This window comes from Microbacterium sp. NPDC058269 (assembly GCF_042881445.1).
Classification (GTDB): domain Bacteria; phylum Actinomycetota; class Actinomycetes; order Actinomycetales; family Microbacteriaceae; genus Microbacterium.
In genome coordinates this window covers 510,623-620,195 of record NZ_JBHVXT010000002.1, presented here as the reverse complement: position 1 = coordinate 620,195, position 109,573 = coordinate 510,623, and the positions used below count along the sequence as shown (strand labels likewise).

Below are 109,573 nucleotides of genomic sequence, written 5' to 3'. Positions count from 1 at the left end.
CCGTACGCTATCTCGCGCCTCGCGCGCAGACGGAACGCACGCAGGTCCCACCTCGATGAGTGTTGGGGACGACCGTGACGGCCATCACTTCTCGAGGCGAGGAAGGCGCCCGAATCCGGGATGCTCTCGCACACCGTCGATGCCCCAAGGTTGCGGAACTACCTCGGCACGACCTGCGTTCGTCGCATGCTCAGGTGAATAGATGATCCAGGGGATGTCATCGACCGGGCGAATGGCGATCTGTGTCCCAGCAGCGGCTCCGGCATCGATTGCGCGACGAACAGCCGCAGCATCGTCGACCATCGCGTGGTGAGCGTAGTAGCGCACGTGGTCGAGCACGAGCCGCTCTCCGAAGAACCCGATCTCGAAACCACTTCTGTCGACACAGATGGCGTTGCCTTCGGTCAGCAGCACATCGAGCGTGGGATCGTTTTCGCCGTCAAGAGTCCCTCCGAAAGTGCCGTTATGAGGATGTGCGGTCGCCTTGCCTTCGATAAGCAGGCGCAAGATTCGTGCCCAAATCAGGTCCGAGCTATCGATGTGATGAGGCAGCAGAAGGTCGAGGTCGAAATGTGCTTCCAGCGCACAGACGTCCTCAATGAATGCGACGAACTGCGGGTCGGGTGATCCCCATTCATCCCCGGCGACCGTGAGCAGTGTCGGACCGGAGTCGTTCAGGTAGACACCGAGGACGCTCGACTCGGTCATTGCCGCGTTGAAGCGAAGCACCCGTCGGATTTCGCGAGCACTCGCCCCCTCAAACTCGGCCCCGAACACCACCTTGCCCGCCTCTCCCGAGTCGGAAGGCATCGTCCAGCGCTGGTTCACTCCGCCCTCGAGGGCTGCGTCGAACGTGTATCCCCCGAATCCGTGCGCGAAGGAAGTCGTCTTGCCGCGTAGCGTTGCCTTCACCCGCCCCGCGTCATCACGAGCGTCGATCCGAACCGAAATCGGCTGGTGGGCGTCGCCGACAGGCCCGAACTCGAGTTCAACATGTTCGAGGACCTCACTGAACCAGGCGGGTCCTGTCTTCTCGAACGACTGCACCGTGTGCGTAGGCAGCACTAGACGCTCGATAGTGCCGAACTTCATTGCCGACTCCCACTGCGTTTTCAGCGGCCCATCCTCCTCGGAGAAGCTCAAGGTGAACGTCGCTCCGAGCGGCTCCCGTTCGAACGCATCGGGCCTCTTCGGAAAGTAAGTTTCCTGATACGAACCATCCGGCTCGACCGCGAAAGCGGTTCCCCAGTACTCGCTCCGACCCTCAACGCGATTCGAGATGCGGTCGATCTCCGAGCGCAGGTCTCCTGGGCGGATCATTGCAGCTTCTTCACGGTTGACTGCTTTGAGGAGTTCGACTGCTCGGTCGACTGTGAACCGCTCCTCGATGTCACGATGCTTCGCCAGCAACGCGTTCATCTCGGTGGGTGTCATGAAAGAGACGCGGACATCATGGCCTTTCCGCATCGCCCTCACCGCTTGTCTCTCTTTGACAGTGACATTCCGTGGGACGACGAGCGTCCATGCCGGCGGGTTGTGCTTCAACGCCTCCTGCAGCGACCGCTTGATCTGAGTCCGGCGGTTCACGAACCCTCCCGAGAAACCTTCAGGGAAGTACTTCAGTTGGAAGATCCGAATCAGTTGGTCGGAACGCTTGGCGCGGACGTCGATGTCGATGCCTTCGTCTCCGCCGCGGCCGTCGACCGCCATCGCGATCTGGCCATCGGTCGAAAACTCTCGGACGAGCAGCGTCTCGACCAGTTCGTTGAAGGTCGCCTCATCGAGGTGCGACCATCGAATTCGACCTTGCTCCATCCTGGCCCCTCCACTAGTTGTCCTCAGACTACGGTGGCCACAGCTCTCACCGACGCCGCCACCTCGACACGTTCTCCGCCCACACCCAACTCGGGCCGGGACCACCGAGGTTAAAGAGAACGCGCTCGCCCTCGTCCGTCGACACTCGGCACTGGGGCCGATTGTGACGGCATGAAGCCTGGGGTCAGAAACGAGCCATCACGTCTGCCACACCTGCGCGGAAGTTGGGACAGGTCGCGATGTCGTGCGACCGACAGTTCATCGCATGCTCAGTCATCGCCCGAGAGCGGAGCATGTCCTCCATGCGTCGGTCGATGTCGTCGAGGTGCTTCTGCAACACCTGATGACGCTCGCGGGCACCATCGTCGAGCATCACACCGATCTGCTCCAAGGTCATCCCCGCACCCTTGCTGCGCTGGATGACAGCGATACGCACGACCTGGTCCTCGTCGTACTTCCGTCGGCCACCGCTGTCGCGCTCCGGCGACAACAGCCCCACGGTCTCCCAATGCCGGAGAACGTTGGTGGGTAACCCCATCACCTGAGCGACATCGCCGATACTCATGACCTTCACTGTCGGCCGCCCTCACCCGAGCGTCCAGGCCAGAGCGCGACGCCGAGCGCCTCCTCCAGCCGGACAATGGTGCGCAGGTCCGGCCACCGAGAGCCCGACACAATGTTGCGGATCGTCCCCTCATCGACACCCGCAATGTCGGCGACCTTCCGTACGCTTCGATACGGGATCGCTGCCTCCAACCGGAGCGCCAAGAGCCGTGCGACCTCACCCTCCGGCTCGGTCGACGGAGAGTTAGGCCAGGAGGGGGACAGATCCGCGGGAGTAGCGCGCTGCGACCTAGGCATGGCACTTTCCGCGAGAGAGAGTCGAAACCGCAGAAACACGCGGTTCAATTGGGTGACGCTGGATCATGTCGCTCCGACCGGTGCAGGTTGAAGGTGCAAAAGGGTCGGGTCGACTGACGATTGACAGCTCGAAACGGGCCGCGACATCACCGACGGACCAGGGATGCTCAGCGCTTGACTTCATGTTGACATGAAGTCACAGACTGGCGTCGAACGCAACATCCAGAGGGAAGGACCGCCCATGTACGACGCCATCGTGATCGGTGCAGGACCGGCAGGACTGCAGGCCGCCCTGACTCTCGGACGGATGCATCGATCGACGCTGCTCCTGGATTCCGGCGAATACCGAAACGGCACCGTCCTGCACATGCACAACATGGTCGGTGCCGACGGCGCTCCCCCGGCCGAGTTCCGCGCGACCGCCCGAGCGGAGCTTTCCGCCTACGACGATGTGGAGATCCGTGACTCAGCAGCGACGAGCGTCTCGGGTGTCGAGGATGCGTTCGTGGTGGGCATCGCCGACGGGTCGGTGGTCGAAGCGCGCCGGGTCATCATCGCCACGGGCGTCTCCGACGACCTCCCCGACGTGCCCGGACTGCAGGATCTGTGGGGAACCCTCGCGTTCAGCTGCCCGTTCTGCGACGGACACGAGCATGCCGGCAAGCCGATCGCCATCATCGGCGCAGCTCCTCGGGCCGAGCACCTCATCGGCCTGTTGGGCCGGATCGTCGGAGAGATCACCGTCCTCCCCGTCGCGGAGTTGTTCGCCGACGACGACATCCGGATGCTCGAGGCGAAGGGCGTGCGGGTGAGTCCTGCCCCGGTCTCCTCCGTCGAGAAGGTCGACCACGGGGTCCGCATCCGCACGGATGACGGTGAGCGCGTGGTCGCCGGCGTCTTCGTGGCGGCGGGATCGATGCGTCAGCGATCGCCGTTCGCCGCGCAGCTCGGGCTGGGAATGCTCGAGTCCGGCTGCATCGAGATCGACGAGTTCGGGCGCACCTCCGTGCAGGGCATCTTCGCCGCGGGCGACCTCGCCCACCGCGCGACCCTTCCCGGGCCGATGGCGTCCGTGCTGCTGGCCGCCGCCGCCGGTCAGCTCGCCGCGGTCGGCATCATCCAGTCGCTCCTGGCCGCCGAGCACTGACCTCAGCCGTTCGAATCGCGCGACTGGTCGCATCCATCGTGGAGATGGGACCAGTTGCGCGATTCGAAGGCGAGGAGCGGGTCAGACTGCGCCGACGTCGACGGCACCGCCGGTCGCGGCGGGCTCGGCGTACGCGACCTCGCGCCAGACGTCGCCGACGCGCTCGAACGAGGTGACGCTCGAGAGGGCGCAGCGACGGGTGCGCGGATCGTGCCGCAACGGCAGGCCCGCCACTCGAAGGTGGGTGATCCAGATCGGTGCCTGGTGCGACACCATCACGACGTCGCCATCCGGCGCACCATCCCACGCCTCGTCCATGACACCGAGCATCCGCTCCGCGATCGACGAGTAGGGCTCGCCCCAGCTGGGCAACGACGGCTGCCGCAGGTGCCACCACTTCAGGGGGTTCATCAGGGAGCGGCGCATCTGCGTGCCCTCGAACACGTTCGTGGGCTCGATCAGGCGGATGTCGATCTCCGGCACGAGGTCGAAGCGCTCGGCGAACGGCTCGGCCGACTCCTGCGCGCGTTCGAGAGGAGACGCGTAGAGCGCGGAGACGGGACGGTCGAGCGCAGCCACGTGGTCGGCCGCTGCTGCGGCCATCCCCCGGCCCGCGTCGCTCAGGTGGTAGTCGGGAAGACGACCGTAGAGCACGCGGGCCGGATTGTGCACCTCGCCGTGTCGGACGAGGTGCAGCCGGGACGCCGTCATATCACGCCTTGCTGTAGCGCGAATCCCCGAAGCCGAGGATCAGGTACCCGATGTACGGGAAGAGGAACAGCAGGAAGAACGAGAAGACACCGCCCTTGTTGAAGCGCTCACCGAGCTTGAACGCGACGATGATCGCCAGGATCAGGTTCGCGATCGGGATGAGGTACAGCAGCGCGAACCAACCGGACAGACCGGCGATCTTCACCAGGAAGACGAGGTTCACGATAGGGATGATCGCGAGGATGCCGGGGTATCCGGCCTTCGTGAACACCTTCCACAGCCCGATGGCGACGAGGATGTAGAAGACGAGCGCGATCAGGCCCGTAGTACCGGAGAAGATCGATGCGTAGAGATCGGCGATGCCGTTGTTGTCCACGATGCATCCTTTCTGTGTAAGAGCTGTGTCGTGGCGATCCTACTGATATGCCGGCCCGGGCGCCGCTGACGGGGCCGATGACCTCCCGACCGCCCCCGTAGAATGGGCGGGCTCCCCATTTCCCAGATCAGAAGGAATACTCCGTGCTTCGCACCCACTCGGCAGGCTCTCTGCGAGCCGAGCACATCGGTCAGACCGTCACCCTCTCGGGTTGGGTCGATCGCCGTCGTGACCACGGAGGAGTCGCTTTCATCGATCTGCGGGACGCCTCCGGCATCGCCCAGGTCGTCATCCGCGACGAGGAGATCGCGCACCCGCTGCGCAACGAATTCGTGCTGAAGGTGACCGGCGAGGTGTCGCTGCGCCCCGAGGGCAACGCGAACCCGAACCTCCCCACCGGCGAGATCGAGCTCATCGCGACCGACGTCGAGGTGCTGAACGAGTCCGCTCCCCTCCCCTTCCAGGTCTCCACGGCGCTCGCCGACACCGAGACCGTGGGCGAGGAAGCTCGCCTCAAGTACCGCTACCTCGACCTGCGTCGTCCGGCCCCCGCATCCGCTCTGCGCCTGCGCTCGAACGTCTACAAGGCGATCCGCGACGTGCTGCACGCCGACGACTTCACCGAGGTCGAGACGCCGACGCTCACCCGCTCGACCCCGGAGGGCGCCCGCGACTTCCTGGTGCCCGCTCGCCTGAGCCCCGGCAGCTGGTACGCGCTGCCGCAGTCGCCGCAGCTGTTCAAGCAGCTGCTGATGGTCGGGGGCGTGGAGAAGTACTTCCAGATCGCGCGCTGCTACCGCGACGAAGACTTCCGTGCCGACCGCCAGCCGGAGTTCACACAGCTCGACATCGAGATGAGCTTCGTCGACCAGGAAGACGTGATCACCCTCATGGAGTCGCTCATCGTGGCGATGTGGGCGACGATCGGCGTCGAGGTGGCCACGCCGCTGCCGCGCATGACGTACGCCGAGGCGATGGCCAAGTACGGCTCCGACAAGCCCGACCTGCGCTTCGGCCTCGAGCTCGTCGAGATGACCGAGTACTTCCAGGAGACCCCGTTCCGGGTGTTCCAGGCCGAGTACGTCGGCGCGGTGCGCATGCCCGGTGGCGCCTCGCAGCCGCGCAAGCAGCTCGATGCGTGGCAGGACTGGGCGAAGCAGCGCGGCGCCCGTGGGCTCGCCTACGTCCTGTTCAACGAAGACGGCACGCTCGGCGGCCCCGCCGCGAAGAACCTCTCCGAAGCGGAGCAGGCCGGACTCGCAGCGTTCGTCGGTGCTGAGCCGGGCGACTGCGTGTTCTTCGCTGCCGGTTCCACCAAGGAGAGCCGCGCGCTGCTCGGTGCCGCCCGCGTCGAGATCGGTCGCCGTCTCGGCTACCTGAACCCCGACGAGTTCGCCTTCACCTGGGTCGTCGACGCTCCCATGTTCGAGCCGGCAGCCGACGCCGTGGCCTCCGGTGACGTCGCCGTCGGCGCAGGCGCCTGGACGGCCGTGCACCACGCGTTCACCGGCCCGAAGCCGGAGTTCCAGGACACGTTCGACACCGACCCCGGCTCGGCCCTCGCCTACGCGTACGACATCGTCTGCAACGGCTCCGAGCTCGGAGGCGGCTCCATCCGCATCCACCGCGAAGACGTGCAGAAGCGCGTGTTCGAGGTCATGGGCATCAGCGACGAGCAGGCCGACGAGCAGTTCGGCTTCCTGCTCGACGCGTTCAAGTTCGGCGCACCGCCCCACGGCGGGATCGCGCTCGGCATGGACCGTGTGCTGCAGCACCTGACCAAGACCGAGTCGATCCGCGAAGTCATCGCGTTCCCGAAGTCGGGCAACGGCTTCGACCCGCTGACCTCCGCTCCGGCACCGATCACCGACGCGCAGCGCGCCGAGGCCGGAGTCGACTACGAGCCCGAGGACGACGAGGCCTGACGCCCGCCGCCACGCTGACTCACGCCCGGGTCGCGCGCAGTCCTCGGACTCGTGCGGCCCGGGCGCTTCTCGTCGCTCAGCCGAGTGCGGCGAAAGCCGGGACGATGTTCTCGTTCCACACATCGACGCCGAGCTTCGCGATCAGCGCGATCACGACCACGAGGAACACGACACGGATGAAGGTGGTTCCGCGCGATATCGCCATGCGCGATCCGAGGTAGCTGCCCGCGACGTTCGCGACCGCGAGGATGCCGCCGAGCACCCACAGCACGGCTCCATGCGGAATGAACAGCATGAGGGCGCCCGCGTTGGTGGCGAGGTTGACGATCTTGGCCTTGGCGCTCGCCTGCAGGAAGTCGTAGCCGAGCAGCGCGACGAGGGTGATCACGAGGAAGGTCCCCGTGCCCGGACCGATCATCCCGTCGTAGAAGCCGATGCCGAGCCCCGCCGCGCCCGCCAAGATGTGGTGCTTGTGCCCGTGGAACCGCAGCTGAGTCGCCGCGCCCATCTGCGGTCGGAACGCGGTGAACAGCGCTACGGCGAGCAGGGCGATCACGATGATCGGTTTGAAGGCGGCCGGCGGCAGCACCGTCGCGACGGCCGCACCCCCGAACGAGCCGATCAGCGCGATGATCGCCATCGGCAGGGCGGTGCGCAGGTCGGGTTTCGCGCGGCGGTAGTAGGTGACGCTGCTGGTCGCGGTGCCGAAGACCGAGGCGAGCTTGTTCGTCGCGAGCGCCTGCACCGGCGAGATGCCGGGGATCAGCAGGAGTGCGGGGAGCTGCAGCAGTCCTCCCCCACCGACGACCGCGTCGATCCAGCCGGCGCAGAACGCGGCGACGACGATCAGCAGCAGCATCCCCCAGGTGAGCTGCTCGAGTCCGAGCACGGCGCCGATATCCACCTCGCCATGATTCCAGAGAGTCGGCGCGGTCCTCGCATCGGCGCCGGGCTCCACAGTGCGCGCTGGCAGACTGGAGCCATGCTCGACGCCCTCCCGCTGCCCCACTCCCTCGAATCGCGCATCGGAACCGCGCTCCTCCGCCGCGCGACGGTCGACGACACGGACGCGGTGATCGCCCTGCTCGCCGACGACCCGATCAGCGTGGCCCGCGGCGATGTGGCGTCCGAGGACGACCGTCCGGCCTACCGCCGAGGACTCGTCGAGATCCTGGCCGAGCCGTCGAACGACCTGCTCGTGGTCGAGCTCGACGGCGTGATCGTCGGCACGCTGCAGCTCACCTCCATCCCGGGGATGGCGCGTCGCGGCGCGCGGCGGCTGCTGGTCGAGGCCGTGCGCGTGCAGAGCAGTCTGCGCTCGTCGGGCATCGGCTCCGCCGTGATGCGCTGGGTCGGAGAAGCCGCAGCCCCCGCGGTCGGCGCGACCATGGTGCAGCTCACGTCGGATTCCGCCCGCACCGACGCGCACCGCTTCTACGAGCGACTGGGCTACGTCGGGTCGCACCGAGGCTTCAAGTACAGCGTCCCGCAGAGCTGAGCGGCCCGTGGCGCTGTTCGGCCACCGCCTCGCCACCATCCGTTCACCAGACCCGCGACGGGCGGCAACCTCCGCCTCATAGTGTCCTCTCGCAACCCGAAACCGGCTCACAGCGCCGGACACCGAGAGGACACTCATGGCTCGCTTCACCCGCCGCGCGCGCATCGGCGCCGGCATCGCCCTGGCCACCACGGCCGCGCTCGCACTCACGGCCTGCTCCGGCGCAGCTGACGCCACCGGCGGAGGCAGCTCCGACGTGGACGCCTCCGCCGCGAGCTCCGTCGCCGACTTCGGCACGTTCGCCGATCTCGAGGCCGCAGCCAAGGCCGAGGGGTCGCTCAACGTCATCGCGCTCCCCCGCGACTGGGCCAACTACGGCGAGATCCTCGATCTGTTCGCCGAGAAGTACCCCGAGATCACCATCAACGAAGCCTCCCCCGACGTCTCGAGCGCCGAGGAGATCCAGGCCGCCAAGACGAACGAGGGCCTCGACACCGCGCCCGACGTGTTCGACATCGGCCTCACCGTCGCCCTGCAGAACACCGATGTCTTCGCTCCCTACAAGGTGCAGACGTGGGACGACATCCCCGATGAGCTGAAGGAGCCGACCGGTCTCTTCGTCGGCGACTACGGCGGGTACATGTCGATCGGCTACGACTCGTCGAAGTTCGACGCTCCCGCCGAGCTCTCCGACCTGCTCTCGGCCGACTACAAGGGCGCCGTCGCGATCAACGGCGACCCGACCCAGGCCGGTGCCGCGTTCGCCGCAGTCGGGCTCGCGACCGTGCAGTCCGACGGCACGCTCGACGATTTCCAGCCCGGAATCGACTTCTTCTCGGAGCTGCAGAAGGCCGGCAACCTGCTCAAGGTCGACGTGACCACCGCGACCATCGCGAGCGGCGAGACCCCCGTCGTGTTCGACTGGGACTACCTGAACGCCTCGCACACGGCGGACAACAAGGACTGGAAGGTCGTCGTGTTCGACGGCACCGGTTACGCCGGGTACTACAACCAGGCCATCAACGCCGACGCCCCGCACCCGGCCGCTGCTCGTCTGTGGCAGGAGTTCCTCTACAGCGACGAGGTGCAGAACCTCTGGCTGAAGGGCGGCGCTCGTCCGGTGCGCATGGAGGCCATGACCGACGCCGGCACGATCGACGCCGACCTGGCCGCCGCGCTCCCCGAGGCTCCGGAAGAGACCGTGGTCCCGACCGAGGAGCAGTCGACGAACGCCGGCACGCTGCTCGGCGAGAAGTGGGCCGCGGCGGTCCAGTGACCACCCTCACCGCAACGGGGGCGGATGCTGCGGCATCCGCCCCCGCCACCCCCGCCGGGTCCTCGCAGCATGCGAGGGCCCGGCGGTCCGCTCCGTCCCTCGCCTGGCTCGGGCTCGTCCCGTTCGCGGCGTATGTCGTGCTCTTCCTGGCGGTGCCGACGATCCTGTCGATCGGCTCCGGTTTCTTCACCAAGGACGGCTCGTTCACCTGGACGAACATGTCGGCTCTCGTCGACCCCGTCGTGCTGAACACGTTCGCGAACTCGGCGGGACTCTCGCTGCTCACCGCAGTGGTGGGTGCGCTCGTGGGCGCCCTCGTCTGCTACGCCCTGCTCGGCATGGACCCCGAGGGCAGAACACGCTCGGCAGTGGACGCCGCGGCCGGGGTGCTCGCGCAGTTCGGCGGCGTCATGCTCGCGTTCGCCTTCATCGCGACCATCGGCATCCAGGGTGTCGTCACGGTCTTCCTGAAGGACTCGTTCGGCGTCAACATCTTCGAGAACGGCACCTGGCTCTACGAGCTTCCCGGCCTCGTCCTCCCCTACTTCTACTTCCAGATCCCGCTCATGGTCATCACCTTCATGCCCGCCCTCGCCGCGCTCAAGCCGCAGTGGGCCGAGGCCAACCTCACTCTCGGCGGCACCCGTGCGAGCTTCTGGCTCCGCATCGGCATCCCTGTGCTCGCCCCGTCGTTCCTCGCCAGCCTGCTGCTGCTGTTCGCGAACGCCTTCTCCTCGTATGCCACGGCCGCCGCCCTCGCCAGCCAGGGTGCGCAGATCGTGCCGCTCCAGATCCGCACCGCTCTCACGAGCGAGACAGTGCTCGGCCGCGAGAACCTCGCCGGCGCCCTCGCGCTCGGCATGATCGTGATCGTCGGGATCGTGATGGCGCTGTACTCCCTCGTGCAGCGACGCGCAGCGAGGTGGCAGTCGTGAACCGGCTCGGCCCCTCTCTCGTAACCCGCTGGATCATCGGCATCCTGGTCGGCGCGTTCTTCGCCGTGCCACTGGTATCGACGTTCCTGTTCACACTCCGCGATCCCGACGGCGGACTGTCGTTCGCCCACTGGATCGCGCTGTTCGACCCCGCGGCCGCGGCCACCCTCAAGCCGATCTGGACGGGCCTGGGCAACTCGCTGGTCCTCGCGGTCGTCACGGTGGCCATCGTGCTGCTGCTGCTCGCACCGACGATGATCCTGGTGAACCTGCGCTTCCCGAAGCTCAAGCCATCCTTCGAGTTCGCGGTGCTGCTGCCCATCTCGATCCCGGCCATCGTGCTCGTGGTCGGCCTCGCGCCGATCTACCTGCAGATCGGTCGCGCCTTCGGTACCGGCACCTGGACTCTCGCCTTCGCCTACGGGATCACCGTTCTGCCGTTCGCGTTCCGGTCGATCCAGGCGTCGATCGATGCGGCCGACCTCCGCACCCTGTCCGAAGCGGCACGGTCGCTCGGCGCGAGCTGGCCCACGGTCGTGCTGAAGGTGCTCGCTCCGAATCTGCGCCAGGGTCTTCTTGCGGCATCTCTGATCTCCATCGCCGTGGTGCTCGGCGAGTTCACGATCGCCTCGCTCCTGAATCGCCAGGTGTTCCAGACCGCCATGGTCGTCGTGAACAAACAGGATCCCTACGCGCCGGCCATCTTCACCCTGCTCGCGCTGGTGTTCGTCTTCCTCCTGCTCCTCGTCATCGGCCGCGTCGCGCGCGGCACCGGAAAGGCCCGCTCATGACCCTCGACCACGCGCTGCCGCGCACCAAGGACAACCTGCTGCTCGCTCAGGCCGGTGAGGGCACGCGTGTCGAGCTGCAGGGCATCGTGAAGAGCTACTCGGGCAACCGGGTGCTGCACGGGGTCGATCTCGACATCGCGCCCGGAGAATTCGTCTCGCTCCTCGGCCCCTCCGGATGCGGCAAGACGACCCTGCTGCGAGTACTCGCGGGGCTCGAGGGCGCCGACGAGGGCGCGGTGCTCCTGGGCGGCGGCGATGTGTCGCGGGTACCCACGAACAAGCGCGACATCGGCATGGTCTTCCAGTCGTACTCGCTCTTCCCGCACCTGCGGGTGGCGGAGAACACGGCCTTCGGCCTGCGGCGGCGGGGAGTCGGCAAGGCCGAGGCAGCGCGCCGCGCCGTCGATGCCCTCGCTCTGGTCGGCCTCGCCGACTTCGCCGACCGCTTCCCGCACCAGCTCTCCGGCGGGCAGCAGCAGCGCGTCGCGCTCGCGCGCGCGCTGGTGACCGAGCCCAAGGTCCTGCTGCTCGATGAGCCACTCTCCGCACTCGACGCGAAGGTGCGGGTGCAGCTGCGCGATGAGATCCGCCGCATCCAGCTGCGCCTCGGCATCACCACGGTCTTCGTCACGCACGACCAGGAGGAGGCGCTGGCCGTCTCCGACCGGATCGCCGTGATGAACGCGGGTCGCATCGAGCAGATCGGCTCGCCCGAACAGCTCTACACGACGCCGTCCACCGCCGGTGTCGCGGCGTTCGTGGGTCTGTCCAGCGTCGTGTCGGGCGTCGCCGCGGGCGATCACGTCATGGTGTGGGGGCAGCGCCTTCCGCTGCAGTCGCCCGCGGACGGCCCCGTCGACGTGTACCTGCGTCCGGAGAACGTCTACTTCGCGTCCGAGGCCGATGCCGCAGCAGACGCCCTGGTCGAGGAGAGCACCTTCCTCGGCAGCATGCGTCGCACGCTCGTGCGCACCGAATCCGGCGAACTCGTGCGGGTGCAGCACGCCCCGGGGACCCACCCGACATTCGGCGATCGGGTACGCATCGCGATCGCGCCCGAACCCGTCGCCGTGCATCCGCGCGGCTGAGTCATCGCTCTTCCCCCGTGGCCACCCTGGGCGCTAGCGTGAGGCCCGAGGGGCGGGGTTCCCTCCATCCGAGAGAGAAAGGACGCCTCATGGCAGGCAAGTTCGAGCTGTACACCGACAAGTCCGGCGAGTACCGGTTCCGTCTGAAGGCCGGCAACGGCGAGACCATCGCCGTGAGCGAGGGTTACTCGTCGAAGTCTGCCGCGCTGAGCGGGATCGATTCCGTCCGTCGGAACGCCGCAGATGCCGAGGTCGTCGAAGCCTGACCTCACCGATTCGCTTCGCGCGTTTCGGGGCCGCAGTACTACTGCGGCGTTCGATCCCGCAGTAGCACCCCCGAACCCGCCGTCGGAAAGACGTTCTGCCAAAGGTCGCCGGTCTAGTAGCGTGTGCTCTATGTCATCACGATTGCGCCGCATCGCTGCGCTCGATCTCGAGGGCACCACACGCACAGTGGTCGAACAGGCGCATTCGATCCTCAACTTTATCGAGGACTACGAAAGCGATACCAACGTTGACGCGGGCGTGCGCCAGCAGATGAAAGAGATCGTCGAAGACTCTGACGAAGCGCTCGCAGTCATGAATGCCCGCGATGCGGCGAGCGTGTTTCAGGCTTGGGCCCACAATGTCGCTGGTAGCGCGCTCGGAGCGCTTGAAATGGTAACTCCGAGCCCCTCTACCGAACAGGGCTACTCGCGTATCGTCAACTCCGCGCGAGACCTGCTCGATCATATGAACTACTTGTTGGGCGAAGGTGACATTCGTGAACGCCAACGTCGCATGTTGGGCGAACTCTATGACTCGGTGACCAAGGCCCAAACGGCAGCAGGTGCAACAGGTGCATACGTACTCGCCGAGTACTTTGGCGAGTACGCAAAAGAAGAGAAGAAGACAGCGAATCGCTTCCGCTGGGCGACGATCGTAGGGATCTCCATCGCCATTGCCGTGGCAATCATCTTCGCCGCCATAGATGGGCTATCCACTGACATATCCGATTCACGGAGATGGATCAGCTTTGCCTCTCATGCAACCGTGGTTGTCGGCGTAGGCGCCTTGACTGCATATCTTGGACGCCAGGCCGGACAGCATCGTCGCATGTTCAACTGGGCGAAAAGCATGGAAGTCCAGCTCAAGTCCTTCCCGGCATTCATCGAGCCGCTCACGGACGACGTACAAGCAGACATGTACCGCGTCTTCTCTCATCGGGTCCTTTCCGCTCCACCCGAACGTGAGACCGGGACAGACGACGGCGTACCGACGTCGCAGATCCTTGATGTAGCGCTTGCGGCGCTCAAGCGAGCCAACTGAGACGCCACGAGGGGCACTATCGATAAGAGCGCTGCGACGCCATTGGCAGCGCTCCGCGCTCGTTCGACGACGGCACGACGCGGCGCATCCAAAGGCCAGCTCCTGGCGGCTACTTGGAGCCGCCAGAGAACTAATCGGGCAGACGATAATCTGAGTTGGAGGGTCTCCCCAACACTGCAGAGAAAGGACACCTCATGGCAGGCAAGTTCGAGCTGTACACCGACAAGTCCGGCGAGTACCGGTTCCGTCTGAAGGCCGGCAACGGCGAGACCATCGCCGTGAGCGAGGGTTACTCGTCGAAGTCTGCCGCGCTGAGCGGGATCGATTCCGTCCGTCGGAACGCCGCAGATGCCGAGGTCGTCGAAGCCTGACCTCCATCTCGCGCTTCACGACGAGACCCCCTGTCGCAGATGTCTGCGACAGGGGGTCTCGTCGATCTCGGCTCAGAGCACGCGCGAGAGGAAGTCCTTCGTGCGCGGATGCTGCGGGTTGCCGAGCACCTCGCGTGGGTCGCCCTCCTCGACGATGTGTCCACCGTCCATGAAGATGAGGCGGGATCCGACTTCGCGCGCGAAGCCCATCTCGTGCGTGACGACGAGCATCGTCATCCCCTCATCGGCCAGCGAGCGCATGACCTGCAGCACCTCGCCGACCAGTTCGGGGTCGAGCGCCGAAGTGGGCTCATCGAAGAGCATCATGTCGGGGTTCATGCACAGCGCCCGGGCGATCGCCACGCGCTGCTGCTGTCCTCCCGACAGGTGCCCCGGGTAGGCGTCGGCCTTCTCGGAGAGCCCGACGCGCTTGAGCATGGCGTGTGCGATCAGCTCGGCTTCCTTCTTCGACCGCTTCTTCACACGCTGCTGGGCGATGGTGAGGTTACCCAGCACATCGAGGTGCGGGAAGAGGTTGAAGCTCTGGAACACCATGCCGATGCGGGTACGCACGCGGTCGATATCGACGTCGGGGTCGGTGATGTCGATCCCCTCGATCAGCACCTTGCCGCCGGTCGGCTCCTCGAGCAGGTTCACCGACCGCAGCAGCGTCGACTTCCCCGAACCCGAGGGTCCGATCACGCACACGACCTCGCCCTTGGTGACGGTGAGGTCGATGCCCTTGAGCACCTCGTTGTCGCCGAACGACTTCACGAGCCCCTGCACATCGATCGCCGGGGCGTGGACATCAATCAGGTCGGTGATCATCGCTGCCTCGACATCCGTCGCTCCAGCCACGCGCTGAAACGCGTGAGCGGGATCGTCACGATCAGGTACAGGATCGCCGCCATGATCAGCGGCGTTCCGTTCGCGTTCTGCGTGCTCGCGTCGCGGGCGAAGGTCGTGAGCTCCTTCGACCAGATGAACGAACCCGCCACGAAGAGCAGCGACGTGTCCTTCAGCAGCAGCACGAACTCGTTGGTCAGGGGCGGGATGATGATCCGGAACCCCTGCGGCACGACGATCCAGAACGTCGTCTTCATGGGCGACATGCCCAGGGAGCGCGCCGCTTCGGTCTGACCCTTCGGAACGGCCTGGATGCCGGCACGGATCGTCTCGGCCATGTACGCCGAGGCGACGAGGACGAGTCCGATGAGTCCGAGCACGACCGGTCCGCCGAGCTTCGTGCCGGGCACACCCAGCGCGATCGGGAGGATGAAGGCGATGCCGAAGATCGTGAGGATCGCGGGAAGCCCGCGGAACAACTCGATCCACACCGTCGCGATCCACCGGAACGGAGCGACGGTCGACAGCTTCATCAGCGCCAGCACGACGCCGAGCACCAGACCGCCGGCGAAGGCCACGGCCGTGAACCACAGCGTGTTCACCAGGGCGGTCGTGATGATCCCGGGGAACATCTTCGCCGCGACTTCAGGATTGAAGAACAGCGGTCCGATCTTCGCCCAGTCGGTGCTGACGATCGCCCAGACGGCGATCGCGATCAGCACCACATAGACCGAGTACCGATACAGCTTGCTCTTGGTGGTACGCCTCAACGCCATCGTCGAGGTCCTCCCGCTCTACCGACGCCGCCGGTCACTTGGCCGCGAGGTACTCGTCGTAGATCTTCTGGTATCCGCCGTCGTCCTGGAGCTCCTTGAGCGCCTTGTTGATGGCGTCGCGCAGCTCGTCCTTCTCCCCCTTGGCGAAGGCGAAGCCGTACGACTCGTCGGTCGGGTACGTCTCGACGATCTTGTAGTCGGGGTCGTCCTGCTCGTGCACGTAGTTGACGGGCTGGTCCTGCAGGATCGCGTCGATCTGACCCGCCTGCATTGCCGGCCACAGCTCGCCGTCCGAGGGATACTGCACGAGCTGCGCGCCCGGAGCGTTCTCGCCCGCGTAGGTCTCGCCGGTCGTTCCCTGCTGCACACCGACGTTCTTGCCGTCGAGGTCGTCGATCGACTTGATGTCCGAGTCGGTACGCACGAGAAGCGACTGCAGCGAGTCGACGTACGGGTCGGAGAAGTCGAGGTTGGCCTTGCGCTCGTCGGTGATCGTCATCGCGGAAGCGCCGATGTCGCACGTGCCGGCGGCGAGGGTGGTGCCGGACTGCAGGGCGTCGAAGCCCACGTCCTGCACGGAGAGCTTCAGGTCGATCTTCTCGGCGATCGCGCTGAGCAGGTCGATGTCGAAGCCCGAGTAACCGGTCTCGCTGGACGGGTCCTCGACCTCGAACGGCGGGTAGGGCACGTCGGAGCAGACCGTGAGCGTTCCGGCCTCGACGAGACCGTACTTGTCGTCGGCGGCGGGAGCGTCACTGCTTCCCGCGTCGGATGATCCGGTGGCGCAGCCGGCGAGCGCGAGGGTGGCCGTCGCCACGAGGGCGAGACCGGCGATGAGGTTACGACGAGGCATGTCGGCTCCTGTGAGTCGAGGGCGCAGAGGCCCGATGACGGATAGGAGTTCATCTAAACATGCGGCTCGACGCGTGACCAATGACATCGGCGTCCGGGCGCATTACGTTTGTGTTGCAAGTAGACCCCGGTCACACGTGGAAACCGAGTTTCGGGGCCGATGCGACGCGGTCTCAGACCTCGAAATCGACGGCGACGCGGGAGGCGACCACCGAGCGGATGTACGCGGCGATCTCTGCATGCGCGGGGTGCACCTGGTACGCCTCGATCGCAGCGATCGAGGCGAAGTCCGCGACGAGCGTCACGTCCCAGTTCGTCTCGGGATACGCCGTGTTCGCGCCTGCGGAGATGGAGAGGAGCTGCGGGACGACCCCGTCGAGCGCGTTCAGGCGGCGAGCGACCTCGACGGCCTGGGCGCCGCGCTCCGCGGCGTCTTCGGCGGCGAGCTTCCAGGTCACGACATGGCGGATCGTCACAGGGCTTCCTTCACTTCGGTCTTCGTGTCATCACGGAAAGCACCCTCGAGCGCTTCTCGCAGCCGGTCGGGCGACACCCGCCAATGCGCGTGCAGCTCGCCGTCGATCAGCACGACCGGAATCTTCTCCCACCACAGCTCGTACAGCGCGGGGTCGTCCTGGATCGAAGCCTCGACGATCTCGATCTGCTCGGCTGCGGCGTCGGGTAGCTCAGCGACGACGGCATCGATGATGTCGGAGGCGACGTCGCACAGATGGCAGTCGGGCTTGCCGATCAGGGTCAGCGTGGTCACGCCGACGGCACCTCGACTGCGCGGCCCTGGGCGATCCACTCACCGGTGCCGCCCTCGACGTTCGTGGCGTCGTAGCCGCGCGATTCCAGAGCCTCGACCACACGCGCCGATCGCCCACCCGCCTGGCAGATGACGTCGAACGCCTCGGCGGGAAGCTCTTCGAGGCGGTTGCCGATCTCGGACATCGGGATGTTGACGGCACCGGGTACGTGGCCTGCGGCGAACTCGTCCACCTCCCGCACATCGATGAGCGGGATACCGGAGCGCTCGGCGAGCTCGGTGACGGTGATCGACTTCATGACATCCTCTCAGCGGGTCGGAGATGCGGCCGGAGACACAAAGCGCCCGTCCGAAGACAGGCGCTCGTGTCTGGTCGCTTACTTCTTGTTGCGACGCTGGTGGCGAGTCTTACGAAGCAGCTTGCGGTGCTTCTTCTTCGCCATGCGCTTGCGGCGCTTCTTGATGACAGAACCCACGGAAACCTCACTAAGTCAGTGGCTGGGTGTCGCCGAAATCGGACACCCGGGTACGGGCACGGAAAATGCCTCGGGTCAGTCTAGCAAACCCGAAGGCGTCGGCTGTCACACGCTTCGTTCGCCCCGCGGGCGGCTGAGCACGAGACAGCAGGCGACGTCAGCCGACGTCGGCGATCGGTCGCTGCAGCGCATCGGCCACAGCGGACTCGGGGACGCGATAGCTGCGGCCGAAGCGGACGGCCGGCAACTCCCCGGCATGAACCAGCCGATACACGGTCATCTTGGACACGCGCATCAGCTCGGCGACCTCAGCAACCGTGAGGAATCGGACGTCAGGAACCTCGGGCATCCCACGTACCCCTTTCTCGATGTGCACACTCTATGTGGTAGCTGGGACGCGTGTAAACCTCTGTGACTCGTGTGATCAGTGGGGCGCCACGGACGCATCCCCACCGGATCAGCCGGACTTCCTCGCCTTCGCCACCCTGTCCTTGGCGTCCCGGAGCGCCTGACGCTCGATCTTGTGTGCCGCGCGGAGAGCCTTCTCCGCTTCCCTCACCGCCTTCTGCGCCTCTCTGAGACGGCGATCGCCGGACAGCTCGACCGGATCGATGTCGATCCACTCCGTCGCCTCGGCGTGCGCCTCTCCCCGATCGAGCCCGGTGATGTAAGCCGCGACTCCGTCGAGGGTCCGCTCGACGGCGAATCGGAACGGGTCGGCCGAGGACGTGAACACATCGTCTTCGATCGCGCGGCGGAGCGCGGGATATTCCTCGGCCGTGATCACCCGATCGAAGAGGGCCGCTTCCTGCGCGGCCACTTCGTCGGGTGTGAGGCCGCTGCCACGGGACTGCTCGGTGTAGCCGGCCTGCACGACCCCGCACCAGCGGGCATGCCCGGTCACCGCGAGCGCGACGGCCATGCGCTCTTCCGTCGTCAGCGGGGTGCCCTCGAGAGAGGCGAGTCCCGCGTCGATCCAGGCCGAGCTGTTCGGGGTGATCGGTGACCCGGTGATGGGCAACGACAGCATCCACGGGTGACGCAGGTAGAGCATGACCTGTTCCTCGTACAGCGCGAGCAATCGCTCGCGCCAGCCGTCGGCATCGAGGGGGCTTTGCGGTGGGAGCCCTGTCGCCTCCTCCTGCATCAGCAGCAGCAGGTCATCCTTCGCCGTCACGTATCGGTAGAGCGACATCGGGGTGAAGCCGAGCCGCGCCGCGACCGCAGCCATCGACACGGCGCCGAGCCCCTCAGCGTCCGCCAGCTCGACGGCCGCATCGACGATCTTCTCGACGCTCATCTCCCGCTTGGGCCCACGCTGCGGGTTCGCCGCGACGCCCCATGCCAGCGCGATTCCGCGCGGGAGCTCCGGCGGCTCTGTCTCTGTCATGCGCCCATCCTACTTCTGTTTATAAGCTAAACAGTGTGTTACCGTCATACACAGTTGCGTTGAACATACACAGTTTCCTACATACACAGAAAGGAGCATCTGATGGAGAAAGCCATCCAGGTGCAGGGCGTGCGCAAGGCCTTCCGGGACACGACGGTCGTCGACGGGTTGGACTTCGAAGTCCAGCGCGGTGAGGTCTTCGCACTGCTCGGGCCGAACGGAGCCGGCAAGACCACCACGATCAACATCCTCACCACCCTCACCGCCGCGGACTCGGGCTCGGCCACGGTCGCCGGCTGGGACGTCGTCACGCATTCGACCGAGGTCCAGCGGAGGATCAGTCTCACCGGTCAGGCAGCAGCTGTAGACGACGCCCTCACCGCCACCGAGAACGTCGTCATGTTCGCCCGTCTCGCCGGCCTCGGGCGGACAGCCGCGAAGCGACGCGCCGCCGACTTGATCTCCCAGTTCGATCTCACGGATGCCGCTTCGCGCATGGTGCGCACGTTCTCCGGCGGCATGCGTCGCCGCCTCGATCTCGCCCTGAGCTTCGTGGTGACCCCCGAGGTGCTGTTCCTGGACGAACCCACCACCGGCCTCGACACCCGCAGCCGCCGCGCACTGTGGGACATCATCCGCATGCTGGCGAACGCCGGGACGACCGTCTTCCTCACGACTCAGTATCTGGAGGAGGCCGACCAGCTGGCCGACCGCATCGCGGTACTGCACGACGGCAAGGTCGCCGCTCTCGGGACTCCCGCCGAGTTGAAGGCGCGCGTCGGCGGCGACACCGTCGAGCTCCACGACAGCCGCGGCGAACTCCACAGGGAGATCCCCACCGACGGCACGGTCGCCGACCTCCGGCGAGCGCTCGACCTGCTCGATGAAGACGGAGAGGACGGCGTCGTGAGCCTGCGGCGCCCCACTCTCGACGATGTCTTCCTCGCCGTCACCGCACCGGCCGACAACACCCGACCCGTGAAGGAGATCGCATGAACATCGCCATCGCCGCGCGCCCCGCAGCGGCACCCGCTCTGGCTCACCCCTCTCCGCGCCCACGACTACGGGGCATCACCGCCGAGACGGTCTTCGTCGGCCGCAGTCTGCGCCATTCGCTGCGCGACGGTGAGTCCCTGCTCATGGCGATCATGCTGCCCGTGATGCTCATGCTCATGTTCACGTGGGTGTTCGGCGGAGCGATCGACCCCTCCGGCGCTTACGTCGACTATGTGGTGCCGGGCATCATCCTCACCTGCGCCGGGTTCGGAGCTTCCTCCACCGCCGTGTATGTCGCGAACGACATGCGCACCGGCATCATCGACAGGTTCCGCACGATGCCTCTGCGAGCGGGAGCGGTACTGACCGGGCACGTCGTCGCCAGCGTGCTCCGCAATCTCATCGCCACCGCGATCGTGATCGGCGTGGGAGTTCTCGTCGGGTTCCGCCCGAGTGCGAACCCGTGGGAATGGATCGGGCTCGCCGGTCTGATCGCGCTGTACATCCTCGCGATCACGTATCTGTTCGCCGCGATCGGCCTCGCCGCCGGAAGCCCGGAGGGCGCGAACGGCTACGGCTTCGTGCTGCTGTTCCTTCCCTACCTCTCCAGTGCCTTCGTCCCCGTGACGAGCATGCCGGAGTGGCTGCAGCCGGTGGCCGCGAATCAGCCGATCACGCCCATCGTCGAGACCATCCGCGGACTCCTCACCAATGCACCCGTCGAGGGCGAGGCATGGTGGGCGATCGGCTGGTGCCTCGCCATCCTCGCCATCGCGGTCGCCTGGGGCGCCTGGCTGTTCCGCCGCAAGGCCGGCCGCCGCTGAGCGCTCCCCGTGGGCGGGGTCCAGCGGGGGCACAGGCATTCTCCGGCTTTCGCCTAACTGCGGCGACGACACTGGACCACGGACTCGCGCCGGCACCGCCGAGTCCCCCCGGGTGTGGGGACCCGCACCTCGCCCCTGACGACAAGCCCCCCTGTCGTCAGGGGCGAGTCGTTGCGGGTCTCCGCCAGGTGACGGGAACGTCCCGCATCACGAGAGCACTGTCGATCTGCGCGGCTCCTCGGGGAAGGCCGTCGAAGAACGACGACCTGATCTCGTTCACCCGGCCCGCGTCCACGGCCCACCGCGTCGAGGACAGCTCCACGGCCTCCGCTCCCCTGCCGTCGCGCCGCGGTGACCAGCCGACGGCGCCGGATCGGTAGAACCGCGAGGCGTCGTCCACCGTCGGGAAGAGCGTGCTCTCCCATTCCTCGACGACCTCGACGTCTGCGGAGACACTCGCGTCGGACGCCAGCATCCGGACCTGGAACCGTGCATCGGTTTCCTCGGTCTCGAACCGCGCGCGTCGCTGCATCCCGGGGAAGAACCGGCCCCCTCCGATGACGGGCACGACGCCGGAGGAGTGCCGTTCGATGACATACACGCCCGTTCGCGTCGCCCCGCCCTCATCCCACTCGACCGCGAACCGGTGCGCGGCATTCTCCGTCGTGATCCCCCACCGCGGGCGCACCCAGCCGGGACGCAACTCCGTCAGCGCGATCAGGCACACTCCGCCGACGGCACTTCCGTCCACGAGCTGCGGCCGGAAGGGGGCAGGGATGATCTCGCGCGCCACCGCCGGATCGACTCGATAGGTCAGCAGCAGACGGCGTCGCATCCGGCCGCGGAGAGTGCGCATGAGGAGGTTCATGCCCACAATTTAACAGCTTTGCTAAATAGCTACAAGGCTTCTACGCGAGGAACGGCGAGACGCGGATCGTCACGCACCGAGCCGTTTGAGCGCGGTCGCGACGACGTGCTTCGCCGACGCCGCTGCGCGTCCGACGACCTCGGCCGCATGGGCGGCCGCGCTGTCGGGAAGCGGGAGGCCCGGGTAGGCGACATCGGGGGCACCGTCACCGAAGGCATCCACCAGGAACGGCACCAGCCAGTCGTCCACGACCTCGAGCGGCTCGACCGCGAGGCTGTAGAAGCGGCGCTGGCCGTCTTCGCGCACGGTGACGAGTTCGGCGTCGCGCAGCACCTTCAGATGCTTCGACACGGTGGGCTGGCTGATCCCCAGATCGGCGACGATCTGACTGACGCTCGTGCCGGCCTCTCCTTCGGTCGTACGCCGCAGCAGGAGCTGGAGGATGTCTCGCCTCGTACCGTCTGCGATCACGTCGAAGATGTCCGTCATGAGTTCAGGGTAGTCGTCCCCGGCACGGAGTACCATGACGAAGGCTCGGCGGCAGACGCCGTGCGGCCGCTCGACGCGGCCGAAGGAGAAACCAGAGGGGGCAGCGATGTCGGGCATCGTTTCGGCGTCGTCCCCACGGCAGAGCCTCAAGAGCGCGGCCGGCTGGGTCAAGCACCTCGTCACCTCGTCGCCGTCGCGCTTCGCGATCGTCATCTTCGCTCTCCTGATCCTCGTCTTCACTGTGCTGCTCTCCCTCCCGATCGCCTCCGCGAGCGGGACGGTGACGCCGCTGAGCGACGCCCTGTTCACCGCCGTCTCCACCATCTGCGTCACCGGGCTGGCGACCGTCGACATGGCCAACTACTGGTCCCCCTTCGGGCACGTCCTGATCTTCCTCGGCGTGAACATCGGCGCCCTGGGCGTCCTCACGCTCGCGTCGCTCATGGGCATGCTGATCTCGAAGCGCCTCGGCCTGCGCGCCAAGCTGATGGCCGCAGGCGATACCAACCCGATGCGCGCGCACGGCGGCGTGGTCAACGAGAGCCAGACGGTGCGGCTCGGCGAGGTCGGCCAGCTGCTGACGACGGTCGCCGTCTCGGCGCTGATCATCGAGGCCTCGCTCGCGATACTCCTCTACCCCGCGCTCGTGATGGCCAAGGTCGACCCGATCGCGGCGCTGTGGGAGGCGCCCTACTTCGCGGCGATGGCATTCACGAACACAGGATTCGCGCCGAACGACGGCGGTGTCGCGGTGTTCTCCGACGACTATCTGGTGCTCTCGCTCCTGATGGTCGGCGTCTTCCTCGGCAGCATCGGCTTCCCCGTCATCTACACCCTCGCCAAGCACGTCTGGCATGTGAAGCGCTGGTCGTTGCACTCCAAGCTCACGCTCGTCACCACCATCCTCCTGTTCATCCTCGGCGCCGCTGTCTTCGTCGTCCTCGAGTTCAACAACCCGAAGACGTTCGGGTCGATGGATGCGGCCGACACCACGTTCCAGGCGTTCTTCCTCTCAGCGATGACCCGTTCCGGTGGCTTCAACGTGATCGAGATGGACGATCTGAACGGCTCGTCCCTGCTCGCCGCCAGCATGCTGATGTTCGTCGGCGGCGGGTCCGCCTCGACGGCCGGCGGCATCAAAGTGACCACCCTCGCCGTGCTGGCCATCGCCGTCTGGTCCGAGGCCAAGGGCCGCCAGTCCGTCGAGGCGTTCGGCCGCCGCATCCCGAGCGACGTGCAGCGCGTCGCGCTCAGCGTCGTCGCCTGGGGTGCGACGATCGTCGCGCTGTCGACGATCGTGATCTCCCAGATCACCAAGGCGGACATCAGTCACGTGCTGTTCGACGTCATCTCGGCGTTCGGCACGGTCGGGCTGTCGACCGGCCTCACGGCGGAGCTACCCGATTCGGCGTCGTACGTCATGGCCGCGACCATCTTCATGGGCCGCGTTGGTACAGTGACACTCGCCGCGGCGGTCGCCGCGACATCGCGAACGCAGTACTACTCACTGCCCGTGGAAAGGCCGATCGTTGGTTGAAGTCCTCCGGGGCGACGCTCCCGTCCTCGTCATCGGCCTCGGCCGGTTCGGCGCCGCCTGTGCCGGAGAGCTCGACCGCCTCGACCGCGAGGTGCTCGCGATCGACGACAACCTCGAGCTCGTGCAGAAGTGGTCCGACCGGGTCACGCACACCGTGCAGGCCGATGCGAAGAACATCGACGCCCTCCGGCAGATCGGTGCGCAGGACTTCCAGGTCGCGGTCGTGGCCGTCGGTTCCTCGATCGAGGCCTCGGTGCTCATCACGGCGAACCTCGTCGACCTGAAGGTTCCGCAGATCTGGGCCAAAGCCGTCTCGCAGTCGCACGGCAAGATCCTCGCCCGCGTCGGTGCCAACCACGTGATCTACCCGGAGCGCGAAGCCGGTGAGCGCGTGGCGCACCTCGTGAGCGGGCGGATGCTCGACTTCATCCGCTTCGACGACGACTTCGTCCTCGCCAAGATGTACCCGCCGAAGTTCATCCGCGGTGTCGGCCTGAACGAGTCGGGCGTGCGCTCGAAGTACAAGGTCACCGTCGTGGGTGTGAAGAGTCCGGGTAAGCCGTTCCGCTACGCCGAGGCGAACACCATCGTCACGAACCACGACCTCATCATCGTCTCCGGCACCAACAGCGACATCGAGCGCTTCGCCGGCCTCGACCGCTGACACCACCTGCGTTCGTTTCCCGGCTCCCCCTCGCGGCGGATGCGCGGGCCGCGGCCGCCATGGTGGGATGGGGCTATGACCGACCCCGCAGCGGCTCCCCCCGTCCTCGCCCTCCGCGGGCTTCGCAAGCAGTTCGGACAGAAGGTCGCCGTCGACAGCCTCTCCCTCGACGTGCCGGCCGGATCGATGCTGGGCCTGCTCGGCCCGAACGGCGCAGGCAAGACCACGACGCTCGCCATGGCCACGGGCCTCCTGCGTCCGGATGCCGGCACCGCCTGGGTGCTCGGTGCCGACGTGTGGCAGAACCCGGCCGAGGCCAAGGCCCGCATGGGCGTGCTCCCCGACGGCATCCGCATGCTCGATCGCCTCACCGGGGCCGAGCTGCTGCGGTACACCGGGCTGCTCCGCGGCATGGCGGAGGCGGACGTCGTCTCACGCACCGGTGACCTCCTCGAGGCCCTGGGGCTCGCCGACGCACGGGACACCCTGGTCGTCGACTACTCCGCCGGCATGCGCAAGAAGATCGGGCTCGCCTGTGCGCTGATCCACGCGCCTCGACTGCTCATCCTCGACGAGCCGCTGGAGGCCGTCGATCCGGTGTCCGGCGAGACGATCCGCCAGATCCTGCGCTCGTTCGTCAACGGCGGAGGCACGGTCGTGCTGTCCAGTCACGTGATGGAACTCGTCGAATCGATGTGCGACCGGGTCGCGATCGTCGCCGAAGGACGACTGCTCGCGCATGGGCCGCTCGACGACGTGCGTTCCGGTCTCTCGCTGCAGCAGCGGTTCCTCACGCTCGTGGGGGCGCACGACCTCGGGACGGAGACGCTCGCATGGTTGCGCTCCTCGTAAGCCTGCGCTGGCGACAGCTCCGGCATCAGCTGTCCCGCAACGCCTGGATGATCGTCACCCTGATCATCACCGGGATGATCGCCCTCGGACTCCTCGCCGGACTCACCGCCGGGCTCGTCGCCCTGCGATTCGCCGCGCCCCAAGGCGCCGTCACCGCCATCGTCCTCACCGGTTCGGTGATCGTCCTCGGATGGTGGATCGGCTCCATCCTGGTCAGCGCCGACGACTCCCTCGCTCCCGAGCGCTTCGCGCTGCTGCCCGTGACCGCGCCCGCGCTGCTGCCCGGTTTCGTCGTCGCCGGGGCCACCACCATCGGGGGCATCGGCACCACGGTCGCGCTGCTGCTGATGCTCCTCGGCTGGTCGGTGAGCCTGCCCGGACTCCTCACCGCTCTGATCATGATCCCCGTCGCCATCCTCACCTGCGTGCTCGGCGCCAGGGTCGTGAGCGGCCTCCTCGCCGGGTGGCTGGCGCGCCGCAGCACCCGCGATCTGGTGCTGACGCTCGGCGTGCTGCTGGCCGCTTCCTCCGGGCTCATCCTCAACCTCGGGATCGGGGCGCTGACCAAGGTCGGCGACGTCGGCGCAGCGTTCACCACCGTCGCCGACATCGCCGCCTGGACGCCGTTCGGTGCCGTGTTCGGCGTGTCCGCGTCGGCCGCCCAAGGCGACCTCCTCACCTCCGCGCTCCGCCTGCTGATCGCTCTCGCGACGGTCGTCATCCTGTGGGTCGCATCACAGCGGCTGCTGGCCACGCGTCTCGTCTCGCCCATCCAGAGCAGTGGCGGTGGACGAGTGCGCTCCGGTCGTCTGCTCGATCGGATGCTGCCGGCGACCTCGAGCGGCGCGATCGCCGCGCGATCTCTGCGCTACTTCCGCCGTGATCCGCGCCAGCTCGTCAACATCGTGATGCTCCTGCTGCTCCCGGCGATCTTCATCGGCATCGCTCTCATGAACGGCCTGCAGGAAGAGTCGATCGGATTCGGCCCGGCCATCACCCTGATCCCGGCGATCAACGCGCTCCTCGCCGGAACGATCGTGCAGATGGCGATCGCCTACGACAACGATGCGGTCGCGATGCACATCCTCACCGGCGTCAGCGGTGCTGCCGACCGCGCAGGACGCCTGCTCGGCTTCGGGCTGATCGCGGTGCCGGTGACGATCGTGCTGTGCGTGGCGACCTGCCTCCTCGCCGGACGCCCCGACCTGCTGCCCGGCAGCCTCGGCGCGGCGCTCGGTCTGACGGCGATCGCGGCCGGTGCCGGAGCCTGGGTGGGAAGCTTCCTCCCCGGTCGCGCGCCCGCCCCGGAAGCGAATCCCTTCGGCCGCGGCTCCTCCGGCGGGGTGCAGTCGCTGCTCGCGATGATCATCATCGGGCCGATCACGCTCGCGCTCGGCGCCCCTGCGCTCGGGTTCGCCATCGCGGCGATCTGGAACCCGGTCCTCGGCGCGGTCAGCCTCGCGTGCGGAATCGCGTTCGGCGGGCTGGCCCTCTGGGGCGGAACCGTGCTCGGCGGGAAGATCCTGGATCGACGCTGGCCCGAGGTGCTCGCCGACGTGTCCAGCGAGAGCTGAGCGAGACCGGAACCCGTCAGGCGTCGATGTCGAGGACGACCTCGATCACGTCGTCCACGCCGAGGCCCTCGCGGTCCTGGAGTGCTTTCTTGATCGGCACGATGTATCCGCCGTCCTTCGGCCAGAGGGCGGTGGTCGTCGTGGTCTCGCCGACCGTGACCGATGCGGGGATCATTCCCCACCCGTATGTGACGACGGATGCGATCTCGTGGATCAACTCGCTCTCGGCCGCCGGCACCGTGACGAAATGGAAGGGCGCAGGACCCCGCCAGTACCAGATCGCGCCCTCGATCCGCAGCTGCATGATTCAGGCTCCGGCGGCGAGCTCTCTGGCGCGCGCGAGTGCAGCGGCCGCGGCATCGGCGAAGGCGGCGTCGAGGTGTGCACCCTGCAGGACGGCCACCGCCCGCTCGGTCGTTCCCTTCGGGCTCGTGACCCGGCGGCGCAGTTCCGCAGGGTCCTCGCCCGAGGCGTCGAGCAGAGCCGTCGCGCCGATGAACGTCTGCTCGACCATCAGCCGCGCGTCGGCATCGTCGAAGCCCATGCCGACGGCGGCCTTCGTGAACTCCTCGATCAGCAGATAGACGTAGGCGGGTCCGGAGCCCGAGATCGTGGACAGCGCGTCGATCTGCGACTCCGGCACCTCGACGACGACCCCGACGGTCTCGAAGAGGCGACGGACGAGAGCCAGATCCTCATCCGAGACAGCCGCACCAGCGGCGAGACCGGTGACGCCCTTGCGCACGGTCGACGGGGTGTTGGGCATCGAGCGGATGACACGCGCCTCGGGGCCGAGCACGTCGGCGAAGGTCTGCAGCGTGACTCCGGCAGCCACGCTCACCACGATCGTGTCGGCGGCGAGGTGCGGGGCGATCTCGCGGAGCAGGTCGGGCACCATCGCCGGCTTCACGCCGACCAGCACGATCCGCGCTCCTGCGGCGGCCTCGGCGTTGCCCTCCGGCCGCCCGGCGAGAGCGATGCTCGTGACACCGTCGAGGCCGGCGAACGCCTCCGCCTTCTCCGCCGTGCGGTTCGTCGTGGTGATCCCGCCGTCGATCCGGATGCCCGAGGCGATCACTCCGCGGAGGATCGCACCACCCATCGAGCCGGCACCGAGGAAAGCGAGCGAAGGAAGCGAGTCAGCCATGTCGCCATCCTACGGCGGGCACTCCGACATCCTCGGGCGGGCGGTTCTAGACTCGTCCCATGAGTGCATCCGGAGGCAACAAGGCCATCGTCGCGGCGTTCCTGGCGAACATGGGCATCGCCCTCGCGAAGTTCATCGCCTGGGCCCTCTCCGGGTCTGCCTCGATGCTCGCCGAGGCCATCCACTCCGTCGCCGACTCCGGCAACCAGCTGCTGCTGATGCTGGGCGGACGCAAGGCCCGGCGCGAGGCCGACCGCGCACACCCGTTCGGCTACGGCCGAGAGCGCTACGTGTACGCCTTCGTCGTCTCGATCATCCTCTTCTCGGTCGGCGGCCTCTTCGCGATCTACGAGGGCGTCGAGAAGCTCACGAACCCGCACGAGCTCGACAAGACGTGGTGGTGGCTGCCGCTCGTGGTGCTCGTCGTCGCGATCGGACTCGAATCGTTCTCTCTGCGCACCGCCGTGCGCGAGAGCAACCTCGTGCGCGAGAAGGGCCAGTCGTGGGTGTCGTTCGTGCGCCGCTCCAAGGCTCCGGAGCTCCCGGTCGTGCTGCTCGAAGACGTGGGAGCACTGACCGGACTCACGTTCGCGCTGCTCGGCGTCGGCCTCACCCTCATCACCGGAAACCCGATGTTCGATGCACTCGGCACCGTGATGATCGGTGTGCTCCTGGTACTGATCGCGATCGTGCTGGGCGTCGAGACGAAGAGCCTCCTGGTCGGCGAGGGAGCCACTCAGGCCGACCACGACCGCATCGTGGACGCGATCAACGCGGGCGACGAGATCGAGAAGATCATCCACATGAAGACCCTCTACCTCGGCCCAGACGAGCTGATGGTGGCGGCGAAGATCGCCCTCAACGCCGACAAGCCGCTGCGCGAGGCGGCGGACGACATCAACGCGATCGAGGCGCGCATCCGGGAGGCCGTGCCGGTGGCACGGATCGTCTACATCGAACCCGACGTGTACCGCCCGGCGATCGACCCCGAACCCTCGACGGACGTCTTCGTGCTGAAGTCATCCGACTGAGCCAGGAAGCCCCTCAGCGGCGCTGTTCGAAGAACCCGCGCAGCAGTGCCGTCGCCGCATCCGCCTCGACACCGCCGATCACCTCGGCGCGGTAGGGCAGCCGCCGGTCACGAAGCACGTCGTACATCGAGCCGGCCGCGCCCGCTTTGTCGTCCCAGGCGCCGAACACCACGCGACCGACGCGGGACTGCAGGATCGCTCCGGCGCACATGATGCAGGGTTCGAGGGTGACCACGAGTGTGTGCCCGTCGAGGTTCCAGGAGCCGACGGACGACGCCGCCCGCCGCAGCGCCTCGATCTCGGCGTGGCCGGTCGGATCATGAGTCTCTTCGCGGGTGTTGCGTCCTTCGGCGATGATCCGCCCCTCCGGGTCGAGGACCACCGCTCCGACGGGGATCTCGGACACCGCCGCCGCCTCGGCTGCGAGCACGAGGGCGCGCTGCATCGCACGGTCATCGGCAGCGGTCATGCGTCGAGCCTACGACAGCCGACGAGCGCGGCCGGAGTCCCGATGTCGTGCCCGACCGTGCGGCGCATTACCCTGTATCCATGCGCGTTCACGTGGCCGACCACCCTCTCATCACTCACAAGCTCTCGGTGCTGCGCGATGTGCGCACGCCGTCGCCGGTCTTCCGGCAGCTCACGGAGGAGCTCGTCACGCTGCTCGCGTATGAGGCGACCCGCAACGTGAAGGTCAGCCCGATCGAGATCACGACCCCGGTGACCACCACGATGGGTGTGAAGATCTCGGAGCCGCGTCCGATCGTGGTGCCGATCCTGCGCGCCGGTCTCGGCATGCTCGAAGGCCTCGTGAAGCTGCTCCCGACGGCTGAAGTCGGCTTCCTCGGTATGGTCCGCGACGAGACGACGTTCGAACCGACGACCTATGCCGAGCGTCTGCCCGACGACCTGAGCGACCGCCAATGCTTCGCGATCGACCCGATGCTCGCGACGGGTGGCTCGCTCGCCGCGGCGATCCAGTTCCTGTTCGACCGCGGTGCTAGGGACGTCACGGCGATCTGCCTGCTCGGGACTCCTGAGGGCGTCGCGGCGATCGAGGCGATGGCGGGCGACCGCGACGTCACCCTCGTGCTCGGTGCGCTCGACGAGCGCCTCGATGAGAAGGGCTACATCGTGCCCGGACTCGGCGACGCCGGCGATCGGCTCTACGGCACGGTCTGAGTCAGACCTGCCCGGCCGGCGCCAGGTCCGACTCGCCAGAGTCAGGCGCCAGAGTGAGGCGTCCGAAGTCAGGCGACGAAGTCAGGCGTCCGGAGTCAGGCGGTAGGCGCGCTCGTCCCCGTAGTGATGGAAGCCGGCGCGTGCCAGGATCGGCGCCGATGTCGCGATGCGTCCTTTCACGAGTGCCGTCTTCGCACCCCAGGCGGCGCCCAGCCGGAGTCGCTCCGCGAGGACCGCGCGATACGCCCCGCGACCGCGGTCTCCCACCAGTGTGGAAGCACCCCACAGCCGGACGAATCCGTCGTCGATCGTGCACCCTCCCGTGCTGACCGCACGGCCGCCGATGCGCGCGAGGATCCGGAAACCCTCGCGACTCTCGAGCGCCGCGGCCACTTCTGCGAACTCGGCCTGCAGCCCTTCCGCATCGAGTGGTTGCTGCTGCCACACCGGCACATTGATGGCGTCGACGTCGCGCACCTGGCTGAGCGTGCGCACCATCTCGACCGTCACACCGTCTGGCACCTCGACCACGGCGTCGTCGAGAGGGCGTGCGAACACTGCCACCGTGTCGATGTGCTCCGCGCCGCGCCGCCGCAGCTCGTCTTCGAGATCCGGCCGGTCCGCTGAGCTCGTCCAGAACGTGAACCGCGGCGCGCCCCACGCTCTCGTCCTCTCCAGAGCACGGTCGACCACTCCTGCGGGGTCGAGGCGCGAATCCACCTGAGAACCGCGCACTCCTCCGCCGAACCTCTCCGGATCTCGCACGAGCAACAGATCTTCGCGTTCGTGCTCGCTGTCGCGAGGGAACCAGACCCATGCCGCCGCCGCGCGCAGGATCTCGTCGACCGTGTGGGTGCTCATTCCGCAGCTCCGACGAGGCGGGCGAAAGCACTGAGACGGGCGACCCCCTCCGGCGTGTACGGCAGATCGTCGAGCAAGGCGGGCGAGTGGATCAGGTACGCGACGACCTGCGCACGGGAGATCGCCACATTGAGTCGATTCTGGAGCAGCAGGAACTCCGGGCCTCGTGGCGCATCCCGGCCACTCGACGCGGCGAGCGAGGTGATGGAGACAACCGCCTCCTTGCCCTGGAAGTTGTCGACGGTGCCCACCGGCACATCGGCGAAACCGGCATCGGCGAGCGCGTCGAGGACCAGCTGACGCTGCGCGTTGTAGGGCGTGACGACGATGATGTCGGACGGCGCGAGCGGTCGCGTCGAGGCTTCGGGATCGTTGTCGGTGAAGACCCGACCGACCAGATCAGTGACGAGTCGCACGACCTCTGCGGCTTCCTCGGGTGATTGGGTCGCATTGCCGCGGTGGCGCAGCGGCACGACGTGCAGCCCCGGATCGATTCCGTCGAGCGATCGGAGTTCCGTGCCGGGGGCCGAGGCGAGTTGTCCCGCGTAGGCGAGCTTCGACACCGGCGCAGCGACGAACGGGTGCATCCGCCACGATCGAGCAAGGAAGTAGCCGTACTCGGGCCGCACGACCGGATCGCCATCCATCACCCAGCCCAGGGCGGACGTGTCCACCGGCTCGGGGTGGGCGCCCTGGCTCACCTGCGGGAGCTGCTGAGGATCGCCGAGGAGCAGGAGCCGCTTCGCCCCGGCAGCGACCGCGATCGTCGAGGCGAGCGAGAACTGTCCGGCCTCGTCGATCACGAGAAGGTCGAGGCCGGCGCGATCGACGCGCTGGGTGTTGCTGAAGTCCCAGGCCGTGCCGCCGACGACGGCTCCCTCTTCGGCGTGTCCCCCGAGGAACGACGCCATGCCGCTCTTCGGGATGACCGTGTACGGCGGCTCCGCATCGGGATCCTTCGGAGCTTTCCCCACCTGCGTCGGCGAGACTCCGTCGGCGACGACCCGCGCGAGGAGCGTCTCGATGATCGCGTGCGACTGCGCGACGACGCCGATCTTGAAGCCGTGCTCGTTCACCAGACGTGCGATCACCCGCGACCCCGTATAGGTCTTTCCCGTCCCGGGAGGGCCCTGCACGGCGAGGTAGCTGCGATCGAGGTCGAGCACACCACGCACGATCGCATCGATCGTGTCGTCGCCGGCCTCCGGCAGTGCGCTGCCCGACGAGGTTCGCGGGGGAAGGCGCCGCAAGATGTCGGTCGCCGCGTCTTCCGGGAAACCCGGGGCAGCCAGGTGCACGGCATCGGCCCACTCATCGATGGCCCCTTGCAGCGAGACCACACGAGGGGGCGCTGCCGGCGTGAGCGCGAGGGGCAACTCGTCCCAGGTCTGCCCCTGCACCGCGGACTCGGTGACGAGATAGCCGTCGTCGAGCACTTCGGCCACTGTGACCGTATGCGGCACGTGAACCGCGCGAGAGGGCACCTCGGTGTCGAACGGAGCGGGGACCTCGTAGAGCGCGAACGGCTGCGCTCCCGGACCGAGCGTCGTACCGGGCGACACCTCGCCGCGGATCTCGATGTCGCGGGACATCACCCGTCGCCCCTCGCCGATGCTCCACTCCCGACGCACGGCCGACGACGGGCGGTCGACCTTCACCACGTCACGCGTGCCGTCCCACATCGTCACCGGCTCACGCAGTCGCTGGAAGTGCGACACCCAGAAGCTCTTCGCCTCGCGAGGGAAGTAGTCGATCGCTGCCGCGGCGAGACGGTGCACCAACCCGTCACCACCGGCCTCGACGGCGCGCTCGGCATCGGCGAGAAGCGCGACCGATCGCGACGACGGCTCGTAGATGACCTCGTCCGCATCATCCGGCGGCGCGGGCGTCACGCCCTTCTGCCGGGCGATGTCGATGAGCCAGTTGCGCAACCGGCGCGTCGACACGCAGTCGTAGCGATTGTAATCGGCGAGATCGGCGAGCACCGCCTCCGCCTCGGACTGCTGCCCCGCCGCCGCGAGCTCCCGTGCCGCGACGTACTGCACGATCGAGTCGTCGCCCTTCTGCACGTCGCTGGTGCGCACGTCTGCACCCATGTAGAGCGGTTCGAGCTTCTTGATCGAGTACGACCGGGATCCGACCCGGACGGTCCGCAGCACGAGCGGATAGAGGTCGACGAACACCCCCTCGCGCAACAGCCGGTCGACCTCACCCTCGCGCACGCCGTGTCGCGCGGCCATGGCCACGAGGTGCGAAGTCTCATACGGCGCGTAGTGGTAGATGTGCATGCCAGGGTGAGCGACCCTGCGCGCGTTCACGAAGTCGAGGAAGGTCTCCAGCGCCCGCTTCTCATCGGCGAAGCTGTGCGCCCAGAGCGCCGAATACTGGTCGGCGTTGTCGACCCACCCGAAGAGGTAGTCGATCCCCCAGTGCGCCTCGCCGTCAGGAGCGGGCTCGGTGTAGAGGGGATCGCCCTCGAAGTCGAAGAAGATGTCGCCATGGCTCGGGAGCGGGAGCGTATGGATCGCCTGCGCGTAGTGCACGTCGAAGGTCGGCACGCCCTCGGCGTCGGCACGGAGCTGCAGACGGGCCTGCGCGCGGAGGGTCTCGAACGTGTCGACGTTCATGCCCGACGGAGCCTCGACCGCGTCGGCCAGCGCGTCGATCGTCTCGATGCCGGCCGCCCGGAGCCGCGCGCGCTGCACCGGACGCATCCGCGCGACCATCAGGAGGTCCCGGTGCGCGAGCACCTGCTCCTCGCAGGTCGCGCAGCGACCGCACGCCACGATCTGGAGATCGCCTCGGTCATCGCCCCAGGCGAGCGGAGCGCCCGCCGCGCCGTCCGCGATCTGCCGATCGGCGATGAGGGCACGCAGCCGCGCGCGTCGCACCTGGAAAAGCGGAAGGAGGTCGTCGACGGCATGCGTGCTGAGCGTGCTGTCGCCGAGGATGAGATCGACCTCGTCGGAGCGCGGAATGCCGAGACGGTCGAGCTGGTCGACATATGCCGCGAGCTGCATGAGAGCGGTGACGCGCGCCTTGCGGGCGAGCTTCGAGTCCTGCACCCGCCAGCGGCCGTCACGGTCCTTGCGGAGGAAGTCAGCGAAGCCGACGAACTCCTCGGTCGCGAACGCGGCCTGGAAGACGACCTGCGCATCTGAGCGCAACGCCGCCACCGTCTCGTCGATAGCCGCAGCGAGCGCTTGGGCGTCGACCGACGAGACCTTCTCGACACGGTGGACGTTCGCGTCACCGAGATCGTCGACGTAGCGGGCGAGCACGTTCTGCTCGTGCACGTCGCCGAGTTCAGCCGCCCGCTTCAGCGTCGCGTCTTCCGGTTCTTCGACGGCGGGCACGCGCCCCAGCTTCGCGTCGATCGCCCGGCACCATGCGAACTCGCATTCGGCGGCCGCTTTGAGGTCGCTCGCGCTCCAGATGACGCGCTGCGCCTGAGTGTCGATCCGCACGATGCTCCCGTTCTGTCGGATGCTTCGACACTATCCGCGGCATCCGACACGGGCGAAAGCGGGCGCCTCTCGAATGCGCGAGGTCAGCGCCACCAGGTGTCGTCGGGAGTCACCGGAAGATGCCGCTTGTGCTGCGTTGCGAGGTACCGCGCCTCGATGCGCCCGGCGACCTCGGGGTCGACGTCGCGCCCCTCGAGGAAGTCGTCGATCTGCTCGTAGGTGAGACCGAGCTCGTCTTCGTCGGCCCGTCCCGGCTGCCCGTCGAGAAGATCGGCGGTCGGCACCTTGAACGCCAGGCGATCCGGAGCGTCGAAGAACTGCAGCAGCGAACGCCCCTGCCGCTTGCTGAGCCCGGACAGCGGAAGAATGTCGGCCGCGCCATCGCCGAACTTCGTGTAGAAACCGGTCACGGCTTCGGCGGCGTGGTCGGTGCCGATCACCAGCATCCCGTCATGCCCGGCCAGCGCGTACTGCGTGACCATGCGGACGCGCGCCTTGATGTTGCCGCGATTGAAGTCGCTGATGTCGCTCGTGACCGCGAACTCGATGTCTTCCTCGACCCCGTCGACGCCGTTCTGGATGTTGACCTCGACCGAGGAGTCCGGGGCGATGAACTCGAGTGCGGCCTCGGCATCCGCAGCATCGTGCTGCACCCGATAGGGCAGACGCACGGCGAGGAACTTCGCCTCGCCTCCTTCCGCCCGCACCCGCTCCACCGCGAGTTGCGCAAGGCGACCGGCCAGCGTGGAGTCCTGCCCGCCGGAGATCCCGAGCACGAAGCCCTTTGCCCCCGTCGTGCGGAGGTAGTCGACGAGGAATCCGACCCGACGCTCGGCCTCGGTCTCGGGGTCGATCTCGGGCCGGACGCCGAGGTCTTCAGAGATCTGCTTCTGCAACGACATGCCATCCTCCGTCTTTGTCCTCGAATCAGTATCGCCCTTCCGTGTTACACCCGGGTGACGCCGCGGCGTTCGCACGCTCCTGCCAGTGAAGACCTGAGAGAATGGGGCAGTGAAACTCCTCGTCGCTGCCCTCGAATCCGAACTGTCCGCTTTCCCGGAGGAGCTCGTCGGCTTCGACCGACTCGTGACCGGCCCCGGCAAGCTGCAGGCGACGTACGCCCTGACTCGCGCTCTCGACGCCGCGGTCTACGACGAGATCGTGGTCGTCGGCACGGCGGGCGCGATCGATCCCGACCTCGCAGCGACGGTCCACGAAGTCGGCACCGCGTTCCAGCATGATGTGACCGACCTCGACGGCATCTCCGGCCAGCATGTGTCGCTGCCGGCACGCGTCTCGACCGGACGAGACGGCGTGCTGATCGCGACGGGTGACCACTTCGTCGAGGACGCCGAGGTCACCGCCGTGATCCGCCCGTCGGGTGCGGCCCTGGTCGACATGGAGACCTACGCCTACATCTGGGTCGCCGGACAGTTCGATGTCCCGATCCGCGTGTTCCGTGCCGTCTCCGACCAGGCAGAGGACGGCGCGCTGACGGATTGGCGTGAAGCGGTCGCCCGATGCAGCGTGCAGCTGCGCGATTTCATCCGCAGCGAATACGGCGTCTGAGCCGGTCGGGCGCGCATCCACCACGGGATCGCGTCAGCGGGCCTCGATGATGCTGGGCCCGTTCGGCAGTGCGCGCACCGTGAGCTGTGCGGGGATCTGCTCCTGCATCGCTTCGACGTGACTGATCACCCCGACAGTGCGCCCGCCCTGTCGCAGTTCGTCGAGCGTGCGCATGGCGACATCGAGCGTGTCGCCGTCGAGGGACCCGAACCCCTCGTCGATGAAAAGCGTGTCCAGGCGTATTCCCCCCGCACGGGCGGTCACCACCTCGGCCAGTCCCAGGGCGAGGGCGAGGGATGTGAGGAACGTCTCCCCTCCCGACAGTGACTGCGGCGGTCGGGTCTGCCCCGTGAAGGCGTCGAAGACCACGATGCCGAGTCCGGATGCCGCACCACGGGCAGCGAGCGCATCGGAGTGCTGGAGCTGGTAGCGACCCGTCGACATGTCGTGCAGCCGGCGGTTGGCAGCCTCGACGATCTCTTCGAGCTCCGCGGCGAGCACGAAGGTCTCGAGCGTCATCTTGCGGGTGTTGGCGCCTCTGCCCGCGATCGTGTCGGCGAGATTCTGCAGCACCTCGAACTCCGCGGCATCGTCGGCGGTGCGAGCCTGCTCGGCTGTGGCCGAGTCGATCAGACCGCCGAGTCGTTCTGCGGTGCCGGCGGCTCTGGCCACTTCATCGACCGCCGCCGTCCAGACGCTCCGAGCGGCCGCAGATGCCTGTTCGCGCGGTGCGAGGTCGATCGGCTCCTCGGGAAGCGTGCGCAGTTCGAGGTCGAACAGCACAGCGCGCTCCTTCTCTCGCTGCACGGCATGCTGCGCGATCCGCGCGTCGAGGGCTTCCTGCGTCGTGATCGAACGCAGTGCGTCTTCGACGGCCGCCTCGTCGTCGAACACGGAGTCTGCGAGCGCCTCGTCGCGCTCGGCTTCCGCTTCGACGAGCGCCTCGGCCCTGCGTGTGCGCTCCGCGATCGCCTGGATGAGTGCGCGCGCCGCGGTGATCTTCGCCTCTGTGTCGGAGAGCCGTTCGGCGACGGAGTCGAATCCGCCCCGCGCCTCGGTGACGAGCTGATGCGCCTCCACGCTCCGCTGCCGCAGGAGCGCGTGCCGCTCCCGCGCCTCCGTGAGAGCGCTCGCGTCGACGTCTCGATCGGCGTCGAGCCGCTCGAGGCGGATGACGAGCTCGTCGAGCTGGAAGTCGAGCGTCTTCAGCGCCTCCGCGGCTGCACGACTGCTCGCTAGCGCCGCGGAGGCCTCGGCGTATTCACTCTCGGCACGTTCGACGTCTCGACCATCGGCGCGGGCAGTGGCGGCGGCGAGCTCGGCACGCAATGTCGATGCGCTCGACGCCAGCTCGCGCTCCTTCTGCGACGCGGCGTCACGGGCTTCTTCCGCGAGGGCGATGTCTTCGGGCGAGACGGGATCCGAATGCGTGGCCGGTGTCGGATGATCGAGTGAGCCGCAGACGGGGCAGGGGTGCTCGTCGCGGAGTGTCGAGGCGAGTTCTCCGGCCATACCGTCGGTGCGCCGTTGACGCAGTTGCGCCAGCGATGTCTGCGCAGCCGCATGCAGTGCGGTGGCCTGCGTGAGCTCGAGGTCGAGCGACATCTCGGCGGCCTTCAGCCGTTCCGCCTCGCGCGCCGCGGCACGACGGAGATCCGCCGTCTCCTGCGACGCCAGCCTGTCGTCCACTCGGTCGGCGAGACGCCGGGTCTCGTCGCGCAACGACGTCAGTTCGGTGATCTCCGCGGGCAGGGAGGCCCGCTTCTCCTCTGCGGCCTCGATGCGGGCAGCCACGGCCACGATGGCTTCTTCGGCGGATCGTGCCTTCGCGTCGAGCGCCGGCGCACGCTCCTCGAGCTCTCGTGCCCGCTGCCATGCTCCGCTCTCCCTGATGCGCTCGGCCGTCCAGGCGTCGAGGTCGCCGTCCACCGGGAGGTCGAGGGCCTCGGCCGCCGCGCGAGCACTCTGCTCCTCCCGGGAGGCGACGGTGAGTGCTGCGCCCGCACGTGCCGCCGCGGCGATCGTGGAGCGCAGCACCTCCGCGGCGCGAGCCGCGGAGAGTTCCGCACGAGCCTCCTCGATCAGGGGCGCCTCGGCGTCGAGACGTTCGAGCGCTGCCCTGGCGCGGTCGCGTTCGCTCTGCGCCCGTCGGTCTTCGCGCGCCACAGCGAGCTCCGCGTCTGCTGCGGCCGACCGCTTCTCCGCGTCGAGCTGCTCGGATGCGCGGCGCTCCGCGCGATAGTCGGCGCGGGCCTTGGCTCGTCGGAGGGCGTCGAGACGCACATCGATCGATGACGGCAGGTGCAGCGCCTCAGGCGGCATCTCGTCGCCGTCTCCGATCAGCCCGCCGGTGACCACCAGACGCTCGGCCTCGTCGACGCGGGCCTCGACGGCCGCGAGCCGGGCGCCGAGCGCCTGTTCCGCCGCCCGACGACGCTCGTCGAATCGTGCCTGCACGTCTTCGAATCGCTGGGTGCCGAACAGACGCCGCAGCAGCGCCTGGCGATCGCGGCTGCCCGCGAGCAGGAACTCGGAGAACCGGTTCTGCGCGAGCAGAATCACCTGCAGGAACTGCTCACGACTCAGCTGCAGGATCTCGTCGAGTTCGCCTGCGACGTCGACGGCCCGTGCGGCACGGCCGATCCAGCCGGCGTCCGTCCATTCATCGAGGGCCACGGCCGGTGCCTGCTTGGTCATGCCGCCACCACGCTTGGCCGGACGCAGATACTCGGGTGAACGGGTGACCCGGAATCGGCCGGTGGGCGTGCTGAACTCGACGACCACCTCGGAGGGATCGTCGGGCTCGCAATGGTCGCTGCGAAGCCGTTTCTCACCCCCGTCGTACCGTGGTACTCCGCCGTAGAGACCGAAGCAGACGGCGTCGAGGATGCTCGACTTGCCCGCTCCCGTCCGTCCGGCGATCAGGAAGATGCCGTCGTCGGCGAACGCGTCGAAGTCGACGGTCTGGCGTGAGCGGAAGGGCCCGAAACCCTCGACCTCCAGGCGATGAAGACGCATCTAGACGAGCGCCTCGGCACGCACCCGCTCATCGAGCACCGCACGGATCAGCTCGCCCTCCGCCTCGGTCGGTCCGTTCCCTGCCCGCACGTGCTCGAGGAAGGCCTCGATGCGATCGGCGTCGGTGATCGCGGTGCGCAGACGCTGCACGTAGGAGCGCTCGTCGACCTCCGCCTTCACTTCGGGCTGGTGCTGCACCATGGCGCAGTGGGGGTAGCTCTCACGAAGGCGCCGCATCGGCTCGCGTTGTGGCACCGCATCCGTATAGACGGCGCAGACCCAGTCCCCCGCATGCTCGGCGACCCGCTCGACGGACAGGAGCTCGTCGAGCGGACCGGTGAGCGTGACGAGGCGACGGGGCACCGGCAGTTCGAGCCATTCGACCTCGGCGAGCCCTTCGGCATCGATGTCGACGAGCCAGGACCCACGTGGCTTGTCCTGCTCGCCGAAGCTGTAGTGCAGCGGCGCACCCGCGTAGCGGACACGGTCGCTGAGCTGCTGACGCCCGTGGATGTGCCCGAGCGCCACATAGTCGGGCCCGTCGAAGACGCTCAGCGGCACCATGTCGAGGCCCCCCTGGCGCACCTCGCGTTCGAGTCCGGCCGTCGCGTCGACGCCCGCGGCGAAGCAGTGCGCGATCGCCACCGAACGCCCCTCGTACTGCTCCATGCCCGCGCGGACCAGGTCCATCGCGTGCGCCATGGTCTGCGCCTGCGTGCGCAGCTGACGTCCGGTGCTGTCGCCCTCCGGCCAGTGCTGACGCACGATCGCCGGCTCGAGATAGGGGATGCCGAAGAAGTGGACCGGGCCATGCGCATCGGCGATCGTCACGGGCACTCCGACCGCGAGCGGGTCGGTCAGCACGTGGATTCCCTCGCGGAGCAGCCGGGCCTGGAAACCGAGTCGTGCGGCCGAATCGTGGTTACCGCTCGTCACGATGACGCGGGCGCCCGTCTCGTGCAGAGCCACCAGCGCATCGCCCAGCAGGGTGTATGCGGCACCGGACGGCGTGGCGGAGTCGAAGACGTCTCCCGCGACGACGACCGCGTCGACCGCGTTCTCGCGAACCTGTGCGGTGAGCGCTCCGAGCACCTCGGCGAGGGCGTCCATGGTCGAGTTGCCATGGAACGTCCGGCCGATGTGCCAGTCGGAGGTGTGCAGGATGCGCATACTCACACGGTACGAACCCCCTCCGACATTCCGTCCGAGGCGTGCCGTGGCATCCGTTCCTGATGCGGGATCCTCGCCCCGGAACGGATGCCGCGCCACCACGTCAGTGCGCCGCGAGAACGGGCGTGTCCTGCGCCGGAAGCAGCTGCTCCTTCGTGCCGCGCACCATGGTCGCGGCGATGACGGACGCCACGACCATGAGGATCGACGCGGTGATGAAGGTCCACCCGTAGGCGTCGGTCAACTGCTGCGGTGCGAGATCGGCTTGCGAGCGACCGCCGACGGAGGCGGCGTACACCGCGGTGAACACCGACAGGCCGATCGAGCCGCCGATCTGCATCGATGAATTCGCCACCGCCGACGCCACTCCCGCGTCATGCGGGGCGACTCCCGAGAGCGCCAGGTTCTGCAGCGGGATGAAGACGAACCCCATGCCGATGCCCAGGAGCACCAGTCCCGGAGCGATCTGCACGAAGTAGGCGCCGTCCGGGGTGATCCCGGAGAGCAGGAACAGCCCGACCGCGGCGAACAGCGGTCCGACGACCAGCTGCGGACGTGGGCCGATCACCGACAGCAGCTTGGTCGCGATCGGAGCCAGAACCATGGTCGCGATCGGCAGCGGCAGGCTCGCGAGGCCGGCCTGCAGCGCGCCCATGCCCAGCACGAACTGCAAGTGGAAGGTCAGGTAGATCGTTGCCCCGATCATGATCGCCCCGGCGATTCCCTGGATCAGGAACGCCCCGCCTCGCACTCGGTCCGCGACGACGCGCAGGGGGAGCAGCGGCTGCGCCACCCGGCTCTCCACCCAGACGAACACGGCCAGGAGCACGACCCCGATGGCGAGGAATGCGATCGCCAGCGGATCGGCCCACCCGTTCTCGGCGCGGCTGAATCCGTAGACGAGCGCACCGAGACCGAGGGTCACGCAGATCGCGCCCCAGACGTCGTAGCGGTTCTCCCCCTCTGCCTTGCTCTCGGTCAGGAAGAGTGCGCCGCCGATCACGCCGATGCCGACGAAGAAGAGGTTGACCAGGAGACACCAGCGCCAGTCCGCGAATTCGGTGAGCACACCGCCGAGGAGCAACCCGACGGCTGCCCCGGTGCCGGCCACGGTCCCGAAGACGGCGAAGGCGGTGTTCCGCTCCCGCCCCGAGGGGAACGTGACGGTGAGAAGGGCGAGCGCGGCGGGCGCGAGGAGGGCCGCGAAGGCCCCCTGCAGCCCGCGAGCGAGGATCAGTTCCCACCCCTGCTGTGCGAACCCGCCGTACAGGGATGCCGCTCCGAATCCGACCATGCCGATCATGAAGACGCGCTTGCGTCCCACGTAGTCGGCGATCCGGCCCCCGAGCAGCAGTAGCGCCCCGAAGGCCAGGGCGTAGGCCGTGACGACCCACTGGCGCTGCCCGTCCGAGAGCCCGAGGGCAGCTTGGGCACGGGGAAGGGCGATGTTCACGATCGTTCCGTCGAGGACGACGACCAGTTGCGTGAGCGAGATGACGATGAGGGCCCACCACCGGGAGAGGGGATGGGCGCGCAGGGATGAAGACATGGGAAAACCTCCGGTGTCTGGTGAGGATGCCGGAGGTTTCGAGCCTCGGATCAGCGTGCCTCTCGACACCTGACCGCCTCAGCCAACGGGGCTGAGCAGAGTTCGATCTTATCGCAGGCGCTCTCATTCCAGGAGTTCGAGGAGGAAGCGGAAGGTCCCCTGACCCTCCCTCGTCACGACGACCGGCACGCGGTGATGCGAGATGCTCCGTGCACCATCACCTGTACAGCGTGCGGGGCTGCGCGATGCGATATCCGGGCTGCCCTCCGCCCCACAGGTGCCGGCTTGCCCCGCCGGCTGAGGGTTGTGCCCGCTTCGTCGTGACTACCGACTTCCGCTGTCCTCCTCGAGGTCGTTCGACCAGTTCGCCTGCTGGATCCGGTTGTCGAGCTCACGAAGCTCCTGCGCGACGGCGTCGGCACGGGAGCGCAACTGCGCGACGGGGAGAGCGGAGACCTGGCGCAGCTCCGACCGCATCTGGCGCAGGAACTGGTCGTTGGCCCCGGAGGCCGCGGCTGCTGCATCGGTGAGGACGGAGTGCCGCAGACGAAGCACGTCACGGGCGGCGAGCGCATCGGTCATGGTGCCGTCCGCCCCCAGGTCGAGCCGTGCGTTGGTCGCGTTGATGCGGCGGATGAGGTCGCGGAGCTGTGTCAGCGCGGCATCCGCCTCGACGATCAGGGCGGCCGCGTCCTCCGCCGGCTCCTCGCCCTCCTGGTACCGGGCGTTCGCGACGATGCGGGCCCGCAGCTGCTCGATGCGGCGCTGCAGATCTGCCCGTGCGGTGAGGGCTTCGGCGAGTTTCATGAGGTCATCCTCGCAAAGAGCGCGCGTAACAGTTCGTCATGTGGCCGGAGAGTCAGCGGGTGCGCAGAAGACCGGCACGCTCCGGGTGGGCGGAGAACCATTCCGCCACGTACCAGCACACGGCGTCGACCTGGCGACCACCGCGCTCGGCGATGTCGGCCACGGCGCCCTCGACGACCTTCCCCGCATAGCCGTTCCCGCGGAAAGTCGGGATCGTGAAGGCCCGGGTGAGGGCGATGGTGTGGCCGTCGTCGCGGTAGTCGAGCACGCTCACGAGCTTGCTGTCACGCATGAGTGTGTACCGCGAAGCGTCCTTCTCGTCGGTCAGGATGAAGCCGTCGACAGTGTGCGAGATCGTCATTCGAACCACGTTACGCCCGCCGGAAGCGCCCGGGCGTTTTGACATGGGGCGTCACGATCAGACATAATCCCCCCATGACCACCAACGCAAGCCCTTTGTCCGCCCAGGAGGCGAACAGGACTGCCGGGATGATGATGCCCGGTCGCGTTGGCATGTGTTGCCGAATGTGTCGCTGAACGAACAGCCACCCCGCCTGACCTGAACTCCTCGCCATCTGCGAGGTCAGTGTCTCCGAGCATCCACCCTTGCTCGTCTCCCGGCTCCGCCGGTCATTCATGCAACGCATCAGAGCCCCGCTCGATCCGGGCTCACGTCCTGAGGACTTCATCATCATGTCGAACACCGCACTTCTCGAGCGTCCCGCCACCACCGCCGCGATCCGCACGCAGACTGAGGCCGCCGCACCGCTCTCCGCCGCCGGCGCCGACCTTCCCGCCGTGCGCTCGCCCCGCGGCTTCGCCCTGTACGTCGGGCTGGACGAGATCAAGGCCGCCGAGGCAGGCGTCAGCCTCCCCCTCCTCGTCGACGCACTGCGCCGCACTCTCGCCGAACTCGCACCGGGTGCGGAGACGCACGCCACGGTCGCCCTCGCGCCACACGGCTCGGGAGGACGTGACCTCGACGTGGTCCGCCTCGCCCTCCAGGAGCCGGGAGCCATCGCGCGCACCAAGGCCGCTGCCGAGGAGGACACCGCCGACGAGGAGAGCGGCGTCACCGTCGACATCTCCCGCAAGCGCGTGCTGATCGATGGCGAATCCGCCGCGTTCACCTACAAGGAGTTCGAACTGCTGCAGTACCTCGTTCTTCGCGAGGGCCGCACGATCGAGCGCAGTGAGCTGGTCTCCGCCCTCTGGCAGGCCCAGGACGACGAGACCCCGGGAGAGCGCACCATCGACGTGCACGTGCGCCGCCTCCGCGCCAAGCTGGGTCGCTACGAAGACATCGTCCGCACCGTTCGTGGCATCGGATACCGCTTCGACCGGCACGCCGACGTCGTCATCCGATACGGTCACGGCACCCCCTCGCCCGACCGCTTCTGAGCGCACTCTCCGACCTCGGAGGTTCACAACTCAGGAACATCGCCCGCGAAACGCCTTCGTCGTTCCTCCCCGAGGTGCTCGGCGCCCGAACTTCCTGTATTGCGAACACGGATGACCGGGCATCAGCACCCCCGGGTCCGTGTCAGAACCGGCGCGTAGGGTGGGCGCATGACCCTGACAGCGCATTCCGCAGCGGCAGACGCCGCTCCCGCGGAAACTGCTCGGGAGACCGTCTACCGCCCTCCGCATGAGCTCGATCTCCGCCGGACGGTCGGCATGCTCCGCCGTGGCGGCACCGACCCCACGATGCTCATCGACGGGTCCGTCATCTGGCGCGCGATGCGCACGCCCCTCGGACCGACGACGCTGGCGCTGCGCATGGCGGGCGGAGAGGTGCGGGCGACGGCGTGGGGCCCCGGCTCGGACGTGGCCCTCGATCTCGTGCCCGCCCTCTGTGGTGCCCACGACGATCCCGGAGATTTCGATTCAACGCTGCACCCGCTCATCGCCGACACCGCACGACGCCACCCGGGGCTGCGTCTGACGCGTACCGACGAGGTGTTCGATGCGCTCGCGTGCGCGATCATCGAGCAGAAGGTGACCGGCATGCAGGCTTTCGGCGCATGGCGCTGGCTCGTCACCCGCTTCGGCGCGCGCGCACCCGGCCCGACGCCGCGGCCGATGTTCGCCGCCCCCTCCCCCGAGCAGTGGTTCCGCATCCCCTCCTGGGCCTGGCATCGTGCCGGCGTCGAGCCGCCCCAGTCGCGCACCATCGTGCGTGCGGCCGAGCGCGGAGACCGCATCGCCCGAGCCGTCCGAGCCGCCGCCTCGGGAGACGACCGAGACCGCGTGCTCACGAGCCTTCCCGGCGTGGGGGTCTGGACGTCGGCGGAGACGCGCATCCGCGCCCTCGGAGATCCGGATGCGGTCAGCGTCGGCGACTATCACCTCGCCCACGAGGTCGGCTACGCCCTGACGGGCACGCGCACCGACGACGACGGGATGGTCGAGCTGCTCGCGCCCTGGGCCGGTCAGCGACAGCGCGTCGTGCGTCTCATCTACGCCAGTGGAGTGCAGGAGCCTCGCCGGGGTCCTCGTCTCGCGCCCGAAGACCATCGCCGCCGCTGACGCCGCCACCTAAGCTGGTGCCATGTCCCGTTCCATGCTGCGCATCCTCGTCACCGTCGGCCTGCTGATCGTCGGCGTCGTGGTCGGGCTCATCTTCCAGAACGTCTGGCTCGGGGTACTGCTCGCGGCGATCGTGTGGCTGGGCTGGTTCCTCGGGTACGAATCGCGCCGTGGCAACAACGCCGGCGTCAACGACGAGGACCACGGCATCGAGCTCTGACGCGCTCACTCCGCAGGCAGGCGCGGCACGACGGCTCAGTAGTAGACCGCGAGCGGCCCTGACGGACCGTCGACGACGCGCACGGGAGTATCGAACACCCGCGTGAGCACATCGTCCGTCATGATCGTGGCCGGCGATCCGAACTCGACGACAGCGCCGTCCTTCATGGCGCAGATGTGGTCGGCATAGTGGCCGGCGAAGTTGATGTCGTGCAGCACGATGACGATCGTGCGCCCGAGCTCTTCCGCCGCTCGCCGCAGGTGCTTCATCATCTGCACGGCGTGCCGCATGTCGAGGTTGTTCAGCGGCTCGTCGAGCAGCACGAACTCGGTGTCCTGTGCCAGGACCATGGCGACGTAGGCACGCTGCCGCTGCCCTCCGGAGAGCTCGTCGAGATACCGGCTCTCCAGGGCGCCGAGGTCGAGGAAGTCGATCGCTCGGCTGATGATCTCCTCATCGGCCCTGTTTAGCCGACCCTTCGAGTGGGGGAAGCGCCCGAACCCGACCAGCTGGCGCACGGTGAGCCGGGTGACGAAGTGGTTCTCCTGGCGCAGGATCGAGACGACCTTCGCCAGGTCCTTGGACTTCGTGGAGGCGACGTCGAGCCCCGCGATCTCGATCGCACCGGCGTCCATCCCGCTCAGACGCCCGATCATCGTGAGCAGGGTCGATTTGCCCGCCCCGTTCGGACCGATGAGGGCGGTGATGCCGCCGGCGGGGATCTCGAGGTCGACGGGGCCGATCGCGACCTCGCTGCTGTAGTCACGGCGGACGCCGTCGAGTGCGATCACAGTCTGCCCTTTCTGAGGATGACGATGAGGAACACGGTGCCGCCGACGAGCTCGATCAGGATCGACACCATCCCCTGCGCGTAGAAGATGTTCTTCATCACGAAGTAGGCACCGGCCAGGATGGTGAAGGCCGTGAGCACCGCGACGGGGAAGATCAGCCGATGATCGTGGGTGTCGGCGAACTGGTATGCGAGGGTCGCCACCAGGAAGCCGAGGAACGTCATCGGCCCCACCAGCGCCGTCGAGGTCGCCATCAGCACAGCGACCAGGAACAGCACGACGAACAGCTCGCGCCGGTGATCGACGCCGAGGGAGCGGGCGGCATCCGGCCCGAGAGCCATCAGGTTGAGTCGGCGCGAGCGGAGCCAGAGCAGCGCAGACGCCGCGACCACCAGCGGGATCGCGAGCGGAAGGTAGGAGGCGTCGGCGTTCGACACGTTGCCGAACAGACGCGCAGCGAGCACGTCGAACTCGCTGGGCGTGAGGAGCCGCTGCATGAACGTGGAGATCGCTCCGAGGCCTCCCCCGATCACGATGCCCACCAGGAGCATGATCTGCAGGTTGCCGTAGCGCCCGGACAGCAGCCAACCGTAGAGGGCGACGGCGAGGCCGACCATGATCGCGACCTGGATGGCGAACTGCCCGACGCCCTGGATCGCCACGATCCCGGCCACACCGAACAGGTACACGGTCGAGGTCTGCACCACCCGGTACAGCGACTCGAAGCCCATGATGGACGGCGTGATGATGCGGTTGTTGGTCACGGTCTGGAAGCTCACCGTCGCCACGGCCTGCGCGACCGCGACGAGTGCCATGACCGTGACATCGGTCGCACGGTGCTGGGCGATGCGCCAGAACCCCGTCGATCCGACCGGCATCGGGTTCGCCCACGCCAGCAGGCCGAAGCCGGAGCCCGCGGCGAGGACGATGAGGATGCCGAGCACGACCCCGTAGCGCCGACGCGCCCGCGGGGTCGTGAACGCCCCCGCGGATCGTGTGGAAACGCCCACGGCCACGTCTCTCGCCCCGCTAGCCACGTCGACGCTGCCTGAGCAGGAGGAGCACGAACACCACGGCGCCGACGACCCCGAGGATCAGCGACACCGGAACCTCAAACGGCATGATGATGGTGCGCCCGATGATGTCGCACACCGTGACGATCGCGATGCCGAGCAGACACACCCACGGAAGGTTGCTGCGCAGGTCGTCGCCGCGCACCATCGAGACGATGTTCGGCACGATCAGCCCGAGGAAGGGGAGGTTGCCGACGACCACCGTGACCACGCCGGTGGTGACCGCGATCAGAACCGTGCCGAGCAGGATGATCCGGTTGTAGTTCACCCCGACGTTGGTGGCGACTTCTTCACCGAGTCCCGCGATGGTGAGCCGATCGGCGACGATGAAGACGATCACGCCGATGATGGCGACGATCCAGAGCATCTCGTACTGGCCGCGCATCACCGAGGTGAAGCTGCCTGCGAACCAGACGCCGATGATCTGCAGCGAGTTCGTCGCCAGGGCGAGGTAGGTCGAGAGCGCGCCGACCACGGCCCCGAGCATGATGCCGACGATCGGAACGATGAGGGAGGACCTGAGGGCCACTCGTCGGAGGAACGCGAAGAACACCATCGTGCCGATGAAGGCCGCGAACACCGCACCGGCCATCCGGAGAGGGAGCGAGGGCTGCGGCACGAGGATCATGACCATCAGGAGCCCGAGCCCCGCCCACTCGGTGGTACCGGTGGTCGTCGGCTCGACGAAGCGGTTCTGGGTGAGCAGCTGCATCACGAGACCCGCCATCGCCATCGAGGCGCCGGCCAGGACGAGGGCGATCGTGCGGGGGACGCGAGTGATCTGGAACATCTGGGCGCCGTCTTCGGCGCCGGCGACGTCGTACACACCCGTGAAGAGCGAGATCACGAGCAGCACGACGACGACCAGCACGCCGATGAGCAGCTTCACGTCGAAGAGCCGCCCGGCGTGGCGGGGCGGTGGGGCGATGTCTGTGGAGACCATGATGACGGTGCGGCGGCACCCGGATCACCCGGATGCCGCCGCAGTACCTCAGTTCTTCGCGCTCTTCTCGAGGGCGTCGGCGAGGTCATCGAGGAACGTCGTGTACGTCTGGATGCTCTCGTTCAGGTACGTGTCGGTGGGCATGTAGACGATCTGCTTGTCCTTCACGGCGGTGACGCCGGCGAGCGCCTCGGAGCTCTCGAGGATCTCGGCCGCCTGGACGTAGTCGGGGGTGTCGGCGGCGAACACGGCGTCGCGGTCGAGCACGAGGATCCAATCGGGGTTCGAGGCGGCGATGGCCTCCACGGAGATCTCGTCGCCCTGGTGGTCGTCGGTCGCGTCGTCGACCTCGAGCGCGGGGGTGAGGCCGAGGATGTCGTAGATCGGGCCGAGCGAGCGGCCGACGGTCGGGGCGAGGTAGCCGATCTCCCCACCGGAGGTGTTCACGGCCATGACCGTGTCGGCGGCGTCGTACGCGGCCTTCGCGCGCTCGACGGCGGCATCGAAGTCGTCCACGAGCTTCTGTGCCTCGTCCTGCTTGCCGAAGATCTCGCCGAGCACCGTGACCTGACGCTTGAGCTCGTCGTCGAAGGGTTCGCCCTCACGCGGCTCGAGGTCGATGATCGTGGCGTCGGGGACGAGGTCGGCGATCGCCGTGTTGTGCTGCGTGAACCGCTGGCCGCTGATGATCAGGTCGGGTTCCACGGCGACGACCGCTTCGAGGTCGGGCTCGCTGTGCAGTCCGATGTCGACGATCTCGTCGTCCTTCACATACGACACCGTCTCCGGCATGAGCGCGACGGCGCCGGCGGAGAGCTCGACACCCCAGTCGGAGAGCGTCTGGAAGGTGCGGTTGTCGAGGGCCACGACAGAGGCGGGAGGCGTCGCGATCTCGTGCGTGCCGGTGTTGTCCTCGATGGTGACGGTCGCTGCCGCGGGTTCGGTCTTCTCCGGTTCGGTCGAGCCGCCGGAGGTGCACCCGGCGAGGGCGAGGAGGCCGACGAGAGTGGCGCTCGTGGCGGTGAGGGTTCTGGGCACGGACATGGAGAGACTCCTGTTCTGCGGGATCGATGCGCACGCTGTGGGCGCCGGAAGACGAGCGGGTGGATGACCTTCACCTCGTCATATTTAGGTTAGCCTTACTTTATGAGCGATACGAAATCCGGTTTCTCGATCGAGCGTCGCGGCCTCGAGCTGCGCTTCCGCAACGTCACACTGAGTGCCCGCGAATGGCTGGCCCCGGACTTCGTGCGCGTGCGGCTGACCGGCTCGGACCTCGCCGGATTCGATTCCCTCGGCTCCGACGACCACATGCGCCTGTTCTTCCCTGCGGCTCCCACGAACTCGGTCGAGGAGCTGCGCGCGTCCCCGAGCCGCGAGTACACCCCGCTCGCGTGGGGCGAGGACTGGCTCGACGTCGAATTCGCGGTGCATGGCGACCAGGGCGTCGCAGCTCCGTGGGCGGCGACTGCACCGCTCGGATCCTCCATCGGCGTCGGCGGACCCCGCGGGTCGGCCGTGTTGGTCGGCGAACCCGGGTCCTGGCTGCTGGTCGGCGATGAGACCGCGATCCCGGCCATCCGCCGCTTCGCCGCGCTCATCCCCGCAGGCGCCCCGACACGCATCGTGGTGGAGACCGTCAACCAGGGCCGCGAGATCGACATCGATGCCCCGGTCGACGTCGAGTGGCTGCACCGCGGCCAGGAGCCTTCCGGCTCCGCCCTCATCGCCTTCCTCGAGACGCTGACCTCCGACGACGCGACCGGGCCCGACCCGTTCGTCTTCATCGCCGCCGAGCAGTCGATCGTCAAGCCGGGCCGGGCACTGCTCGAGCGCTGGGGCGTCGACACCGCGAAGGCCGTCGTGAAGGGCTACTGGAAGCGCGGCGAAGCCGAGTACCACGCGCCGCACTAGTGTGCGTGTGCTCGTCGGTGCGCACGGCGAGCTCTCAGGGCGCAGACGTGCCGCGCCTCCGGGCCGCGATCACACGCGCGTGAGGGGAAAGTGCGGTGTCGGCGGCAGCTCGACCTCGATCGTGTCTCCGGCGGTCACGGGTCCGCCGCGGGAGACGATACCCATGACCCCGGCCAGTCGGACGACTCGGCCCTCATCATCGGTCTTGACCAATCGCTTGAGCAGGCCGGATTGAAAATCGTTGATCTGCTGGCACGGGTTGCGCAGGCCCGTGATCGTCACCACCGCATCGCCGAAGCGCAGTCGAGCGCCGACGGGAAGTGCCAGCAGGTCGACATCCCGAGTCGTGATGTTCTCGCCGAGTTGACCGGGCTCGACGCCGTGCCCGCTCGCGCGCAGGTCGTCGAACAGCTCTTCGTGGATCAGGTGCACCTGTCGCAGGTTCGGCTGTGACGGGTCTGCAGCTACCCGTGAGCGGTGCTGCACAGTTGCGCCGCAGTGCGCGTCTCCTTCGACACCGAGCCCCTCGAGGAGCGTGATCGACTCACGCGGCAGCTTGCTGAAGGTGTGCGAGGCGTGGGAATGGACAGCGACGACCTGAGGAGCCATGCCTCCATCGTTCCATGAGACATCGGACTCTCGACCAGCATCGACGCGCCCTGGTGCGACGTCGGCCGTTGCTGGAAGACTCGGCACATGGCTCTTCTGGATCACCTGGGCATCACCGTCGACGACCTCGAGCGCGGCCGGGCGCAGTTCCACCCCGTCCTCACCGCGCTCGGATACCAGAGCGGTGGTGCGAACGACCATTCGATCTCGTGGAACAACGGCGACGAGACCGAGATCATCCTCTACACCTGGGATGAGGACTCCGCCCCGCACCGTCATGGCCGCATCGGCTGGCAGCACATCGCCTTCGCGGTGCCGACGCGCGAACAGGTCGAGCACCTGCACGCCGTCGCGGTCGACGCCGGGTGGACGCCCGTCCGCGAGCCCAAGGAGTACCCGCGCTACTCGGAGCGCTACTACGCCTCGTTCGTCGAGGACGCCGACGGCATCCGGGTCGAGTTCATGTACAACCCGCCCCGCGAGACGGCTTGACTCCCGGGCGTGTCACCTCCTAGGGTTGCAAAGCTGTGCCGATCGGCGCAGCACGCCAGCCGAGGAGTCGACGGATGACCGCCCAGCGGAACCTTCCCATCGCAACGGTATTGCCGCTTCAGCAGAAGCGCAATGACCGCTACGAGTCGTACCCTCCGGCGCGCGCCGTGTGACAGCATCCGCTCTCGCAACGCCCCGCACCGTCAGGTCCGGGGCGTTTTCCGTTGGAGAGACCCCTGACCTGTGGCTGAACACCACCACAAGGAAAGGAATCATGGAGAGGCTCTCCGCACGGCTGCTGTCGTGGGCGTCGCTGATCGACGAGAAGACACTCGATCAGGCGCACACCACGGCCCGCATGCCGTTCATCCACCCGCACCTGGCGCTGATGCCGGATGCGCATCTCGGCAAGGGGGCGACGGTCGGCTCGGTCATCCCGACGCTCGGCGCGATCATCCCCGCAGCCGTCGGCGTCGACATCGGCTGCGGCATGATCGCCGTCCGCACGCAGTTCACGAGGAGCGACTTCGAAGGTCGCGCCCTCGCCGAGCTGAGGGAGCAGATCGAGCGCGCCATCCCGCTGTCGGCCGGCCGGTACAACAACAAGGTCGTCGCGACCGCCGAGCCCCGCATCGCGGAGCTCGAGGAGCTCGCCGAGAAGAACGGTTTCGACCCTGAGAAGTATGCCGGGAACTGGCGGCTCCAGCTGGGAACGCTCGGCTCGGGCAACCACTTCATCGAGGTGTCGATCGACGAGCTCGACCGGGTCTGGCTGTTCCTGCACTCAGGGTCCCGTGGGGTCGGCAACAAGATCGCCGGGCACCACATCGGTGTCGCGCAGCGGCTCGCCAAGCAGTGGTGGATCGACCTCCCCGACCCCGACCTGGCGTACCTGGTCGAGGGCACACCGGAGTTCACGCGATACATCCGGGAGCTGCGGTGGGCCCAGCACTTCGCCCTGTTGAACCGGGAGGAGATGATGGATCGTGTCGTGCGGCAGGTCTCCGAGTTCCTCGGCAGCCCCGTCGACGAGCAGGAGCGGATCAACTGCCACCACAACTTCACCGAGTCGGAGAAGCACTACGGCACGCAGGTGTGGGTGTCACGGAAGGGTGCGATCCAGGCGGATGCCGGCAGGCCAGGGCTCATCCCCGGCTCGATGGGCACAGCCTCGTACGTGGTCGAGGGGCTCGGCGACCCGCAGTCGCTGAACTCCTCACCACACGGCGCCGGACGGGAGTACTCCCGGTCGGCGGCGCGGAAGACGTTCACGCACGATCAGCTCCGGGAGGCGATGACGGGCATCGAGTTCCGTGACACCGACGCCTTCATCGACGAGATCCCGCAGGCATACAAGCCGATCGACCAGGTGATGGCGGATGCCGCGAGCCTCGTGTCGATCCGGCACACCCTGCGGCAGATCGTCAACGTGAAGGGCGACTGAGCAGGACCGGGCGGTGGGCTCCCACCGCCCGGTCTCCTGGACGCCCCGACCTGCCGCGTCATCCGCCGACGCCGACCTGCCCTCCACAGACGCGCACGAAAGCGTGTTGCCCCCATCGTCCGTGCAACCGATATCTTCGCCCTCCGCGCTCTGGCAGGCTTGCCGAATCGATGCGACGATGACGGAGTGGGATTCATGAATGACGCGCAGATCTGGACCATGATCGGGTCGTTCACCGTGCTGATGTTCAGTACGCTCACCGTCGTCTCGACCCTGTTCATCCGTATCGTCCGCAGCGAGATCGGCGGCCTCCGGAACGAGATGAACGGACAGATCGGCGGCCTCCGGAACGAGATGAACGCACGATTCGATGCGGTGAACACCCGGTTCGATGCGGTGAACACCCGCATCGACGGTCTCGACCGCGACGTGCAGGCCATTGTGAAGCGCACGTTCGGGCTCGATCGGGAATGATGGCGGTGCCGGGACGCAGCAGAACCTCGATCGACCGGGCAGACTCGTCCGACGCCTTCCCTGAAGTCGCCTGCGGCACTGCCGTACTGCTCCTCGCCGGCTCCAGCGGGCGCGTCGAGACCGAGCGCGCGGAGCTGCTGGCACGGCACGGAGCCCGAGTCCGCGCCATCCGCTGGTTCGGCGGCATCGGCCAGCGCCCGGCGCCGCACGAGGTGCCGATCGAGATGTTCATCGATCAGCTGGACCTGCTGCGACTCGAGGCCGATCGCGTCGCGATCTTCGGAACGTCGTTCGGGGCGGAAGCGGCGCTGGTGACCGCGTCACTTCACCCGGTCGACGCGACGATCGCCGTCGCTCCGTCGTCCGTCGTCTGGGCGGGGATCGCAGACGAAAACTGGTCGTCGCACTGGACCCACCGAGGTGCTCCCCTCCCCGCAGTGACCTTCGATCCCACCTGGTCGCCATCGACCGAGCCGCCCGAGTACCGGTCGCTGTACGAGTCGAGCCTCGCCCGCGACCCGGAAGGCGCCGCCGCGGCAGCGATCCACGCGGAAGACATCGCCGGAGTCGTCGTCCTGGTCGCCGGAGGCGATGACCGCGTGTGGCCGAGTGACCGATTCGCCGCAGAGATCGCCGAGCGCCGCAGGGTGCACGGACGGGAGGCGACGGTGGTCACTCATCCCGCCGCCGGACACCGCATGGTCCTGCCCAGCGAGTCGGTGGCGGTCGGAGGTGTGACGATGGCGCGCGGAGGCTCGCCCTCCGCCGACGCGGCACTCGGCGCTCTCGCGTGGCCGCAGATCGTGCACGCCCTCGGCCTGCGGGCCTGAGGATCAGAGCGCCGGGGCGGCCACGGTCTCGACGGAACGGTCGGTGAACGCGGTCTTCGGGACGAACACGAGGATCACGGCGGCGATCAGCGCGGTCACTCCGCAGACGATCCACACCGTGAAGTAGCCGGCGAGCGATCCGGCAGTGCCCTCGCTCGCACCAGCAGTCGACGCGACGCCGTGCAGAAGCGCGATGCCGAACACGCACGAGGCGATCGCGCCGCCCACGGTCTTGACCGAATTGGTCAGCCCCGTCGCGACGCCGGTCTGCGTGGCCGGAGCCGCGGATGCCGCTGCCGCGGGGAGCGCCGCGACCAGTGCTCCGGACCCGAGGCCGACGACCACCATGTTCGTGATGACCTGCGCGTAGGTGTCGTGGAACGGGAGGAAGAGGAGGAAGCCGAGGCCGACCAGCACGGACGCCCCCATCAGCGTCACCCGCGGAGTCGCCTTCCGAGCGATGGTCGGGAACAGCAGTGCACCCGCGATCATGGCGATCAGATAGACGCCGATGATCAGCGACGTCGCGAAGCCGCTCGTGCCGAGACCGTAGCCGTAGACCTCCGGATCGGTACGCGCGAACGTCGACAGCGGGGCCTGCGCGCCGAGCACACTGACTCCGAAGAGTCCGGCGGTGAGGAACACCGGGCCGAGCGCGGGTGAGCGGAACATGCGCACATCGATCAGCGGGTCATCGCAGCGGAGCTCCCAGACCACGAACGGGATCACCAGCAGGACGCCGAGGACCACCACCGCCCAGGACCACGGGTTCACCAGACCGCCCTCGAGGCGGAGCAGGCTGAGACCACCGGTGAAGCAGACGAGGGCGAGGGAGATGAGCACGAGGCCGACCGTGTCGAAGATGCCACCCGTCGGCTCAGGCGACTCCTCGACGCCGAACAGGATCACGAAGAAGCACACCACGATCAGGACGGCCGGGATCAGCAGCACGACCGTGAGCGGGAGGACATCGATGAGGGCACCGCCGACGAGCGCGCCGATGATCGCTCCGCCTTCGAGGGCGGCGACGAGGAGGCCGGCGGCCTTGGCGGTGATCGACGAACGGCCCTCCATCCGACGCGAGCGCGACCAGATCAACGCGATCTCCAGCGGAAGCCAGACCACGTAGAAGCCCATCAGCGCCCACGCCGCGAGGAAGACGGGGAACGAATCCGTGAAGGGCAGCACCAGGGCGGCCGCTGCGGTGACCGCGGTCGAGATCAGCAGCATCCGCTTGTGCCCGACCATGTCGCCGAGCTTCGCGAACGCCGGGACGACGAGCGCCGACAGCATCAGCTGCGTGCCCTCGAGCCAGTTCACGTCGGCGTCGTGGATCCCGAGGTGACGGGCGATGTCGGTGAGCATCGGGGTGTAGTACCCCTGCAGCACGCCACTCGTGAACTCCACGAAGGCGAGGAAGCCGACGACCGCGGCGAGGGTGCCCAAGGTGCGGGTGCGCGTCATCGCGTCTCCTGCTTCTGCGTCGGGTCCCCCGGCACGGTCCGAGGGGAGGGTGAGATCACCCTAGCCGTTCGAGCAGCACCCGATGGAATCGCTCTCCGCGCTCCAGGGCGGCGATCTCGACGCTCTCATCCACACCGTGGATCGAGGCGCGCTGCGCGTTCGACATGTCCAACGGCGCGAAGCGGTACACGGCCGGAGAGAAGCGGTGGAAGTGCCGAGAGTCGGTGGCCGCCATCATCACGTACGGCACGGCGGGAACGCCGGGGAATGCCACGTCGAGCGCCTCGGCGAGGAGGGCGAACTGCGCGTTGTCGGTCGGCGACTCCGGCGACGGCTCGCTCGCCTCGACGACCTCCACGGCGACGAGCGGATCGCGGATGCGGCGGCGCACCCGGAACACGGTCTGCTGCGTCGTCTCCCCGAGCGCGATGCGCAGGTTGACGGTGGCGGATGCCTGCGACGGCAGCACGTTCGCCGCGGTGCCGCCGGACTGCATGGTCGGAGCGACGGTGGTGCGCACGAGGGCCGCCGGTTCGCCGCCGAGCGCGGCGAAGACCTGCGCGGTCAGCAGCGGCGCCGATCCGAGGAGCCGCAGCAGGTGCCGGGCAGGTCCCGGAGTCTGCGCGGCCAGTTGCGACAGCATCCGCTGGATCGCCTTCGACGCGCGGGGACGGAACGTGGTGGGACCGAGTCGGTCCACGGCCCTGGCGACGCGTCGAACCGCCGTCAGCGAGGGCGGCGCGGAGGCGTGCCCGCCGTCGCCGCGCGCGGACAGGCGCAGCGTCATCACACCCTTCTCGCCGACCCCGATCATCGCTGCTCGACCAGGAACGAAGGGCAGGGGTGCGTCGACGACGGCCCCGCCCTCATCGACCACGAGCCACGGGACGACGCCGCGGTCGCGCAGCACCCGAGCGATCTCCTCGGCTGCGCGTCCGTAGGTCTCCTCGTTCCCTCCGAACGAGAGGTACACGTCACGGGACGGGACGAAGCCGTCGGCGAGCAGATTCTCGACCGCCTCGAGGATCACGATCAGCGGGCCCTTGTCGTCGAGGGCACCTCGTCCGTAGACCGAGCCGTCGGAGATCACCCCGGCGAAGGGCGGGTGGGTCCAGGCGTCGCTCTCGTCGACGGGGACGACGTCGTAGTGCGCCATCAGGACGACGGGTTCATCGGACGCCCCGCCGCTCCCCCGCCAATGGAACAGCAGCCCGAAGTCGGTGTGCCGTTCGAGGCGCAGCTTCTCGTGCGTCAGCGGGTAGAGCTCGGCGATCAGCGCGACGAACTCCTCGAACGGAGCCGGGCCGCGTTCGTCGAGCTCGGCCGAGACCGTCGGGATCCGGATCATCTGCGAAAGCCGCTCGGCGATGTCAGGGCGCACGGTCGATGTGGTCACAGTCGCCATCGTACCCAGCGTGGGCGTCATGCCCGCGGGTAAGCCGACATCTCACGAGGCGGTCGACGGCATCCCCGAAGAGGAGAAGGATGTACCGAGACGAAGGAGAACACATATGAGGATCGCCGTCGCAGGAGGAACCGGGACGGTCGGTCGGCACACCGTCGAGGCGGTGCGCCGAGCGGGGCACGACGCGGTCGTCCTCAGCCGATCGCAGGGAGTCGACCTGGTGACCGGAAAGGGTCTGGACTATGCCCTGGCCGGTGCCGACGCGGTGATCGACGTCGCGAGCATCGAGACTCTCAAGGCGAGCGCCGCCATCGAGTTCTTCACCGCTGCGACCGGAAACCTCGTCTCAGCGGCGGCGAATGCGGGGGTCACACAGATCGTGCTGCTGTCGATCGTCGGGATCGACCGCATTCCCTATGACTACTACGCCGGCAAGATCGCCCAGGAGAAGGTCGTCGGGGCGTCGCGCGTGCCGTGGACGATCCTGCGGGCCACGCAGTTCCATGAGTTCGCGGAGCAGATGTTCGAACGCGCGAAGCTGGGACCGATACACGTCGCCCCGAACGCGCGTACACAACCCGTGGCCGCGAGCGAAGTGGGCGCGCGTCTCGCAGCACTCGCCATTGCCGATCCGCAGGGACGCGTGCGTGACCTCGCCGGCCCTCGGGAAGAGCAGTTGTCCGACATGGTGCGCGCGTTCGCGCGGCGGACGGGATTCCGCGGATGGATACCGAGACTCAACGTGCCGGGGCCGCAGATGGCCGGCATGAGAGCGGGGCATGCTCTCCCCGGTCCTGACGCCGATCTCGGACGCCAGACCTTCACCGAATGGCTCGCCGCGCGCTCGACCGCGACGTAGGCGCCCTCATGAAGCACACGTTCGGCCTCGACCGAGGGCGGTGTCCTGATGCGACGCCGACCGCGCGTGCGGCGTGCGGTCACCGGACCACGCCCCGCCGTCCTGCGGGAACAGGGCAAGGCGGATGAAGGTTGCATCCGTGGTGGCGCGAGGTGCGTCGGAGGAGGTGCGCATGGAACTGACCCTGGTGTCGTCGTCGTTCTGCGGCGCCTGCGCGCGTACGCGGGCAGTGCTCACCGAGGCGGCGCGATTCCTCCCTGATGCGACGGTCACCGAGATCGACGTCGCTCAGGATCCGGATGCCGCCGACAAGCTCGACATCGGGTTCACGCCGACGGTGATCGTCCGTGATTCAGCCGGTGCCGAAGTCTTCCGTGCCGCCGGTGTCCCGACCGTCCCCCAGGTGCTCACGGCCGCAGTCAGGGCGCTCCCGGCCTGACCCCGCTGCCCCGCCTCGTCGCCCTCCGTCGCCCCCCCTCTTGCGGACCCCACGACCCCGGCGCAGACTGAGCCTCAGCGGTACCGGTCGTGACCCTTTCGCACACTCCTGGAGTCTTCATGCCTGCTCTCAACCCGTATCTCTCCTTCCGCACCGAGGCCAGGGAGGCGATGGAGTTCTATCAGAGCGTCCTCGGCGGCGACCTCGTGATCAACACCTTCGGCGAGTTCCCCGACATGGTGCAGGATCCGAGCCAGAAGGATCTCGTCATGCACGCGCAGTTGGACACTCCGGAGGGTCTCGTGCTGATGGGGTCCGACTCCCCCGACGGCATGCCGTATGAGAAACCGCAGGGGTTCTCGGTCTCGCTGAGCGGCAACACGGCGGCCACCACCCGGACCGTGTGGGACAGGCTCTCCGACGGGGCGACGATCACGATGCCCCTCGATGTCCCGCCGTGGGGCGGCCTCTTCGGGATGCTCATCGACCGGTTCGGCATCCCGTGGATGCTGCACGGCGACCCGGAGGAGTGAGGCTCGTCGGGGTCAGCTCACCCGCACCGCGCGACACGCGAGATGCAGGGCGAGGCGCGCCTCCGGATCGGACATGTCGATCCCGAGGAGTTCCTGCACACGGCGGATCCGCACGGCCACGGTGTTGCGGTGCACGCCCAGGGCCGTGGCTGTCGCGGCGATGCCCGACTCGTGGTCGAGATACGCGGAGAGGGTGGTGAGCAACTCGCCCCCTCCGTCGCGCAACGGCGCGAGCAGCGACTCCGCAGCCGGGACGAACGTGTCGTTACCGGTCCAGGCCAGCAGAAGCTGCTCCAGACCGAGGCTGTCGACGCGCACGAACCATCCTGTCGCGGAGCGTGAAGCCGCGATGCGCGCCGCATCCCCCGCCTCGTCGAGGGTGGTGGCGAGGCCTTCCGGTCCCCCCTGCACCGAGCCGATACCGGTCGCGACCGCGAAGTCGCGCAGCGCGGCCAGGTGAAGTTCGCGCAGAGCGGCGACGGCTCTCTCCACCCGATCCGGGTCAGGCGACTCGGGGAAGGTCAACCACCCGCTCAGCCCTCGACCGGCGGTCGTCGCGTGCGCCTCGCCGTCGATGGCGCTGAGTCCGGCGCTGACCGTGCGCAGCAGGGAGAAGGAATCGAGTCGTCCTCTCGCGACCATCCGGAACCCGAGGTGGTGTCCGCCGGTGCGCCAGCCGCGCTCGACCATGCGTCGCTCGACATCGGCGTCGGGCGCGCCATGCAGGTCGACGAAGTCGCGCAGCAGTCCGGAAGAGACGGCGACGTCGTTCACCGCCGCCACCTCGTCGATCAGGATGCGCGCCGCGACCGCGGGCATCGCGACCTCGGCGGCGACCGAGAGCGACTGCACCTGCGCCTCACCGAGGCCCTGCCCGAAGAGCACGAGCCGCAGACCGCTGCGCCCCGGACTGTCCACGCGCACCGACGCGGCTGCGGCATCTCCGCTGCTCGCCCGGTCGAGCCATGAGTCGAACCCGATCGCGGCGTGCAGCCGCTCGTCGAGATGAGCGCCTGCCTCCTGCAGCACTCCCGACGAATCGATCAGAGCGGCACCGACGCCGAGGTTCGCCGCGATGTGACCGAGAAGGTCTGCCAGGTCATCGGCGGCGTACTCGAACGACTGGGCCACCTTGCGCACCTGGCTGAGGGTGAGCGCATCGCGCGCCTCGAGCAGCATCCAGCAGGCCTTCGCGAGCTGGATCGGACGGTCGACGTCCAGCAGGCACAGACCGATCCGGTCCGCGAGGCGGAACGCGCCCGCATCGAACGAGGCGGCCCCCGAGAGGGCGAGTCCCGTGTACCCGCGGTCGCGCAACCGACGCAGCAGCGCGTCCTGCTGCCAGGTCGACGTCGGGGCGGACGCCGTGACGATCGCGAGCAGGTCGGCGCCGCCCTCGGTCAGCTCTGCCTCGCCGGCCCCCACCGCCACGGCTTCCCAGGCCATGCCGGCAGGCCCTGCGACACGTCGGAGGCCGCCGTTCTCGGCGTGGGCGAGCAGCGCACTCAACTGCAGCTTCTCGTTCACGCCGCGTCCAGATCATCGAGACCGTAGGCGGAGGGCAGCACCTTTGAACGTCGGTCGGGCCGGGCGTTCCACCATTCGGGTGCCGGGACGGCGAGGACCGCGACGTTTCGCGCGAGTCGGAGCTCGGTCACCTCGAGAATCTCTCGCGATATCGCATCGACGACCACGATGATCGTCGGGGCGGACGCCACCAGACGGCCGTCGGTGAGCACGGCCAGAGTCTCGGAGCGGCTGACCACCCGGTGAACCGCCCCGGCGAGACCGCTGATCTCCACCGCGTTCACGTGCGGGTCTTGGGCCGACGAGGAGACGGAGACGATGCGCCCCTCGGCGAGGAGCTCCGCCCCCAGTGCATCGGCGAGCAGAGGAAGCGGAGCGGTCGCGGCGCCGAGATAGGCCCTGCCGAGCTCGAGCGCGTGGGCGAGGTGCCCGCCGATCGCGTGCTCTCTCAAGTCGCCGACGGTGAAGCCGCCCAGCACGGCGCAGCCGACCCCGCCCGCCTGGATGATCGCCGACCGCACGACCCTTTCGGCATCGATCGCCCGGTGCGCCTCGACGAGTGCGACCCCGTCGGCACCGGTGTCGCACGCGAACACGAGGCCGGGGACGCGATCCACGAACAGCGACATCTGGTCGAGCCCCGGCACGGCGCGGCCGGTGCAATCCGCGTCGACCACGACGTGCGTCCCGGACAGCGTCAGCGGCGCGAGGCCGTTCATGCCGCCGCCCTCGAGGGAGCAGACCGCGGGAACCGGATGACCGATCCACCGTTCGACGGCGCTGAGGAGCCGGGCGAAGGGATCCGTGCCCGGAAGCCGCTCCTCCAGGAGCATGGTCGAGCCGACGAAGGCGACCCCGAGACAGGGCGTGGCCGGGTCGAGCGCCGAGATCGGCGAGACCTCGATCGGCCACCCCCTGGCTCCGGCGAGCATCAGCTCGAGCATGGTCGTCGACCCGCCGCCGCCGGAGCCGAGCAGGGCATAGCCGCGGGCGAGCGCCGTGAGGTCGTCCCGCTGCAGCATCATGCGCTCCAGCCTAGGGAGAAACGTCCTCACCCGCGGCCAGCGTCTCGAGCGGAACGAACTCCGCCGTGAGGCCGAACGCGGACGGACCGAATGCGGCGAGCGCGTCGGGTGTGCGCATCATCTCCGGGGTGGAGATCCCGAGCACCCGCACACGCTGCCCATAGCGGAGGCCCTCCGTCGTGATCGGCTCGGCCGTCTCGTGATCGACCACGCAGATCAGATCCGGCACGATCGCCACGAGCGTCTCGCCGCGGTGTGCGATGAGGTTCTCGTTCTGGAACGAGATCTCGAACGTGTCGCCCTCGTCCGCCCCCTGCGGCGCGATGACCGCACGCCCCTTCGCAAAGCCCTCGGTCGTGCGCCGCTCGACGTCGATGACCTTGCCGACGCAGAGCTCGCGCAGGTGCGGGTAAAGGGTGGCCGAGAGCGTCTGAGCGATCGCCTCGAACGGGGAACGGTGCTCTTCGCGGGCGATCCGGATAGCGCGACCGAGCGCGAGAGCCATGGAGATCGTGCGCGGAACGGCCGTGCGTCGCACGTCGGCTCCGGTCATCGCGTACTCGGCGATGTGTCCGACGCCACCGAGACGGATCGTGATGCCGCGGGCGAGCCACTCCATCTGCCGGTCGTCGTCACCCGTGTCGATCACGACCCTCTCCCCCCGCTCTCCCGCGAGCGCGAGGGGCGACCCGTGCACGCCGTACACAGCGAAGGTCTCCATCGACAGTTCAGGGAAGGCCCGACCCATACCGTCGGCATCGACCACCGGCAGCCCGGTCTCGGCCGCGACGATGAGCGGGATCATCGAGTTGATGCCGCCGCACTCGATCGGCATGGTGGCATCAGCTTTCCGCCCGAGATGCTCCTCGAGGGTCCGCAGGGCCAGGGTGGGCTCCGTGCCGGCGGGGATCTTCTCGATCATCACGGTGGGCGCGCCCATCTGCGCGGTCGGGATCACGAACAGGTCGTCGGCGAGCTCGTCCGGGTCGAGGATCGTGATGCTCCCCTCCCCCAGCACGCGCTCGACGAGCATCTTGCCGATGTACGGATCGCCTCCACCCCCGGTGCCGAGCAGGGTCGCGCCGCGGGCGAGGTCGGGGAGGTCTGCGGCGGTGAGTTGCCAGCTCATGCCGCAGCTCCCGCCGGGACGGCTCCGGCGGAGATGCTGCCATCGAACCGATGTGCAGGCATGTCGTAGCCGAAGTAGCCGGGGCCGACCATCGCGAGCGCCGCCTCCGAGTGCCAGCGCTCATCGGCGGGGGCTGCGATCACCCGCACCCGCTGCCCGTAGCGCAGCGCCTCGGTCGTGATCGGCTCGCCGGACTCGCCGTCGAGCACCATGATCAGGTCGGGAGTGGTGGCGAGGACATCCCCGTCGGCCTCGGCCACCAGATGCTCGTTCTGGAACTGCAGAGTCAGCGTCGCACCGGCGTCTGCGTCGATGCGCGCACGTCCGCGGGCGAAGCCGGTCGTGGTGGCCCGGTGCACGTCGACGACCTTGCCGTCGAAGAGTTCGCGCCCGCCCAGGAGGGCGACGACCGCGTCGACGGGGTCGGTCTTCTCGTCGCGCGCGGTGGCGATGTGCTGACCGATCTCGATACAGCGAGAGAGCGAGCCCGAGACGAGGGATTCCCGCGCAGCGGTGCCCGACATCGAGAATCCCGAGATCATGACCGAACAGCCCATCTCGACGCAGGCCACGCGGGCGATGCGTTCGGTCCAGGAGTTGTCGACCGTCTGCAGTACCCCGGTGTTGCCCTTCTCATCGCTGAACGCGAGGGGTGATGCGGTCACGCCGTACAACGTCGGGAGCACCATCTGCAGCTCGGGGAACGCACGTCCCATGCCGTCGGCGTCGACCAGCGGAAGACCGAGGGCTGCGGCCGCAGCGATCGGGATGGTCGAGTTGACTCCACCGACCTCTGCGCAGGCGATGTGCGTGATCGGACGGCCGAGGTGCACGCTGAGCGCCTTGACCGGCTCGACGACCTCGGCAAGACTCGGCAGCTTCTCGACCATGACGGTCGGTGCTCCCATCATCGCGACGAACAGCACGAGCGCGTCGTCGGGCACTTCGTCCAGGCCCACCACGGTGACGTCGCCGGCAGTCAGCGCCTGACGAGCGAGGAGCGCACCGATGTACGGGTCTCCACCGCCGCCGGTGCCGAGCACGGCGGCGCCGCGGGCGAGTCCGTCGATGTGGGCGGGAGTGATGGTCCAGCTCATGTCACGCTCCCATGTCGAGGTCGCCGACGGCCTTCACGCGGATGCGCGTCGCGTTGCCGGGAAGGTACGGGATGGGCACCTCGTCGAAGTCGATGATCGACACGGTCGAGGGCTTGGCGCCCGCCGCGATCGCCTTGTCGACTGCCTCTGCCCGTACCTCGGCGATCGTCTCGTCTCGACGACCGGGTTCGATCGCGTAGACCTTGTCGATCTCGCCGCCGACCTGCGCGATCGAGGCGCCGATGGCGTTCGCCACCGCGTAGTTCTCGGGGCGATGCACTGTGCCGAACAACGGCAGTTCGTCGGGGAGCAGGATGGATCCACCGCCGACCGCGACCACCGCGATGGGCTCGGGCGACGTCCGCATGCGGTCGACGGCCTCGGAGACGCGCTCGGCGATGCGGGCGAGCACTCGTGCGACGAACACCGGGTCGAGGTGTGCGACCTTGCTCGGATCGCCCACCTGTGCACGTCCGGCCGCGACCGCGATGTCCGTGGCGGTCAGGGTCGATCCGCCGAAGACCAGTGCCTCCGTGGTCAGCATGTAGCCGACCGAAGCCGGTCCGACTTCAGCTGTCTCCTCGTCGACGATGCTGCCGCCGCCGATGCCGAGCGAGAGCACATCGGGCATCCGGAAGTTCGTGCGGATGCCCGCGACCTTCACCTCGTTCGCCGTCTCACGCGGGAAGCCGTTGATCAGCAGCCCGATGTCGGCCGTGGTGCCGCCCACATCGATCACCGCGCAGTCGTCGAGGCCGCTCGTGGCCGCTGCCCCGCGCATCGAGTTGGTCGGACCGGAAGCGAAGGTCGCGACCGGGTAGCGGCGCACGTACTCCTCGTCCATGAGCGTGCCGTCATTCTGGCTGAGGAAGATCGGCGCCTCGATGCCCTGGGCGCGCACGGCCGAGGTGAGTCCATCGACGATCTCCGATGCGAGCTCCCGCAGGGCGGCGTTGATGATGGTGGCGTTCTCGCGCTCCAGGAGCCCGATGCGTCCGATCTCGTGGGACAGCGAGATGGCGGCATCCGCCCCCAGCACCTCCGCGACGATCTCCGCCGCCCGCACCTCGAGGTCATGGTTGACCGGGCTGAACACCGAGGAGATGGCGACCGAGCGGATGCCGTGCGCTTTCATGTCCTCGGCGTGCGCCCGGATCTCGTCGGGGTCGAGAGGCGAGATGGGCCGACCATCGAACTCGTAGCCGCCGTGGGCGAGATAGCTGCGGGCCTGCGTGGCCTCGACGAGCACCTCGGGCCAATCGATCAGCGGCGGCAGCGCGCGCGTCGCGGGGAGACCGAGCCGCAGAGCCGCGACCGGGGCCAGACGGCTGGCCTGCACGAGCGCGTTGATGAAGTGCGTCGTGCCGATCATGACGGCATCGATGTCGGCGCCCTCGAACGTGTGCCCATCGCGCAGGTCCTCGATCGCCTGGATGATGCCGCTGGTGACGTCCGAGGTGGTCGAGTGCTTCACTCCCGCCAGCGTGCGGGTGCCGTCCATGAGGACTGCGTCGGTGTTGGTGCCGCCGACGTCGATGCCGATGTGCATGATTCTCGCTTTCCTGTGGGGATGTCTGTCTCGGGGGGCTCAGGCCGCTGCTGCTTCTTCGACCGGGGTCGCCTGTCGCGTGGTTGCGACGCCGACACCGCGCACCCAGCCGAGCTTGCCCGCCACGATGTACAGCGCCATCGAGAGGAAGAGGCTGAGCAGCGACGGGATGCCCCACGTGACGAAGTAGCCGACCAGCGCGGAGACCAGCCACACGACGATCGTCGCCGGGACGATGCGCGGAGCGGTCGCGGGGAGGGTACCGGCTTCGCGGGTCGCATCGAGGTCGGGACGCCAACGGCGCACCACGTAGTACTCGGCGACCATGATGCCGGCGATCGGCGGGAACGCGACGCTCAGCACGATCAGGAACTCGGTGAACTGTCCGAGGATGCCGACCGCGGCGAGGATGGAACCCACGATGCCCAGCACGATCGTCGTGGTGACGCGGTGCAGGTTCTTGCCGAACGCGGTGGAGATGAAGTTCACGAGCCCGAGTGTCGAGGAGTACAGGTTCCAGTCGTTGATCTTCAGGGTGCCGGTGAGCACGATGAACAGTCCGATGAAGCCGACCGACGAGGTCACGATCGCGACGATGTCGCCCGTGGCGGCCGCATGGGCCAGCAGCACGCCGGCGAGACCGATCACGAACTCTCCGAGGGAGACGCCGAGGACGGTCTGCTTGATGACGTCGGCACGCGAGCGGTTGAAGCGGGTCATGTCACCCGTGATGATCGCACCGACGATGAGGCCACCCGCGACGATGCCGGTTCCGGCCCAGACGCTCATGGTGGGGCCGGGAGCGGGGCCCGTGAGCAGCTCGCCGATGTCGTGACGGCTCAGCTCGGTGATGACCGACCAGCCGACCAGGATGAGGAACAGGGGAACGGTGATGTTCGCGAGCCACTGCATCCCGACGAAGCCGAATGCCACGATCGCGGTGACGGCGAGCCCGAAGATGAGGCTCCAGGCCCAGACCGGCAGGGCGCCGGGCATGAGGGCGTCGAGGGACTGCGCCGAGATGGCCGACTGGATGCCGAACCAGCCGATCAGGCTGATGCCGATCGCGAGGCCGACCAGGGACGCTCCGATCTCGCCGAAGCCGGTCCAGCGTGCGAGGAGGGCGGTGTTGAGGCCCTCGCGCTGGCCGATGAACCCGACGACGCACATGATCACCTCGAGGATGAGCGAGCCGAAGAGGAAGGCGAGGACGGCCTCGCCGAAAGTCATGCTGTAACCGAGGGTTGCGCCGAGGAGGAACTGCGAGAGGGCCGAGACCTGACCGAATCGCTGCACGGCGATTCCGAACCAGGGTCTGCGGGCCTCGGGAGTCACTCGGGAGAGCGCGAAGTCGTCTGCGTGCGCCGTGCGTGCCATGAGGATCCTTCGGGAGGAGGAACGGGTTGTGCGCCACAGTAGCGACGCAGAACAAGGCACCGGTATGTGCAATTCGCACGAGCATCCTTACCTAATGTGCATGTCGCACAAGATGGAGGCGGCGCTCACGTTCACGGTCAACGCCGAGACCCACCCCTGCCGATGTCGGCGGGAGTGGGTCTCGGGTCGGGGCGCGGAGCTCGGCTGCCGCAGGGTCAGTGCAGCGCGTTCGTCTCGATGAAGGCGCGAAGGGCGTTCTCGTCGTCACCCATCTCGGTCACGTGCTGGGGCGCATCGAGCATCTCCTGCAGCTCCGGCGCATAGCCGAGCTCGACGCCGATGGCCTCATGGATCGTCTCGGCGAACTTCTCGGGCTTGGCCGTCTCGAGCACGAGCATCGGCACACCGGGCTCGACGTACTCGCGGGCGACCTTGACCCCGTCGGCCGTGTGCGGGTCGATGACCTCGCCCGTCGTCTCGTACACCGAACGGATGGTCGCGAGGCGGTCCTCGTGGGTCGAGGTGCCGCTGACGATGCCGAACTCTTCGAGGAAGCGCTCCTGCTCGGCGGAGAAGTCGAAGTGTCCCTGCGCCTCGAGATCGTCCCACGCCCCCACGACGCGGGCGGGGTCGCGGCCGACCAACTCGAAGATGAAGCGCTCCAGGTTCGACGCCTTGGAGATGTCCATCGAGGGGCTCGAGGTCGCGAGCGTCTGAGCAGCGCTGCGCGGACGGTAGACGCCGGTGCGGAAGAACTCGTCGAGCACGTTGTTCTCGTTCGCGGCGAGCACGAGGCGGCGAATCGGCAGCCCCATCTGCTTCGCGAAGAACCCCGACAGGATGTTGCCGAAGTTGCCCGACGGCACGGTGAACGACAATTCGGTCCAGCCGCCGGCGTCGGTCGCACGCAACCAGGCCCAGAAGTAGTAGACGGTCTGCGCCGTGATGCGCGCGAGGTTGATGGAGTTCACCGCTCCCAAGTGCTGAGCGCGCTTGAAGTCGAGGTCGCCGGCGAGCTTCTTCACGAGGTTCTGGCAGTCGTCGAAGACGCCCTCGACCGCGATGTTGTGCACGTTCGCGTCGTCGAGCGAGAACATCTGCGCGCGCTGGAAGGCACTCATGCGCCCCTGCGGCGAGAGCATGAACACCGCGACCCGCTCCTTGCCGCGCAGAGCGTGCTCGGCCGCCGAACCGGTGTCGCCCGAGGTGGCGCCGAGGATGTTGAGCACCGCGTCGTTGCGCTCCAGCGTGTACTCGAGCACCTGGCCGAGGAACTGCATGGCCATGTCCTTGAACGCGAGCGTCGGGCCTTCGGAGAGCCCGACCAGGGTCAGCTCGTCATCGATCGCCCGCAGCGGCACCACACCGTCGGGGAAGTCGGCGTAAGCCGCATCCGTCATGCGCGCCAGGTCTGCGCGCGGGATGTCTGTCGCGAACAGACCGAGCACCTCGGTCGCCAGCTGCGGGTAGGTCAGCGCACGCCAGCGCTCGAGCGTCTCGCCGTCGACGGTCGGCATGACCTCGGGCACCGCCAGTCCGCCGTCGGGCGCGAGGCCCTCCAACAGCGTCTCGCTGAACGACTGCGGCTGCATGCCGCCGCGGGTGGAGATGAACTGCACGTTGGCTCCTCGGCTCGGGACTCGGCCCGTCCATTCTCGCAGGGTGTTCGCTTCCGCGATGACGCGATGACGGAGGCGGCGACGCCCGCTCAGAAACGAGCGACTCAGAACAGGGAGGTCGGAAGGACCCCTTCGTGCTCCAGCAACCAGCGCTTGGTCTCGAGCCCGTGTCCCTCATCGCCGCCCGAGTACCCGCCGAGCCCATCGCCCGCGACGACCCGGTGGCAGGGAACGATCAAAGGCACCGGATTCGCTCCCATGATCGAGCCGATCCCGCGAGCGGGAACCTCGGTGCCGCTGCGCGCGGCGAGCCCGCCATAGGTGATCGTCTCACCATGCACGACCGTCTCGTGAAGCGCCGTGAGCACCGCCCGCGTCGCCGGGGTCTGGGCGCCGAGGTCGACCGGCACGTCGAAACGATGCAGCGTGCCATCGAAGTAGGCGGCGAGTTGCGTGAGCGCCTCGGCGAGCAGCGGATCGGCGGCCGGTTCGGACGCGGCGAGGCTGCCCTCCGGGGGCGTGGAACGCCACGCGACGCGCGTGACCGCCGTACCGTCGCTGACGACGCCGATGACACCGACCGGGGTCGCGAGGGTTCCGAAGGCGGACATGCGTCGAGGGTACCTCCGACCTCGGACAGGGCGCCGTGGCGCGGTCCGCGCAGCCGACGGGTATGGCGCCACTGTGCGCAAGGGGCGGACCGGACGCTACGAGCGCGCGGGGGCGACCTCGCGCTCGGCATCGGCGAAGAGTCGGTCGACCAGCTCTGCGAGCGCACGACGACCACGCTCGGTGCGCGACTCGGCATCGAGCCGACCCGCTTCCCGGGCGACCACACCGGATTCGTCTATCATCCCGCGGAGTTCGCGGCCCGTCTGCGCGAGGTGCTCGCACGCTGAGGACCGTGACGACCGAGGCCGTCGAGCGCACGCACAGCCCGACGGCTTCGGCACATCATCCCCGCGAGACGTGATGCCAGAGCGCGGCCCAGTGCTCCGGACGCAGATCGCGCGGAAGGCGCCGCTCCCCCGCTCCGACGTCCGCCACCGCAAGCCGCGCCCGAGCCATCGGGATACGCGCGGCTGTCGCCACGACCGCGGGCAGGCTGCTTCCTCGCCCCGTGAACATCGCCCCGACGAACGCGTCGTACGCCCGCCGATCGGAGACAGGCACGAGCGGAGAACCGCGGCGGGTGATCGCGAGCAGGCCGCCGTCGACGCTCGGCTGCGGTCGGAAGCCCCAGGCGGGCACCCTCCCCTCGAGGGAGAACTCGAACCACGGGGCCGACTGCGCGGTCATCATGGTGCCGCCTCCGACACCTGCCCGCTTGCGCGCCACCTCCCACTGCGTCAGGAGCACGGCGTCGTTCCAGCGCCCGCGTGACAGCAGTCGCCGCATGATCGGGGTCGTGACGTGGAAGGGGATGTTCCCGACGACGACCTCGGCATCGAGCGGGTGGCGTGTGGCATCGGCGACCTCCACCTGCACGCCGGGAAGCGCCCGTCGCAGTCGGTGTACGCGGTGCTCGTCGACGTCGATCGCGGTGAGTGGCCTCCCCAGCTCTGCAAGGGCGCGGGTCAGGGCGCCGTCACCGCAACCGAGTTCGAGGATCGAGCCCGAGGTTCGTCGCACGAGCGCGGTGATGCGGGCGAGGGTGGGACGGTGGGTGAGGAAGTTCTGGCCGAGTTCGTGACGGCCGCCATGGGTTGAACGAGGCATGAGTGCGCTCCAGAAGAAGAATCGGAGCACCTCGGAGGAGGGAGGACGCAAAGAGGCGTCGGTGAGGACTGCCCGTCCCGAGGTGCGATGACATCTCGGTGGACGGCGCGCAGATGCGTGCGGTGAGCGAGCGCGCCGTCAGGCGCGGCGGTCGCGGATCGCGTAGATGCGCCCCATCATGGGCGCTGCGCATATTGTTCCCATGCCTGCCAGCATATCGGCCGTCAGATCCAGCCGCGCTCCTCGGCGATGAGCACCGCCTGCTGACGCGTGCCGACCGAGAGCTTTCCCAAGATGACGGAGATGTGATTGCGCACGGTCCCGGGGGCAAGGGAGAGTGCCCGCGCGATCTGCCCCGTCGTCTCCCCGCGACGACCGGCCCGCAGCACGTCGAGCTCACGATCGGTGAGCGGGGAGCGCTCGTCGCTCAGGGCGTCGGCCGCGATCTCCGGGTCGACGTAGCGGGCACCCGCTGCGACGCGGCGGATGACGGCGGCGACCTCGTCGGCACCGCGCGACTTCGGCAGGAAACCGGAGACGCCCGAGGCCAAGGCACGGCGCAGCACCCCGGGACGGGCATGACGGGTGACGACCACGCAGCGCGTCGCGATCGACCTGTTCAGCTTCTCCGCGACCTGCACGCCATCGAGGCCCGGCATCTCCAGGTCCAGCAGACACACGTCGGGCTGCAGCCGCAGCGCCTCGGCGACCGCTTGCTCGCCGTCCGCGCACTCCGCGATGACCTCGATGTCGGGCTCCAGCCGCAACAACGCGGCGAGCGCAGATCGGATCATCGCCTCGTCGTCGGCGAGCAGCACCCGGATCATCGGGTCTGCTCCGACCGTGCGGGGACCGTCACGACCACGACGAACTCGTCGGCGTCCCGACGCACCTCGAGCGTGCCGTCGACCTCTTCGACGCGCCGCCGCACGCCGTCCAATCCGGACCCGTCATGCTCGTCGGCCGCGCCGGGCACGACGTCGTTGGCGATCTCGTATCGCCACGTGTTCGCGACGCGCGTGAGCACGAGGCGTGCGCGTGCCCCGCCGCCGTGGCGCAGCACGTTGGTCGTCGTCTCACGGATGACCGGGCCGAGGGCGGATGCCGGTGCGGAGTCGGCATCCGCATCGATCGCGGCGTCCACCTCGAGCCCGGCCGCGGTCAACAGGTCGCGGGCGTTGGCGAGTTCGTCCCCCAACGGCACGGAGCGGAATCGCGTGGCGAGGTCTCGGGTTCCCTGTCGCGCGTCGTCGACGCTCACTCGCGCGGCGCGCAGCTGCTCCATCCCCGCATCCGGATCGGACGGCAGCAGACGTTCCGCCAGCTCCAACTGCAACGCGATGACCTGGAGGTGGTGTCCCTGCAGGTCGTGCACGTCGGTGGCCACGCGCAGACGCTCCTGTGTCGCGGCGAGCTTCGCCTCGGACGCACGGGCCCGATCGAGGGTTACCAGCACGTCCCACCACCACAGCGAGCTCACGGTCATCACGGGGAAGAGTGCGGTGTAGATGACGGCCACCCACCACGCGAGCACCGCCCCGAAGGAGTGGGCGGATGAGTCGACGAGGGCCAGCACCAGCAGGAGCAGCGTTCCCGCCACGACGACGCGGATGCGGATACCTCGCGGCCAGTTCAGGAGCACCACCGACTGGACGATCGGCATCGCCGCGAGCTGCCAGCTTCCGGCGAGCGCCCCGGCGGCGGCGCCGTACGCGACGGCGACGAGGAGGGGGACGGCGATGCGACCCCAGCGGAATCCCGGCGCCGCGTCGACACGGTGGCGGTAGTCGAACAGGAGCAACGCCGTCGATGCGCACCACACCAGGCCGCCGACGGCGACCACGAGGATCAGCGGACCGCTCTGACCCTGAGCGGCGAGGATGCCCGTCCACGCGAAGACCAGCATGATCTGGAGGAACATCACGGCGGTCACGGTGTACCACCACGTCGCCGTGATGCCGCGAGACAGCTGTCGCGCCCCCGGACTCAGTTCGACGGGGGCGAGGGGCTCGGCGCGGCTGCTCACGCTCCCCACGATAGGGCCGTGACAGTTGTCACGGATGCGTCAGGCGATCCACCCGGGAAGCGGTGACGGGCCGACACTGCCGCCGACGGGGATGCTCGGCTGGACTGGAGTCATCGCGGCGGAGACTCCGTTCGCACCGACAACCGGGAGCATCCCATGAACCTCATCGAGACCTTCCAGAACCTGGTCGCCCAGGTCCCCGAACTCGTGCAGCCGCTCATCGTCGCCCTCGCCGGGGCGATTCCGTTCATCGAGGGCGAAGGCGCGGTGAGCATCGGCATCATCGGCGGCATCTCCCCGGTGGTCGCCGCGGTCGCTGCGATCGTCGGTAACTTCCTCTGCGTCCTGGTGGTGGTGCTGGTCAGTTCCGGGGCACGCCAGGCCGTCGTGAACCGTTCTCGCGTCAAGTCTGCGGCGCTCGCCGGCGGCGGCACGATCGAGGAGCCGGCCGCCGATGCGGCCGACGCGGGTCGCGGCACCGCACGTCGTGAGAAGTTCCAGCGTGCGTTCGAGCGCTACGGCGTTCCCGGGGTCAGCCTGCTCGGACCGCTCCTGCTGCCGACGCAGTTCACCGCGACGATGCTCGCGGCCTCCGGCATCGGCAAGGCGCGCATCCTCTTCTGGCAGGCTCTGGCCATCATCGGCTGGACCACCATCGTCGCCGTGATCGTCGGAAGCGCGGTGTACGCGATCCGCTGATCCCTCACGAAGAGGCTGAATTCAGAGTATCTTGAATTCAGCCTCTTATGTACAGTTGAGAGCGTGACCACCGCTCTCGCCTCGCTCACCCACACGGCCGCAGTCGCCCGCCTCGGGCATGCACTCTCCGACCCCACCCGCGCCGGGGTGCTGCTCGCTCTGCGAGAAGCACCCCGCTACCCCGCCGACCTGGCCGACGCGCTCGGCGTCTCGCGCCAGACGATGTCGAACCACCTCGCCTGCCTCCGCGGCTGCGGACTCGTCGAGAGCATCCCGGACGGTCGCCGCAGCAGCTACCGACTCGCGGATCGCCACCTCGCGCCCGCCCTCGACATGCTCATGCGGGTCACCCTCATCGTCGAACCGGACTGCTGCTCCGGCGAAGGCTGCACCTGCTGATGACCGCGACCGCATCCGACTCGCGTCGCGCGACGCTGCACCGCCGCATCCGCCTCATCGTCGGCATCACGATCGGCTACAACCTGATCGAGGCGGTCGTCGCGATCGCCGCCGGCTCGGTCGCGTCGTCCGCTGCACTCATCGGCTTCGGGCTGGACTCCACGATCGAGGTGCTGTCCGCGGCCGCCGTCGCCTGGCAGTTCACCCGACGCGATCCGGAGCGCTGGGAGAAGCCGACCCTGCGTGTGATCGCCGTCGCGTTCTTCGCCCTCGCGATCTACGTCACGGCGACGTCCGTGACCGCGCTCGTCACGGCCGAGCGACCGGAGCACAGCACGATCGGCATCATCCTGACCGCGGTCAGCGTCGCCGTCATGCCCTTCCTCTCGCTCGCCGAACGTCGCGCGGGCCAGGAGCTCGGGTCGGCGACGGCGGTCGCGGACTCGAAGCAGACGCTCATCTGCACCTATCTCTCCGCCGCCGTGCTGATCGGTCTGGTCGTGAACTCGCTGCTCGGCTGGTGGTGGGCGGATGCCGTCGCCGGACTCGTGATCGCCGCCTTCGCGGTGCGCGAGGGTATCGAGGCGTGGAAGGGCGACGCGTGCGCGACCGCGGTCGGGATGCTCCTCGAAGACGAGGACGACGAGCACCACGACCACGACCACGACCACTGACCACTGACACCCGCATGAGCTGCGCTTAGGTTGGGGAGATGGATGCTGATCCCCCGACCTCGCCGCTCGATCTGCGTGGACGCACGGCGCTGGTCACCGGCGCGAACGCGGGCATCGGCTACTGGTGTGCCGAGCAGCTCGCTGTGCGTGGTGCACGCGTCGTGCTGGGCTGCCGCTCCCCTGCGCGCGCGGAGACAGCGGTCTCCGCGATCCGGAGCCAGGCACCCGATGCCGACCTGCGCGTCCTGGCGCTCGATCTCGGCTCGCTCGACAGCGTGGCGGAAGCGGCCGCCGCGGTGGGCGAGGGACTGGATGCGGTCATCTGCAATGCCGGGGTGAAGGCGGCAGATCGCTCGGCGCGCACGAGCGACGGCCACGACCTCATGGTGGGCACGAACTTCCTCGGCCACTTCGCCCTGGTGGCGCGGCTCGAACCGGTCCTCGCGCCGGACGCCCGCGTGGTCGCCGTCGGCTCGATCGCCCACCGCTTCGCACACCTCGACCCGGCGACCCTCGACGCCCCCTGGACAGGCTCCTCGCTCCGGCAGTACGGGCGATCGAAGGCGTCCTTGATGGCCTTCGCCTTCGAGCTGGCACGACGCTGGTCCGGTTCCTCCCGCGCGGCGGTCTGCGCGCACCCCGGCTACGCGGTCGATCCGCTCACCCCGCCGCGTCCCGGTCTCGCCGAGGTGTCAGGGTTCGTCCGCGCCCTGTCCGCGCCGAGCCGTGCTCTCGTACAGGGCAAGGACGGCGGTGCGCTGCCGATCGTCCATGCGGCCACATCTGCGGACGTCATCAGCGGAGAGTACTGGGGTCCGGGCGGGCTGCTCGAGTTCCGAGGGGCGCCGGCGCGGGTGGCCGCCTCGGACGAAGTGCGCTCCGCGGCCGTCGGGTCTGGGCTGTGGGCGGCGGCGGAGAGCATCACCGGAGTGCGCTTCCCGACGTGATGGCGTCGGAGTGTCCGACCCCCGCGGCAGGATGCCATCATGATCACGCTGCTCTCCGCACCGTCCAATCTCGGTCTCCGTCCGCCGGAGCCGGGCAGCGTGCCCGGTGCGGCGAAGGCTCCGGAAGCGCTGCGCGAAGCGGGCCTGTTCGCACGCTTCGCCGAACTCGGCGCCACCGACTCCGGTGTGGTCCTGGCCGGCCGCTACGTCGACGACGACGCCACGCGACCTCCGGGGCGCGTGCGGAACGAGCAGGCGACGATCGACCACTCGCAGCGCCTGGCCGCCCGCATCGGCACGGCGCTCGACAGGGGTGAGGCTCCGCTGGTGATCGGCGGCGACTGCGCGATCCTCCTCGGTGCGGGCCTCGCCACCGCGCGACGCGGCGGGGTCGGCCTCGTGCACATCGATGGCCATACCGATTTCCGTCATCCGGGCAACAGCGACGACTGCGCGAGCGTGGCGGGAGAGGCACTCGCCGCCGCAGTCGGCACGCACTGGCCGGCGATCGCCGACATCGACGGGCTCGCCCCCTACTTCCGCGCCGAGCGCACCGCGCACATCGGCCACCGCTTCGACGACGAGGACCAGGAAGAGGTGCGTCACGTCCTCGGCATGCTCACGCCCGCCGCCGATGTCATCTCGCGCGGCGCCCCTCACGTCGGTGCGGAGTCCGCTCTCGTCGCCGGGCCCGCGTACTGGCTGCAGCTCGACGTCGATGTGCTCGATCCCACCGTCATGCCGGCGGTCGACAGCCCCGATCCGGGCGGGATCGGGGCGGCTGAGCTCACCGCACTGCTGCGGGAGCTCGCGCCGCGCGCGGTCGGCGCGTCCATCACGGTCTTCGATCCCGACCTCGACCCCGACGGGCGCTACGCCCGCCTGCTGGTCGAGATCCTCACCGAGGGGCTCAGCGGGCTGGGCACCCGGGTGCCCAGCCCCTGACGTTCGCGCTCCTGACCGCCGCGGCTCGGGCTCAGGCCTCCGACTCGACGACGGATTCGGTCATGACCCGCACGCGGGCGATGCGGCGTCGATCCAGCTCCGCGACCTGGATCGTGGCTCCCGGCACCTCGATGGTGTCGCCGACGACGGCGAGGCGCCCCAGCTGCTCGGTCACGAATCCGGCGATGGTGTCCGACGACCCCCGCGGCATGGCCAACCCGGTGGCCTCCTCGAAGTCCTGCAGGTTGAGTCGCCCGTCGATCCCGTCGTCCGCGGAGATGAACACCTCTGCGTCGTACTCGTCGAAGATCTCGCCGACCACTTCCTCGACGAGGTCTTCCAGGGTGACCAGGCCGTCGGTGCCGCCGTACTCGTCGACGACCACCGCGATGTGATGCCCTTCCGCCCGCATGCGGGTCAGAGTCGGCAGCACGCGCGCGGTCGAGGGGATGTAGGGGATATCGCGCATGAGCGCGCTCAGCGGACGCGTCGGATCGTCGGATGCGGCCTCGAACAGGTCACGCACGTGCACGAACCCCGTGATGTCGTCGATCGAGGTCTCCGAGACGGGGTAGCGCGAGAACGGAAGATCGCGCACCTGTGCCATCACCTCGCCGACGCTCGCGGCTTCGTCGAGGGCGACCACCTCGGGGCGGGGTCGCATGACCTCGCTGACCTGGCGTCCGCGGAGCGACAGCACGTCGTCGAGGATGCGCCGTTCGTCATCGGGCAGCCCCTGATGACTGGCCACGATGTCGCGCACCTCCTCGTCGGTCATCTCGTCGCTCGTCTTGTGCGGATCGCCGCCGAGCAGGCGGACGAGGGCGTTCGTCGAGACCGAGAGCAGCCAGATCACCGGGCGCATGACCGTCGCGAAGCCGTTGAGAGCGGGCGCGACCGCGTAGGCGAACTGCGCGTTGCGCTGGATCGCCAGGCGTTTGGGCACAAGCTCGCCGAGCACCAGCGAGAGGTACGCGATGATGAGCGTCAGCACGAGCGTCGCGACCGTGAGGGCGAGTGCAGGCGCCAGACCCCACGATTCGAGGACCGGCGCCAGCGACGGGGCGATGGAGGTCGCACCGTATGCCGCCGACGCGAAGCCCGCGACGGTCACACCGATCTGCACGGCGGAGAGGAAGGTGTTGGGGTTGCGTGCGAGGGCGGCGACCTTCGCGCCGCGCCGCCCTCGTTGACCGATCGCGTTGATCTGACTCTCGCGCAGCGTGACCAGCGCCATCTCCGTGGCAGCGAAGACACCGCCGATCAGCACGAACGCGAAGACGAGGGCGATGTTCCAGAGCAGGTCGCCCATCAGCGGGCCGCCTCGTCTGTGGTGGGGTGAGCGCCCGGGACGAACCGGGCGCTCGTACTGTCAGAGTCCGAAGAGTCAGAACAGCGCTGCGCGCTCAAGAGTGCTCCTTGTTGTCGGTGGTGGTGGTGCCGGTGGAAGAGGTGACGGCAGCCGGTGCGCGCCGTGTCTTGATGAGGCTCGCGGCGGTGGCCACAGCGATGGTCGCGCCGATGAACAGCAGCGAGAACCAGATCGGGATCTCGGGTGCCCATTCGACGCCCTGCCCGCCGTTGATGAAGGGCAGCTCGTTGACGTGCAGCGCGTGCAGGACGAGCTTGACGCCGATGAATCCAAGGATGACCGCGAGACCCTGCGCCAGGTAGACGAGGCGCTCGAGCAGGCCGCCGATGAGGAAGTAGAGCTGGCGCAGACCCATGAGCGCGAAGGCATTCGCCGTGAAGACGATGTAGGCCTGGTCGGTCAGGCCGTAGATCGCCGGGATCGAGTCGACGGCGAAGACGAGGTCGATGAACCCGATCGCGATGATCGTGAGGAGCATCGGGGTGACGAAGCGCTTGCCGTTCTTCACGACCGTGAGCCGGTCGCCGTTGTACTCGTCACTGACGGGCAGGTGCCGACGAACGAACGTCATGAAGCGCCCGTTCGCGGGGTTGCTCTCGTGGTTGCTGAACGCCTGACGGTACGCGAGCACGAGCAGCAGTGCGCCGAACAGGTAGAAGATCCAGGAGAAGTTCTCGATGAGCGTCGCGCCGACGGCGATGAAGATGCCGCGCAGGATCAGCGCGATCACGATGCCGATCATCAGCACCTTCTGCTGATAGATCTTCGGCACCGCGAAGCCGGTCATCACGATGAGGAAGACGAAGAGGTTGTCGATCGACAGGGCCTTCTCGGTGAGGTACCCGGCGAAGTACTCGCCGCCGAAGGTCCACCCGGAGAAGACGCCGATGCCGACACCGAACAGCAGCGCGAGGCTGATGTAGAAGATCGACCAGCGCGCCGACTCCGCGATCGTCGGCTCGTGCGGCGTGCGCACGTGCGCGAAGAACTCGTAGACGAAGAAGGCGATCGTGATCGCGATCGTGATGACCCAGATCAGCGGGGTGATATCCAAATGAGGACTCCAGACTCGGGGTACGACAGTACCGCCAAAGTCTTCTCCATCCCGTCGAAACAGAACCGGTGGCCCGGGATGCGACGTGCATCCGTAATGACGACCCCACCGTGTCGGAGTACTCCCCTTGGGTGTCCCCAGATTAGAAGAGCACCCTTTGCGGTTCCTGTGGATCTGCCGGGAGCGGTCCGCTAGTCCTGCGGTTCGGAGCGCGTGAGCTCCTGCTCCTCCGCGCGATCGATGATGGCGGGGAGCACCTCGTCGAAGAAGGTGACGAGGACGGCGCGGGTCTTCACGGCGTCGCGCTCGAGGATCGCTTGCCGCAGAGACGCGACGAACGCTCCGACGACCTCCCAGTCGAACGCATCCCGGGAATGTTGGCTGAACCGACGGATCTGCGGCCCGAGACGCTCGATGATGCCGGCCCGCGACGCGTTGCCCTCGATACGCGCGAACCCGGTGGCGGCTGCGCGGAGCGCGATGCCGAATCCCGCCACGTCGCGAGCCATGACCGACGAGGACATCTCATCGGAGAGTTCGGTGAGATAGGCGATGTCATCGTCCTGGATCAGGGGCATCACGTGACGCACCGAGCCGATCCAGATATCTCCGAAGAGGTCGACGGCGTTGCGCACCTGATCGAGATCGATCGGAGCGACGCGGGTGTAGCGGTTGCGCTGCATCTCGACGAGGCCGTGGTCGGCCAGGCGGTCGAGAGCGTGGCGGATCGGAGTCTTCGACGTGCCGAGGCGTTCCGCGAGCTCGTAATCGCGCAGACGCTCACCCGGACGCAGCTCACCGCTGATGATCGCATCCTGCAACCGGTTGTACGCCTCGTCGCTCATCGACCTGCGCTCGAGGGGTCCGCCTGAGAGTGCCACCGCTTTGTCCTCCACTCGAGCACGGAATCGCAGTAGAGCCTGAAATTCTACCTACACTGCAATGTATCGCATCCGGCGTAATCTCCGGGAGAATCCGGTGTCGCAAAGCTGGTCCGCGTGGGGGACGAGGACTGGTCCCACCGCCGCGAACAGCGCGTCGCCTCCGCCTGGTCGGGGCGCGCCGAGAACCGCTTCACCGGAGCGCATCGAAGGCTGTGAGCGCACGCAGGTTTGAGGCGTAACGTCGCGTCTGAACCCGTCTTGTACGAGGGCCGCCTCCGACGACGACCGGGAATCGATGATGACGGGCTCGAAGAGAGCACGGCGCCCATCCCCTCCGGGTGACGCCGGAGACGAGGTCATCATGGACGACGTCCGTCCGACCGTCCACACCCGTCCGCGCGGAAGTGCGCCTCGGGGTTCGAGCGCCTTCACCGAGTTGGCGCAACAGGTCCGCGAGCGAGGGCTGCTGCACCGGCGCTACGGCTACTACTGGACGAAGCTCATCGCCGCCCCCATCGTCGTGGGCGTATGTCTGCTCGCGTTCGTGTGGATCGGCGACACCTGGTGGCAACTGTTCACGGCCGCACTCCTGGCGGTCGTGTTCACCCAGATCGCGTTCCTCGGTCACGATGCCGCGCACCGTCAGATCTTCATGTCCGGCCGGTGGAACGACTGGATCAGCATCATCCTCGGCGACCTCCTCGTCGGCATGAGCTACGGGTGGTGGCAGCACAAGCACACGCGCCACCATGCGAATCCGAACAAGCTGGGTTCCGACCCCGACATCGAGCTCCCCGTCATCGCGGTCTCCCCCGAGGCCGCCGCGAGACACCAGGGACCGGTCCTCACCTGGCTGCGCGGACATCAGGGAGTGCTGTTCTTCCCGATCCTGCTCCTCGAGGGCCTCTCCCTGCACGCGTCGAGCGTGCGGCGCATGTTCGTGCGAGGCCGGCTCGAACGCCGGTGGGCCGAGATCACGTTCCTCAGCGTGCGGATGATCGGCTACCTGGTGCTGGTGTTCATCGTGCTCTCCCCCGGGATCGCGTTCGTCTTCCTCGCGGTGCAACTGGGACTGTTCGGGTTCTACATGGGCATCGCCTTCGCCCCGAATCACAAGGGGATGCCGGTCGTCCCCAGGGATCTGACCCTCGACTTCCTCCGGCGGCAGGTGCTGATGAGCAGGAACGTGCGCGGCGGACGCTTCCTCGACGTCGCAATGGGTGGGCTGAACTACCAGGTCGAGCACCATCTGTTCCCGTCGATGCCGCGGCCGCATCTTCGTCGCGCGGCCCCGATCATCGCCGAGTACTGCCGGGAGCATGAGGTGCAGTACACGCAGGTGGGCCTGTTCACCTCGTACGCGATCGTCGTGCGCTACATCAACCGGGTCGGACTCGGCGAGCGCGACGTGTTCAGCTGCCCTCTCGCCGACCAGCGGCTCGCGATCGGGGTGCCGCTCCGCTCCTGAGCCGTGGGATCTCTGCCGATCCTGTCATGCCGGCGTCGGCAGGCCGGCGTCGTGTCGACGAGGTGGGGACTTCGTGAGCGATCGGAGCGGAGGTGCATGGGTTCTGTGAGGCCCCTTCATCAGCACGATCACCGGGGCGTAGGACGGAGGCATGACCCTCACCGAGATCCTTCCCACGCTTCGACGGAGCATCCCCGCTCCCCTCGACCGCTGGAGGTGGCCGACCCATTCGGAACCCACGACCACCGATGTCGTGGTCGGGGGCATCTCGCTGATGCGCCTGTTCGAGATCAGCGGTTCCCCCGCCGTGCTCACCGGAGACCTGCCGATACCCAGCACGGGCACCGACGTGACCGTGCTGCTGCTCCGCATCACTCTGCGCGTCGACACCCAGGAGGACAAGCGCATCGCCCTCACAGACTGCTGCTTCGACGGTGTCGATGCGGCCTGGGAGGAATGCCGCCTCATCGGCCGGGCCTCCTCGGCGAGGGCGACGAGTATCGAGCTGATCCCCGGCGAGCAGGGCGAGGTGGCCTGGCCGCATCCGGTGGCCATGCTGCCTGCCGACCTTCGAGAGGGCGACCTCGTGGTCGTCCCGTGCCTCGGCGCGGTGACGCTGGGAGATGTGCGCCCGCGCACCGCAGGCGCCGTGCCGCTCCCCGAGGAGGTGTCTCGATGACCGTGCTGCACACGGTGCTGCATTCGACGACCTTCGTGTGGAACGACCCGCGACGCGACGTGCGGAGGCTGTGGCCGACCGATACCGTGATCGGTGCACACGACATCTCGGTCGGCGGACGCTCGCTGACCGGTCTCGCACAGGAGCGAGGCACGCCGTGCGTACTGATCGCGCCGGTCGCCTCATCCGCCGCGCATCCCGAAGCGGACGCGCACATGACGTTGGTGGTGGCACGGATCACCGCGCGCGAGGAGCCCCAGGGTTGGCATCGCGAGGTGTCCGCGACCGTCGACTGCGATCTCCGTGCGATCATCCCGCTGATCACCCACGTCGAGCTGGTGAGCACTCCGCGGGCTCGAGACCTGGTGCAGATGGTCCTCCGCATCGATGAGGACGACGCACGGCTGCACGCCCGGCTGCCGAAGGTGCTCTCCCCCGGCGACCTGATCGTGTTCGCGTGCACCGGTGCTCTCGCGCTGAGCCAGGTCGCACCGCGCGCCCGCACCGCCGCCGTCGCGGAAGATGTCGAAGAGACAGGTGGTGCCTGTCGCAAGTATCGGGGTGGCCCGCTCGGGGACTAGCCCGTTTCGGTCGTCACCGAGCCGATGCGGCGGCGATGGCGGCGGCCTGCGCGTAGGCGGCCGCTCGGATCCGGGTGAACCTGTCGCGGTCGATCACTCCCCGGCGGCATGCGAGCGCCGCGTCGCCCAGGGTCTCCGCCAGCTTGTCGAGACGTCGCTGCTGCGCACGCTCCTGCGCGGTGTCTTCGCTGAGGCCCGATCTGCACGCCGAGACCGTGACCGTGCGGCGGCGGACATCGCGCGAACCCCGCGAGAGCATGACGCCGATCGGCAACAGAGCGACCACCAGCAGCGCGGCAGCGAGCAAAGGGGAGAAACCGGCCGCGCAGAGGACCACCCACGCCACGACCCCGCCGCCGAGCGACAGCGGCGTGTACCAGCGGTGGGCTTCGGCGAAACGGAGCTCGTCGTCCGTGGCATCGGGCGGATAGACCGCGAGAACGCACGCGACGGTGCCGTAGTGGCTCACCGTCCGCGACAGATACCCCCACCGCGGAGGATGCGCGGCCCCCGGCTCCCCCGACCGTCACACTCGGACGCGACGATATCCGCGACATCGTCCAGTGGCTGAAGACGCCCCGGCTGCCGCGCTCCGGTTCCTTCGCTGAGGACTTTGAGATCTATCTCGATGACTACTACTACGAGCTTCTCCGCAAGAACTGCGGCCGCTACGACCATCGGGCGCTGTTCGGCTCCCGGCGGAACCCCGACGGCACGAGAACCGAGATGGCGGTGGAGGAAGCGGTCGAGTGGCTGCTGGCAGCCCGGAAGCCGTGATGTCCGCCACGAAAGTTCCGTGATCAAACCGTTGCATTCGTTATCTCGCCGTTATACAGTGATCACACGGTGAATGTTTGCTGTGGCACTCACCGCATGTGATTGCAGGACACTCTTGGTGCAAGGGACAAGGGCCGGTCGGGAGCCTCTCCGACCGGCCCTTTACTGTTCGCACTATTCTGTGAGGATGACCGATCGCAAGCTCGCCCTGGAGGCCTGGGAGAGCCTGTTCCGCGCACAGCACGAGCTGTTCACCGAGATGCTGAGCGACTTCGAGCACAGCGATATCGCGCAGGCCGAGTACGACGTGCTGCTCACCGTCACCCGTTCCCCCGACATGACCGCACGACTGCGCGACATCACCGCGAACATGCTCATCAGCCAGCCCAGCGTTTCGCGTCTCGTGGACCGCATGGTCACGCGAGGACTCGTGGCGAAGTGCGCCGACCCCGACGACGGACGCGGCGCGCTGATCCGGGCGACGGACGAAGGGGCACGGGCGTTCCGCTCGCTCGCCACCGTGCACGGACGCTCGATCGCCGACCGCATGTCGCGCCTCGACGACGATGAGCTGCGGGCACTGCGCGACCTCGCAGAGAAGCTCCGCTCCCGCTGACACGGTTCCTGTACCTGCCACGGCGGCGCCCGGTGTTCCCGCGACCCGCTCGGTATGACGGCCGGCTCAACGCGCACCCGCCGTATCTGGCAGGGTGGGGGGCGAAGGCGCGCACCACGGCGCGCTCGAAGACCGCCCCCTCGGGGGGAACCAGGGAGGTCATCCATGGAGATCGCCGGAATCGTCGGCATCCTCGTCATCGTCGGAATCGCGGTCGTCGTCGCCGTCGTCCTGCTGCTCATCCTGCTGCTGTTCGCACGCAGCTGGATCAAGGTCGCTCGCGCCGACGAGGCCCTCGTCATCTCGGGCCGCAAGCAGAAGGTGCAGACCGCGGTCATCGCGACGGACGGATCGAGCAGGTCCGAGATGTCGGAGTCGCCCGTCACCGTCATCGTGAACGGCAAGTCGCTCGTCAACCCGATCACGCAGCGCCACGAGATCATCTCGCTGCGTTCGCGCCAGGTCTCCCTCAACGCCGAGGCCCAGTCGCTCGACAGCGTGACCCTCAACGTCGACGGTGTCGCGATCGTGAAGATCGGCTCCGACCCGATCCTGGTCCGTCGAGCGGCCGAGCGCTTCGCCTCGCAGGACAAGGCCATCGAGCAGTTCACCACCGAGCAACTCGAAGGTGCGCTCCGCGGAATCGTCGCGACGCTCTCGGTCGTCGAGCTGATGCGCGAGCGCAAGAAGTTCTCCGACCAGATCGCCGCCGACGTGTCGCAGGAGCTCGCGGAGCAGGGCCTGATCCTCGACTCGTTCCAGATCAAGGGCATCACCGACAAGGTCGGCTACATCCAGTCGCTCGGTGCCCCCGAGATCCAGGCGAAGCGTCAGTCGGCGGAGATCTCGCAGACCAACGCCGATCGTGCGATCAACCAGAAGAACATCGCCAACAAGGAAGCCAACCTGATCGAGCAGACCGCGCTCGACACGAACACGGCCAACTCCGACTCCGGCATCGGTCGCGCCCGCGCCGAGGCGGAGCAGGCCGAGGCACTGGCACGTGCACAGGCCGAGCAGGCCGTTCTGCAGCAGCAGGCCGAGAACAAGCAGGCCCAGCTCGATGCCGATGTCAAGCGCGTCGCCGACGCGCAGCGGTACGAGGCCGAGACCCGGGCTCAGGCCGAGCTCTACACTCGCGAGCGCGCCGCCGAGGCCGCCGCGATCGAGCAGGTCAAGCAGGCAGAGGCCCGCACCCGCATCGCCGAGCAGCAGGCCCAGGCCGACAAGGCTCGCGCCGACGGTGAGGCCGCTGCCGCGATCGCGAAGGCCAGCGGTGAGGCGAACGCCCTGCGTGCCCAGGCCGAGGCCGAGGCGGAGGCCCGCCGACTGCGTGCCAGCGCCGAGGCCGACGCCATCCGTGCCGAGGGTGACGCACGTGCGGCAGCGCTCGAAGCCGAGGCCAAGGCCATCGCCTCGAACCAGGACGCGTTCCTGTCGCAGCGTGTGCTCGAGGTGCTGCCGTCGATCATGGCCGAGTTCTCCAAGGGCTACGCGGCGATCGGCAACGTGTCGATCATCGGCAGCTCCGGCGAAGACGGGGCCTCGAACGTCGTCGGAGCCGACAGCGCGAAGGCTCTGCGCTCGGTGTTCGACAGCGTCCACTCGGCCACGGGGCTCGACCTCGCGGGCATCATCCAGGGACAAGCCGTCGGACGCGGCTTCGGTGCAGGAGTCGCGGAGGCCACGGCTGCCGCACCCGCACCGCGCGTCTCGACGCCGAACACCCCGCCGCCGCCCGCACCGCCGGTCGCCGAGGCGGAGTAGCCGGCACACGACAGCGGATGCCGCGACCTCTTCGGTCGCGGCATCCGCTGTTTCGTTGACCCGGCACCCGCTTCACCCGCTCGCAATTCAGGAGATCCATCGCCGCCGACGCCCGCGGAAGCCCGGCCGCACTGCGTCAGACGCAGACGTCCGGAGTTGTGAACCATCCCGAACCCCGAGCCGACCGGGCAGACTGGACGGATGACGCCCGCCGCCTTCGACCTCGCCACCATCGGTGCGGGCCTCTCGTTCGCGGGCGCCATCGCCGAGCTCTCGGCCGCACTCGATGCGAGTGGATCGGTGGTCGTGACCGCGCCGCCGGGCACGGGCAAGACCACCCTCGTGCCGCCGCTCCTCGCCTCGCGGCGCAGTGGTCGCGTGATCGTCACCCAGCCTCGCCGCGTCGCCGCCCGTGCAGCGGCCCGCCGTCTCGCCCACCTCGACGGTTCTCCCCTCGGCGCGCGCGTGGGCTTCACCGTCCGCGGCGAGCGCTCCGCGGGACCCACGACGCGGGTCGAGTTCGTCACGGCCGGAGTGCTCCTGCGACGGATGCTCGACGACCCGGGACTCGACGGCGTCGATGCCGTCATCATCGACGAGGTGCACGAGCGCGCACTCGAGACTGACCTCCTGATCGGCCTGCTCTCCGAGGTGCGCGAGCTGCGGGACGACCTCGTGGTCGTGGCCATGTCCGCCACCCTCGATGCGGAGCGCCTAGCCGCCGTCATCGGCACCGCGGGGTCCCCCGCCCCGATCGTCGACCATGACGTCCCCGCCTTCCCCCTCTCTGAGCGCTGGGCTCCGAGCCCCGTCGCACGCCTCGATGAGCGCGGGGTCACCTGGGGATTCCTCGACCACATCGCAAACGTCACCGCATCCGCAGCCAGAGACCTGGTGCGCGAAGACCCTTCGGCCGACGTGCTGGTCTTCGCACCGGGTGCCCGCGAGGTGTCGGAGATCGCCCGCCGCGTCCGCAGCACGAGCAACGCGTTCGATGTGCGCGAGCTGCACGGCCAGATCCCCCCGGCCGAGCAGGACGCCGTGATCCGCGGCCGCACGCCGGACGGCCTTCCACGCATCATCGTCACGACGTCGCTCGCCGAGTCCTCGCTCACGGTGCCGGGGGTACGACTGGTCGTGGACAGCTGCCTGTCGCGGTATCCGCAGCGCGACGCCACCCGCGGCATGACGGGCCTGGTCACCGCCGCGGCGTCCCGTTCGTCGTGCGTGCAACGTGCCGGGCGCGCCACCCGTCAGGGCCCTGGTGCCGTGATCCGCTGCGTCGACGAGCGCACGTACGCGGCGGCTCCCGCCCGTCCGGTCCCGGAGATCGCGGTGGCAGACCTCGCCGACGCCGCTCTGCTGCTCGCGTGCTGGGGCGCCCCGCGGGGAACCGGCCTGCGGATGATCGACCCGCTGCCCGCCGACAACCTGTCCGATGCGACCACCGTGCTCCGCGGTATCGGCGCGATCGACGACGAGGGTCGTGCCACGGCCGAGGGCCGCGCTCTGGCGCGCATTCCGACCGATCCGCGGCTGGCCAGGGCTCTGCGCGACGGCAGCCCGGAGGTGGGGACTCGGCTCGCGGCCGAGGTCGTCGCGCTCCTGGGCGGCGACCTGCGAATCCCCGAGGCCGATGTCGCCCAGGCTCTCATCACACTGCGGGGTGGTCGAACCCCCGATGCCCGCCGATGGCTCGAGGATGCGCACCGCCTCGAGCGGATGGGTCGCGCGACACCGGGTGTCCGCTCGGATCTCGACGGAGTCGGCCTCGTGATCGCGCTGGCCTTCCCCGAGCGGATCGCCCACCGCGTCGAGCGCACGGCCACGGGAGCGACGTTCTTGCTGGCATCCGGGACACGCGCCGGGGTGAGCGGTCCGCTCGCGGCAGTCGAATGGCTCGCGGTCGCCGACGTCGCGCGTGCCTCCGCGCGGGCGGCGGCCGGCTCCGGGGCGATCATCCGATCCGCGGCGGCGCTCACCGAGGCGCAGATGGACCAGGCCGCCAGCCACCTGACGACCGACCGTGTCGAGGCGGAGTTCGTCGGAGGCCGCGTCCAGGCTCGTCGCGAGCGCCGGATGGGTGCGATCCTGCGCTCATCGGTGCCGGTGCGGGCATCGGCTCAGGAGGGACGGGATGCTGTGCGCCGAGCGCTCCGACGCGACGGGCTCGGCATGTTCACCTGGTCTGACACCGCAGCAGCATTGCGCCGCCGGCTGGCGCTGCTGCGGCGCGAGCTCGGCGACCCGTGGCCCGATGTGTCGGATGCCGGGCTGGTCGGCTCCCTCGACGCGTGGCTGGCGCCCGAGCTCGACACCTTGGCCTCCGGCACCCCCGCAGGCCGACTCGACCTGACCTCGGCTCTTCGCCGTCTGCTGCCGTGGCCCGAAGCGGTGCGCCTCGATGAGCTCGCACCCGAGCGCCTCGAGGTGCCCAGCGGATCCCGCGTCCGCATCGCCTACCCCGAGCCCGACGGCGACCCGAACGCGCGGCCCGTCGTCGCCGTGAAGCTGCAGGAGTGCTTCGGCTGGGCGGAGACTCCTCGCCTGGTCGGTGAACGGGTGCCGGTGCTGTTCCACCTGCTGTCCCCCGCTGGGCGTCCGCTCGCGGTCACCGACGACCTCGCCTCGTTCTGGTCCGGTCCGTACGCTCAGGTGCGCGCCGAGATGCGAGGGCGCTACCCGCGACACCCCTGGCCCGAGGACCCGTGGGCCGCCGCGCCGACCAAGTACACCAAGAACCGCGCCGCGCGCTGAGCAGCGACCCGGTCGACGACTCAGCGCGTGCGCCGCTTCAGAGTGAGGGCGGCGAGCACCAGCGCGCCGACCGCGAAGGCCACGACGATCAGCAGCGGACCGAACACGTCCCCGCCCTCATCACCCGCCGCGACCGCGTTGATCGTGTCGATCGCGTAGCTGAGCGGCAGCCAGTCGGAGATGGTCTGCAGCACATCGGGCATCTGGTCGCGGGGCATGAACAGGCCGCCGAGGATGATCTGAGGGAACACCAGCAGCGGCATGAACTGCACCGCCTGGAACTCGGTCTGGGCGAATGCGCTCGCCAGCAGGCCGAGCGCCGTTCCGAGCAGCGCGTCGACCACAGCGACGAGTCCCAGCTGCCAGAGCGGGCCCTCGACGTCGAGTCCGCACACCCCGACCGCGAACGACACCGTGATCACCGCCTGGAGCAGAGCCATCAGTCCGAACGCGAGCGCGTAGCCCAGAATGAAGTCGGCCTTCTCGAGGGGCGTGGTCATCAGCCGCTCCAGCGTGCCCGAACGACGCTCCCGGAGCGTGGTGATCGAGGTGATGAGGAACATCACGATGAACGGGAACAGGGCCAGGATCGCGCCCCCGAACTGGTCGAACACACCGTCTTGGTCACTGAACAGCCAGGCGAAGAGACCCACGAGCAGGCTCGGCGCGATCAGCATCAGGGCGATCGACCGGGGGTCGTGCCGGAGCTGGGTGAGCACGCGGCCCGCCGTGGCGAGCATCCGACGGCCGTTCATTCTCCGGCCTCCGCGTGCTGGTCACGTGCTTCTCGGCGTGCCCGCCTCGTATCCCCGACGCCGGCTGCGCGGTCGCGCTCGATCAGGGCCAGGAACGCGGCTTCGGCATCGGTCGTGCCGGTGTCGGCGAGGAGCGAGGTCGGGGTCGTGTCGGCGATGATCCGCCCCTCCCGCATCAGCAGCAGCCGATCGCAGCGCACAGCCTCATCCATCACGTGGCTCGACACGATGAGCGTCACCCCTCGGTCCGCGAGGCCACGGAAGAGAGCCCACAGCTCGGCCCGCAGCACGGGGTCGAGTCCGACCGTCGGCTCATCCAGCACGACGAGTTCGGGCGAGCCGATCAGCGCCACCGCAAGGGACACCCGGGTTGCCTGGCCACCGCTCAGCGCCTCGACGAGCTGCCCTGCCTGCGGGCCGAGACCGACCTCATCGATGACCCGATCGACGTCACCCTTCGGTGCCTTCAACAACGACGCGAAGTACGCGAGGTTCTGGCGCACACTCAGATCGCCGTAGACGGAAGCCCCCTGCGTGCCGTATGCGACGCGATGCCGCAGCTGACGCGCACCGCCCGGCTCCCCCAGCACCGTCACGTCACCCGAGGCGATCTTCTGCACGCCGACGATCGACCGCATGAGCGTGGTCTTGCCGCACCCCGAAGGTCCCAGCAGACCCGTGATCTGACCCCGAGGAATCGTGAGGTCGATGCCGTCGAACACCTGCACAGCCCCGCGTCGCACGCGTAGTTGCGAGATCTCGACCGCCGAGTTATTCATCATGTGATGAATTATCCGCCTGCGGATCGATCGCGTCAACGGGATCCGCGGCGGGACCGACGTGCGGGTGGATCTCAGTCGAAGAGGTAGCGCTGCACGGTCGGGCCGACACGGTCCACGAGTTCGTCGACCGAAGCCGCGGCGAGTGCGGGAAGGCGCAGCACGTAGCGCGCGATCAGCATGCCGGCGATCTGCGATGCGACGAGGGAGGCCCGCAGATCGGCATCGTCGACATCGAGGCTTCGAGCCACGCGGGAGAGGAGCTCGCGCGACAGGAACCCCGCCAGCAACGGGGTCGTGAGTCGACTCCCGATCGCGGTCCGGAGCAGCATGACTCCGCGCCGGCGCACCTCGGGCTGCTCGAACGCTTCGAGCACATACCGGATCAGCCGTTCGCCGACCTGGTCGCGCGGACCCGCCAGGATCCCCGGCACATCGACGTCCGGTCGCAGCGGGATGCCGACGGCTTCCGCGAAGAGGTCGGCCTTGGTGCCGAAGTAGTGGTGCACGAGCGCTGAGTCCACTCCGGCGCGAGCGGCGATGGAGCGGATCGTCGCCCCGTCGTACCCCTTCTCGCCGAAGTCGTCGACCGCGGCGGCGATGATACGCGCTCGCGAGTCGGAGACGCCCCGCGGGCGGCCGCGCCGCCGTGGAGGCTTCTGCTCGGTCATGCCCGTCAGCCTATGACGTCTGTCGGCACCGCGGTCGCCCCCCGGACCCGGGTTCAGTCGAGCAGGTGCCGCAGGTAGCGCGTCGGATGCTCGAGGAACGAGCGCCAGTGGTTGACGATCTCGAGGTCGCCCCACTCGGCCGGACGCACACCCCAGTCCCCCACCTCGAGGATCTTCGCACCGGGCAGGGCCGCGAGCACCGGCGAGTGCGTCGCGCACAGCACCTGGCCGCCCTCGTCGGCGATGCGTCGGAGCACCGCGATCAGGGCGAGCGTCGAGTTGAACGACAGTGCCGCCTCGGGCTCATCGAGACAGTAGAAGCCGGGCTCGTCGAACCGGCTCTCCAGCAGCGCGAGGAAGGATTCGCCGTGGCTCATCTCATGGAACGGGACGTCGGGGCCGCTTGTCGACGGGTTGTCCTCGAGATATGTGTAGAAGGAGTGCATGGTCTCGGCGCGCAGGAAGTAGCCCCAACGGTTGGCACCGACTCCGTGCTGCAGCCGGATCCAGTCCGACAGCGGCGACTCGGTCGCACGCGTGCTGTGCCGCGCCTGCCGGGAACCGCCCTCGGGAGAGAGCCCGTACGCGAGTGCGATCCCCTCGACGAGGGTGGATTTGCCGCTGCCGTTCTCGCCGACGAGGAACGTGACCCCGGGGTCGAGGTCGATCCCCTCCCGTAGCACCTGGGCAACGGCAGGGATGGTCGTCGGCCATCCTGCGCCGGGTGTGGGAGCATCGTCGCTCGGGCGCACCGCGACCACCGGCTGCTGCCGTCGACGGCGTGAGGTCGGCTCCCAGAACGCGTCCATCCGCTTCCTCCCCGCGTCGCGCGCACGGTCATGTGCGCACGGACGAGGCTACCTGCGCGGTCCGACACGGCACCGAGAGGTCGGCCGCGCCCGGGGCGTCAGCACTCGATGACGTTGACCGCGAGGCCGCCCTCGCTGGTCTCCTTGTACTTCGTCGACATGTCCGCACCGGTCTGGCGCATCGTCTCGACGACGGCATCCAGCGAGACGTAGTGACTGCCGTCGCCGCGCAGCGCCAGCCGCGCCGCGGTCACGGCCGTCGAGGCGGCGATCGCGTTGCGCTCGATGCACGGAATCTGCACGAGTCCGCCGATCGGGTCGCACGTGAGACCGAGGTGGTGCTCCATCGCAATCTCGGCAGCGTTCTCGATCTGGCGGTTCGTGCCGCCCATCACCGCGGTGAGGCCTCCGGCTGCCATGGCGCAGGCGGATCCGACCTCGGCCTGGCATCCGCCCTCGGCTCCGGAGATCGACGCGTTGGCTTTGAACAGCGACCCGAGAGCGGTGGCCGTCAGCAGGAAGCGGCGGATGCCCCGGCGACGGTTCGCCTCTGCCGTCTGCTCCTCGTCGAGGTCGCTCCCGTCGGTCACGGCCCTGACGTCCGGCTCGAAGCCCAGCAACGCACTGCCGACCAGCTCACCGTAGGGCGTGACCGCATTGCCCGCCCCGAGCCCCGAGTCGGCGAGGAACCGCCACCAGTACATGGCGACGGCGGGGAGAATTCCGGCAGCACCGTTCGTGGGCGCTGTGACCACTCGTCCGCCCGCCGCGTTCTCCTCGTTGACGGCCAGAGCGAAGGCGCCCAGCCACTCACCCGGCAGCTCGCGATGACCGTCGGCCTCGACCTCTTCGAGCTGGCCGCGGATCACCCCGGCCCGTCGCTTGACCTTCAGGAAGCCGGGCAGCGTCCCCTCGGCGTGGAGACCAGCATCGACGCACCCCGACATAGCGTCCCAGATCGCGTCGAGCCCGGCGGCGACGTCTTCCTCGCTGCGCAGGGCGGTCTCGTTGAGGCGCGCGACCTCGGCGATCGAGAGCCCGTTCTCGTCGCACAGGGCGAGCAGCGACGCGGCATCCGCATATGAGTGCGGGAACCCCGAGGTGGAGAGCTTCGCCTCCTCGCCGTCGCGGCGGATGAACCCGCCGCCCACCGAATAGTAGGTCTCCTCGGCGACCACCTGCCCCGCGGAATCCCACGCGGTGATGGTCATGGCGTTCGGATGGCCGGGAAGCCGGGTGCGCGGCGCGAAGACGATGTCGTCCTTCGCGAACGGGACGTCGTGGGTGCCGTCGATCGACAACATGCCGCCCACGGGGAAATCTGTCCAGGCCGACCGCACGTCAGCCGGGTCGCATGTCTCCGGCGCGAGTCCGCGGAGCCCGGCGACGACGGCATCCGGCGTTCCGTGCCCGATGCCGGTCGCTCCGAGCGAGCCGTAGAGACTGCTGCCGACGCGGGCCACCTGCGTCAGGCTGCCCGTTGCAGTGAGCCGTCGCGCGAAGTCGAGAGCCGCCCGCATCGGTCCGACCGTGTGGGAGCTCGAAGGCCCCACTCCGATGGAGAAGAGGTCGAAGGCCGAGACGTACGCTGTCACCCCTCCAGGCTACGCCGGATTCGCCGCTTCGGTTCACCATGGTTAACTCGCCTTCGCGTCAACCCCCTACAGCCCGGTTCGCGGTCGAGGCATCCTGTTCGGACGACATCACGAAAGGGGCCATCATGACCGACAGCACTCCCGAGCCCGAGCCCACCGACGACCTCTCCGCCGAAGCGCAGACTCCCACTCCGACACCGGCCTCCGACACGAGCGAGGGCGAGGTCACGACACCGGCGAAGGCCGACTCCCCCGAAGACGCCGACCCGAGCGAGGTGCCGAGCACCGAGGAACTCGAGGAGCCGAGCACCGAGAAGGCTCCCGGCGAGGAGCCCAAGGCCCCGAAGCGCGACGAGCCCGAGCCCGACCACGAGGCGGTCGGCATCGGCGTGGTCGACACGGAAGAGCCGCAGGCGGACTGACCTGCAATCACCGGCGTTCCGGTCGTACTTCCTGTCGCCTGATCGGCGATCGGGCGGCAGGAAGTGCGACCGGAATGAGCCGGGCCGCGACTACTCGACGAGCTTGCCCGCGGTGTCGACCTCGCGCATGAGCTCGGCGATCTCCGGCGAGATGGCGGGGATCGGCTCGCGGGTCACACCATCGGTCGGCGACCACACCAGGTTCACCTGCAGCGTGGGGTCGCTGTCGGGGAAGTCGCTGCGGTTGTGGCATCCGCGCGTCTCCCGACGCTCCAACGCGGCCTCGAGCGTGGCCCGGGCAGCGAGCGCCGACGCCTTGAGGTCGAACGCATGCGCGAGATCCTGGAACCCGGCGATGTCGGGGTGGATGCCGATGTCCTCCATGCGCCCCTCGATCATGTCGAGGTCGGCGAGTCCGGCGAGCAGCCCCTCCTCCGAGCGCACCACGCCGGCGTACTCGGTCATGAGGTTGCGGATCGCGCGCTGCAGAGCACGGACGTTCTCGCGTCCTTCCGCTGCCAGCAGGTCGTCGATCTCGGCGCGCGCTTCAGCCACCGCCGTCGCGGACCGGCGCTGCGCATCGAGCCCCGCAGCGTGCTCCATGGCAGCTTGGCCCACGATGCGACCGTAGACCAGCAGCTCGATGAGCGAGTTGCCGCCGAGCCTGTTCGCACCGTGCAGTCCGCTGGATGCCTCGCCGATCGCGTAGAGGCCGTCGACATCGGTCTGGTGGTCTTCGGGTCGCACCCAGACGCCACCCATCGAGTAGTGCGCGGTGGGCGCGATCTCGATCGGATCGGTCGTGATGTCGAGCATCTGCAGCTCCATCATCGTCTGGTACACCCGAGGCAGGCGGGTCATGATCGTCTCGCGCGGCAGGTGCGAGACGTCGAGCCAGACACCGCCGTTCTCGGTGCCTCGTCCTTCCTGGATCTCGGTGTACGCGGCGAGCGCGACGCGGTCTCGGGTCGACAGCTCCATCCGCTCAGGGTCGTACTTCGCCATGAACCGCTCGCCGAGCGCGTTGCGGAGGATGCCGCCCTCTCCGCGCGCGGCCTCGGAGATCAGGGTGCCGGCCGCGCTCTCGGGCTCGATGATGCCTGATGGGTGGAACTGCACGAGCTCGGGGTCGCGCAGGCGGGCACCGGCATCGACCGCGAGCCGGAAGGAGTCGCCCGTGTTCTCGTCGCGGCGGGACGAGGTGCGGCGCCAGATACGGTTATGGCCGCCCGCGGCGAGGATCACGGCATCCGCGTGGATGAGGTAGCGGGTGCCGTCGGCCTGGTCGAAGCCGTAGGCACCGAACACCACGTTGTCGCGCACGAGCAGGCGCGTGATGTAGACGTGGTCGAGGATCGGGACGTCGAGCTGCTCGGCCTTGCGCACGAGGGTGCGCTGGATCTCGAGGCCCGTGTAGTCACCGGCGAACGCCGTGCGGCGGAAAGTGTGGGCGCCGAAGAAGCGCTGCGAGATGCGGCCGTCGTCTTCGCGGGCGAAGTCCATGCCCCAGCGCTCCAGGTCGCGGATGCCGCGCTCGGCGCCCTGCGTGACGATCTCGACCGTGTGCGGGTTGGCGAGCAGGTAGCTCTCCTTGATGGTGTCGGCCGCGTGCTGCTGCCAGCTGTCGTCCGCGTCCATGGTGCCGAGCGCCGCGTTGATGCCGCCGGCCGCGAGCGAGGTGTGCGCGTCCTGCCGCGGGCGTTTGCCGACGGCGAGCACGTCGACGCCATGTTCGGCGATCTCGATCGCCGCCCGCAGCCCGGACCCGCCCGTGCCGATGACGAGGACCGTGGTGGATATCTGTCGTTCGCGCGTAGCCATGCGATCCACGCTAGTTAGGCCATCCTAATTACTCCAATGCATAGTTCGAGTGGAAACCATGCGGGTAGGCTATGGCCATGAACCTCGAGCAGCTCCGCGGGTTCGTCGAGGTCGCGCGTCTCGGACACTTCACCCGCGCCTCCGAGGCCCTGCACCTGGCACAGCCCTCGCTGAGTCGGCAGATCTCGACGCTCGAGCGTGAACTCGGCGCCGAACTGTTCCACCGCGCACGTGGCCACATCGCGCTCACCGCTGCCGGCGAGACGCTCCTCCCCCGCGCACAGCGCATGCTCGCTGAGGCCGACGCCATCCGCGACGAGATGGGGGAACTGGCAGGACTCCGCCGCGGACGCGTGCGCCTCGGCGCACCACCCACCCTCTGCATCAGCCTGGTCGCGGAGGCGATCAGCTCGTTCCACGCCGCGCACCCGAACGTCGATCTGCACCTGACCGAGAGCGGCTCCCGCCGACTCGTCGAGGAGCTCGCCGTGGGAGCGGTCGACATCGCGCTGGTCACGCAATCCGACGGCCCCACCCCTGCCGGCGTGAGCCTCACGCACATGCCGCTGCTCTCAGAGGAACTGGTGGTCGTCTCGTCGGCGGCCGCCACGCCCGTCACCCACGGGGCGTCGATCAGCCTGGCGCACCTCGCGACCCTGCCCCTGATCGCCTTCGACGAGAGCTACGAGCTGCGCGCCGCGATGGATGCGGCGTTCCGGAGCGCCGACCTCACCCCGACGCTCGCCCTCGAAGGGGCCGAGATGGATGCGGTTCTCCGCTTCGTGGAACGCGGCGTCGGCGTCGCGGTCGTCCCCGCCATGGTGCTCTTCGACCGTCCGCTGCTGCGATCGGCACGCCTCGCCCACCCGGCGATGTCGCGCACGATCAGCCTGGCGCACCGCTCCGACGTCACCCCGGCCGTCGCCGTGGCCGAGATGCGCCGTGTCATCGTCTCGACGGCAGCGGATGTCGCCGAGCGCGACCCCGCGATCACGAGCCTGCTCTAGGACGCTCGCCTTGCTCGCGCCTCATGACCGCCGAGCGACGGACCGGCCGCGGCGCCGAGGTGCCGCGGACGAGGCCGGCGCTCCTCCGCCCCGCATCAACCAGATCGCCGCCGCGAGCGTGAGCACCCAGCCGATGACCTCGATCAGCAGATGGTCGGTCGCGTCGGGGACCGATTGCAGGAGGTACACCCGGATGCTGTTGATCGCTCCATGCGTCAGAACCGCGGGCCAGACGCTTCCCGATCGCCATCGGAGGGCGAGCAGCAGCGGCGCCCAGGGCAGCATCCCGGCGAAGTAGATGACGATGTCGCCGATCGGACGGTCGCCGATGACGGCGAGAACCGGCAGATGCCACACGATCCAGACCAGGCCGCTGACCAGCGCCAGCGGCCAGAACCCCCATGAGGCGGCGCGGGTCGCGAGCCAGCCCCGCCAGCCGAACTCCTCTCCGATCGCGAAGATCGACTGCATGACGAAGACCGGGATGATCCAGACCGCGGCCCCGGCGATATCACCGACCGGGTTGAGCGGCCAGATCCCCGTGGTCAGGGCGATCGCCGTCTGGGTCGCGGCGACAGCGGCGATGATGCCGATGCCGATGCCGATCCACTTGCCGACACCCCGCCATCCGGTCGCGAACGTCTCGCGGAAGGTGCCGGGTCGGCGCACGAGCCACATGATGACCGCGGCCAGCAGCGGAGTCAGCTGCAACAGCGGAACGATCAGGTTCTCCGCGCCTTCGGGGGCGAGCCGGAACACCATGGGCACGGAGAAGGCGAAACACAGCAGGATCGCGATGACGAAGAACCAGGCGACGTCGACCTTCACCGATCGGGCGTGAGTGCTGCTGTTCGTGGATGGCGTCATGGTGGCGTCCGCTCGTCGAGGGAGGAACGGGAGAATCCCCGCGTCCCGAACACTAGGAGAGCGCTCGTCCGACCCGTAAGGCGGGAAGCCCGACACATGCCGGGGGATATCCCGAATGTCGAAGCCGCGTCATCGTCACCGCACGTCAGCGCACTGCACCACACCTGCGTTAATGCAGAAACGGCCCCCACCGAAGTGGAAGCCGTTCCTTTACTGTCTCAACACAGTGTGCGCCCGAAGGGACTCGAACCCCTAACCTTCTGATCCGTAGTCAGATGCTCTATCCATTGAGCTACGGGCGCCCAGCCCGCTCAGCGGGCCGTAGAACAGCCTACAACAGTCCCGACGCGAAAGCGAAACGAGGCCTCAACCGTCCGCCGACGCGGCCTTCTGCTGCTTCTTCCGCCGCTTGGCCTTGGCCCTCTGCTCCGACGAGAGCGCCTGCAGATCGACGAGTCGAAGGGCCTGCATCCGCGCTTCCCGCATACGGTTGTAGTCAGGATCCTGGTCGGGACGCATGCCCTCGACGCGCAGTCGACGGTCGAGGTTGTGGCGCACGTCGGCCCAGGCCGCGTCTCGCGCCTCCTCGACGATCTCGGCGAGCCGCTCCCTGTCCTGCATGATCTCGCGCAGGCGCACGGCCACACCGGTGGACTGCTTGGCCCGACGACGGAGGTTGCGCACATCGCGGTCGCGGTAATCGTGGGTTCCCACCGGGTCGGAGTGCCGGCCCCGCGCCCGCTTGCGGAGGGCGGTGACGGTGGCCGCGGCCTCTTCCGACTCCTCGGCCATGGCACGAAGCGCCTCACGCGCGTCGTCGATGTACTTGTCCATGTCGAAGACGCCGTCTTCGGCGATGGTGCCGATGAGAATGTGGTTCTTCACGGCGAGGCGCGCCGCAGCGGTCGCGATCGCAACGCCTTCGGCGATAGCATCCGCTGTCCGTCCCACCGGTACCTCCTTCCTCTGAGCGTACCGGTATCACTGCGGCCCGGTGTCGGCCAGAATGGTTCGGAATCAGCTTGCCCCACCCATCCGACATCCGTGGGTTCGCACCCGGATCGCGCCTCGCAGGAGAGCAATGAAGCATCTCGATCTCACCGGCAGCACCACCGTGATCACCGGCGCCGCGAATGGGATGGGCGCCGAGATCGCACACCAGCTCGCCGCTCGAGGAACGCACCTCGCGCTCATCGACCACGACGTCGCAGCGCTCGCGACCATCGCCGCGGAACTGCACGCTGCGCGCGTGACGACACACGTCGTCGACCTCCGCGACGACGAGGCGGTGTTCGCTGCGGCCTCCGAGATCGGCGCCACGCACCCGCAGATCAACGCCCTGATCACCTGTGCCGGCTCCTCGATGCTCGGCGACATCGACCAGCTCACCATGGAGGAGATGCGCTGGCTCACCGATGTGAACCTGTGGGGCACGGTCTCGATCACCAAGGCGCTCCTCCCCGCGCTCCGCGCAGCTCCAGCCGCGCACATCACGCACCTCGCCAGCGTCTACGCCCTCGCCGCCCCCGCCGGACGGATCCCCTACGCGGTGAGCAAGTTCGCCGTGCGCGCCTTCTCCGAGGCCCTGCGCCATGAGCTGGAGGGAACCTCGGTCAGCGTCGGCGCCGTGTATCCCGCAGGTGTCCGCACCGGGATCATCCTGCACGGCCGATATGCCGCGGCGATCGACCCGCCGGTGGCCGCGCGCGCCGCCGCTGCACAGGCGGCGATGTACCACACGGAGCCCGCCGATGCCGCAGCACGCATCATCCGAGCGACCGAACGACGGGCCGCGCGCACCATGGTCGGGCGCGAGGCCCGCCTGATCGATATCCTCACCCGCATCGCCCCGTCTTCGTACTGGCGCGTGATGCGTCGGCCGCTGCGCGCGGCGATCGACACGACGACGCCTACGGCCTGACCCGCACGGAGCGCGGCTCCCGCTCAGCCGACCGCGCCCACCCAGATGCCCGAGGCCCAGGCTTGCTGCTCGCCGTCGCAGCCGACCGATCCGGGATACCCCCGCACCACGGCCATGCAGTTCGCGAGGAACTCCGGGTCACCCCCGAACAGCGTTCCGTAGGCCCCGGACGATGTGAGCGATCCCCACACCCGGAACTGGTAGATATGCGCGAGCTCGTGCGCCATGGCCCAGTTCAGCCGACCGGCACTCCAGTTCGCGACGTCGGCGCGGTACTTGATGTATCCGTTGCTGTTGGCGCACGCCGGAGCGTTCCCGCCCGCACACGACGAGGACTCGTAGAGCCCGACGCCCCCGCCCCCGACGAGGTCGAGGGCCGCCCGCACCCGCGCGTAGCCGTCCGGGCCACTCGACGACCACGCCGGTCCGCCGGGGCCGGCGCTCTGCGCCGCCTGCCATGAGGCGACCTCGGTGCCGACCTTCTCGGTGAGCGCGTGGATCGTCGCCGTAGCCGCCGCGACGGTGTCGGGGTTCTCCTTCTCGGCGACGACCGTCTGCTGCGCCGACAGTGCGGCGGCGCGATGCGTGGCCGTGTCCACCCGGCCCTGCGCCCCTTCGAGCACCGCTGTCAGGGCGTGCACCTCCGCGAGGAAGGCCGGTCGCAGGGCGAGCACCGCGGCACGGTCGGCAGTGTCCTGCTCGGCGCGACCGACGGCGCCGTCGAGATAGTCGGTGCGCTGGCCGGCATCGTGGTGTTGCTCGTTCAACGCGGCGAGCTGCGCGACGGCGGCCGTTCTCTCCTGCTCGAGAGCGTCAGCTCTGCCGATCATCCCCGCGACGAGCAGGACCGAGGCCGCGAGAGTGACGGCCAGCAGGCGCCGGATCACTGCAGGAACCCCGTCGTGTCGGCGATCTCCGCGTCCTGCTCAGCGAGCTGGGAGCGGAGTGCGGTGAGCTTCTCGGCGAGCTCCCGGTTCTCTCCGCGGGACTCGTCGAGCGCGCGCTCGACCCGCACGATCTCCGCTTTGACCGCGGCGATCGACTCCTGACGCTCCTGATCGGCGATCGCGACGAGCGCGACCCCACCGAGAAGCAAGAGGCATCCGACCGCGACAGCAAGATTCCGCATCTCGCTCCCCAGGACAGCGCAACAGTTCCGGACCGACTCCGATCGCCCCAATATACAACCGGAGCCGCCTCTGCAGTCCCCCGGATGCGACGGGCGGCGCCCTCAGGGGAGCTCAGACCGTCAGATCGCTGTTCTCGGCGAGGCGCCGCTCGGCGGCGGACTGGCCGCTGGCGAGATGCGCCGGCACGATCCGACGCAGCGCTTCGATATCGCGCGCAGTCATCGCCTCGAGGATGATGCGGTGCTCATCCGCCATCGCGAGCAGATCGTCGTGCTGGCCGAACAGCCAACGCAGACGGGTGAGGAAGACCGCGATGAGCTCACCGAGCATCTCGTTCGCCGCGAGCTCGACGGCGACCTCGTGGAACTCCGCCGCGGCGATCCTGGCCGCCTCGGAGTCCTCCGCGCGGGCGGCCGCGAGCTCGCGCTCGTAGACCTCGCGGATGCGGGCGATACCGGCCTCATCGTGCCGCTCGGCGGCGAAGACGAAGATCAGCGTCTCGATGGCCTCGCGCACCTCGGCGAAGTCCTGGATGTCGCGGGGGGTGAACTCCCGCACGACCGCCCAGCTCCGCGGACGGGCGACGACGATCCCCTCAGCCACGAGAGTGCGGATGGCCTCGCGAACGGGAAGCCGGGACACGTTCAGTTCTGCGGCGATGTCGCGCTCGACCAGTCGGGCGCCCGGCTTGCGCCGTCCGAGGACGATGTCGTCACGAAGGATGCGCGTGACCCTCACCGACTCGAGTTCTCCGCCTGCTGCTATAGCCCCCGCCATCTGGGCATTCTCGCACTCCCGCCGGTGTTCCTCAACTTTTGGTATCCCAAGGCTCTGATCGGAAGCAGCCCCGACATGCGGGCGAGAGCGTCCTCCCCCTCGCCCGCATCCGGGCTCAGGGCAGGCGGTTCGCGATCGCGAGGTTCGCCGTCAGCTCCTCGGCGGTCTGCCGGACCACGTACGCCGGACGGTCGCGCTCGACCCTCCAGGACTCGCTGAGCGTACCCACGTTGACGGTGTCGAAGCCGGCCTCGTCGTAGAAGCGCGTCACGAAGGCGACGGCCTCTGCATCATCGCCGGCGGTGGCCAGCGCACGGCGGTCGGGGGTGCCGGCAGGTGTCCCGTCGGAGGTGATCTCCGACGCGAAGATGTGGTTGAACGCCTTCGCGATCTTCGAGGACGGGAGTGCGCGCTGCACCAGCTCCGACGTGGTCGTCTCCCCCTTGTCGAGAGCCTCGATATGCCCGTCCCGCTCGAAGTAGTAGTTGTTCGTGTCGAGGACGATCTTGCCGGCGAGCTGTTCGGCCGGAAGCTCGTCGATCGCACGGAGCGGCACCGTGACGACCGCGACGTCTGCGGCAGCGGCCGCGTCCTGCGCGGTGGCAGCGCGAGCCTTGGGGCCGAGCTCGGCGACCAGGTCGGCGAGCGTCTCCGGTCCACGGGAATTCGCGATCACCACGTCATAGCCGTTCGCGATCGCCACACGTGCGACCTGGCTGCCGATGTGTCCTGCACCGATGATTCCGAGAGTAGTCATGTTCGGCCCAACGCCTCCTGCGCGAGGCTATTCCCGTCGAGTCCCTCCGTGACCGGGCTCAGACATCGCGCAGCAGGGTCTCCTCGGTGCGGCGGTAGCCGAGTTGCTCGTACAGATCGACGGCCCCGGTGTTGAAGCCGAAGACGTGCAGGCCGACCGAGTCCGCTCCGAGCCTGCGGGCCTCTCGCTCGGCGGCGTGCATCAGCTCCCGTCCGTACCCCTTGCGGCGCTGATCCGCGGCCACCTCGATGTCGAGGATGAACGCCTGCGGGCGCCCGTCACGCCGGCGCATGCCGAACCAGAGGATGCCGACCTCGGTGCCGTCGACGGAGGCCGTGAAGAACTCCTGCCCCTCGGTGTCGAGGCCATCCGGAAGCTCCTCGACCATCTGGCGATGCGACTCGGCGACGGCTTCCTCGGCCGTGTAGCGACCCGACTCGACGAGGTCGTGCGCGAACCCTTCCTCGGACGCCGCGGCGAAACGGGGGAAGCGCTCCGCGGTCATCGGCGACACATCGACGTGCGGAGCGACGTCGCGCAGCGGAAGCGGTTCGAGCACCATCTGGATGGAGGCCATCTCGAAGCCGCCCCGTTCGGCGAACGCCCGTCCAGCCGTGTCGTGCGGGAACAGGTGCACACCGATCTGCGTGGCACCCATGTCCCGCGCGACGTGCAGCAGATTCGCGAGCAGATCGTCGTGCTGGGCATCGGTCAGCGTCGCCGCGAGGTCGAGGTCGAGGTCGAGGAGGAGCATCTTCTGCCCGCTCAGGACCAGCAGGAGCGTTCCGAGTTCGTCATCGGCGTTATCGGCGATGCGCACCACCCGCGCTGTCGAGGTCGCATGCCCCTCGGGGAACAGCTCGTCGAACACGTGCTCGACGTGGGCGACGGCATCCGCGCCGAGGCGACGACCGGACTCCCTGTCCGCGTCGATGAGGCGCTGTCGTGCGGCAGCCCTCCACTCGTCGAAGTGCGCAGCGGGCAGAGGTGTCAGGTGCAGGGACATGCGTCCATCCTGCACCTCAGCTGCGGGTGAGCGCGTCTTCCGCGGCGACCCAGGCGAGCATGGCGCACTTCACGCGCGCGACGTACTTCGACACCCCGCCGAGAGCTGCGGCGTCGCCGAGGAGCTCCTCGTCGGGCTCGATCTTGCCGCGGGAGCGCATGGCCTCGCGGAAGGCTGCGATGCGCACCTCGAGGTCTTCGACGCTGAGCCCTTCGGCGAGTTCCGCCAGCAGCGAGGCCGACGCCTGCGAGATCGCGCAGCCGTGGCCCTCCCAGGCGATCGCCTCGACGCTGCCGTCGGCGTCGCGGTGCACCTGCAGGGTGATCTCATCACCGCAGGTCGGGTTCAGCTGGTGCGATTGGGCCGGGATCTCGTCGCGCAGACCATAACCGTGCGGTGTGCGCGAGTGATCCAGGATCAGCTCCTGGTACAGGTTCTGCAGGTCGCTCATGCGCCCCTCCGGAAGAAGTCGATCGCTCCGGCGACGCCCTCGATCACGGCGTCCACCTCGGCGTCGGTGGTGTAGAGATAGGTGCTCGCCCTGGTCGACGAGGTCACGCCCAGGCGCCGGTGCAGCGGCTGGGCGCAGTGGTGGCCCACGCGCACCGCGATACCGAGGTCGTCGAGGAACTGGCCCACATCGTGCGAGTGGATGCCTTCGACGTCGAAGCTCGCCAGGCCGACACGGGGCAGGTCGATACCGGCGCCGAGCACACGCACCCCGTCGATCGTGCTCAGTCCGTCCACGAGACGACGACCGAAGGAGGCCTCGTGCGCGGCGATGCGCGGCATCCCCACCTCGGTCAGGTAGCCCACGGCTGCGGCGAGCGCGATCGCCTGCGACACGCGCTGCGTACCCGCCTCGAATCGCTGGGGCGGCGGAAGGTATTCAGCCTCGGTCGTGGTCACCGTCGTGATCATCGACCCGCCCGTCAGGAAGGGCGGCATGGCCGCCAGCACCTCGCGACGCCCGTAGAGGGCGCCGATGCCGGTGGGGCCGAGCATCTTGTGGCCGGAGAGCACGGCGAAGTCGACCCCGAGGGCGCGCACGTCGAGGGGCAGATGCGGCGCCGACTGGCAGGCGTCGAGCAGGGTCAGCGCACCGGCCTCGTGCGCGAGCGCGACCAGCTGGTCGACGGGGTTGACCACACCGAGCACGTTCGAGACGTGCGTGAACGCGACGATCTTCGTGCGCGCGGTGATCAGCTCGGCGGCGATGTCGAGCCGCAGGGCACCATCGTCGTCGAGGGGGATGACCTTCAGCGTCGCGCCGGTGCGCGCCGCGAGCTCCTGCCACGGGATGAGGTTCGCGTGGTGCTCCATCTCGGTGGTGACGATCTCGTCACCCTCACGGAGCCGGAAGCGCTCGGCGGCTGCTCCCCCACGCCCGAGCGATACGTTCGACAGCGAGTACGCGACGAGGTTGATCGCCTCGGTCGCGTTCGAGGTCCAGACGATCTCGTCGTCGGCGGCGCCCACGAACCGGGCGACGGCGGCGCGCGCGTCTTCGAACAGCTCGGTCGCCTCGGCGGCGAGGGTGTGCGCCCCGCGGTGCACGGCGGAGTTCATCGAGGTGGCGAAGTCGCGTTCGGCATCGAGCACCGCCGTCGGACGCTGCGACGTCGCCCCCGAGTCCAGGTACACGAGAGGATGCCCGTGCACCCGCGCACCCAGGATCGGGAAGTCCCCGCGGATGCGCCGCACCTCGGCCTCGTTCAAGGGGGCGATCACGTCGACACCGGGAGAAACGCTCATCGTTCCAGTTTCCCACCTGTCGGCGCGGGGTGGGCGCAGAAGGTCAGTGTCCGTCGAGCATCTTCGCGTCGGCGACCTCGTCGTAGCGGTCCTGCGCGTCGCGCACGTCTTCCACATGCGACTCCGCCCAGACCTGCAGCGCCTGGAGCGGCTCGTGCAGAGTTCGCCCGAGCGGGGTGAGCAGGTAGCGGGAATGACCGTCGTCGCTGACCGCGCGCTCCAGCATCCCATCGCGTTCGAGTGCGCGGAGAGTGTCGACGAGCACCTTCTTCGTGATCCCGTCCATCCGGTGGTGCAGTTCGCCGAAACGCAACGGCTGCTCGTGCAGGAGGACGACGATCATCGCGGTCCACTTGTTGGCGATGCGCGCGAGCGACGCGCGAGAGGGGCAGCTGGCGGAGAACACCGTCCATGTGCTCGACATGCGCCGCTCCTTCCCGGTGACGTTGAAGTAACCGCGCCCCGTCCGAGACGCTGGATGCTCCAGAGTACCGAGCATCGAGAAGGAGCATCATGTCGGCTATCGACGTCGTAGGACAGTACGGTGCGGCCATGGCCGCCGGAGACATGGAAGCGCTCGCCGCGACCTTCCACCCGCACGCCGTCTGGCACCAGCCCGGAGCGAACCAGGTGTCCGGAGACCATGTCGGACCGGACGCGATCCTCGCCCACCTCGGCCGGTTCATGCAGCTGAGCGGGGGCACGTTCGCCCTCGAGACCGAATCGGCGACCGAGAGCGGCGACCTCGTCTCGGCCACCGTGCGCTTCCGTGCGCAGCGCGAGGGTCAGGAAGACCTCGACCAGCACGGCGTCGACGTCTTCCGCGTCGCCGACGGCCGCATCGTCGAGGTGTGGCTGATGAGCGAGGACCAGGAGGCGGAGGACCGCTTCTGGGGCACGGTCTGATCGAGCGGCTCCGGACGGAGCAGGGTCTGACGGAGAGACGCCGGGCGATCGAGATCTCGACCGCCCGGCGTCTGCACCCCTAGGCTCGTCCCATGATCGCCCAGGAGACGCTGCTCACCTTCGCCGTCGCGGCGTTCGTGATGGTCGCGATCCCCGGCCCGACCGTGCTGTTCACGATCGGGCGGGCCATGGCGCTCGGCCGGATGGGCGGGTTCCTCAGCATCCTGGGCACGGCCATCGGATCGATAGTCCTCGTCATGGCGGTCGCGCTCGGCGTCGGCACCGTGATCGCACAGTCGATCGTGTTGTTCATGATCGTCAAGGTGCTCGGTGCCGGCTACCTGATCTTCCTCGGCATCCAGGCCATCCGGCACCGGAAGGGCGCGGCGAGAACGATGGCGACGGCGCCGGCGAAGCGCTCGGGGTGGCGGCTGCTGACCGAGGGCTTCGTCGTCGGCATCACCAACCCGAAGTCCATCGCGTTCTTCCTCGCGATCCTGCCGCAGTTCGTCGACCTGGAGTCGGGCTCCGTCCCCGCGCAGCTCTTCCTGCTCGGGGCGATCGTCGTCACCATCGGTGTGACCTGTGACGCGGTATGGGTGCTCCTCGCAAGCGCCGCCCGCGACTGGTTCGGCCGCTCCCCTCGACGCATCGAGGCGATGGGGGCCACCGGCGGCGGACTGATGATCGCTCTCGGAGCATTCCTGCTGGTGTGGGGCGAGAAGCCCGCGACCGCCTGAGCTCCCCGTAGGAGACGTGGTCACGTGCGCCGTGGTCACATGCGCGCGAAGCGGGCCCGAGCGATGCAGAAGACGCCGTAGACCGCGAAGCCCGCGCCGACCACGCCGAGGACGAGTCCGCCGAGGGGCAGGTCGAGAAGGCTGTGCAGAGCAGCATCGAGCCCCGCACCTTTGTCGGGATCCTGGGTGACCGCGGCGACGACGAACAGCACCCCGGTCACGGCCACCGCGATGCCCTTGCCGAAGTAGCCGATGACGCCCAGCGTCACGATGCCTCCGCGCGCGGCCCCCGACGGCAGATCGAGCAGCTTCTCGAAGCCGCGGGTGAAACCGCCCACGACGAAGCCCACCCCCACACCGACCACGGAGAGGCCGACGACGACGAGCAGAGCGACTCCTCCCGGGGCCGAGAGCAGAACTGCGCTCAGGGTCTTCGAGGCCGTCTCCGAGTCGGCGTTACCGCCCACCGCGTAGATGAGCGCCATGCCCGCGACCACGAGGTATGCGAGGGCGATGCCGAAGAGCTTGACCCGCTGGCCCCACTTCTTCGTCTCTGCGGGGTCGGCGGCGAGGAATGCGCTCGCGATCTGCCACACCGCCAGGGCGATCAGGCCGGTGGCGACGAGCACGAGCAGCAAGCCTCCGACCGGGTTCTGACGGATCTGCTCCATCGCGCCGTCCTGGTCCGCGTCGCCCGAGGCACCGGCGGCGATGGAGATCGCGATGGCACCGATGATGACGTGGATCAGGCCGAGGACGACGAAACCGACACGGGCGATCCGGCGAAACGCGGACGACCCTTTGGCGACGCGCGCCGCGTGCTTGACCGTGCTCATCGTTGAAGCGTATCCGCCGCCCCGGAAGCCGCAGAGGGGCTTGATTTCCCGGTCTCCACCGTTCAGGCGCTCGACGCCACCGGCTGCCGGAGGATGGTGCGCAGCTTCGATGGATCGGTGCGACGCAGATCGCTCAGGTAGATCTCGTGATGGAGTCCCCGCATCCGCAGTCCGTTCTCGGGGATGAAGCGGTGGTGCAGATCGTCGAGCACCGGGCCCTCGTCGTCGAACGGCCCCACGTGCAGGGTCTGCACGCACGTGCCCTCCTCGAGCGTCTCGAGCCGTACGGAATCCAGTGCGGCGATCGGTTCCTTCTTCTTCGCGGCTTTCTGCGCCACGGATTCCGCCGCTGCCGCGAACATCGCCTCGGTGATGTGGTCGCCGACCATGATCATCATCGTCCACATCCAGGCCGACTTGTCTCGTCGCGAGGTGAACGACTCCATGTCGGGCGCATGCCAGAGCCCTTCGAGCGGCATCACCACGGTGTCGATGCCGAGGTCGTTCCGGCTCGCGAACTTCAGTGCGTAGGCCAGAGGGAACAGTGCCGACACGGCGTCCCGATAGGCGGGAGAGGTGTTCGGGTCTCCCGCGCCGTCGATCATGAGGTACTGCAGGGGCGGCACCTCGACGATGCGGAACTCTCCCCGCTTCGCGCGATAGGCGTCGAGTGTCTTCTTGGGGTCGATCGCCGCCATGACGTGTGCCTCCCTGGATCGTGCGCCCAGTGTCGCACAGGGGTCGGACACCCCACCTCGGGCCGGGGGCGGGCAGTGCATCCCGCACCGCCCGCCCCGGTCCGGCTTCAGGCCCGCTCGACCGGAAGCCAGAGCTCACACGATGCGAAGTCACCGGTGAACTCGAGGTAGCGCACGATCGAGGGGCCGGGCCGCAGCCTCCAGGGGTTCGACGGGAACCACTCCGTCGCCGTGGCCGCCCACAGGTTCTGCAGCGTCTCAGGGAAGGGACCACGGGCGGCGAAGACCGCCCAGGAGCCGCCTTCGAGCCGAAGCGCGTCGAGATCGTCTGGAATCGGCGTGGTGCGCTGCAGCGCCACGCCGTGCAGATACGTGAGCAGCGCGCCCTCCGGGGCGTCCGCTTCGATATCGGCCGTGACGGCCAGGGTCCCCGACGGCTCGGCATCGGCGAGAGCTTTGAGGCGCGCATGCTCCTCGGGCGGGATCGCAGCGATGTGCGCCTGGATGTGCGGGTTGACACCCTCGTGGATCAGCGGGACCTCTGCGGCATGGCCGACGAGGACGAGCGCGGGCTGGTGGGTGATGGTGACGTCCATGGGGATGCTCCCTTCGACGCTCAGGCGGAACCGGAGCGTGGGTTGTGTACGGAGAGGACCCCCTTCACGGCGTGCATCGGCCGGGCCGATGCCGTGCACCGCTCGGAACGCGCGACCGAATGCCTCGACCGAGCCGTAGCCGTGGCGCACGGCCACATCGAGCAGGCTCGAGGCGCCGGCCGCGAGCTCCGTCCCGGCATGCGTCATCCGGCGACGACGCACGTATTCCGAGAGCGGCATCCCCGCCAGCGCCGAGAACATCCGGCGCAGGTGGTACTCGGTACTGCCGTGCTCACGCGCGAACGCGGCGACGTCGATCTCCTCGTCGGTGCCGGCGGCCTCGACCAGGTCGACCAGGGCGTTGAGCGTGCCGATCATGGGGTCCTCCTTTCCCCATCAGCCTCATCGTTTCCTGGTGCACGGACCCGACTTCTGCGGTCCGATGCGATCGGCTCGCCCTTCAGCGCGCGGTCAGAGTTCGATGGGAGGAGCGGGCTCGGACTCCGATTCCTCGGGATGACGGGCCAAGTTCACGATCCCCGCGATCAGGCCGCCCCAGACCGTGACCATGGCGATGATCATCATGACGATCGCGATCGGAGTCATGCGCCCGCTCCCTTCGTCGTGTCGACCGCCGGGAACGTCGAGGTCTCGGCATCCGGCTCATAGTGCTCCTCAGAGAGGAACTCGTCGTACTCGGGGTCATCTTTCGCGTGGGAGCGCGTGCTCCACGGCAGCGCCGACAGGACCAGGGCCAGCACGACGAGGGCGACGACCAGCCCCCAGCCGAAGATCGCGAGGAACCAGGCGGGGTAGCCGCTGTAGGGCTCGGAGGTCTTCGCGATGAGCTCGCTGATGAAGAGATACCCGAGCACGACCGGTGCGAGGACGCCCACGAGCACCTTCCAGAGGGTCCCCACCCGGAAGCTCGAACGCCGGTTCAGGTGCTCCACCAGCACCGGCAGCTTGTGCAGCAGCCAGGCCACGATGATCACCGCCACCAGCGCGACCGCCATGATGCCGAAGGAGTTGACGAACGCGTCGACGGTGTCGAGCACCGACAAGGCTGTGGTCGTCGAGAACAGGGCCATCGAGACGATCGCCAGCGGGATCGCGACCGTGAGCGTCGTGCGCACGCGCGCCCAGCCCAGCTTGTCCTGCAGGGCGGCAACGATCACTTCGAGGATCGAGATCAGCGAGGTGACACCGGCGAACACCAGCGCTCCGAAGAACAGCACCCCGATGATCGACCCGCCCGTCGCCTGCGAGACGATCGTCGGGAACGCCACGAAGGCCAATCCGATGCCCGACGTCGCCACCCCCGCGACCTCGGTGCCCTGTGCCTGGGCCATGAAGCCGAGAGCCGCGAAGACCCCGATACCCGCGAGGATCTCGAAGCCCGAGTTCGCGAACGCGACGACGAGACCCGAACCCGTGAGGTCGGTCTTGCGCTTGAGGTACGAGGAGTAGGTCACCATGATGCCGAAGGCGACCGAGAGCGAGAAGAAGATGTGTCCGTACGCCGAGGCCCAGACCCCGGGGTCTGCCAGCGCCTCCCAGTTCGGGGCGAAGAAGGCGTCGAGACCGTCCATCGCACCGGGCAGGAACAGAGACTGCACGACCAGGATCGCGAACATCACCGTGAGCAGCGGCATCAGGATCATGTTCGCGCGGCCGATGCCCCGCTTGACGCCCAGCGCCATGATCACGATCACGATCAGCCAGACCACGACGAGCGGGATGCCCACCTGCGGCACGAACTGGGTCGAGACGCCGACCTCGGCGACGTCCTGGGACTGGAGGAAGTCACCGGCGAAGAAGGCGTCTTCGTTGCCCGCGCCCCAGGTGAGCTGGGCCGAGAACCACGTGTACATGGCCGCCCACGCGATGATCACCGCGTAGTAGACGGCGATGACGACGCAGATGAGCACCTGCCACCAGCCGAGGGGCTCCGCCGCGCGGTGCATACGACGGAATGCCAGCGGCGCCGAGCCGCGGTACCGGTGGCCGATCGCGTAATCGAAGAACAGCAGCGGGATGCCGGCCGTGAGCAGAGCGCACAGGTACGGGATCAGGAACGCACCGCCACCGCCCTCATAGGCGACGTAGGGGAACCGCCAGATGTTCCCGAGGCCGACCGCGGATCCGATCGCCGAGAGGATGAACACGTTGCGCGAGCCGAAGGCCTCGCGTTTGTGGGTCT

Annotated in this window: 118 protein-coding genes and 1 tRNA gene (1 of these 119 only partly in view); 46 read left to right on the top strand and 73 right to left on the bottom strand. The window is 68.4% G+C overall.

The genetic code is table 11. From position 1 onward, the window contains the following. Positions 1-84: 84 nt before the first annotated feature. From ACFVWL_RS11355 to ACFVWL_RS11345, 3 genes are all read right to left on the bottom strand, one after another. Positions 85-1,815 (bottom strand): hypothetical protein, encoded by a 1,731-nt coding sequence (locus ACFVWL_RS11355; protein ID WP_387182492.1) that lies wholly within the window; start codon positions 1,813-1,815, stop codon positions 85-87. A 184-nt stretch (positions 1,816-1,999) separates the two neighbouring features. Next, the gene (locus ACFVWL_RS11350) at positions 2,000-2,380 is read right to left on the bottom strand and encodes a MerR family transcriptional regulator (RefSeq protein ID WP_387182489.1); all 381 of its coding nucleotides are present in this window, start codon (positions 2,378-2,380) and stop codon (positions 2,000-2,002) included. A gap of 5 nt (positions 2,381-2,385) precedes the next feature. Then, positions 2,386-2,676, bottom strand: a complete 291-nt coding sequence (locus tag ACFVWL_RS11345; RefSeq protein WP_387182487.1) for a helix-turn-helix domain-containing protein — start codon at positions 2,674-2,676, stop codon at positions 2,386-2,388. 241 nt (positions 2,677-2,917) lie between these two features. On the opposite strand from ACFVWL_RS11345, the gene ACFVWL_RS11340 reads away from it, so the two are divergent. After that, positions 2,918-3,823 (top strand): NAD(P)/FAD-dependent oxidoreductase, encoded by a 906-nt coding sequence (locus ACFVWL_RS11340; RefSeq protein WP_387182484.1) that lies wholly within the window; start codon positions 2,918-2,920, stop codon positions 3,821-3,823. Positions 3,824-3,904: 81 nt separating this feature from the next. On the opposite strand, the gene ACFVWL_RS11335 is transcribed toward ACFVWL_RS11340, so the two are convergent. Next, positions 3,905-4,534: a histidine phosphatase family protein gene (locus ACFVWL_RS11335; RefSeq protein WP_387182482.1), complete on the bottom strand. Its 630-nt coding sequence runs from the start codon at positions 4,532-4,534 to the stop codon at positions 3,905-3,907. Position 4,535: 1 nt separating this feature from the next. Next, the gene (locus ACFVWL_RS11330) at positions 4,536-4,910 is read right to left on the bottom strand and encodes a DUF5684 domain-containing protein (protein ID WP_387182479.1); all 375 of its coding nucleotides are present in this window, start codon (positions 4,908-4,910) and stop codon (positions 4,536-4,538) included. A 143-nt stretch (positions 4,911-5,053) separates the two neighbouring features. On the opposite strand from ACFVWL_RS11330, the gene aspS reads away from it, so the two are divergent. Next, positions 5,054-6,835, top strand: coding sequence for an aspartate--tRNA ligase (gene aspS, locus ACFVWL_RS11325; RefSeq protein ID WP_387182476.1), 1,782 nt, complete (start codon positions 5,054-5,056; stop codon positions 6,833-6,835). A 76-nt stretch (positions 6,836-6,911) separates the two neighbouring features. Here aspS and ACFVWL_RS11320 read toward each other — a convergent pair whose 3' ends face one another. After that, positions 6,912-7,694, bottom strand: coding sequence for a sulfite exporter TauE/SafE family protein (locus ACFVWL_RS11320; RefSeq protein WP_387183606.1), 783 nt, complete (start codon positions 7,692-7,694; stop codon positions 6,912-6,914). 123 nt (positions 7,695-7,817) lie between these two features. Between ACFVWL_RS11320 and ACFVWL_RS11315 the strand changes: the two genes are divergently transcribed. The 8 genes from ACFVWL_RS11315 (at position 7,818) to ACFVWL_RS11280 (ending at position 14,102) form a co-directional block, all read left to right on the top strand. Beyond that, complete coding sequence (locus ACFVWL_RS11315; RefSeq protein ID WP_387182473.1) at positions 7,818-8,333, top strand: GNAT family N-acetyltransferase; 516 nt, start codon at positions 7,818-7,820, stop codon at positions 8,331-8,333. Positions 8,334-8,469: 136 nt separating this feature from the next. Then, the gene (locus ACFVWL_RS11310; protein WP_387182470.1) at positions 8,470-9,609 is read left to right on the top strand and encodes an ABC transporter substrate-binding protein; all 1,140 of its coding nucleotides are present in this window, start codon (positions 8,470-8,472) and stop codon (positions 9,607-9,609) included. Further along, positions 9,606-10,544 (top strand): ABC transporter permease, encoded by a 939-nt coding sequence (locus ACFVWL_RS11305; protein WP_387182467.1) that lies wholly within the window; start codon positions 9,606-9,608, stop codon positions 10,542-10,544. The genes ACFVWL_RS11310 and ACFVWL_RS11305 overlap by 4 nt, the downstream gene beginning before the upstream one ends. Further along, positions 10,541-11,335: an ABC transporter permease gene (locus ACFVWL_RS11300; RefSeq protein WP_387182464.1), complete on the top strand. Its 795-nt coding sequence runs from the start codon at positions 10,541-10,543 to the stop codon at positions 11,333-11,335. Before ACFVWL_RS11305 ends, ACFVWL_RS11300 begins: the two co-directional genes overlap by 4 nt. After that, positions 11,332-12,423: an ABC transporter ATP-binding protein gene (locus ACFVWL_RS11295; RefSeq protein WP_387182461.1), complete on the top strand. Its 1,092-nt coding sequence runs from the start codon at positions 11,332-11,334 to the stop codon at positions 12,421-12,423. The genes ACFVWL_RS11300 and ACFVWL_RS11295 overlap by 4 nt, the downstream gene beginning before the upstream one ends. Positions 12,424-12,512: 89 nt before the next feature. Next, complete coding sequence (locus tag ACFVWL_RS11290; protein ID WP_387182456.1) at positions 12,513-12,689, top strand: YegP family protein; 177 nt, start codon at positions 12,513-12,515, stop codon at positions 12,687-12,689. A 130-nt stretch (positions 12,690-12,819) separates the two neighbouring features. Then, positions 12,820-13,731, top strand: a complete 912-nt coding sequence (locus tag ACFVWL_RS11285; RefSeq protein ID WP_387182459.1) for a hypothetical protein — start codon at positions 12,820-12,822, stop codon at positions 13,729-13,731. Positions 13,732-13,925: 194 nt separating this feature from the next. Beyond that, positions 13,926-14,102 (top strand): YegP family protein, encoded by a 177-nt coding sequence (locus ACFVWL_RS11280; RefSeq protein WP_387182456.1) that lies wholly within the window; start codon positions 13,926-13,928, stop codon positions 14,100-14,102. Between the two features lie 72 nt (positions 14,103-14,174). Here ACFVWL_RS11280 and ACFVWL_RS11275 read toward each other — a convergent pair whose 3' ends face one another. The 9 genes from ACFVWL_RS11275 to ACFVWL_RS11235 all read right to left on the bottom strand — a co-directional run bounded on the left by ACFVWL_RS11275 (position 14,175) and on the right by ACFVWL_RS11235 (position 19,211). Beyond that, entirely contained in the window at positions 14,175-14,930 is a 756-nt protein-coding gene (locus ACFVWL_RS11275; protein ID WP_387182453.1) for an amino acid ABC transporter ATP-binding protein, read from the bottom strand. Then, the gene (locus ACFVWL_RS11270; RefSeq protein WP_387182450.1) at positions 14,927-15,724 is read right to left on the bottom strand and encodes an amino acid ABC transporter permease; all 798 of its coding nucleotides are present in this window, start codon (positions 15,722-15,724) and stop codon (positions 14,927-14,929) included. Before ACFVWL_RS11270 ends, ACFVWL_RS11275 begins: the two co-directional genes overlap by 4 nt. A gap of 34 nt (positions 15,725-15,758) precedes the next feature. Continuing rightward, positions 15,759-16,577, bottom strand: a complete 819-nt coding sequence (locus ACFVWL_RS11265) for a basic amino acid ABC transporter substrate-binding protein (RefSeq protein ID WP_387182447.1) — start codon at positions 16,575-16,577, stop codon at positions 15,759-15,761. Between the two features lie 172 nt (positions 16,578-16,749). Further along, positions 16,750-17,052, bottom strand: coding sequence for a Dabb family protein (locus tag ACFVWL_RS11260; RefSeq protein ID WP_387182444.1), 303 nt, complete (start codon positions 17,050-17,052; stop codon positions 16,750-16,752). After that, on the bottom strand, positions 17,049-17,345 hold the full coding sequence (locus ACFVWL_RS11255; protein ID WP_387182441.1) for a glutaredoxin family protein: 297 nt from the start codon (positions 17,343-17,345) through the stop codon (positions 17,049-17,051). The genes ACFVWL_RS11260 and ACFVWL_RS11255 overlap by 4 nt, the downstream gene beginning before the upstream one ends. Next, positions 17,342-17,644: a rhodanese-like domain-containing protein gene (locus ACFVWL_RS11250; RefSeq protein ID WP_387182439.1), complete on the bottom strand. Its 303-nt coding sequence runs from the start codon at positions 17,642-17,644 to the stop codon at positions 17,342-17,344. The genes ACFVWL_RS11255 and ACFVWL_RS11250 overlap by 4 nt, the downstream gene beginning before the upstream one ends. Before the next feature lie 78 nt (positions 17,645-17,722). Next, a complete protein-coding gene (locus ACFVWL_RS11245; protein WP_003792170.1) occupies positions 17,723-17,821 on the bottom strand; it encodes a 30S ribosomal protein bS22 in 99 nt (32 codons plus the stop codon). 157 nt (positions 17,822-17,978) lie between these two features. Next, positions 17,979-18,170, bottom strand: a complete 192-nt coding sequence (locus ACFVWL_RS11240; protein WP_017204627.1) for a helix-turn-helix domain-containing protein — start codon at positions 18,168-18,170, stop codon at positions 17,979-17,981. A gap of 108 nt (positions 18,171-18,278) precedes the next feature. Beyond that, positions 18,279-19,211, bottom strand: a complete 933-nt coding sequence (locus ACFVWL_RS11235) for a TetR/AcrR family transcriptional regulator (protein ID WP_387182436.1) — start codon at positions 19,209-19,211, stop codon at positions 18,279-18,281. A gap of 102 nt (positions 19,212-19,313) precedes the next feature. Between ACFVWL_RS11235 and ACFVWL_RS11230 the strand changes: the two genes are divergently transcribed. Both ACFVWL_RS11230 and ACFVWL_RS11225 read left to right on the top strand, forming a co-directional pair. Beyond that, positions 19,314-20,207 carry an ATP-binding cassette domain-containing protein gene (locus ACFVWL_RS11230; RefSeq protein ID WP_387182433.1) on the top strand — a complete coding sequence of 298 codons (894 nt, stop codon included), beginning with the start codon at positions 19,314-19,316 and terminating at the stop codon, positions 20,205-20,207. Further along, positions 20,204-21,031, top strand: a complete 828-nt coding sequence (locus ACFVWL_RS11225) for an ABC transporter permease (RefSeq protein ID WP_387182430.1) — start codon at positions 20,204-20,206, stop codon at positions 21,029-21,031. Before ACFVWL_RS11230 ends, ACFVWL_RS11225 begins: the two co-directional genes overlap by 4 nt. A 157-nt stretch (positions 21,032-21,188) precedes the next feature. On the opposite strand, the gene ACFVWL_RS11220 is transcribed toward ACFVWL_RS11225, so the two are convergent. Together ACFVWL_RS11220 and ACFVWL_RS11215 are read right to left on the bottom strand one after the other, a co-directional pair. Next, positions 21,189-21,899 carry a DUF2071 domain-containing protein gene (locus ACFVWL_RS11220; RefSeq protein WP_387182427.1) on the bottom strand — a complete coding sequence of 237 codons (711 nt, stop codon included), beginning with the start codon at positions 21,897-21,899 and terminating at the stop codon, positions 21,189-21,191. A 69-nt stretch (positions 21,900-21,968) separates the two neighbouring features. Continuing rightward, positions 21,969-22,388: an ArsR/SmtB family transcription factor gene (locus tag ACFVWL_RS11215; protein WP_387182425.1), complete on the bottom strand. Its 420-nt coding sequence runs from the start codon at positions 22,386-22,388 to the stop codon at positions 21,969-21,971. Between the two features lie 106 nt (positions 22,389-22,494). Here ACFVWL_RS11215 and ACFVWL_RS11210 point away from each other — a divergent pair, with 106 nt between their 5' ends. From ACFVWL_RS11210 to ACFVWL_RS11195, 4 genes are all read left to right on the top strand, one after another. Further along, positions 22,495-23,925, top strand: a complete 1,431-nt coding sequence (locus ACFVWL_RS11210; protein WP_387182422.1) for a TrkH family potassium uptake protein — start codon at positions 22,495-22,497, stop codon at positions 23,923-23,925. Beyond that, on the top strand, positions 23,918-24,589 hold the full coding sequence (locus tag ACFVWL_RS11205; RefSeq protein ID WP_021198064.1) for a TrkA family potassium uptake protein: 672 nt from the start codon (positions 23,918-23,920) through the stop codon (positions 24,587-24,589). The genes ACFVWL_RS11210 and ACFVWL_RS11205 overlap by 8 nt, the downstream gene beginning before the upstream one ends. A gap of 75 nt (positions 24,590-24,664) precedes the next feature. Continuing rightward, complete coding sequence (locus ACFVWL_RS11200) at positions 24,665-25,441, top strand: ABC transporter ATP-binding protein (RefSeq protein WP_387182418.1); 777 nt, start codon at positions 24,665-24,667, stop codon at positions 25,439-25,441. Continuing rightward, positions 25,423-27,015 carry a hypothetical protein gene (locus tag ACFVWL_RS11195; protein ID WP_387182415.1) on the top strand — a complete coding sequence of 531 codons (1,593 nt, stop codon included), beginning with the start codon at positions 25,423-25,425 and terminating at the stop codon, positions 27,013-27,015. The genes ACFVWL_RS11200 and ACFVWL_RS11195 overlap by 19 nt, the downstream gene beginning before the upstream one ends. Before the next feature lie 16 nt (positions 27,016-27,031). Here ACFVWL_RS11195 and ACFVWL_RS11190 read toward each other — a convergent pair whose 3' ends face one another. Further along, on the bottom strand, positions 27,032-27,319 hold the full coding sequence (locus ACFVWL_RS11190; protein WP_387182412.1) for a DUF1905 domain-containing protein: 288 nt from the start codon (positions 27,317-27,319) through the stop codon (positions 27,032-27,034). 3 nt (positions 27,320-27,322) lie between these two features. Next, entirely contained in the window at positions 27,323-28,162 is an 840-nt protein-coding gene (proC, locus tag ACFVWL_RS11185; protein WP_387182410.1) for a pyrroline-5-carboxylate reductase, read from the bottom strand. A gap of 59 nt (positions 28,163-28,221) precedes the next feature. On the opposite strand from proC, the gene ACFVWL_RS11180 reads away from it, so the two are divergent. Next, on the top strand, positions 28,222-29,193 hold the full coding sequence (locus ACFVWL_RS11180) for a cation diffusion facilitator family transporter (RefSeq protein ID WP_021198069.1): 972 nt from the start codon (positions 28,222-28,224) through the stop codon (positions 29,191-29,193). A 13-nt stretch (positions 29,194-29,206) separates the two neighbouring features. On the opposite strand, the gene tadA is transcribed toward ACFVWL_RS11180, so the two are convergent. Beyond that, the gene (tadA, locus tag ACFVWL_RS11175) at positions 29,207-29,662 is read right to left on the bottom strand and encodes a tRNA adenosine(34) deaminase TadA (RefSeq protein ID WP_387182407.1); all 456 of its coding nucleotides are present in this window, start codon (positions 29,660-29,662) and stop codon (positions 29,207-29,209) included. A gap of 80 nt (positions 29,663-29,742) precedes the next feature. Here tadA and upp point away from each other — a divergent pair, with 80 nt between their 5' ends. Beyond that, positions 29,743-30,375, top strand: coding sequence for a uracil phosphoribosyltransferase (upp, locus tag ACFVWL_RS11170; protein ID WP_387182404.1), 633 nt, complete (start codon positions 29,743-29,745; stop codon positions 30,373-30,375). A gap of 81 nt (positions 30,376-30,456) precedes the next feature. Here upp and ACFVWL_RS11165 read toward each other — a convergent pair whose 3' ends face one another. The 3 genes from ACFVWL_RS11165 to nadE form a co-directional block, all read right to left on the bottom strand. Continuing rightward, positions 30,457-31,236, bottom strand: coding sequence for a hypothetical protein (locus tag ACFVWL_RS11165; protein WP_387182402.1), 780 nt, complete (start codon positions 31,234-31,236; stop codon positions 30,457-30,459). After that, positions 31,233-34,703: a TM0106 family RecB-like putative nuclease gene (locus ACFVWL_RS11160; protein ID WP_387182399.1), complete on the bottom strand. Its 3,471-nt coding sequence runs from the start codon at positions 34,701-34,703 to the stop codon at positions 31,233-31,235. Before ACFVWL_RS11160 ends, ACFVWL_RS11165 begins: the two co-directional genes overlap by 4 nt. An 83-nt stretch (positions 34,704-34,786) precedes the next feature. After that, positions 34,787-35,605 carry an ammonia-dependent NAD(+) synthetase gene (gene nadE, locus ACFVWL_RS11155; protein WP_387182397.1) on the bottom strand — a complete coding sequence of 273 codons (819 nt, stop codon included), beginning with the start codon at positions 35,603-35,605 and terminating at the stop codon, positions 34,787-34,789. A gap of 109 nt (positions 35,606-35,714) precedes the next feature. Here nadE and ACFVWL_RS11150 point away from each other — a divergent pair, with 109 nt between their 5' ends. Continuing rightward, complete coding sequence (locus tag ACFVWL_RS11150; protein ID WP_387182395.1) at positions 35,715-36,272, top strand: nucleoside phosphorylase; 558 nt, start codon at positions 35,715-35,717, stop codon at positions 36,270-36,272. A 33-nt stretch (positions 36,273-36,305) separates the two neighbouring features. Here ACFVWL_RS11150 and ACFVWL_RS11145 read toward each other — a convergent pair whose 3' ends face one another. The 5 genes from ACFVWL_RS11145 to ACFVWL_RS11125 all read right to left on the bottom strand — a co-directional run bounded on the left by ACFVWL_RS11145 (position 36,306) and on the right by ACFVWL_RS11125 (position 43,177). Next, positions 36,306-39,290, bottom strand: a complete 2,985-nt coding sequence (locus ACFVWL_RS11145) for an AAA family ATPase (protein ID WP_387182392.1) — start codon at positions 39,288-39,290, stop codon at positions 36,306-36,308. After that, positions 39,291-40,460, bottom strand: coding sequence for an exonuclease SbcCD subunit D (locus tag ACFVWL_RS11140; RefSeq protein WP_387182389.1), 1,170 nt, complete (start codon positions 40,458-40,460; stop codon positions 39,291-39,293). 103 nt (positions 40,461-40,563) lie between these two features. Beyond that, positions 40,564-42,009 (bottom strand): MFS transporter, encoded by a 1,446-nt coding sequence (locus ACFVWL_RS11135; protein WP_387182387.1) that lies wholly within the window; start codon positions 42,007-42,009, stop codon positions 40,564-40,566. A 324-nt stretch (positions 42,010-42,333) separates the two neighbouring features. Then, complete coding sequence (locus ACFVWL_RS11130) at positions 42,334-42,816, bottom strand: DIP1984 family protein (protein WP_387182384.1); 483 nt, start codon at positions 42,814-42,816, stop codon at positions 42,334-42,336. A 52-nt stretch (positions 42,817-42,868) separates the two neighbouring features. Beyond that, complete coding sequence (locus ACFVWL_RS11125; RefSeq protein WP_387182382.1) at positions 42,869-43,177, bottom strand: GNAT family N-acetyltransferase; 309 nt, start codon at positions 43,175-43,177, stop codon at positions 42,869-42,871. Between the two features lie 332 nt (positions 43,178-43,509). Between ACFVWL_RS11125 and ACFVWL_RS11120 the strand changes: the two genes are divergently transcribed. From ACFVWL_RS11120 to ACFVWL_RS11110, 3 genes are all read left to right on the top strand, one after another. Next, positions 43,510-44,217, top strand: a complete 708-nt coding sequence (locus tag ACFVWL_RS11120) for a winged helix-turn-helix domain-containing protein (protein WP_387182379.1) — start codon at positions 43,510-43,512, stop codon at positions 44,215-44,217. A gap of 168 nt (positions 44,218-44,385) precedes the next feature. Further along, the gene (locus ACFVWL_RS11115; RefSeq protein ID WP_387182377.1) at positions 44,386-45,345 is read left to right on the top strand and encodes a DNA-3-methyladenine glycosylase family protein; all 960 of its coding nucleotides are present in this window, start codon (positions 44,386-44,388) and stop codon (positions 45,343-45,345) included. Positions 45,346-45,367: 22 nt separating this feature from the next. Beyond that, positions 45,368-45,565, top strand: coding sequence for a hypothetical protein (locus tag ACFVWL_RS11110; protein WP_387182375.1), 198 nt, complete (start codon positions 45,368-45,370; stop codon positions 45,563-45,565). Positions 45,566-45,600: 35 nt separating this feature from the next. On the opposite strand, the gene ACFVWL_RS11105 is transcribed toward ACFVWL_RS11110, so the two are convergent. From ACFVWL_RS11105 to ACFVWL_RS11090, 4 genes are read right to left on the bottom strand one after another with little or no spacing between them, the layout of a single operon-like run. Next, positions 45,601-46,356, bottom strand: a complete 756-nt coding sequence (locus ACFVWL_RS11105; protein WP_387182373.1) for an ABC transporter ATP-binding protein — start codon at positions 46,354-46,356, stop codon at positions 45,601-45,603. Next, the gene (locus ACFVWL_RS11100; RefSeq protein ID WP_387182370.1) at positions 46,353-47,366 is read right to left on the bottom strand and encodes an iron chelate uptake ABC transporter family permease subunit; all 1,014 of its coding nucleotides are present in this window, start codon (positions 47,364-47,366) and stop codon (positions 46,353-46,355) included. Before ACFVWL_RS11100 ends, ACFVWL_RS11105 begins: the two co-directional genes overlap by 4 nt. Positions 47,367-47,385: 19 nt before the next feature. Then, positions 47,386-48,372 (bottom strand): ABC transporter permease, encoded by a 987-nt coding sequence (locus ACFVWL_RS11095; RefSeq protein WP_387182368.1) that lies wholly within the window; start codon positions 48,370-48,372, stop codon positions 47,386-47,388. 48 nt (positions 48,373-48,420) lie between these two features. Further along, positions 48,421-49,416 (bottom strand): siderophore ABC transporter substrate-binding protein, encoded by a 996-nt coding sequence (locus tag ACFVWL_RS11090; RefSeq protein WP_387182366.1) that lies wholly within the window; start codon positions 49,414-49,416, stop codon positions 48,421-48,423. A gap of 102 nt (positions 49,417-49,518) precedes the next feature. Between ACFVWL_RS11090 and ACFVWL_RS11085 the strand changes: the two genes are divergently transcribed. Continuing rightward, entirely contained in the window at positions 49,519-50,286 is a 768-nt protein-coding gene (locus ACFVWL_RS11085; protein ID WP_387182364.1) for a siderophore-interacting protein, read from the top strand. Between the two features lie 69 nt (positions 50,287-50,355). Here ACFVWL_RS11085 and ACFVWL_RS11080 read toward each other — a convergent pair whose 3' ends face one another. Then, the gene (locus ACFVWL_RS11080) at positions 50,356-50,895 is read right to left on the bottom strand and encodes an MOSC domain-containing protein (protein ID WP_387182361.1); all 540 of its coding nucleotides are present in this window, start codon (positions 50,893-50,895) and stop codon (positions 50,356-50,358) included. 87 nt (positions 50,896-50,982) lie between these two features. On the opposite strand from ACFVWL_RS11080, the gene ACFVWL_RS11075 reads away from it, so the two are divergent. From ACFVWL_RS11075 to ACFVWL_RS11060, 4 genes are all read left to right on the top strand, one after another. Then, positions 50,983-51,387 (top strand): VOC family protein, encoded by a 405-nt coding sequence (locus ACFVWL_RS11075; protein WP_387182359.1) that lies wholly within the window; start codon positions 50,983-50,985, stop codon positions 51,385-51,387. Positions 51,388-51,661: 274 nt separating this feature from the next. Next, the gene (locus ACFVWL_RS11070) at positions 51,662-52,831 is read left to right on the top strand and encodes an RtcB family protein (protein WP_387182356.1); all 1,170 of its coding nucleotides are present in this window, start codon (positions 51,662-51,664) and stop codon (positions 52,829-52,831) included. Positions 52,832-53,026: 195 nt separating this feature from the next. Further along, positions 53,027-53,305 carry a hypothetical protein gene (locus ACFVWL_RS11065; protein ID WP_387182354.1) on the top strand — a complete coding sequence of 93 codons (279 nt, stop codon included), beginning with the start codon at positions 53,027-53,029 and terminating at the stop codon, positions 53,303-53,305. A 5-nt stretch (positions 53,306-53,310) separates the two neighbouring features. Then, entirely contained in the window at positions 53,311-54,135 is an 825-nt protein-coding gene (locus ACFVWL_RS11060) for an acyl-CoA thioester hydrolase/BAAT C-terminal domain-containing protein (RefSeq protein ID WP_387182352.1), read from the top strand. A gap of 3 nt (positions 54,136-54,138) precedes the next feature. Here the strand turns inward: ACFVWL_RS11060 and ACFVWL_RS11055 are convergent, their stop codons facing one another. Next, positions 54,139-55,599, bottom strand: a complete 1,461-nt coding sequence (locus ACFVWL_RS11055) for an MFS transporter (RefSeq protein ID WP_387182349.1) — start codon at positions 55,597-55,599, stop codon at positions 54,139-54,141. 55 nt (positions 55,600-55,654) lie between these two features. Then, the gene (locus ACFVWL_RS11050) at positions 55,655-57,004 is read right to left on the bottom strand and encodes a M20/M25/M40 family metallo-hydrolase (RefSeq protein ID WP_387182347.1); all 1,350 of its coding nucleotides are present in this window, start codon (positions 57,002-57,004) and stop codon (positions 55,655-55,657) included. Positions 57,005-57,110: 106 nt separating this feature from the next. On the opposite strand from ACFVWL_RS11050, the gene ACFVWL_RS11045 reads away from it, so the two are divergent. The 3 genes from ACFVWL_RS11045 (at position 57,111) to ACFVWL_RS11035 (ending at position 58,835) form a co-directional block, all read left to right on the top strand. Further along, the gene (locus ACFVWL_RS11045; protein ID WP_387182345.1) at positions 57,111-57,863 is read left to right on the top strand and encodes an SDR family oxidoreductase; all 753 of its coding nucleotides are present in this window, start codon (positions 57,111-57,113) and stop codon (positions 57,861-57,863) included. Between the two features lie 172 nt (positions 57,864-58,035). After that, positions 58,036-58,302, top strand: coding sequence for a glutaredoxin family protein (locus ACFVWL_RS11040; protein ID WP_387182343.1), 267 nt, complete (start codon positions 58,036-58,038; stop codon positions 58,300-58,302). A gap of 119 nt (positions 58,303-58,421) precedes the next feature. Further along, the gene (locus tag ACFVWL_RS11035; RefSeq protein ID WP_387182340.1) at positions 58,422-58,835 is read left to right on the top strand and encodes a VOC family protein; all 414 of its coding nucleotides are present in this window, start codon (positions 58,422-58,424) and stop codon (positions 58,833-58,835) included. Between the two features lie 12 nt (positions 58,836-58,847). On the opposite strand, the gene ACFVWL_RS11030 is transcribed toward ACFVWL_RS11035, so the two are convergent. From ACFVWL_RS11030 to ACFVWL_RS10975, 12 genes are all read right to left on the bottom strand, one after another. Continuing rightward, positions 58,848-60,362, bottom strand: coding sequence for a PucR family transcriptional regulator (locus ACFVWL_RS11030; protein WP_387182338.1), 1,515 nt, complete (start codon positions 60,360-60,362; stop codon positions 58,848-58,850). Then, positions 60,359-61,387, bottom strand: a complete 1,029-nt coding sequence (locus ACFVWL_RS11025; RefSeq protein ID WP_387182336.1) for a DUF917 family protein — start codon at positions 61,385-61,387, stop codon at positions 60,359-60,361. Before ACFVWL_RS11025 ends, ACFVWL_RS11030 begins: the two co-directional genes overlap by 4 nt. Positions 61,388-61,397: 10 nt before the next feature. Further along, positions 61,398-62,516, bottom strand: a complete 1,119-nt coding sequence (locus ACFVWL_RS11020; protein WP_387182333.1) for a DUF917 domain-containing protein — start codon at positions 62,514-62,516, stop codon at positions 61,398-61,400. Beyond that, positions 62,513-63,613, bottom strand: a complete 1,101-nt coding sequence (locus ACFVWL_RS11015) for a DUF917 domain-containing protein (RefSeq protein WP_387182330.1) — start codon at positions 63,611-63,613, stop codon at positions 62,513-62,515. Before ACFVWL_RS11015 ends, ACFVWL_RS11020 begins: the two co-directional genes overlap by 4 nt. 1 nt (position 63,614) lies before the next feature. After that, positions 63,615-65,162: a hydantoinase/oxoprolinase N-terminal domain-containing protein gene (locus ACFVWL_RS11010; protein ID WP_387182327.1), complete on the bottom strand. Its 1,548-nt coding sequence runs from the start codon at positions 65,160-65,162 to the stop codon at positions 63,615-63,617. 39 nt (positions 65,163-65,201) lie between these two features. Continuing rightward, positions 65,202-66,539, bottom strand: coding sequence for a purine-cytosine permease family protein (locus ACFVWL_RS11005; protein WP_387182324.1), 1,338 nt, complete (start codon positions 66,537-66,539; stop codon positions 65,202-65,204). A gap of 215 nt (positions 66,540-66,754) precedes the next feature. Further along, positions 66,755-68,158, bottom strand: a complete 1,404-nt coding sequence (gene thrC, locus ACFVWL_RS11000) for a threonine synthase (RefSeq protein WP_387182321.1) — start codon at positions 68,156-68,158, stop codon at positions 66,755-66,757. Positions 68,159-68,262: 104 nt separating this feature from the next. Continuing rightward, positions 68,263-68,769 (bottom strand): methylated-DNA--[protein]-cysteine S-methyltransferase, encoded by a 507-nt coding sequence (locus ACFVWL_RS10995; RefSeq protein ID WP_387182319.1) that lies wholly within the window; start codon positions 68,767-68,769, stop codon positions 68,263-68,265. Positions 68,770-68,865: 96 nt separating this feature from the next. After that, positions 68,866-69,012: a hypothetical protein gene (locus ACFVWL_RS10990; protein WP_387182316.1), complete on the bottom strand. Its 147-nt coding sequence runs from the start codon at positions 69,010-69,012 to the stop codon at positions 68,866-68,868. 100 nt (positions 69,013-69,112) lie between these two features. Further along, positions 69,113-69,877, bottom strand: coding sequence for a ribosomal RNA small subunit methyltransferase A (locus tag ACFVWL_RS10985; RefSeq protein WP_387182313.1), 765 nt, complete (start codon positions 69,875-69,877; stop codon positions 69,113-69,115). Between the two features lie 224 nt (positions 69,878-70,101). After that, positions 70,102-70,704: a response regulator gene (locus ACFVWL_RS10980; protein WP_387182310.1), complete on the bottom strand. Its 603-nt coding sequence runs from the start codon at positions 70,702-70,704 to the stop codon at positions 70,102-70,104. Beyond that, positions 70,701-71,903, bottom strand: coding sequence for a sensor histidine kinase (locus ACFVWL_RS10975; protein ID WP_387182308.1), 1,203 nt, complete (start codon positions 71,901-71,903; stop codon positions 70,701-70,703). The genes ACFVWL_RS10980 and ACFVWL_RS10975 overlap by 4 nt, the downstream gene beginning before the upstream one ends. 156 nt (positions 71,904-72,059) lie before the next feature. Here ACFVWL_RS10975 and ACFVWL_RS10970 point away from each other — a divergent pair, with 156 nt between their 5' ends. From ACFVWL_RS10970 to ACFVWL_RS10950, 5 genes are all read left to right on the top strand, one after another. Then, positions 72,060-72,602 (top strand): small multidrug efflux protein, encoded by a 543-nt coding sequence (locus ACFVWL_RS10970; protein WP_387182305.1) that lies wholly within the window; start codon positions 72,060-72,062, stop codon positions 72,600-72,602. A gap of 63 nt (positions 72,603-72,665) precedes the next feature. Beyond that, complete coding sequence (locus ACFVWL_RS10965; RefSeq protein ID WP_387182302.1) at positions 72,666-73,001, top strand: ArsR/SmtB family transcription factor; 336 nt, start codon at positions 72,666-72,668, stop codon at positions 72,999-73,001. Then, positions 73,001-73,675, top strand: coding sequence for a cation transporter (locus ACFVWL_RS10960; protein WP_387182300.1), 675 nt, complete (start codon positions 73,001-73,003; stop codon positions 73,673-73,675). Before ACFVWL_RS10965 ends, ACFVWL_RS10960 begins: the two co-directional genes overlap by 1 nt. A gap of 38 nt (positions 73,676-73,713) precedes the next feature. Further along, positions 73,714-74,622 (top strand): SDR family NAD(P)-dependent oxidoreductase, encoded by a 909-nt coding sequence (locus ACFVWL_RS10955; RefSeq protein ID WP_387182297.1) that lies wholly within the window; start codon positions 73,714-73,716, stop codon positions 74,620-74,622. Between the two features lie 39 nt (positions 74,623-74,661). Next, the gene (locus ACFVWL_RS10950; protein WP_387182295.1) at positions 74,662-75,567 is read left to right on the top strand and encodes an arginase family protein; all 906 of its coding nucleotides are present in this window, start codon (positions 74,662-74,664) and stop codon (positions 75,565-75,567) included. A 31-nt stretch (positions 75,568-75,598) separates the two neighbouring features. Here the strand turns inward: ACFVWL_RS10950 and ACFVWL_RS10945 are convergent, their stop codons facing one another. The 3 genes from ACFVWL_RS10945 to ACFVWL_RS10935 all read right to left on the bottom strand — a co-directional run bounded on the left by ACFVWL_RS10945 (position 75,599) and on the right by ACFVWL_RS10935 (position 78,874). Beyond that, positions 75,599-76,879 carry a hemolysin family protein gene (locus tag ACFVWL_RS10945; RefSeq protein ID WP_387182292.1) on the bottom strand — a complete coding sequence of 427 codons (1,281 nt, stop codon included), beginning with the start codon at positions 76,877-76,879 and terminating at the stop codon, positions 75,599-75,601. A gap of 94 nt (positions 76,880-76,973) precedes the next feature. Next, a complete protein-coding gene (locus ACFVWL_RS10940) occupies positions 76,974-77,993 on the bottom strand; it encodes a TerC family protein (RefSeq protein WP_387182290.1) in 1,020 nt (339 codons plus the stop codon). A gap of 191 nt (positions 77,994-78,184) precedes the next feature. Beyond that, a complete protein-coding gene (locus ACFVWL_RS10935; protein WP_387182288.1) occupies positions 78,185-78,874 on the bottom strand; it encodes a GntR family transcriptional regulator in 690 nt (229 codons plus the stop codon). 364 nt (positions 78,875-79,238) lie between these two features. Here ACFVWL_RS10935 and ACFVWL_RS10930 point away from each other — a divergent pair, with 364 nt between their 5' ends. From ACFVWL_RS10930 to ACFVWL_RS10920, 3 genes are all read left to right on the top strand, one after another. Continuing rightward, the gene (locus tag ACFVWL_RS10930; RefSeq protein WP_387182286.1) at positions 79,239-80,345 is read left to right on the top strand and encodes a fatty acid desaturase family protein; all 1,107 of its coding nucleotides are present in this window, start codon (positions 79,239-79,241) and stop codon (positions 80,343-80,345) included. Positions 80,346-80,496: 151 nt separating this feature from the next. After that, positions 80,497-81,024 carry a hypothetical protein gene (locus ACFVWL_RS10925; protein ID WP_387182283.1) on the top strand — a complete coding sequence of 176 codons (528 nt, stop codon included), beginning with the start codon at positions 80,497-80,499 and terminating at the stop codon, positions 81,022-81,024. After that, entirely contained in the window at positions 81,021-81,605 is a 585-nt protein-coding gene (locus ACFVWL_RS10920) for a hypothetical protein (protein ID WP_387182280.1), read from the top strand. Before ACFVWL_RS10925 ends, ACFVWL_RS10920 begins: the two co-directional genes overlap by 4 nt. A 13-nt stretch (positions 81,606-81,618) precedes the next feature. On the opposite strand, the gene ACFVWL_RS10915 is transcribed toward ACFVWL_RS10920, so the two are convergent. After that, positions 81,619-82,086: a DUF6611 family protein gene (locus ACFVWL_RS10915; protein ID WP_387183603.1), complete on the bottom strand. Its 468-nt coding sequence runs from the start codon at positions 82,084-82,086 to the stop codon at positions 81,619-81,621. Positions 82,087-82,569: 483 nt separating this feature from the next. Here ACFVWL_RS10915 and ACFVWL_RS10910 point away from each other — a divergent pair, with 483 nt between their 5' ends. The 3 genes from ACFVWL_RS10910 to hrpB all read left to right on the top strand — a co-directional run bounded on the left by ACFVWL_RS10910 (position 82,570) and on the right by hrpB (position 87,522). Then, a complete protein-coding gene (locus ACFVWL_RS10910; RefSeq protein ID WP_387182277.1) occupies positions 82,570-82,998 on the top strand; it encodes a MarR family winged helix-turn-helix transcriptional regulator in 429 nt (142 codons plus the stop codon). Between the two features lie 165 nt (positions 82,999-83,163). Beyond that, positions 83,164-84,765, top strand: coding sequence for an SPFH domain-containing protein (locus tag ACFVWL_RS10905; protein ID WP_387182275.1), 1,602 nt, complete (start codon positions 83,164-83,166; stop codon positions 84,763-84,765). A 201-nt stretch (positions 84,766-84,966) separates the two neighbouring features. Continuing rightward, the gene (gene hrpB, locus ACFVWL_RS10900) at positions 84,967-87,522 is read left to right on the top strand and encodes an ATP-dependent helicase HrpB (RefSeq protein ID WP_387182273.1); all 2,556 of its coding nucleotides are present in this window, start codon (positions 84,967-84,969) and stop codon (positions 87,520-87,522) included. Between the two features lie 20 nt (positions 87,523-87,542). On the opposite strand, the gene ACFVWL_RS10895 is transcribed toward hrpB, so the two are convergent. The 5 genes from ACFVWL_RS10895 to ACFVWL_RS10875 all read right to left on the bottom strand — a co-directional run bounded on the left by ACFVWL_RS10895 (position 87,543) and on the right by ACFVWL_RS10875 (position 92,131). Next, a complete protein-coding gene (locus tag ACFVWL_RS10895) occupies positions 87,543-88,277 on the bottom strand; it encodes an ABC transporter permease (RefSeq protein ID WP_387182271.1) in 735 nt (244 codons plus the stop codon). Next, positions 88,274-89,059: an ABC transporter ATP-binding protein gene (locus ACFVWL_RS10890; RefSeq protein ID WP_387182268.1), complete on the bottom strand. Its 786-nt coding sequence runs from the start codon at positions 89,057-89,059 to the stop codon at positions 88,274-88,276. Before ACFVWL_RS10890 ends, ACFVWL_RS10895 begins: the two co-directional genes overlap by 4 nt. Positions 89,060-89,130: 71 nt before the next feature. Next, positions 89,131-89,727 carry a TetR family transcriptional regulator gene (locus ACFVWL_RS10885; RefSeq protein WP_387182266.1) on the bottom strand — a complete coding sequence of 199 codons (597 nt, stop codon included), beginning with the start codon at positions 89,725-89,727 and terminating at the stop codon, positions 89,131-89,133. 53 nt (positions 89,728-89,780) lie between these two features. After that, entirely contained in the window at positions 89,781-90,536 is a 756-nt protein-coding gene (locus tag ACFVWL_RS10880) for an AAA family ATPase (RefSeq protein WP_387182263.1), read from the bottom strand. 98 nt (positions 90,537-90,634) lie between these two features. Further along, positions 90,635-92,131: an L-serine ammonia-lyase, iron-sulfur-dependent, subunit alpha gene (locus ACFVWL_RS10875; RefSeq protein WP_387182260.1), complete on the bottom strand. Its 1,497-nt coding sequence runs from the start codon at positions 92,129-92,131 to the stop codon at positions 90,635-90,637. Positions 92,132-92,256: 125 nt separating this feature from the next. Between ACFVWL_RS10875 and ACFVWL_RS10870 the strand changes: the two genes are divergently transcribed. After that, positions 92,257-92,553 (top strand): hypothetical protein, encoded by a 297-nt coding sequence (locus ACFVWL_RS10870; protein ID WP_387182257.1) that lies wholly within the window; start codon positions 92,257-92,259, stop codon positions 92,551-92,553. A gap of 90 nt (positions 92,554-92,643) precedes the next feature. Here ACFVWL_RS10870 and ACFVWL_RS10865 read toward each other — a convergent pair whose 3' ends face one another. Further along, the gene (locus ACFVWL_RS10865; protein WP_387182255.1) at positions 92,644-94,374 is read right to left on the bottom strand and encodes an L-aspartate oxidase; all 1,731 of its coding nucleotides are present in this window, start codon (positions 94,372-94,374) and stop codon (positions 92,644-92,646) included. 71 nt (positions 94,375-94,445) lie between these two features. Between ACFVWL_RS10865 and ACFVWL_RS10860 the strand changes: the two genes are divergently transcribed. Then, positions 94,446-95,381 carry a LysR family transcriptional regulator gene (locus ACFVWL_RS10860; protein WP_387182253.1) on the top strand — a complete coding sequence of 312 codons (936 nt, stop codon included), beginning with the start codon at positions 94,446-94,448 and terminating at the stop codon, positions 95,379-95,381. 21 nt (positions 95,382-95,402) lie between these two features. Here the strand turns inward: ACFVWL_RS10860 and ACFVWL_RS10855 are convergent, their stop codons facing one another. The 3 genes from ACFVWL_RS10855 to ACFVWL_RS10845 form a co-directional block, all read right to left on the bottom strand. After that, positions 95,403-96,248 carry a CPBP family intramembrane glutamic endopeptidase gene (locus ACFVWL_RS10855; RefSeq protein ID WP_387182250.1) on the bottom strand — a complete coding sequence of 282 codons (846 nt, stop codon included), beginning with the start codon at positions 96,246-96,248 and terminating at the stop codon, positions 95,403-95,405. 229 nt (positions 96,249-96,477) lie between these two features. Further along, positions 96,478-96,550: transfer RNA gene (locus ACFVWL_RS10850), tRNA-Arg, on the bottom strand. 64 nt (positions 96,551-96,614) lie between these two features. After that, a complete protein-coding gene (locus ACFVWL_RS10845) occupies positions 96,615-97,199 on the bottom strand; it encodes an asparagine synthase (RefSeq protein ID WP_387182247.1) in 585 nt (194 codons plus the stop codon). A 130-nt stretch (positions 97,200-97,329) separates the two neighbouring features. Here ACFVWL_RS10845 and ACFVWL_RS10840 point away from each other — a divergent pair, with 130 nt between their 5' ends. Continuing rightward, positions 97,330-98,169: an SDR family NAD(P)-dependent oxidoreductase gene (locus ACFVWL_RS10840; RefSeq protein WP_387182245.1), complete on the top strand. Its 840-nt coding sequence runs from the start codon at positions 97,330-97,332 to the stop codon at positions 98,167-98,169. Positions 98,170-98,192: 23 nt separating this feature from the next. Here the strand turns inward: ACFVWL_RS10840 and ACFVWL_RS10835 are convergent, their stop codons facing one another. From ACFVWL_RS10835 to ACFVWL_RS10800, 8 genes are all read right to left on the bottom strand, one after another. Then, the gene (locus tag ACFVWL_RS10835; RefSeq protein WP_387182244.1) at positions 98,193-99,056 is read right to left on the bottom strand and encodes a hypothetical protein; all 864 of its coding nucleotides are present in this window, start codon (positions 99,054-99,056) and stop codon (positions 98,193-98,195) included. After that, positions 99,053-99,298 (bottom strand): hypothetical protein, encoded by a 246-nt coding sequence (locus tag ACFVWL_RS10830; protein ID WP_387182241.1) that lies wholly within the window; start codon positions 99,296-99,298, stop codon positions 99,053-99,055. The genes ACFVWL_RS10835 and ACFVWL_RS10830 overlap by 4 nt, the downstream gene beginning before the upstream one ends. 112 nt (positions 99,299-99,410) lie before the next feature. After that, on the bottom strand, positions 99,411-100,076 hold the full coding sequence (locus tag ACFVWL_RS10825) for a GntR family transcriptional regulator (protein ID WP_387182238.1): 666 nt from the start codon (positions 100,074-100,076) through the stop codon (positions 99,411-99,413). Positions 100,077-100,191: 115 nt separating this feature from the next. Beyond that, positions 100,192-100,833 (bottom strand): NADPH-dependent F420 reductase, encoded by a 642-nt coding sequence (locus ACFVWL_RS10820; protein WP_387182235.1) that lies wholly within the window; start codon positions 100,831-100,833, stop codon positions 100,192-100,194. Between the two features lie 58 nt (positions 100,834-100,891). Beyond that, positions 100,892-101,839 carry a GNAT family N-acetyltransferase gene (locus ACFVWL_RS10815; RefSeq protein ID WP_387182233.1) on the bottom strand — a complete coding sequence of 316 codons (948 nt, stop codon included), beginning with the start codon at positions 101,837-101,839 and terminating at the stop codon, positions 100,892-100,894. A 16-nt stretch (positions 101,840-101,855) separates the two neighbouring features. Further along, entirely contained in the window at positions 101,856-102,290 is a 435-nt protein-coding gene (gene sufU, locus ACFVWL_RS10810; protein ID WP_387182230.1) for a Fe-S cluster assembly sulfur transfer protein SufU, read from the bottom strand. Next, positions 102,287-103,594: an aminotransferase class V-fold PLP-dependent enzyme gene (locus tag ACFVWL_RS10805; protein ID WP_387182228.1), complete on the bottom strand. Its 1,308-nt coding sequence runs from the start codon at positions 103,592-103,594 to the stop codon at positions 102,287-102,289. The genes sufU and ACFVWL_RS10805 overlap by 4 nt, the downstream gene beginning before the upstream one ends. Positions 103,595-103,637: 43 nt before the next feature. Beyond that, positions 103,638-104,018: a winged helix-turn-helix transcriptional regulator gene (locus ACFVWL_RS10800; RefSeq protein ID WP_387182225.1), complete on the bottom strand. Its 381-nt coding sequence runs from the start codon at positions 104,016-104,018 to the stop codon at positions 103,638-103,640. 89 nt (positions 104,019-104,107) lie between these two features. On the opposite strand from ACFVWL_RS10800, the gene ACFVWL_RS10795 reads away from it, so the two are divergent. Further along, positions 104,108-104,500: a nuclear transport factor 2 family protein gene (locus ACFVWL_RS10795; RefSeq protein ID WP_387182223.1), complete on the top strand. Its 393-nt coding sequence runs from the start codon at positions 104,108-104,110 to the stop codon at positions 104,498-104,500. A 92-nt stretch (positions 104,501-104,592) separates the two neighbouring features. Further along, positions 104,593-105,240 carry a LysE family translocator gene (locus ACFVWL_RS10790; RefSeq protein ID WP_387182222.1) on the top strand — a complete coding sequence of 216 codons (648 nt, stop codon included), beginning with the start codon at positions 104,593-104,595 and terminating at the stop codon, positions 105,238-105,240. A gap of 35 nt (positions 105,241-105,275) precedes the next feature. Here ACFVWL_RS10790 and ACFVWL_RS10785 read toward each other — a convergent pair whose 3' ends face one another. The 5 genes from ACFVWL_RS10785 to ACFVWL_RS10765 form a co-directional block, all read right to left on the bottom strand. Further along, a complete protein-coding gene (locus ACFVWL_RS10785; protein WP_387182219.1) occupies positions 105,276-106,076 on the bottom strand; it encodes a DUF1206 domain-containing protein in 801 nt (266 codons plus the stop codon). 62 nt (positions 106,077-106,138) lie between these two features. Further along, the gene (locus ACFVWL_RS10780; protein WP_387182217.1) at positions 106,139-106,774 is read right to left on the bottom strand and encodes a GyrI-like domain-containing protein; all 636 of its coding nucleotides are present in this window, start codon (positions 106,772-106,774) and stop codon (positions 106,139-106,141) included. A gap of 107 nt (positions 106,775-106,881) precedes the next feature. Then, on the bottom strand, positions 106,882-107,748 hold the full coding sequence (locus ACFVWL_RS10775) for a GyrI-like domain-containing protein (RefSeq protein WP_387182214.1): 867 nt from the start codon (positions 107,746-107,748) through the stop codon (positions 106,882-106,884). Between the two features lie 93 nt (positions 107,749-107,841). Continuing rightward, positions 107,842-107,976, bottom strand: a complete 135-nt coding sequence (locus ACFVWL_RS10770) for a methionine/alanine import family NSS transporter small subunit (RefSeq protein ID WP_387182211.1) — start codon at positions 107,974-107,976, stop codon at positions 107,842-107,844. Continuing rightward, positions 107,973-109,573, bottom strand: the 3' portion of a protein-coding gene (locus ACFVWL_RS10765) for a sodium-dependent transporter (RefSeq protein WP_387182209.1). 19 nt of this gene lie beyond the right edge of the window; the window shows 1,601 of its 1,620 coding nt (coding positions 20-1,620); its start codon lies beyond the right edge, outside the window; its stop codon occupies positions 107,973-107,975. Before ACFVWL_RS10765 ends, ACFVWL_RS10770 begins: the two co-directional genes overlap by 4 nt.

Excerpts from the sequence above, each read along its gene's own strand:
- ACFVWL_RS11190 (WP_387182412.1), bottom strand. The coding sequence starts at position 27,319 with ATGCAGCTGCGGATCGAGGGCGCGATCTGGTACTGGCGGGGTCCTGCG.
- ACFVWL_RS10970 (WP_387182305.1), top strand. The coding sequence starts at position 72,060 with ATGAACCTCATCGAGACCTTCCAGAACCTGGTCGCCCAGGTCCCCGAA.
- ACFVWL_RS11120 (WP_387182379.1), top strand. The coding sequence starts at position 43,510 with ATGTCGAACACCGCACTTCTCGAGCGTCCCGCCACCACCGCCGCGATC.
- ACFVWL_RS11275 (WP_387182453.1), bottom strand. The coding sequence starts at position 14,930 with ATGATCACCGACCTGATTGATGTCCACGCCCCGGCGATCGATGTGCAG.
- ACFVWL_RS11135 (WP_387182387.1), bottom strand. The coding sequence starts at position 42,009 with ATGTCTTCATCCCTGCGCGCCCATCCCCTCTCCCGGTGGTGGGCCCTC.
- ACFVWL_RS11165 (WP_387182402.1), bottom strand. The coding sequence starts at position 31,236 with ATGAGCACCCACACGGTCGACGAGATCCTGCGCGCGGCGGCGGCATGG.
- ACFVWL_RS11340 (WP_387182484.1), top strand. The coding sequence starts at position 2,918 with ATGTACGACGCCATCGTGATCGGTGCAGGACCGGCAGGACTGCAGGCC.
- ACFVWL_RS11195 (WP_387182415.1), top strand. The coding sequence starts at position 25,423 with ATGGTTGCGCTCCTCGTAAGCCTGCGCTGGCGACAGCTCCGGCATCAG.
- ACFVWL_RS10925 (WP_387182283.1), top strand. The coding sequence starts at position 80,497 with ATGACCCTCACCGAGATCCTTCCCACGCTTCGACGGAGCATCCCCGCT.
- ACFVWL_RS11210 (WP_387182422.1), top strand. The coding sequence starts at position 22,495 with ATGTCGGGCATCGTTTCGGCGTCGTCCCCACGGCAGAGCCTCAAGAGC.
- ACFVWL_RS10880 (WP_387182263.1), bottom strand. The coding sequence starts at position 90,536 with ATGGACGCGTTCTGGGAGCCGACCTCACGCCGTCGACGGCAGCAGCCG.
- ACFVWL_RS11240 (WP_017204627.1), bottom strand. The coding sequence starts at position 18,170 with ATGCCCGAGGTTCCTGACGTCCGATTCCTCACGGTTGCTGAGGTCGCC.
- ACFVWL_RS11220 (WP_387182427.1), bottom strand. The coding sequence starts at position 21,899 with ATGAACCTCCTCATGCGCACTCTCCGCGGCCGGATGCGACGCCGTCTG.
- ACFVWL_RS10800 (WP_387182225.1), bottom strand. The coding sequence starts at position 104,018 with ATGTCGAGCACATGGACGGTGTTCTCCGCCAGCTGCCCCTCTCGCGCG.
- ACFVWL_RS10820 (WP_387182235.1), bottom strand. The coding sequence starts at position 100,833 with ATGACTACTCTCGGAATCATCGGTGCAGGACACATCGGCAGCCAGGTC.
- ACFVWL_RS11070 (WP_387182356.1), top strand. The coding sequence starts at position 51,662 with ATGGAGAGGCTCTCCGCACGGCTGCTGTCGTGGGCGTCGCTGATCGAC.
- hrpB (WP_387182273.1), top strand. The coding sequence starts at position 84,967 with ATGACGCCCGCCGCCTTCGACCTCGCCACCATCGGTGCGGGCCTCTCG.
- ACFVWL_RS11145 (WP_387182392.1), bottom strand. The coding sequence starts at position 39,290 with ATGCGTCTTCATCGCCTGGAGGTCGAGGGTTTCGGGCCCTTCCGCTCA.
- ACFVWL_RS10790 (WP_387182222.1), top strand. The coding sequence starts at position 104,593 with ATGATCGCCCAGGAGACGCTGCTCACCTTCGCCGTCGCGGCGTTCGTG.
- ACFVWL_RS10775 (WP_387182214.1), bottom strand. The coding sequence starts at position 107,748 with ATGATCGGCACGCTCAACGCCCTGGTCGACCTGGTCGAGGCCGCCGGC.
- ACFVWL_RS11225 (WP_387182430.1), top strand. The coding sequence starts at position 20,204 with ATGAACATCGCCATCGCCGCGCGCCCCGCAGCGGCACCCGCTCTGGCT.
- ACFVWL_RS11015 (WP_387182330.1), bottom strand. The coding sequence starts at position 63,613 with ATGAGCTGGACCATCACTCCCGCCCACATCGACGGACTCGCCCGCGGC.
- ACFVWL_RS11045 (WP_387182345.1), top strand. The coding sequence starts at position 57,111 with ATGAGGATCGCCGTCGCAGGAGGAACCGGGACGGTCGGTCGGCACACC.
- ACFVWL_RS11110 (WP_387182375.1), top strand. The coding sequence starts at position 45,368 with ATGTCCCGTTCCATGCTGCGCATCCTCGTCACCGTCGGCCTGCTGATC.
- ACFVWL_RS10825 (WP_387182238.1), bottom strand. The coding sequence starts at position 100,076 with ATGGCGGGGGCTATAGCAGCAGGCGGAGAACTCGAGTCGGTGAGGGTC.
- ACFVWL_RS11040 (WP_387182343.1), top strand. The coding sequence starts at position 58,036 with ATGGAACTGACCCTGGTGTCGTCGTCGTTCTGCGGCGCCTGCGCGCGT.
- ACFVWL_RS11290 (WP_387182456.1), top strand. The coding sequence starts at position 12,513 with ATGGCAGGCAAGTTCGAGCTGTACACCGACAAGTCCGGCGAGTACCGG.
- ACFVWL_RS11285 (WP_387182459.1), top strand. The coding sequence starts at position 12,820 with ATGTCATCACGATTGCGCCGCATCGCTGCGCTCGATCTCGAGGGCACC.
- ACFVWL_RS10870 (WP_387182257.1), top strand. The coding sequence starts at position 92,257 with ATGACCGACAGCACTCCCGAGCCCGAGCCCACCGACGACCTCTCCGCC.
- ACFVWL_RS11315 (WP_387182473.1), top strand. The coding sequence starts at position 7,818 with ATGCTCGACGCCCTCCCGCTGCCCCACTCCCTCGAATCGCGCATCGGA.
- ACFVWL_RS10985 (WP_387182313.1), bottom strand. The coding sequence starts at position 69,877 with ATGCCTCGTTCAACCCATGGCGGCCGTCACGAACTCGGCCAGAACTTC.
- ACFVWL_RS10840 (WP_387182245.1), top strand. The coding sequence starts at position 97,330 with ATGAAGCATCTCGATCTCACCGGCAGCACCACCGTGATCACCGGCGCC.
- ACFVWL_RS10945 (WP_387182292.1), bottom strand. The coding sequence starts at position 76,879 with ATGGGCGACCTGCTCTGGAACATCGCCCTCGTCTTCGCGTTCGTGCTG.
- ACFVWL_RS10780 (WP_387182217.1), bottom strand. The coding sequence starts at position 106,774 with ATGGCGGCGATCGACCCCAAGAAGACACTCGACGCCTATCGCGCGAAG.
- ACFVWL_RS11280 (WP_387182456.1), top strand. The coding sequence starts at position 13,926 with ATGGCAGGCAAGTTCGAGCTGTACACCGACAAGTCCGGCGAGTACCGG.
- ACFVWL_RS11095 (WP_387182368.1), bottom strand. The coding sequence starts at position 48,372 with ATGGTCTCCACAGACATCGCCCCACCGCCCCGCCACGCCGGGCGGCTC.
- ACFVWL_RS10950 (WP_387182295.1), top strand. The coding sequence starts at position 74,662 with ATGATCACGCTGCTCTCCGCACCGTCCAATCTCGGTCTCCGTCCGCCG.
- ACFVWL_RS10805 (WP_387182228.1), bottom strand. The coding sequence starts at position 103,594 with ATGAGCGTTTCTCCCGGTGTCGACGTGATCGCCCCCTTGAACGAGGCC.
- ACFVWL_RS10815 (WP_387182233.1), bottom strand. The coding sequence starts at position 101,839 with ATGTCCCTGCACCTGACACCTCTGCCCGCTGCGCACTTCGACGAGTGG.
- ACFVWL_RS10860 (WP_387182253.1), top strand. The coding sequence starts at position 94,446 with ATGGCCATGAACCTCGAGCAGCTCCGCGGGTTCGTCGAGGTCGCGCGT.
- ACFVWL_RS11215 (WP_387182425.1), bottom strand. The coding sequence starts at position 22,388 with ATGACGGACATCTTCGACGTGATCGCAGACGGTACGAGGCGAGACATC.
- ACFVWL_RS10960 (WP_387182300.1), top strand. The coding sequence starts at position 73,001 with ATGACCGCGACCGCATCCGACTCGCGTCGCGCGACGCTGCACCGCCGC.
- ACFVWL_RS11200 (WP_387182418.1), top strand. The coding sequence starts at position 24,665 with ATGACCGACCCCGCAGCGGCTCCCCCCGTCCTCGCCCTCCGCGGGCTT.
- ACFVWL_RS11090 (WP_387182366.1), bottom strand. The coding sequence starts at position 49,416 with ATGTCCGTGCCCAGAACCCTCACCGCCACGAGCGCCACTCTCGTCGGC.
- ACFVWL_RS11065 (WP_387182354.1), top strand. The coding sequence starts at position 53,027 with ATGAATGACGCGCAGATCTGGACCATGATCGGGTCGTTCACCGTGCTG.
- ACFVWL_RS10920 (WP_387182280.1), top strand. The coding sequence starts at position 81,021 with ATGACCGTGCTGCACACGGTGCTGCATTCGACGACCTTCGTGTGGAAC.
- ACFVWL_RS11180 (WP_021198069.1), top strand. The coding sequence starts at position 28,222 with ATGAGTGCATCCGGAGGCAACAAGGCCATCGTCGCGGCGTTCCTGGCG.
- ACFVWL_RS11010 (WP_387182327.1), bottom strand. The coding sequence starts at position 65,162 with ATGCACATCGGCATCGACGTCGGCGGCACCAACACCGACGCAGTCCTC.
- ACFVWL_RS11270 (WP_387182450.1), bottom strand. The coding sequence starts at position 15,724 with ATGGCGTTGAGGCGTACCACCAAGAGCAAGCTGTATCGGTACTCGGTC.
- ACFVWL_RS10830 (WP_387182241.1), bottom strand. The coding sequence starts at position 99,298 with ATGCGGAATCTTGCTGTCGCGGTCGGATGCCTCTTGCTTCTCGGTGGG.
- ACFVWL_RS11055 (WP_387182349.1), bottom strand. The coding sequence starts at position 55,599 with ATGACGCGCACCCGCACCTTGGGCACCCTCGCCGCGGTCGTCGGCTTC.
- ACFVWL_RS11235 (WP_387182436.1), bottom strand. The coding sequence starts at position 19,211 with ATGACAGAGACAGAGCCGCCGGAGCTCCCGCGCGGAATCGCGCTGGCA.
- ACFVWL_RS11050 (WP_387182347.1), bottom strand. The coding sequence starts at position 57,004 with ATGGCGACTGTGACCACATCGACCGTGCGCCCTGACATCGCCGAGCGG.
- ACFVWL_RS11350 (WP_387182489.1), bottom strand. The coding sequence starts at position 2,380 with ATGAGTATCGGCGATGTCGCTCAGGTGATGGGGTTACCCACCAACGTT.
- ACFVWL_RS11345 (WP_387182487.1), bottom strand. The coding sequence starts at position 2,676 with ATGCCTAGGTCGCAGCGCGCTACTCCCGCGGATCTGTCCCCCTCCTGG.
- ACFVWL_RS10910 (WP_387182277.1), top strand. The coding sequence starts at position 82,570 with ATGACCGATCGCAAGCTCGCCCTGGAGGCCTGGGAGAGCCTGTTCCGC.
- ACFVWL_RS10785 (WP_387182219.1), bottom strand. The coding sequence starts at position 106,076 with ATGAGCACGGTCAAGCACGCGGCGCGCGTCGCCAAAGGGTCGTCCGCG.
- sufU (WP_387182230.1), bottom strand. The coding sequence starts at position 102,290 with ATGAGCGACCTGCAGAACCTGTACCAGGAGCTGATCCTGGATCACTCG.
- nadE (WP_387182397.1), bottom strand. The coding sequence starts at position 35,605 with ATGTCGTTGCAGAAGCAGATCTCTGAAGACCTCGGCGTCCGGCCCGAG.
- ACFVWL_RS10855 (WP_387182250.1), bottom strand. The coding sequence starts at position 96,248 with ATGACGCCATCCACGAACAGCAGCACTCACGCCCGATCGGTGAAGGTC.
- ACFVWL_RS11085 (WP_387182364.1), top strand. The coding sequence starts at position 49,519 with ATGAGCGATACGAAATCCGGTTTCTCGATCGAGCGTCGCGGCCTCGAG.
- ACFVWL_RS10770 (WP_387182211.1), bottom strand. The coding sequence starts at position 107,976 with ATGACTCCGATCGCGATCGTCATGATGATCATCGCCATGGTCACGGTC.
- ACFVWL_RS11125 (WP_387182382.1), bottom strand. The coding sequence starts at position 43,177 with ATGACGATCTCGCACACTGTCGACGGCTTCATCCTGACCGACGAGAAG.
- ACFVWL_RS10865 (WP_387182255.1), bottom strand. The coding sequence starts at position 94,374 with ATGGCTACGCGCGAACGACAGATATCCACCACGGTCCTCGTCATCGGC.
- ACFVWL_RS11005 (WP_387182324.1), bottom strand. The coding sequence starts at position 66,539 with ATGGCACGCACGGCGCACGCAGACGACTTCGCGCTCTCCCGAGTGACT.
- ACFVWL_RS10885 (WP_387182266.1), bottom strand. The coding sequence starts at position 89,727 with ATGACCGAGCAGAAGCCTCCACGGCGGCGCGGCCGCCCGCGGGGCGTC.
- ACFVWL_RS10905 (WP_387182275.1), top strand. The coding sequence starts at position 83,164 with ATGGAGATCGCCGGAATCGTCGGCATCCTCGTCATCGTCGGAATCGCG.
- ACFVWL_RS11295 (WP_387182461.1), top strand. The coding sequence starts at position 11,332 with ATGACCCTCGACCACGCGCTGCCGCGCACCAAGGACAACCTGCTGCTC.
- ACFVWL_RS11265 (WP_387182447.1), bottom strand. The coding sequence starts at position 16,577 with ATGCCTCGTCGTAACCTCATCGCCGGTCTCGCCCTCGTGGCGACGGCC.
- ACFVWL_RS11020 (WP_387182333.1), bottom strand. The coding sequence starts at position 62,516 with ATGAGCTGGCAACTCACCGCCGCAGACCTCCCCGACCTCGCCCGCGGC.
- ACFVWL_RS11025 (WP_387182336.1), bottom strand. The coding sequence starts at position 61,387 with ATGATGCTGCAGCGGGACGACCTCACGGCGCTCGCCCGCGGCTATGCC.
- ACFVWL_RS11075 (WP_387182359.1), top strand. The coding sequence starts at position 50,983 with ATGGCTCTTCTGGATCACCTGGGCATCACCGTCGACGACCTCGAGCGC.
- ACFVWL_RS11130 (WP_387182384.1), bottom strand. The coding sequence starts at position 42,816 with ATGAAACTCGCCGAAGCCCTCACCGCACGGGCAGATCTGCAGCGCCGC.
- ACFVWL_RS10890 (WP_387182268.1), bottom strand. The coding sequence starts at position 89,059 with ATGATGAATAACTCGGCGGTCGAGATCTCGCAACTACGCGTGCGACGC.
- ACFVWL_RS10930 (WP_387182286.1), top strand. The coding sequence starts at position 79,239 with ATGGACGACGTCCGTCCGACCGTCCACACCCGTCCGCGCGGAAGTGCG.
- ACFVWL_RS10990 (WP_387182316.1), bottom strand. The coding sequence starts at position 69,012 with ATGATAGACGAATCCGGTGTGGTCGCCCGGGAAGCGGGTCGGCTCGAT.
- ACFVWL_RS11140 (WP_387182389.1), bottom strand. The coding sequence starts at position 40,460 with ATGCGCATCCTGCACACCTCCGACTGGCACATCGGCCGGACGTTCCAT.
- proC (WP_387182410.1), bottom strand. The coding sequence starts at position 28,162 with ATGGCTGACTCGCTTCCTTCGCTCGCTTTCCTCGGTGCCGGCTCGATG.
- ACFVWL_RS10795 (WP_387182223.1), top strand. The coding sequence starts at position 104,108 with ATGTCGGCTATCGACGTCGTAGGACAGTACGGTGCGGCCATGGCCGCC.
- ACFVWL_RS11335 (WP_387182482.1), bottom strand. The coding sequence starts at position 4,534 with ATGACGGCGTCCCGGCTGCACCTCGTCCGACACGGCGAGGTGCACAAT.
- ACFVWL_RS10955 (WP_387182297.1), top strand. The coding sequence starts at position 73,714 with ATGGATGCTGATCCCCCGACCTCGCCGCTCGATCTGCGTGGACGCACG.
- ACFVWL_RS10995 (WP_387182319.1), bottom strand. The coding sequence starts at position 68,769 with ATGTCCGCCTTCGGAACCCTCGCGACCCCGGTCGGTGTCATCGGCGTC.
- ACFVWL_RS11310 (WP_387182470.1), top strand. The coding sequence starts at position 8,470 with ATGGCTCGCTTCACCCGCCGCGCGCGCATCGGCGCCGGCATCGCCCTG.
- ACFVWL_RS11355 (WP_387182492.1), bottom strand. The coding sequence starts at position 1,815 with ATGGAGCAAGGTCGAATTCGATGGTCGCACCTCGATGAGGCGACCTTC.
- ACFVWL_RS10980 (WP_387182310.1), bottom strand. The coding sequence starts at position 70,704 with ATGATCCGGGTGCTGCTCGCCGACGACGAGGCGATGATCCGATCTGCG.
- ACFVWL_RS11250 (WP_387182439.1), bottom strand. The coding sequence starts at position 17,644 with ATGAAGTCGATCACCGTCACCGAGCTCGCCGAGCGCTCCGGTATCCCG.
- tadA (WP_387182407.1), bottom strand. The coding sequence starts at position 29,662 with ATGACCGCTGCCGATGACCGTGCGATGCAGCGCGCCCTCGTGCTCGCA.
- ACFVWL_RS11320 (WP_387183606.1), bottom strand. The coding sequence starts at position 7,694 with ATGCTGCTGCTGATCGTCGTCGCCGCGTTCTGCGCCGGCTGGATCGAC.
- ACFVWL_RS11080 (WP_387182361.1), bottom strand. The coding sequence starts at position 50,895 with ATGGCTCCTCAGGTCGTCGCTGTCCATTCCCACGCCTCGCACACCTTC.
- ACFVWL_RS10895 (WP_387182271.1), bottom strand. The coding sequence starts at position 88,277 with ATGAACGGCCGTCGGATGCTCGCCACGGCGGGCCGCGTGCTCACCCAG.
- ACFVWL_RS11035 (WP_387182340.1), top strand. The coding sequence starts at position 58,422 with ATGCCTGCTCTCAACCCGTATCTCTCCTTCCGCACCGAGGCCAGGGAG.
- ACFVWL_RS11230 (WP_387182433.1), top strand. The coding sequence starts at position 19,314 with ATGGAGAAAGCCATCCAGGTGCAGGGCGTGCGCAAGGCCTTCCGGGAC.
- upp (WP_387182404.1), top strand. The coding sequence starts at position 29,743 with ATGCGCGTTCACGTGGCCGACCACCCTCTCATCACTCACAAGCTCTCG.
- ACFVWL_RS11115 (WP_387182377.1), top strand. The coding sequence starts at position 44,386 with ATGACCCTGACAGCGCATTCCGCAGCGGCAGACGCCGCTCCCGCGGAA.